This window comes from Streptomyces sp. NPDC002499, from assembly GCF_053595415.1.
The window spans coordinates 1-113,745 of record NZ_JBSFXO010000008.1 but is presented as its reverse complement, the minus strand read 5'-3'; the positions used below and the strand labels follow the sequence as shown (position 1 = coordinate 113,745).

102 protein-coding genes and 3 pseudogenes (1 of these 105 only partly in view) are annotated in these 113,745 nt (G+C 70.4%); 51 read left to right on the top strand and 54 right to left on the bottom strand.

Annotated elements, in window-relative coordinates:
• Window positions 1-1,203, top strand: partial view of a PHP domain-containing protein gene (locus tag ACWD5F_RS23400; RefSeq protein ID WP_451256950.1) — the 3' portion only. 465 nt of this gene lie to the left of the window's left edge; 1,203 of the gene's 1,668 nt are visible here — the last part of the coding sequence; its start codon lies beyond the left edge, outside the window; the stop codon is at window positions 1,201-1,203.
• 30 nt (window positions 1,204-1,233) lie between these two features.
• Here the strand turns inward: ACWD5F_RS23400 and ACWD5F_RS23395 are convergent, their stop codons facing one another.
• Genes ACWD5F_RS23395 through ACWD5F_RS23380 form a run of 4 tightly spaced genes read right to left on the bottom strand, consistent with a single transcriptional unit; the run spans window position 1,234 to window position 5,048 of the window.
• On the bottom strand, window positions 1,234-1,689 hold the full coding sequence (locus ACWD5F_RS23395) for a MaoC family dehydratase (RefSeq protein WP_451256948.1): 456 nt from the start codon (window positions 1,687-1,689) through the stop codon (window positions 1,234-1,236).
• A 23-nt stretch (window positions 1,690-1,712) separates the two neighbouring features.
• Complete coding sequence (gene menE, locus ACWD5F_RS23390; RefSeq protein WP_451256946.1) at window positions 1,713-3,215, bottom strand: o-succinylbenzoate--CoA ligase; 1,503 nt, start codon at window positions 3,213-3,215, stop codon at window positions 1,713-1,715.
• A 19-nt stretch (window positions 3,216-3,234) separates the two neighbouring features.
• Window positions 3,235-4,110 carry an amidohydrolase family protein gene (locus ACWD5F_RS23385; RefSeq protein ID WP_451257559.1) on the bottom strand — a complete coding sequence of 292 codons (876 nt, stop codon included), beginning with the start codon at window positions 4,108-4,110 and terminating at the stop codon, window positions 3,235-3,237.
• A 20-nt stretch (window positions 4,111-4,130) separates the two neighbouring features.
• On the bottom strand, window positions 4,131-5,048 hold the full coding sequence (locus ACWD5F_RS23380; RefSeq protein ID WP_451256944.1) for an SDR family NAD(P)-dependent oxidoreductase: 918 nt from the start codon (window positions 5,046-5,048) through the stop codon (window positions 4,131-4,133).
• Window positions 5,049-5,249: 201 nt separating this feature from the next.
• Here ACWD5F_RS23380 and ACWD5F_RS23375 point away from each other — a divergent pair, with 201 nt between their 5' ends.
• From ACWD5F_RS23375 to ACWD5F_RS23355, 5 genes are all read left to right on the top strand, one after another.
• Window positions 5,250-5,681 (top strand): MarR family winged helix-turn-helix transcriptional regulator, encoded by a 432-nt coding sequence (locus ACWD5F_RS23375; protein ID WP_401712929.1) that lies wholly within the window; start codon window positions 5,250-5,252, stop codon window positions 5,679-5,681.
• Window positions 5,678-6,439, top strand: coding sequence for an IclR family transcriptional regulator (locus ACWD5F_RS23370; protein ID WP_401712587.1), 762 nt, complete (start codon window positions 5,678-5,680; stop codon window positions 6,437-6,439). The genes ACWD5F_RS23375 and ACWD5F_RS23370 overlap by 4 nt, the downstream gene beginning before the upstream one ends.
• Before the next feature lie 122 nt (window positions 6,440-6,561).
• The gene (locus ACWD5F_RS23365; protein ID WP_451256942.1) at window positions 6,562-7,764 is read left to right on the top strand and encodes a sensor histidine kinase; all 1,203 of its coding nucleotides are present in this window, start codon (window positions 6,562-6,564) and stop codon (window positions 7,762-7,764) included.
• Entirely contained in the window at window positions 7,761-8,462 is a 702-nt protein-coding gene (locus ACWD5F_RS23360) for a response regulator (RefSeq protein ID WP_451256940.1), read from the top strand. Before ACWD5F_RS23365 ends, ACWD5F_RS23360 begins: the two co-directional genes overlap by 4 nt.
• A gap of 131 nt (window positions 8,463-8,593) precedes the next feature.
• A complete protein-coding gene (locus tag ACWD5F_RS23355; protein WP_451257557.1) occupies window positions 8,594-10,693 on the top strand; it encodes an MMPL family transporter in 2,100 nt (699 codons plus the stop codon).
• 127 nt (window positions 10,694-10,820) lie between these two features.
• Here ACWD5F_RS23355 and ACWD5F_RS23350 read toward each other — a convergent pair whose 3' ends face one another.
• Window positions 10,821-13,907: an FAD/NAD(P)-binding protein gene (locus ACWD5F_RS23350; RefSeq protein WP_451256939.1), complete on the bottom strand. Its 3,087-nt coding sequence runs from the start codon at window positions 13,905-13,907 to the stop codon at window positions 10,821-10,823.
• A 316-nt stretch (window positions 13,908-14,223) separates the two neighbouring features.
• Here ACWD5F_RS23350 and ACWD5F_RS23345 point away from each other — a divergent pair, with 316 nt between their 5' ends.
• The 3 genes from ACWD5F_RS23345 to ACWD5F_RS23335 all read left to right on the top strand — a co-directional run bounded on the left by ACWD5F_RS23345 (window position 14,224) and on the right by ACWD5F_RS23335 (window position 17,572).
• A complete protein-coding gene (locus ACWD5F_RS23345; RefSeq protein WP_451256937.1) occupies window positions 14,224-15,468 on the top strand; it encodes a L,D-transpeptidase in 1,245 nt (414 codons plus the stop codon).
• A 143-nt stretch (window positions 15,469-15,611) separates the two neighbouring features.
• Window positions 15,612-15,968 (top strand): twin-arginine translocation signal domain-containing protein, encoded by a 357-nt coding sequence (locus ACWD5F_RS23340; RefSeq protein WP_451256935.1) that lies wholly within the window; start codon window positions 15,612-15,614, stop codon window positions 15,966-15,968.
• A 218-nt stretch (window positions 15,969-16,186) separates the two neighbouring features.
• Entirely contained in the window at window positions 16,187-17,572 is a 1,386-nt protein-coding gene (locus tag ACWD5F_RS23335; RefSeq protein ID WP_451256933.1) for a glycoside hydrolase family 16 protein, read from the top strand.
• 105 nt (window positions 17,573-17,677) lie between these two features.
• On the opposite strand, the gene ACWD5F_RS23330 is transcribed toward ACWD5F_RS23335, so the two are convergent.
• Window positions 17,678-18,583, bottom strand: coding sequence for a helix-turn-helix domain-containing protein (locus tag ACWD5F_RS23330; protein WP_451256932.1), 906 nt, complete (start codon window positions 18,581-18,583; stop codon window positions 17,678-17,680).
• A 155-nt stretch (window positions 18,584-18,738) separates the two neighbouring features.
• Here ACWD5F_RS23330 and tkt point away from each other — a divergent pair, with 155 nt between their 5' ends.
• The 8 genes from tkt to ACWD5F_RS23290 all read left to right on the top strand — a co-directional run bounded on the left by tkt (window position 18,739) and on the right by ACWD5F_RS23290 (window position 29,146).
• A complete protein-coding gene (gene tkt, locus ACWD5F_RS23325) occupies window positions 18,739-20,814 on the top strand; it encodes a transketolase (RefSeq protein WP_451257555.1) in 2,076 nt (691 codons plus the stop codon).
• A gap of 19 nt (window positions 20,815-20,833) precedes the next feature.
• Entirely contained in the window at window positions 20,834-21,979 is a 1,146-nt protein-coding gene (gene tal / locus ACWD5F_RS23320; protein ID WP_451256930.1) for a transaldolase, read from the top strand.
• Window positions 21,976-23,517, top strand: coding sequence for a glucose-6-phosphate dehydrogenase (gene zwf / locus ACWD5F_RS23315; protein ID WP_401712614.1), 1,542 nt, complete (start codon window positions 21,976-21,978; stop codon window positions 23,515-23,517). Before tal ends, zwf begins: the two co-directional genes overlap by 4 nt.
• Window positions 23,514-24,449 carry a glucose-6-phosphate dehydrogenase assembly protein OpcA gene (gene opcA, locus ACWD5F_RS23310; RefSeq protein WP_401712617.1) on the top strand — a complete coding sequence of 312 codons (936 nt, stop codon included), beginning with the start codon at window positions 23,514-23,516 and terminating at the stop codon, window positions 24,447-24,449. The genes zwf and opcA overlap by 4 nt, the downstream gene beginning before the upstream one ends.
• Complete coding sequence (gene pgi / locus ACWD5F_RS23305; RefSeq protein ID WP_451256928.1) at window positions 24,442-26,088, top strand: glucose-6-phosphate isomerase; 1,647 nt, start codon at window positions 24,442-24,444, stop codon at window positions 26,086-26,088. Before opcA ends, pgi begins: the two co-directional genes overlap by 8 nt.
• A 1-nt stretch (window position 26,089) precedes the next feature.
• Window positions 26,090-26,965, top strand: coding sequence for a phosphogluconate dehydrogenase (NAD(+)-dependent, decarboxylating) (gnd, locus tag ACWD5F_RS23300; RefSeq protein ID WP_451256926.1), 876 nt, complete (start codon window positions 26,090-26,092; stop codon window positions 26,963-26,965).
• Between the two features lie 7 nt (window positions 26,966-26,972).
• The gene (locus ACWD5F_RS23295) at window positions 26,973-27,560 is read left to right on the top strand and encodes a histidine phosphatase family protein (RefSeq protein ID WP_451256924.1); all 588 of its coding nucleotides are present in this window, start codon (window positions 26,973-26,975) and stop codon (window positions 27,558-27,560) included.
• A gap of 122 nt (window positions 27,561-27,682) precedes the next feature.
• Entirely contained in the window at window positions 27,683-29,146 is a 1,464-nt protein-coding gene (locus ACWD5F_RS23290) for a membrane-associated oxidoreductase (RefSeq protein WP_451256922.1), read from the top strand.
• Here ACWD5F_RS23290 and ACWD5F_RS23285 read toward each other — a convergent pair.
• Both ACWD5F_RS23285 and ACWD5F_RS23280 read right to left on the bottom strand, forming a co-directional pair.
• Window positions 29,133-30,929: a bifunctional sugar phosphate isomerase/epimerase/4-hydroxyphenylpyruvate dioxygenase family protein gene (locus tag ACWD5F_RS23285; protein ID WP_451256921.1), complete on the bottom strand. Its 1,797-nt coding sequence runs from the start codon at window positions 30,927-30,929 to the stop codon at window positions 29,133-29,135. The two genes, ACWD5F_RS23290 and ACWD5F_RS23285, sit on opposite strands and share 14 nt — an antisense overlap.
• 72 nt (window positions 30,930-31,001) lie before the next feature.
• Window positions 31,002-31,874: a shikimate dehydrogenase gene (locus ACWD5F_RS23280; RefSeq protein WP_451256919.1), complete on the bottom strand. Its 873-nt coding sequence runs from the start codon at window positions 31,872-31,874 to the stop codon at window positions 31,002-31,004.
• Window positions 31,875-32,039: 165 nt separating this feature from the next.
• Here ACWD5F_RS23280 and ACWD5F_RS23275 point away from each other — a divergent pair, with 165 nt between their 5' ends.
• Together ACWD5F_RS23275 and ACWD5F_RS23270 are read left to right on the top strand one after the other, a co-directional pair.
• Window positions 32,040-32,705 (top strand): TetR family transcriptional regulator, encoded by a 666-nt coding sequence (locus ACWD5F_RS23275; protein WP_451256917.1) that lies wholly within the window; start codon window positions 32,040-32,042, stop codon window positions 32,703-32,705.
• Between the two features lie 170 nt (window positions 32,706-32,875).
• A complete protein-coding gene (locus tag ACWD5F_RS23270; protein ID WP_451256915.1) occupies window positions 32,876-34,216 on the top strand; it encodes an MFS transporter in 1,341 nt (446 codons plus the stop codon).
• A 126-nt stretch (window positions 34,217-34,342) separates the two neighbouring features.
• On the opposite strand, the gene ACWD5F_RS23265 is transcribed toward ACWD5F_RS23270, so the two are convergent.
• Entirely contained in the window at window positions 34,343-34,951 is a 609-nt protein-coding gene (locus tag ACWD5F_RS23265; protein ID WP_451256913.1) for a TetR/AcrR family transcriptional regulator, read from the bottom strand.
• A 101-nt stretch (window positions 34,952-35,052) separates the two neighbouring features.
• On the opposite strand from ACWD5F_RS23265, the gene ACWD5F_RS23260 reads away from it, so the two are divergent.
• A complete protein-coding gene (locus tag ACWD5F_RS23260; RefSeq protein ID WP_451256911.1) occupies window positions 35,053-36,024 on the top strand; it encodes an NAD(P)-dependent oxidoreductase in 972 nt (323 codons plus the stop codon).
• Between the two features lie 11 nt (window positions 36,025-36,035).
• On the opposite strand, the gene ACWD5F_RS23255 is transcribed toward ACWD5F_RS23260, so the two are convergent.
• Window positions 36,036-36,488: a PPOX class F420-dependent oxidoreductase gene (locus ACWD5F_RS23255; RefSeq protein WP_451256909.1), complete on the bottom strand. Its 453-nt coding sequence runs from the start codon at window positions 36,486-36,488 to the stop codon at window positions 36,036-36,038.
• 99 nt (window positions 36,489-36,587) lie between these two features.
• Between ACWD5F_RS23255 and ACWD5F_RS23250 the strand changes: the two genes are divergently transcribed.
• The 3 genes from ACWD5F_RS23250 (at window position 36,588) to ACWD5F_RS23240 (ending at window position 39,999) form a co-directional block, all read left to right on the top strand.
• Complete coding sequence (locus ACWD5F_RS23250; protein WP_451256907.1) at window positions 36,588-37,178, top strand: TetR/AcrR family transcriptional regulator; 591 nt, start codon at window positions 36,588-36,590, stop codon at window positions 37,176-37,178.
• Window positions 37,175-38,704: an MFS transporter gene (locus ACWD5F_RS23245; protein WP_451256905.1), complete on the top strand. Its 1,530-nt coding sequence runs from the start codon at window positions 37,175-37,177 to the stop codon at window positions 38,702-38,704. Before ACWD5F_RS23250 ends, ACWD5F_RS23245 begins: the two co-directional genes overlap by 4 nt.
• Window positions 38,705-38,769: 65 nt before the next feature.
• Complete coding sequence (locus ACWD5F_RS23240; RefSeq protein WP_451256903.1) at window positions 38,770-39,999, top strand: serine hydrolase domain-containing protein; 1,230 nt, start codon at window positions 38,770-38,772, stop codon at window positions 39,997-39,999.
• Between the two features lie 43 nt (window positions 40,000-40,042).
• On the opposite strand, the gene ACWD5F_RS23235 is transcribed toward ACWD5F_RS23240, so the two are convergent.
• From ACWD5F_RS23235 to ribA, 4 genes are all read right to left on the bottom strand, one after another.
• Entirely contained in the window at window positions 40,043-41,197 is a 1,155-nt protein-coding gene (locus ACWD5F_RS23235) for a saccharopine dehydrogenase family protein (protein WP_451256901.1), read from the bottom strand.
• Window positions 41,190-42,251 (bottom strand): saccharopine dehydrogenase, encoded by a 1,062-nt coding sequence (locus ACWD5F_RS23230; protein WP_451256899.1) that lies wholly within the window; start codon window positions 42,249-42,251, stop codon window positions 41,190-41,192. The genes ACWD5F_RS23235 and ACWD5F_RS23230 overlap by 8 nt, the downstream gene beginning before the upstream one ends.
• Window positions 42,248-43,393, bottom strand: coding sequence for an NAD(P)/FAD-dependent oxidoreductase (locus ACWD5F_RS23225; protein WP_451256897.1), 1,146 nt, complete (start codon window positions 43,391-43,393; stop codon window positions 42,248-42,250). Before ACWD5F_RS23225 ends, ACWD5F_RS23230 begins: the two co-directional genes overlap by 4 nt.
• Window positions 43,394-43,461: 68 nt before the next feature.
• Window positions 43,462-44,121 carry a GTP cyclohydrolase II gene (gene ribA / locus ACWD5F_RS23220; RefSeq protein WP_401712666.1) on the bottom strand — a complete coding sequence of 220 codons (660 nt, stop codon included), beginning with the start codon at window positions 44,119-44,121 and terminating at the stop codon, window positions 43,462-43,464.
• 39 nt (window positions 44,122-44,160) lie between these two features.
• Here ribA and ACWD5F_RS23215 point away from each other — a divergent pair, with 39 nt between their 5' ends.
• The gene (locus ACWD5F_RS23215) at window positions 44,161-44,925 is read left to right on the top strand and encodes a creatininase family protein (RefSeq protein ID WP_401712669.1); all 765 of its coding nucleotides are present in this window, start codon (window positions 44,161-44,163) and stop codon (window positions 44,923-44,925) included.
• A 143-nt stretch (window positions 44,926-45,068) separates the two neighbouring features.
• On the opposite strand, the pseudogene ACWD5F_RS23210 reads toward ACWD5F_RS23215, so the two are convergent.
• From ACWD5F_RS23210 to ACWD5F_RS23190, 5 genes and pseudogenes are all read right to left on the bottom strand, one after another.
• A pseudogene (locus tag ACWD5F_RS23210) lies at window positions 45,069-46,178 on the bottom strand (lysylphosphatidylglycerol synthase transmembrane domain-containing protein); the annotation flags it as partial.
• Window positions 46,175-47,272, bottom strand: a complete 1,098-nt coding sequence (locus ACWD5F_RS23205) for a class I SAM-dependent methyltransferase (RefSeq protein ID WP_451256894.1) — start codon at window positions 47,270-47,272, stop codon at window positions 46,175-46,177. The pseudogene ACWD5F_RS23210 and the gene ACWD5F_RS23205, both read right to left, overlap by 4 nt.
• Entirely contained in the window at window positions 47,269-48,444 is a 1,176-nt protein-coding gene (locus tag ACWD5F_RS23200) for a glycosyltransferase family 4 protein (RefSeq protein WP_451256892.1), read from the bottom strand. Before ACWD5F_RS23200 ends, ACWD5F_RS23205 begins: the two co-directional genes overlap by 4 nt.
• A 5-nt stretch (window positions 48,445-48,449) precedes the next feature.
• A complete protein-coding gene (locus tag ACWD5F_RS23195) occupies window positions 48,450-48,848 on the bottom strand; it encodes a 6-pyruvoyl trahydropterin synthase family protein (RefSeq protein ID WP_451256890.1) in 399 nt (132 codons plus the stop codon).
• Between the two features lie 116 nt (window positions 48,849-48,964).
• Window positions 48,965-49,936 carry a zinc-dependent alcohol dehydrogenase gene (locus ACWD5F_RS23190; protein WP_451256888.1) on the bottom strand — a complete coding sequence of 324 codons (972 nt, stop codon included), beginning with the start codon at window positions 49,934-49,936 and terminating at the stop codon, window positions 48,965-48,967.
• Window positions 49,937-50,043: 107 nt separating this feature from the next.
• Here ACWD5F_RS23190 and ACWD5F_RS23185 point away from each other — a divergent pair, with 107 nt between their 5' ends.
• Window positions 50,044-50,850, top strand: coding sequence for a CDP-alcohol phosphatidyltransferase family protein (locus ACWD5F_RS23185; protein WP_451256886.1), 807 nt, complete (start codon window positions 50,044-50,046; stop codon window positions 50,848-50,850).
• Window positions 50,851-51,134: 284 nt separating this feature from the next.
• Here the strand turns inward: ACWD5F_RS23185 and ACWD5F_RS23180 are convergent, their stop codons facing one another.
• The 5 genes from ACWD5F_RS23180 to ACWD5F_RS23160 are packed head-to-tail and all read right to left on the bottom strand — an operon-like array spanning window position 51,135 to window position 56,657.
• Window positions 51,135-51,572: a GNAT family N-acetyltransferase gene (locus ACWD5F_RS23180; RefSeq protein WP_451256884.1), complete on the bottom strand. Its 438-nt coding sequence runs from the start codon at window positions 51,570-51,572 to the stop codon at window positions 51,135-51,137.
• 36 nt (window positions 51,573-51,608) lie between these two features.
• Window positions 51,609-52,850: an MDR family MFS transporter gene (locus tag ACWD5F_RS23175; RefSeq protein WP_451256882.1), complete on the bottom strand. Its 1,242-nt coding sequence runs from the start codon at window positions 52,848-52,850 to the stop codon at window positions 51,609-51,611.
• Window positions 52,847-54,619, bottom strand: coding sequence for an ABC transporter permease subunit (locus ACWD5F_RS23170; RefSeq protein ID WP_451256880.1), 1,773 nt, complete (start codon window positions 54,617-54,619; stop codon window positions 52,847-52,849). The genes ACWD5F_RS23175 and ACWD5F_RS23170 overlap by 4 nt, the downstream gene beginning before the upstream one ends.
• 3 nt (window positions 54,620-54,622) lie before the next feature.
• Window positions 54,623-56,113 carry an ABC transporter substrate-binding protein gene (locus ACWD5F_RS23165; RefSeq protein ID WP_451256879.1) on the bottom strand — a complete coding sequence of 497 codons (1,491 nt, stop codon included), beginning with the start codon at window positions 56,111-56,113 and terminating at the stop codon, window positions 54,623-54,625.
• A gap of 7 nt (window positions 56,114-56,120) precedes the next feature.
• Window positions 56,121-56,657 (bottom strand): GNAT family N-acetyltransferase, encoded by a 537-nt coding sequence (locus ACWD5F_RS23160; protein ID WP_451256877.1) that lies wholly within the window; start codon window positions 56,655-56,657, stop codon window positions 56,121-56,123.
• Window positions 56,658-56,771: 114 nt separating this feature from the next.
• Between ACWD5F_RS23160 and ACWD5F_RS23155 the strand changes: the two genes are divergently transcribed.
• Together ACWD5F_RS23155 and ACWD5F_RS23150 are read left to right on the top strand one after the other, a co-directional pair.
• The gene (locus tag ACWD5F_RS23155) at window positions 56,772-57,719 is read left to right on the top strand and encodes an ATP-binding protein (RefSeq protein WP_451256875.1); all 948 of its coding nucleotides are present in this window, start codon (window positions 56,772-56,774) and stop codon (window positions 57,717-57,719) included.
• Between the two features lie 52 nt (window positions 57,720-57,771).
• Window positions 57,772-58,164 carry an SCO5389 family protein gene (locus tag ACWD5F_RS23150; RefSeq protein ID WP_451256873.1) on the top strand — a complete coding sequence of 131 codons (393 nt, stop codon included), beginning with the start codon at window positions 57,772-57,774 and terminating at the stop codon, window positions 58,162-58,164.
• Here the strand turns inward: ACWD5F_RS23150 and ACWD5F_RS23145 are convergent.
• Window positions 58,151-58,990, bottom strand: coding sequence for an SDR family NAD(P)-dependent oxidoreductase (locus ACWD5F_RS23145; RefSeq protein WP_451256871.1), 840 nt, complete (start codon window positions 58,988-58,990; stop codon window positions 58,151-58,153). The two genes, ACWD5F_RS23150 and ACWD5F_RS23145, sit on opposite strands and share 14 nt — an antisense overlap.
• 77 nt (window positions 58,991-59,067) lie before the next feature.
• Between ACWD5F_RS23145 and ACWD5F_RS23140 the strand changes: the two genes are divergently transcribed.
• Window positions 59,068-59,487, top strand: coding sequence for a winged helix-turn-helix transcriptional regulator (locus tag ACWD5F_RS23140; protein ID WP_451256869.1), 420 nt, complete (start codon window positions 59,068-59,070; stop codon window positions 59,485-59,487).
• Between the two features lie 34 nt (window positions 59,488-59,521).
• On the opposite strand, the gene ACWD5F_RS23135 is transcribed toward ACWD5F_RS23140, so the two are convergent.
• The 5 genes from ACWD5F_RS23135 to ACWD5F_RS23115 all read right to left on the bottom strand — a co-directional run bounded on the left by ACWD5F_RS23135 (window position 59,522) and on the right by ACWD5F_RS23115 (window position 66,147).
• A complete protein-coding gene (locus ACWD5F_RS23135) occupies window positions 59,522-61,384 on the bottom strand; it encodes a discoidin domain-containing protein (RefSeq protein WP_451256867.1) in 1,863 nt (620 codons plus the stop codon).
• A 204-nt stretch (window positions 61,385-61,588) separates the two neighbouring features.
• Window positions 61,589-62,947 carry a GH1 family beta-glucosidase gene (locus ACWD5F_RS23130; RefSeq protein WP_401712708.1) on the bottom strand — a complete coding sequence of 453 codons (1,359 nt, stop codon included), beginning with the start codon at window positions 62,945-62,947 and terminating at the stop codon, window positions 61,589-61,591.
• Window positions 62,948-62,976: 29 nt separating this feature from the next.
• Window positions 62,977-63,837, bottom strand: a complete 861-nt coding sequence (locus ACWD5F_RS23125) for a carbohydrate ABC transporter permease (protein WP_451256865.1) — start codon at window positions 63,835-63,837, stop codon at window positions 62,977-62,979.
• A complete protein-coding gene (locus ACWD5F_RS23120; RefSeq protein ID WP_401712712.1) occupies window positions 63,830-64,822 on the bottom strand; it encodes a carbohydrate ABC transporter permease in 993 nt (330 codons plus the stop codon). The genes ACWD5F_RS23125 and ACWD5F_RS23120 overlap by 8 nt, the downstream gene beginning before the upstream one ends.
• Window positions 64,823-64,830: 8 nt before the next feature.
• Complete coding sequence (locus ACWD5F_RS23115; RefSeq protein WP_401712715.1) at window positions 64,831-66,147, bottom strand: ABC transporter substrate-binding protein; 1,317 nt, start codon at window positions 66,145-66,147, stop codon at window positions 64,831-64,833.
• Between the two features lie 211 nt (window positions 66,148-66,358).
• On the opposite strand from ACWD5F_RS23115, the gene ACWD5F_RS23110 reads away from it, so the two are divergent.
• Complete coding sequence (locus ACWD5F_RS23110) at window positions 66,359-68,149, top strand: coagulation factor 5/8 type domain-containing protein (protein WP_451256863.1); 1,791 nt, start codon at window positions 66,359-66,361, stop codon at window positions 68,147-68,149.
• Window positions 68,150-68,299: 150 nt separating this feature from the next.
• On the opposite strand, the pseudogene ACWD5F_RS23105 reads toward ACWD5F_RS23110, so the two are convergent.
• A pseudogene (locus ACWD5F_RS23105) lies at window positions 68,300-68,449 on the bottom strand (hypothetical protein); the annotation flags it as partial.
• A gap of 96 nt (window positions 68,450-68,545) precedes the next feature.
• On the opposite strand from ACWD5F_RS23105, the gene ACWD5F_RS23100 reads away from it, so the two are divergent.
• A complete protein-coding gene (locus ACWD5F_RS23100) occupies window positions 68,546-68,986 on the top strand; it encodes a hypothetical protein (protein ID WP_451256861.1) in 441 nt (146 codons plus the stop codon).
• A gap of 77 nt (window positions 68,987-69,063) precedes the next feature.
• Here ACWD5F_RS23100 and ACWD5F_RS23095 read toward each other — a convergent pair.
• Window positions 69,064-69,168: pseudogene (locus ACWD5F_RS23095) on the bottom strand (IS5/IS1182 family transposase); the annotation flags it as partial.
• Window positions 69,169-69,473: 305 nt separating this feature from the next.
• On the opposite strand from ACWD5F_RS23095, the gene ACWD5F_RS23090 reads away from it, so the two are divergent.
• Complete coding sequence (locus ACWD5F_RS23090; RefSeq protein WP_225890818.1) at window positions 69,474-69,875, top strand: hypothetical protein; 402 nt, start codon at window positions 69,474-69,476, stop codon at window positions 69,873-69,875.
• A gap of 360 nt (window positions 69,876-70,235) precedes the next feature.
• Window positions 70,236-70,985 carry a transposase family protein gene (locus ACWD5F_RS23085; RefSeq protein ID WP_451256859.1) on the top strand — a complete coding sequence of 250 codons (750 nt, stop codon included), beginning with the start codon at window positions 70,236-70,238 and terminating at the stop codon, window positions 70,983-70,985.
• Between the two features lie 32 nt (window positions 70,986-71,017).
• On the opposite strand, the gene ACWD5F_RS23080 is transcribed toward ACWD5F_RS23085, so the two are convergent.
• The 3 genes from ACWD5F_RS23080 to ACWD5F_RS23070 all read right to left on the bottom strand — a co-directional run bounded on the left by ACWD5F_RS23080 (window position 71,018) and on the right by ACWD5F_RS23070 (window position 75,192).
• A protein-coding gene (locus ACWD5F_RS23080) for an IS5 family transposase (RefSeq protein ID WP_451257553.1) occupies window positions 71,018-71,949 on the bottom strand; the annotation gives its coding sequence in 2 pieces (ribosomal slippage) (window positions 71,018-71,614 and window positions 71,617-71,949; 930 coding nt in all).
• Window positions 71,950-72,072: 123 nt separating this feature from the next.
• On the bottom strand, window positions 72,073-74,127 hold the full coding sequence (gene fusA, locus ACWD5F_RS23075) for an elongation factor G (RefSeq protein ID WP_451256857.1): 2,055 nt from the start codon (window positions 74,125-74,127) through the stop codon (window positions 72,073-72,075).
• Between the two features lie 321 nt (window positions 74,128-74,448).
• Window positions 74,449-75,192, bottom strand: a complete 744-nt coding sequence (locus ACWD5F_RS23070) for a dienelactone hydrolase family protein (protein ID WP_451256855.1) — start codon at window positions 75,190-75,192, stop codon at window positions 74,449-74,451.
• Window positions 75,193-75,402: 210 nt separating this feature from the next.
• Here ACWD5F_RS23070 and ACWD5F_RS23065 point away from each other — a divergent pair, with 210 nt between their 5' ends.
• Complete coding sequence (locus ACWD5F_RS23065) at window positions 75,403-75,858, top strand: tellurite resistance TerB family protein (protein ID WP_451257551.1); 456 nt, start codon at window positions 75,403-75,405, stop codon at window positions 75,856-75,858.
• 129 nt (window positions 75,859-75,987) lie between these two features.
• A complete protein-coding gene (locus ACWD5F_RS23060) occupies window positions 75,988-77,103 on the top strand; it encodes an acyltransferase family protein (protein WP_451256853.1) in 1,116 nt (371 codons plus the stop codon).
• Between the two features lie 51 nt (window positions 77,104-77,154).
• Here ACWD5F_RS23060 and ACWD5F_RS23055 read toward each other — a convergent pair whose 3' ends face one another.
• Complete coding sequence (locus ACWD5F_RS23055) at window positions 77,155-77,514, bottom strand: ArsR/SmtB family transcription factor (protein ID WP_124001850.1); 360 nt, start codon at window positions 77,512-77,514, stop codon at window positions 77,155-77,157.
• 128 nt (window positions 77,515-77,642) lie between these two features.
• On the opposite strand from ACWD5F_RS23055, the gene ACWD5F_RS23050 reads away from it, so the two are divergent.
• On the top strand, window positions 77,643-78,920 hold the full coding sequence (locus ACWD5F_RS23050; RefSeq protein WP_451256850.1) for an MFS transporter: 1,278 nt from the start codon (window positions 77,643-77,645) through the stop codon (window positions 78,918-78,920).
• Here ACWD5F_RS23050 and ACWD5F_RS23045 read toward each other — a convergent pair.
• The 3 genes from ACWD5F_RS23045 to ACWD5F_RS23035 all read right to left on the bottom strand — a co-directional run bounded on the left by ACWD5F_RS23045 (window position 78,890) and on the right by ACWD5F_RS23035 (window position 82,092).
• Window positions 78,890-79,687 carry an SAM-dependent methyltransferase gene (locus tag ACWD5F_RS23045; RefSeq protein WP_451256848.1) on the bottom strand — a complete coding sequence of 266 codons (798 nt, stop codon included), beginning with the start codon at window positions 79,685-79,687 and terminating at the stop codon, window positions 78,890-78,892. The genes ACWD5F_RS23050 and ACWD5F_RS23045 overlap by 31 nt on opposite strands.
• Before the next feature lie 66 nt (window positions 79,688-79,753).
• On the bottom strand, window positions 79,754-80,668 hold the full coding sequence (locus ACWD5F_RS23040) for a TetR family transcriptional regulator C-terminal domain-containing protein (protein ID WP_451256846.1): 915 nt from the start codon (window positions 80,666-80,668) through the stop codon (window positions 79,754-79,756).
• Between the two features lie 29 nt (window positions 80,669-80,697).
• Window positions 80,698-82,092, bottom strand: a complete 1,395-nt coding sequence (locus ACWD5F_RS23035; protein WP_451256844.1) for a flavin monoamine oxidase family protein — start codon at window positions 82,090-82,092, stop codon at window positions 80,698-80,700.
• A gap of 158 nt (window positions 82,093-82,250) precedes the next feature.
• Here ACWD5F_RS23035 and ACWD5F_RS23030 point away from each other — a divergent pair, with 158 nt between their 5' ends.
• From ACWD5F_RS23030 to ACWD5F_RS23010, 5 genes are all read left to right on the top strand, one after another.
• Window positions 82,251-83,789: an APC family permease gene (locus ACWD5F_RS23030; RefSeq protein WP_451256842.1), complete on the top strand. Its 1,539-nt coding sequence runs from the start codon at window positions 82,251-82,253 to the stop codon at window positions 83,787-83,789.
• A 121-nt stretch (window positions 83,790-83,910) separates the two neighbouring features.
• On the top strand, window positions 83,911-86,034 hold the full coding sequence (locus ACWD5F_RS23025) for an acetate--CoA ligase family protein (protein ID WP_451256840.1): 2,124 nt from the start codon (window positions 83,911-83,913) through the stop codon (window positions 86,032-86,034).
• The gene (locus ACWD5F_RS23020; protein WP_451256838.1) at window positions 86,018-87,172 is read left to right on the top strand and encodes an acyl-CoA dehydrogenase family protein; all 1,155 of its coding nucleotides are present in this window, start codon (window positions 86,018-86,020) and stop codon (window positions 87,170-87,172) included. The genes ACWD5F_RS23025 and ACWD5F_RS23020 overlap by 17 nt, the downstream gene beginning before the upstream one ends.
• Before the next feature lie 96 nt (window positions 87,173-87,268).
• Window positions 87,269-88,270 carry an NAD(P)H-dependent flavin oxidoreductase gene (locus ACWD5F_RS23015; protein ID WP_451256836.1) on the top strand — a complete coding sequence of 334 codons (1,002 nt, stop codon included), beginning with the start codon at window positions 87,269-87,271 and terminating at the stop codon, window positions 88,268-88,270.
• 166 nt (window positions 88,271-88,436) lie between these two features.
• Entirely contained in the window at window positions 88,437-90,059 is a 1,623-nt protein-coding gene (locus ACWD5F_RS23010) for a cellulose binding domain-containing protein (protein WP_451256834.1), read from the top strand.
• Here ACWD5F_RS23010 and ACWD5F_RS23005 read toward each other — a convergent pair.
• The gene (locus ACWD5F_RS23005) at window positions 90,047-90,910 is read right to left on the bottom strand and encodes a DUF429 domain-containing protein (protein WP_451256832.1); all 864 of its coding nucleotides are present in this window, start codon (window positions 90,908-90,910) and stop codon (window positions 90,047-90,049) included. The two genes, ACWD5F_RS23010 and ACWD5F_RS23005, sit on opposite strands and share 13 nt — an antisense overlap.
• Window positions 90,911-91,058: 148 nt before the next feature.
• On the opposite strand from ACWD5F_RS23005, the gene ACWD5F_RS23000 reads away from it, so the two are divergent.
• Window positions 91,059-92,279: a metallophosphoesterase gene (locus ACWD5F_RS23000; protein ID WP_451256830.1), complete on the top strand. Its 1,221-nt coding sequence runs from the start codon at window positions 91,059-91,061 to the stop codon at window positions 92,277-92,279.
• Between the two features lie 65 nt (window positions 92,280-92,344).
• Here the strand turns inward: ACWD5F_RS23000 and ACWD5F_RS22995 are convergent, their stop codons facing one another.
• From ACWD5F_RS22995 to ACWD5F_RS22970, 6 genes are all read right to left on the bottom strand, one after another.
• Complete coding sequence (locus ACWD5F_RS22995; RefSeq protein ID WP_451256828.1) at window positions 92,345-92,893, bottom strand: S26 family signal peptidase; 549 nt, start codon at window positions 92,891-92,893, stop codon at window positions 92,345-92,347.
• Window positions 92,890-94,776, bottom strand: a complete 1,887-nt coding sequence (locus ACWD5F_RS22990) for an ABC transporter ATP-binding protein (protein WP_451256826.1) — start codon at window positions 94,774-94,776, stop codon at window positions 92,890-92,892. Before ACWD5F_RS22990 ends, ACWD5F_RS22995 begins: the two co-directional genes overlap by 4 nt.
• A complete protein-coding gene (locus tag ACWD5F_RS22985) occupies window positions 94,773-95,327 on the bottom strand; it encodes a TlpA family protein disulfide reductase (RefSeq protein ID WP_451256824.1) in 555 nt (184 codons plus the stop codon). The genes ACWD5F_RS22990 and ACWD5F_RS22985 overlap by 4 nt, the downstream gene beginning before the upstream one ends.
• A 5-nt stretch (window positions 95,328-95,332) precedes the next feature.
• Window positions 95,333-95,866 (bottom strand): MauE/DoxX family redox-associated membrane protein, encoded by a 534-nt coding sequence (locus ACWD5F_RS22980; RefSeq protein WP_451256822.1) that lies wholly within the window; start codon window positions 95,864-95,866, stop codon window positions 95,333-95,335.
• Between the two features lie 96 nt (window positions 95,867-95,962).
• Window positions 95,963-96,184: a hypothetical protein gene (locus tag ACWD5F_RS22975; protein WP_451256820.1), complete on the bottom strand. Its 222-nt coding sequence runs from the start codon at window positions 96,182-96,184 to the stop codon at window positions 95,963-95,965.
• Between the two features lie 67 nt (window positions 96,185-96,251).
• Complete coding sequence (locus ACWD5F_RS22970; protein WP_451256818.1) at window positions 96,252-97,262, bottom strand: AraC family transcriptional regulator; 1,011 nt, start codon at window positions 97,260-97,262, stop codon at window positions 96,252-96,254.
• A gap of 812 nt (window positions 97,263-98,074) precedes the next feature.
• Between ACWD5F_RS22970 and ACWD5F_RS22965 the strand changes: the two genes are divergently transcribed.
• Window positions 98,075-98,830: a DUF4142 domain-containing protein gene (locus tag ACWD5F_RS22965; protein WP_451256816.1), complete on the top strand. Its 756-nt coding sequence runs from the start codon at window positions 98,075-98,077 to the stop codon at window positions 98,828-98,830.
• A gap of 42 nt (window positions 98,831-98,872) precedes the next feature.
• Here ACWD5F_RS22965 and lpdA read toward each other — a convergent pair whose 3' ends face one another.
• Window positions 98,873-100,303 carry a dihydrolipoyl dehydrogenase gene (lpdA, locus tag ACWD5F_RS22960; RefSeq protein WP_451256814.1) on the bottom strand — a complete coding sequence of 477 codons (1,431 nt, stop codon included), beginning with the start codon at window positions 100,301-100,303 and terminating at the stop codon, window positions 98,873-98,875.
• 435 nt (window positions 100,304-100,738) lie between these two features.
• Here lpdA and ACWD5F_RS22955 point away from each other — a divergent pair, with 435 nt between their 5' ends.
• The 5 genes from ACWD5F_RS22955 to ACWD5F_RS22935 all read left to right on the top strand — a co-directional run bounded on the left by ACWD5F_RS22955 (window position 100,739) and on the right by ACWD5F_RS22935 (window position 105,368).
• On the top strand, window positions 100,739-101,923 hold the full coding sequence (locus ACWD5F_RS22955) for a sensor histidine kinase (RefSeq protein ID WP_451256812.1): 1,185 nt from the start codon (window positions 100,739-100,741) through the stop codon (window positions 101,921-101,923).
• On the top strand, window positions 101,920-102,588 hold the full coding sequence (locus ACWD5F_RS22950; RefSeq protein WP_451256810.1) for a response regulator: 669 nt from the start codon (window positions 101,920-101,922) through the stop codon (window positions 102,586-102,588). Before ACWD5F_RS22955 ends, ACWD5F_RS22950 begins: the two co-directional genes overlap by 4 nt.
• Window positions 102,589-102,664: 76 nt before the next feature.
• Complete coding sequence (locus ACWD5F_RS22945; protein WP_451256808.1) at window positions 102,665-103,582, top strand: ABC transporter ATP-binding protein; 918 nt, start codon at window positions 102,665-102,667, stop codon at window positions 103,580-103,582.
• Entirely contained in the window at window positions 103,579-104,349 is a 771-nt protein-coding gene (locus ACWD5F_RS22940) for an ABC transporter permease (protein WP_451256806.1), read from the top strand. Before ACWD5F_RS22945 ends, ACWD5F_RS22940 begins: the two co-directional genes overlap by 4 nt.
• Window positions 104,350-104,381: 32 nt before the next feature.
• Window positions 104,382-105,368 (top strand): alpha/beta hydrolase, encoded by a 987-nt coding sequence (locus ACWD5F_RS22935; protein ID WP_451256804.1) that lies wholly within the window; start codon window positions 104,382-104,384, stop codon window positions 105,366-105,368.
• A gap of 98 nt (window positions 105,369-105,466) precedes the next feature.
• Here the strand turns inward: ACWD5F_RS22935 and ACWD5F_RS22930 are convergent, their stop codons facing one another.
• The gene (locus tag ACWD5F_RS22930) at window positions 105,467-105,598 is read right to left on the bottom strand and encodes a hypothetical protein (protein WP_451257588.1); all 132 of its coding nucleotides are present in this window, start codon (window positions 105,596-105,598) and stop codon (window positions 105,467-105,469) included.
• A gap of 189 nt (window positions 105,599-105,787) precedes the next feature.
• Here ACWD5F_RS22930 and ACWD5F_RS22925 point away from each other — a divergent pair, with 189 nt between their 5' ends.
• Entirely contained in the window at window positions 105,788-106,411 is a 624-nt protein-coding gene (locus tag ACWD5F_RS22925) for a hypothetical protein (protein WP_451256802.1), read from the top strand.
• A gap of 148 nt (window positions 106,412-106,559) precedes the next feature.
• Here the strand turns inward: ACWD5F_RS22925 and ACWD5F_RS22920 are convergent, their stop codons facing one another.
• The 5 genes from ACWD5F_RS22920 to ACWD5F_RS22900 form a co-directional block, all read right to left on the bottom strand.
• Window positions 106,560-107,135, bottom strand: a complete 576-nt coding sequence (locus ACWD5F_RS22920; protein ID WP_451256800.1) for a hypothetical protein — start codon at window positions 107,133-107,135, stop codon at window positions 106,560-106,562.
• Between the two features lie 714 nt (window positions 107,136-107,849).
• Window positions 107,850-108,269, bottom strand: a complete 420-nt coding sequence (locus ACWD5F_RS22915; RefSeq protein ID WP_451256799.1) for a hypothetical protein — start codon at window positions 108,267-108,269, stop codon at window positions 107,850-107,852.
• A gap of 38 nt (window positions 108,270-108,307) precedes the next feature.
• Entirely contained in the window at window positions 108,308-109,246 is a 939-nt protein-coding gene (locus tag ACWD5F_RS22910) for a hypothetical protein (RefSeq protein WP_451256798.1), read from the bottom strand.
• A gap of 448 nt (window positions 109,247-109,694) precedes the next feature.
• On the bottom strand, window positions 109,695-110,582 hold the full coding sequence (locus tag ACWD5F_RS22905; RefSeq protein WP_451256796.1) for an aminoglycoside phosphotransferase family protein: 888 nt from the start codon (window positions 110,580-110,582) through the stop codon (window positions 109,695-109,697).
• Window positions 110,583-110,823: 241 nt separating this feature from the next.
• The gene (locus ACWD5F_RS22900; protein ID WP_451256794.1) at window positions 110,824-111,309 is read right to left on the bottom strand and encodes an ATP-binding protein; all 486 of its coding nucleotides are present in this window, start codon (window positions 111,307-111,309) and stop codon (window positions 110,824-110,826) included.
• A gap of 282 nt (window positions 111,310-111,591) precedes the next feature.
• Between ACWD5F_RS22900 and ACWD5F_RS22895 the strand changes: the two genes are divergently transcribed.
• Window positions 111,592-111,840 (top strand): STAS domain-containing protein, encoded by a 249-nt coding sequence (locus tag ACWD5F_RS22895; RefSeq protein ID WP_451256792.1) that lies wholly within the window; start codon window positions 111,592-111,594, stop codon window positions 111,838-111,840.
• 92 nt (window positions 111,841-111,932) lie between these two features.
• Entirely contained in the window at window positions 111,933-112,472 is a 540-nt protein-coding gene (locus ACWD5F_RS22890) for an anti-sigma factor (RefSeq protein WP_451256790.1), read from the top strand.
• A gap of 38 nt (window positions 112,473-112,510) precedes the next feature.
• On the opposite strand, the gene ACWD5F_RS22885 is transcribed toward ACWD5F_RS22890, so the two are convergent.
• On the bottom strand, window positions 112,511-112,924 hold the full coding sequence (locus ACWD5F_RS22885) for an ATP-binding protein (protein ID WP_451256788.1): 414 nt from the start codon (window positions 112,922-112,924) through the stop codon (window positions 112,511-112,513).
• 339 nt (window positions 112,925-113,263) lie between these two features.
• On the opposite strand from ACWD5F_RS22885, the gene ACWD5F_RS22880 reads away from it, so the two are divergent.
• On the top strand, window positions 113,264-113,745 hold a 482-nt coding region (locus ACWD5F_RS22880; protein ID WP_451256786.1), incomplete at its 3' end, for a fasciclin domain-containing protein.

The window sequence follows — 113,745 nt, the reverse complement described above, 5'->3', positions numbered from 1 at the left end:
CGGCACGAGGTGGACCTGCTCACGCAGTTCGAGCTGGCCTACGACGGCAAGCTGCTGGGCTACACCGAGGGCGCGGCCGGCGCGACCGACACCGCCCGCAACGAGGCGCACGCCGTCAAGGCCATCAAGTGGCTGACCGAGCAGCGCCGTTCGGGCTACGTCGACGACGTCCTGGTCCTCGCCAACCACCCGCTGCGCCTGGGCATCGACTCCCCGCACGAGATCCGCGACTGGCGGGACGCGGCCCCCGAGATCATGATCGGCATGGAGGGCGCGCCCGGCGCCCAGGGCGCGGCGATCCCCGGCTGGCGCGGCGCCACGTCGATCCGCGGCGAGTACGAGAACAAGCCCTCCGCGCAGTCCTGGGCGGGCTACCCGGCCGACGCCTACCTCACCTACGGCGGCTTCGACTGGGCTACCGCGACCGTCGGCGGGCTGTGGGACTCGATGCTGGCCGAGGGCAAGCTGTTCTCGATCAGCACCAACTCCGACAACCACCGCACGGTCTTCGACACCTGGAAGAACGGCGACTGGCCCGCCGGGCAGAACTTCGACAACACCGGCAGGCTGCCCGACCCGGTGAACACCGACACCCCGCAGCCCGGCAGCGACTTCTGGCCCGGCGAGTTCAGCCGCACCCACGTGGGCGTGACCCGCTACGGCTACACCGCGGTGATGGCGGGCCTGCGCGCGGGCCGGGTCTGGCTCGACCACGGCCATCTCCTCGACGGGCTCGACGTGCGGGTCAAGCGGGACTGCGACGCCGGTCGCGGTGTCACCCTCGGCGGCCGGCTGCGCGTGCGCAGGGGCGAGCGGATCACGCTGTACGTGACGGTGACGAGCGCCTCCCGGGCCAACCCGCAGGGAATCCTGCCCGAGTTGGCGCACGTCGACGTCATCCGGGGCGCGGTGCGCGGCCGGGTCAGCGACCGGGACAGTTGGCAGGCGCCGGACACCAGGGTCGTCTCCACGAAGGACGTGTCGGGCCGCAAGGGGACGTACACCCTGCGCATCCCGCTGACCGCCGGGGACGAGTCCTTCTACCTCCGGCTGCGCGGCAGCGACGGCAACCGGCACGGGGCCGGTTACCTCGGCGCCTCCGTCGACCCGCACGGGCCGATCACGCACGAGCCCGGCAACGGCGACCCGTGGGCGGACACGTGGTTCTACTCCAACCCCGTCTTCGTGGACGTGAGCAGGTAGAGAACGTGAGCAAGTAGAGGACGGCGGGGATCAGGCGTAGAACCTCGACAGGCTCTGGAGGACGGCGGCGGGCTTCCCGCCGCCGTCGATCTCTATGGTGCCGTCGACGGCGACCTGCACCCCGCCCGGGACTTCCTCGACGGACGCCAGCTTCGCGACCAGGCGGATGCGGGAGCCGACCTTCACCGGTGCCGGGAAACGCACCTTGTTCAGGCCGTAGTTGACCTTCGTGGTGACGCCCTGGACGTCCAACAGCTCGGTGAACAGGGGGATGAAGAGGGAGAGGGTCAGGTAGCCGTGCGCGATGGGCGCGCCGAAGGGGCCCTGGGCCGCCCGCTCCGGGTCCACGTGGATCCACTGGTGGTCGCCCGTGGCGTCGGCGAAGGTGTCGATCCGTTCCTGGGTGACCTCGATCCACTCGCTGGTGCCCAGGTCGCTGCCGGCGAGCTTCTTGAGTTCGTCGAGGCCGTTGACGGTGATGCTCATGAGTAGTCTGTTCCTTAGGGGAGTTACCGGTCGCCGAAGCGCTTGCGCACCCGGGACTTGAGGAGCTTGCCGGAGGCGGTGCGCGGGAGTTCGTCCGCGACCACGACCGACTTCGGGATCTTGTACTTGGCGAGCCGGCCCGACAGCGAGGCGATCACCTCGTCGGGGTCGAGCGAGGCACCGTCCCTGGGCACGACGACCGCCCGCGGCACCTCGCCCCACTTCTCGTCCGGCACGCCGATGACCGCGCACTCGACGATGTCGGGGTGGCCGAGGAGCAGGTCCTCGATCTCGGCGGGGTAGATGTTCTCGCCGCCGGAGATGATCATGTCCTTGATGCGGTCGACGATATGGACGTACCCGTCCTCGTCGACCCGGGCCGCGTCGCCGCTGCGGAACCAGCCGTCCGTGAAGGAGGCGGCCGTCTCCTCGGGCAGCCCCCAGTAGCCGGGCATGACGTGCGGTCCGCGGACCACCACCTCGCCGGTCTCGCCGACGTCGACGGGGACCAGGTCGGGGCGGACCACGCGCACATCGCTGAAGAAGTGCGGCACACCGGCCGAACCCGCCTTGCTCACCGCGTGTTCGGCGTCCAGGAACAGCGTGCCGGGGGCCGCCTCCGTCATGCCGTAGCCCTGGAGGAAGGTCAGTCCGCGCTCCTGGTAGGCGGCGATCAGCGGGGTCGGCACCGGGGAGCCGCCGCAGGTCAGGATGCGCAGGGAGGACAGGTCGGCGGCCGGCCAGTGCAGGTCCCGGGCCACCTGGTCGAACATCGTCGGCACCCCGAACATGAAGGTGATCCGGTGTTGTTGGATCAGATCGAGGGTCCGGGCCGGGTCGAAGGCCTCGACCAGGACGCAGGTGCCGCCCTTGAGCAGGACCGGGAGCGTCAGCATGTTCAGACCCGCCGTGTGGAACAACGGGGCGGAGACCAGGGCGCGTTCGTCGGCGATCAGGTCGGTGTCGACGAGGACGTTGAGCGCGTTCCAGGTGAGGTTGCCGTGGGTGAGCATCGCACCCTTGGGGCGGCCGGTCGTGCCCGAGGTGTACATGATGACGCAGGTGTCGTCGGGGATGACCGGCTCGTCGATCGGCTCGGCCGCGGCCGACGTCAGCAACTCCTCGTACTCGGCGCCGACTTCGACGTAGGTGCGGACGTCGGTGCTGCCCGGGAGTCCGGCGACGAGCCCGGTGTGCGAGGGGCCGTGGACGAGGGCCTTGGCGCCGGAGTCGGCGAGCTGGTAGGCGACCTCGGGCCCGGTCAGCCGGGTGTTGAGGGGGACGAAGACCGCGCCGAGCGTGCCGGCCGCGAACAACGTCTCCAGGTAGGAGGGGTGGTTGGGGCCGAGGTAGGCGACGCGGTCGCCGCGCCGGATGCCGCGGGCGCGCAGGGCGTGGGCGAGACGGGTGGTGCGGTCGTACAGGTCCGCGTACGTGAGCGTGGTGGCGCCGTGGATCAGGGCGGTGCGGTGCGGGGTCTTGCGGGCCCGGCGTGCGGGCCACGACCCCAGTCCCTCGTTGCGCATGTCGGGCCCCTTTACGGTTCTACGGTGCGGTCAGCCCGAGCAGTCGGGCGGCGTTCTCCTTGAGGATCTTCGGCCTGACCTCGTCCTTGATCGGCAGCTTCTCGAAGTCGGCGAGCCAGCGGTCCGGGGTGAGGACGGGGAAGTCGGAGCCGAAGAGGACCTTGTCCTTGAGCAGCGTGTTCGCGTACTGCACGAGCTGCGGCGGGAAGTACTTCGGCGACCAGCCGGACAGGTCGATGTGCACACCCGGCTTGTGCGTGGCGACGGCGAGGGCCTCGTCCTGCCAGGGGAAGGACGGGTGCGCCAGGATGATCTTGAGGTGCGGGAAGTCGGCGGCCACGTCGTCCACGTGCAGCGGGTTGGAGTACTTGAGGCGGATGCCGCCGCCTCCCGGCACCCCCGCGCCGATGCCCGTCTGGCCGGTGTGGAAGAGGGCGATCGTGCCCGTCTCCTCGATCACCTCGTACAACTCGTACGCCACCGAGCGGTCGTTGGGGAAGAAGCCCTGGATGCTGGGGTGGAACTTGAAGCCCCTGACGCCGTACTCCTCGACCAGCCGTCGGGCATGCTTCACGCCCGCACGGCCCCGGAACGGGTCGATGGACGCGAAGGGGATGAGGACGTCGGCGTTGGCGGCGGCGGCCTCGGCGACCTCCTCGTTCGGGACGGGCGCGGTGCCGGTCGCGGACTCGGCGTCCACCGTGAAGATCACGGCGGCCATCTTCCGCTCGCGGTAGTACGCGGCGGTCTCCTCCAGCGTCGGCTTCCGCTTGCCCTCGACCTTGAAGTAGGCGGAGGAGGCGTCGTGGAGGTCGTCGTCCAGGGAGGAGTGGCCCTTGGAGGACACCTCCGCATGCGTGTGGACGTCGATGGCGACGAGTTCGCCGATGTCCATGGGGCCCGTGGGGGGTGTCATCACGCCTCCGGCAGCTTCGGTGCGGGGATGCCGACCGACTGGAGTTCGGCGCCGACCGAGGTGGGGAAGGCGTCGGCCAGGGTGTCGGGGGTCCAGCCGCCGTCGGCGTACGCCGTCCTGACCTCCTGCGGATGGGACCAGAGTGCCACCTTGTCGCCGCCGATGCCGATGGCCTGGCCGGTCACTCCGCGTGCCCGGTCGGAGGCGAGGTAGGCGACGAGGGCCGCGCAGTCCTCGGGGGTGCCGAAGCCCTCGCCCTTGCGCAGGAAGCCGGGCAGCGGCTCGCCGTTCCGCATGGCCTCGACGTACGGGGCGAAGGCGGGGATCGTCTCGGTCATCGCGGTCGCGGCGACCGGCACGATCGCGTTGACCGTGATGCCCGCGCGGCCCAGCTCCATCGACCAGGTGCGGGCGAACGCGGCGATGCCGGCCTTGGCGGCGGCGTAGTTCGTCTGGCCGAAGTTGCCGCGCTGTCCTGCCGGGGAGCCCACGAGGATCAGCGTGCCGCCCTCGCCCTGCTCGCGCATGCGGACGGCGGCGGCTCGGGCGCAGGTGAAGGTGCCCTTGAGGTGCGTGGCGATCACCGCGTCGAAGTCCTCGTCGGTCATCTTCCACAGCACCTTGTCGCGGAGGATGCCCGCGTTGGTGACCAGCACGTCGAGCCGCCCGAACTCGGTCACTGCCCGGTTCACCAGCCGGTCCGCGGCCTCGGCGGTGCCGACCGGGACGACCTCGGCGACGGCCGTGCCGCCCGCCTCGGCGATGGACTTCACGGCCTGCTCGGCCACCGCCTCGTCGACGTCGTTGACCACCACGGAGGCTCCGTGGGCGGCCAGGGCGTGGGCATAGGCGAGGCCGAGGCCCCGGCCGCTGCCGGTGACGACGGCGACCTTGCCGGTGAGATCGATGCTGGGCACGGGTGGGTCCCTTCACGAGCTGGTGCGGGTGGTGCGGCTTCGAGATCGAAGCTAAGAGCAATAGTTGTTGACGTCAATAGTTGTTGATTGCTGAAAGGTGCGGGATGCTGGGAACCCTCAGCACGTACCGAGCCGCACCGGGAGCCCGCCATCGCACGCCAGCACGCCACCCCGAACCCCATCGACGCGGACGAGCCGTGGATGCGCGGGCTGCACGCGGACACCGGCTACCTGCTGTACCGGCTGGGCCTGCGCTCCGGTCAGTTGTTCAACACGTTCCTCCAGGAGTCGGGGCTGCGGCTGCGCCACTACGCGGTGCTGCGCTTCCTCGCCACCTCCGAGGGCGCCCTCCAGCGCGAGCTGAGCTCCCGGCTCGGCTACGACCCGAGCGCGATCGTCGGCCTGGTCGACGACCTGGAGAAGCAGGGCTTCGCCGAGCGCCGGCCCTCCCCCGACGACCGGCGCAGCCGGATCGTCGTCCTGACCGAGGACGGCCGCGCCTTCCTGCGGGACACGGACGAGGCGGGGCTGCGCGTCACGAACGAGCTGCTGGGCCCGCTCGGTCCGGCCGAGCGCGAGACGCTGCACGCGCTGCTGCTGCGGATGACCGAGGAGGGCTTCGGCTCGCCATGAGCGACGCCCGCTCCGCGCCCGACCGGCTGCTCGCCGTGCTCGCCGCCTTCGACCACGAGCACCCAGGACTGTGCCTGACCGACATCAGCCGCCGGGCCGGTCTCACCCTCACCACCGCGCACCGGCTGGTGGCCGCGCTGACCGAGTGGGGCGCGCTGGAGCGGGACGAGTCGGGTGTCTACCACGTCGGGCTGCGGCTGTGGGAGATCTCGGCGCTCGCCCCGCGCGGGCTCGCGCTGCGGCAGGTCGCGCTGCCGTATCTGGAGGACCTGTACGAAGCGACGCACGAGAACGTGCAGTTGGCGGTCCGGGACGGCGGCGAGGTCGTCTACACCGAGTGGCTGTCGGGGCGTTCGGCGGTGGGCGTGCACATCAGGGTCGGGGCGCGCTGGCCGCTGCACGCCACCGGGGTCGGCCTCGCGCTGCTGGCCCACGGGGAACCGGCGTTCCAGGAGGAGTACTGCGCCGGTCCGCTCGCCTCCTTCACGCCGTACACCGTCACCGATCCGGGACGGTTGCGCCGGATGCTGGCCGAGGTGCGGCGCACCGGGATCGCGGTGAGCAGCCGGCAGGTGACGTCCGACGCCCTCTCGGTCGCCGCGCCGGTGCGTGGTCCGGGCGGTGCGGTGGTGGCCGCCGTGTCGGTGGTGGTGCCTCAAGTCGAGGCGCAGGTACCGGTGTTGGTGCCCGCGGTGCGGCTGGCGGCGCGCGGGATATCGCGGGCGCTGGGATGGCGGCCGGAGCGGAAGGAGACGTGAACTCCCGCCGCTCGGTGCGGTGGACGCCGTCCGCCGGGGCGCCGGATATCCCTCTCACCGGTGAGGACCGGTCCACCCTGACCTCGTGATACTGGAACGGCCCTTGCCCCGAGGAGCCGCCCATGTCCCCGCAGTCCTCCGTCGCGCACTCCTGGTACGCGCGGCTCAACACCCGCCTGCGCACCGCGAATCCCTACGTCGTCGACACCGCCCTCGCCGCCGTCGTGCTGTTCGCCGTCTCGCTCCAGTGGCTCTTCCCCGACGAGGGCGACGACCGCCTGACCTGGCAGGGCTGGCTGCTGGGCGCCGCCACGGCGGTGCCGCTGGTGTGGCGGCGCAGATCGCCGTTCGGCACCGCGTGCGCCGTGTCGGTCACGTCACCCGCGATGGCGATCTACCACGCGCCACCGCCGGACGTGGTCTACGGCGGTCTTGTCGTCCTCTACACCATGGGCGCCCAGGGCCGGCCCTGGCAGCGGCGCGTGATGCTGTTCGGCTGGATCGTCGGGGTCACGCTGACCATGCAGCACAAGGAGGGCGCCCGGCCCTTCGAGTACGCCTTCCATCTGATGACCATCGTCTGCGCCTACGCGCTCGGCGTGCTCACCCGCGTCCAGCGCGCCTACACCGCGGAGTTGGAGGACCGGGCGCGCCGCCTGGAGCGGGAGCACGCCGCCGACACCGCGCGGGCGACGGCGCAGGAACGCGCCCGGATCGCCCGCGACATGCACGACATCCTGGCGCACGCGGTGAGCCTGATGGTGGTGCAGGCGGAGGCGGGACCGGTCGTGGTGCGCAGTGATCCGGCGCGCGCGGAGGCCGCGTTCGAGGCGATCGCGGGGGCCGGGCGGGACGCGATGGGGCAGCTGCGGCGGATCCTCGGAGTCCTCAAAGAGGAGCAGCGGCAAGGGACTTCGCCGCAGCCGGGAGTGACCGCGCTGCCCGACCTGCTCCGCCAGGTGGGTGAATCCACCGGCCTGCACGTCGAGTTGCGCACCACGGGCGAACCGCGCCCGCTGCCCCCGGACACCGGCATCGCCGTCTACCGGGTGGTCCAGGAAGCCCTGACCAACACCGTGAAGCATGCGTACGCTTCCTCCGCGACGGTCCGACTCGACTGGACGGAACGGGAGTTGACCTTGACGGTGACGGACGACGGCCGGGGCCCGTCTGCTCCCGGCGACGGCGGACACGGGCTGATCGGCATCCGCGAGCGGGCGGCGGCCTGCGGCGGCACCGCCGAGGCGGGGCGCGGTCCGGACGGCGGCTTCCGGGTCGTCGTACGTCTGCCGGTGGCCGCGGACCGGCAGGCGGCGCTGGGGTGAGCATCCGCGTGGTCGTCGCCGACGACCAGGAACTGGTGCGCAGCGGGTTCACCATGATCCTGGAGGCGCAGCCGGACATCGAGGTGGTCGCCGAGGCCGGGGACGGGCAGGAGGCGGTCGCCGCGGTCCGGCTGCACGCGCCCGACGTGCTGCTCCTCGACATCCGGATGCCGGTGATGGACGGGCTCGAGGCGGCGCGGCGGGTGTGCGCGCAGTCGAGCTGCAAGGTCGTCATGCTGACCACGTTCGACCTCGACGAGTACGTCTACGAGGCGCTGTACGCGGGCGCCAGCGGCTTTCTGCTCAAGGACGTCCGCCGCGACGACCTCGTGCACGCGGTGCGGGTGGTCGCGGCCGGCGACTCGCTCCTCGCGCCGACGGTGACCCGGCGCCTGGTCGCGGACATCGTGCGGCGGCGCCGCGGTGAGGCCGCCGCCTCGGTCACCCCGCAGCGGCTCGACGTCCTGACGACTCGCGAGACGGAGACCCTGACGCTGCTGGCCCGCGGACTGTCCAACGCCGAGATCGCCACGACCTTCTTCGTCAGCGAGCACACCGTCAAGACCCATGTCAGCAATGTGCTCAGCAAGTTGGGCCTCAGAGACCGGGTGCAGGCGGTGATCTGCGCCTACGAGACGGGACTTGTCGTCGCGGGGGCGCCGGTCACGGAAGACGGGATTCCTCCCGCGCGGGAGTGAGTCCCGGCCCCCTCTCCCTCGTACGACGGAGTCCCGGAAACCGCTCCCTCCGGCGATCCGGTGGCACCCCCTCCCGCACGAGCCTGTGGGGCATGTCCATCGATGCCTCGCACACCTCGCAGGGAGGGACCGTGCTCTCCGCACTCGCCCGGACGGCCACCCGTCGTCCGCTCACCGTGATCCTGTTCTGGGTGCTCTTCCTGTTGCTCGGCTTCGGCCTGGGAACGGGCGTCTTCGCACGACTCTCCGACAACGTGCCCGAAGTACCCGGCACCGAGTCCGAGCACGCCGCGCAGTACCTGGACCGCACCGACCCGACCGGCGAGTCGATCACCGCCGTCGTCGAGGGCGTCGCGGTCACCGACCCCGGCCTGCGCGACCAGGTGGAGCGGGCCGTCGCCGACGTGCGCGCGATCGCCGGGGTCGCCGCCGTGCCGGACCCGTACACGACCCGCGGCCTCACCTCGGAGGACGGGCAGGCTCTGCTCGTCCCGGTGACCCTCACCGGCGGTCTCGACGACGACGCCGAGGAGCGGGCCGTGGACGCGGCGGCCGACCGGATCAAGGAGATCGACGCGCCCGAAGTCCACGTCAGCGGCGGCCCGTTGCTGGGCACGCAGATCGGCGAGCGGGCCCAGGAGGACGTGCGCAACGCCGAGTTGATCTCCCTGCCGGTCGTACTGGCCCTGCTCCTGGTCGTGTTCGGCGGACTGCGCGCGGCCGCGCTGCCGTTGGTGATCGCGGTCAGCGGGATCGCGGGCGCGTTCCTCGCGCTGTTCGGCTTCAGCCAGGTCACCGACATCTCCGTGTACGCGATCCAGGTGACGACGATGCTGGGGCTCGGACTCGCCGTGGACTACGCCCTGTTGATGCTGGTCCGCTTCCGCGAGGAACGCCGGCACACGGACGACGTCGTCGAGGCCGTGCACCGTACGGTCGCCGCGGCCGGCCGGACCGTGCTGTTCTCCGGGGTCACGGTGGCCGTCAGCCTGACCGGGCTGCTGGTCTTCCCGAGCGTCTTCCTGCGCAGCATGGGCCTGGCCGTGGCCGCCGTGGTGGTCATCGACATGCTGGCCGCGCTGACCCTGCTCCCGGCGCTCCTCGCGAAGTTCGGCGGCAGGATCCCGCCGGCGAAGGTCCGCCCGGACCGCGAGGAGGGCCGCGTCTTCGCCCGCCTCGCCCGCTTCTCGGCCCGCCACCGGGTCGCCGTGGTCGCCGTCGTCGTACCCGTCCTGCTCGTCCTGGCGCTGCCCGTCGCCGGCATGAAGATCCAGCTCGGGGACGCCACCCAGCTCCCGAAGAGCACCGAGGCACGGCAGTTGTACGACACCGTCGACGCGCACTTCCCGCCGGGCACCGGCGTCTCCCCGGTCACCGTCGTCCTGAAGCCGGGCACCGACACGGCGACCGCCGACCGTATCCGGGCCCTCTCGCCGACGGCCGAGACCCACCAACTGCCCGGCGGCACAAGCATCGTCGAGATCCAGCCCTCCGGCAGTGTGGACGGCAAGGCGGCCACGGACCTGGTGAAGCGGGTCCGGGACGTACGCGGTGACGCGCCCGTCCAGGTCACCGGACCCGCGGCCCGACTGGTCGACTTCCGCGCGATGCTCTCCGACCGGGCGCCCTGGGCCGCGGTGACCGTGCTCGTCGGCATCTTCGCCCTGCTGTTCGCCTTCACCGGCTCGGTACTGATCCCGCTGCGCACGATCCTGACCACCCTGCTCAGCCTGGGCGCGGCGCTCGGGGCGGTGGTCTGGGTCTTCCAGGACGGGCATCTCGCCGGGGCGCTGGGAGCTCAGGGCCTGGGCGCGCTGAGCCTGACCGCACCCCCGCTGATCATCGCGATCGCGTTCGGACTCGCCATGGACTACGAGCTGTTCATCCTGTCCCGGATGCGCGAGGCCCGGGCGCGGACGCACGACGACCAGGAGGCCGTGGTGACCGGTCTGCGCCGCTCCGGCCGCGTGGTCACCTGCGCCGCGCTGCTCCTCGCCGTCGTCTTCGGCGCCTTCATGACCGGCGGCTTCTCCCCCATCCTGCAGATCGGCCTCGGCCTCACCCTGGCCGTCCTGATCGACGCGACGGTCGTCCGGATGCTCCTCGTCCCGGCGACGATGGCCCTGCTCGGCCGCCGCGCCTGGTGGGCACCGAGGCCGCTGCGGCGGGTGCACGACCGGTACGGACTGCGTGAAGAGGCGGCTGAGCAACGGGAGTTGACCCACCACTGATCCGACAGCGGTTGACCTCCGGAGCCGCGGTCCGTCCTCCCACGGGGGTGGAGGACGGACCGCGGCTCGACGTACGGAGCAACCGATCACACGAACAGTGCGCCCAGGCAAGGCGGCTGACGTGGGCTCAGTTCCCCACCCCCGCAAGCCCCTCCCGCATCCGCCGGTCCCGTGGCGCCTCCTTCCGGTCCAGCCGTGCGTCCAGCAGCCGTCGTGCCGCCTCGCACCGGCCCGCCGCCACCAGGGCGTAGAGCAACGTCTCCTCGACGACCTCCCGTTGGGCCGAGCTGCCGCCGACCCGGCGCAGGACCGGGAGCAGGGCGTCCAGGCCGCGGGCGGCCTCCTGGAAGCGTTCCTCAACGAGCGCGGCGAAGGCCTCACACAGGGGGACGATCACCTCGCGCTGCACCTGGTCCGCGCCGGTGGCGTGGTCGCGCAGCCGGCGCAGGGCCGGGAGGTCTCCGGCGGCGGCGAGGGCGACGGCCGCGTGCAGGGCGGTGAAGGCGGTCGCCGGGCGTTCCAGGACCTCGTGCGTCACCGACTCCAGGACGTCCGAAGTGGGCAGTTCGCCCGGCCAGTTGTCGCTCAGCCGGGCCCGCCACAGCAGTGACCCCGAGTCGACCAGGGCCCGCACTCCGGTCACCACCCGCCCGGGCGCGAGCTGGGCGAACCAGCGTCGGCGCACGGCTTCCGGGTCGTCGAGGGCGAGTTCGTGCAGCGCGATGTGCCAGGAGAAGTGCGCCCGGTGCACCGCACCCCGGCCCTGCCCGGCGACCCAGCCGTCCAGCCAGTCGCGGCCCGCCTCGTGCGCGCCGGACTCGTAGTGGACGTGGGCGAGCGCGTGCACGGCGTGTCCGGCGGCGGGCTCGGCGGCCAGCGCGCGGTGGGCGAGCTCGCCGGCCTCGTGCAGCCGCCCCTGCTCCTGGCGCAGGAAGGCCAGCAGCGAGGTGTGGAACCAGTGGCCGTCGTGCGCGGCGGAGGTCGCCTCGACGAGGCGCAGCGCCCGGTCGTCATCGAGGTCGGTCACGCCGGAGAAGGCGATGGTGGGCACAGCGACCGCCAGGGCGAGCGCGTCGGCGGGGTGCGCGTCGAGGTGTCGTACGAGTGCCGCGTCCCCGCCATCGCCGTGCACCCGGCGGGTCACGACGTCCACGAAGGACCGCTCCCGTTCGTCAGCCCGGTCACGGGCACTGCGCTGCGCCTCGGCCAGGGCCCGGGGTACGTCGACGTCGGCGCCGCACTCGTGGCCGAGCAGGGCGAGGGCCGCGTGGCCCAGCGCGAAGCCGGGGTCGAGGGCGACCGCGCGGGCGAAGGCGTCCTCGGCGCCGGCCCGGACCTTGAGGACCCGGTCCAGTCCTGTGCGGTAGGCGGCGGCCGACTCGGCGTGGGTGGAGAGGGCGAGGTCGTGTCCGTCGACCGGACGGCGGGCCGGGCGCCGGCTCGACCTGTGCCTCGGGGTGAGCGGGGCGAGCAACTGCCGTGCCAGGGCTGCCGCTTGGACCCGGATCTCGGGGATCGCGGTGGTCTCCCACAGTTCGCCGCGGCGCGGGGCGCCCAGTGTGAACAGCGGCCGGTCGGCGCGGCCTTCGGCGTCGAGCAGCCGTCCGTCGACCGTGGCCACGCCCATGCCGAGCGGTCCGGCGACCGCGGCGCCGGACGCGAACAGGGAGCGCCAGAGCGGGTCGTCGAAGCGGCGGCCGGGTCCCGTGCAGTCGATCACCCAACCGACGCGCAGGGTACGGCCGTTGGAGAGGGTGACCGTGAGCGCGCCGTCATGCTCGACGGCGTCCGTGACCACCCCGGTGTGGACGGTGAGCCGGCGCGCGGTGCGGGCCCGGGAGACGTGCTCGGCGGTGGCGGGGGCCATCCGGTGGCGGTGGGTGTTCCACAACGAGCCCTCGCGGGCCAGGAATTCGGCGCGTTCCTCGGGCGTCAGGCTGTGCCACAGGCGCGCGGTGTGCGGGCGCAGGCTGTCCAGGGCGGGGCGCCAGTCGCCGTGGGTGCGCACGGAACGGCTGATGTGCCGGTAGACGGCGCGACGCAGCCGGCCGAGCGAGGTGTCGTCGAGCCCGTCCGGCGGGGCCATCGGGCCGGCCGGGGTGAGCGCGTGCGGCTGGGGCAGCAGACCGCTGCGGGAGAGGGCGTGCACCGTGCGGCCGGGGCGGTCGAGGGCGAGGGCGAGGTCCACGGCGGTGAGGCCGGTGCCGACGAGGAGGACGTCGGCGGTGTCGCTCTGCAGTCCGTCCGAGGCAACCTCGGCGGTGCCGCTCTGCGGTCCGTCCGAGGCAACCTCGGCGGTGTCCCTCCTCGGCCCGCCCAGGGCGCCGTCAGCGATGCCGTTGCGCGGACCATCCAAGGCACCGTCAGCGGTGTCGCTCCGCGGGCCGCCCGAGGAGACATCGGCGATGCCATTCCGCCACCCACCCGAGGAGACGTCCGCGACGCCCCTCCGCGAGCCGCCCAAGGCGCCGTCAGCAGTGCCATTCCGCGGACCTCCCAAGACACCGTCAGCGGTGTCCCGCCTCGGCCCGCCCAAGGAGACGTCCGCGATGCCATTCCGCGACCCACCCAAGGCGACGCCCGCGATACCGCTCCGCGACCCACCCAAGGCGACGTCCGCCGGGTCGGCCAGCGGACCGTCCAGGGCGCCCGTGGTCCACGGCTCGGCGACGAAGCGGGCCGAGGTGCGCAGGGCGGGTGGTGCCCATCCTGCGGACGGGGCGGCGGGTCCGGTGGCCAGGACGGCGCTGTGCACGGTGAGGTGTCCGCCGTCGGCGAGGTGGAGGTCCACCCGGCCGTCGGGGGTGCCGGTACAGCTCTCGGCGCGGGTGCGCAGCCGGCGTACCGCGACCGTGCCCTGGGCCCGGACGATCGCCTGCGCGAGGGTGTCGGCGAGGTAGGCGCCGTAGCGGTAGCGGGTGGCGAAGTCGGCGGCGGTGACGGACGGTTCACCGTGTCTGCACAGCCAGCGGGTGAAGTGGCCCGGGTCGTCCGGGTAGCAACTCATGCCGCCCGAGGGCACGTTGAGGCGGTGACGTGGGTCCCGGGTGGCGTACGCGGTGCCACGGCCGGCTTCCGGGGCCGGATCGACGAGCACGAGGTCGAGCGGTGTCCGGCGGCGCGTGGCGCTCTCGCAGAGCTGGACGGCGGTGAGGGTGCCCGCCGCGCCCGCTCCGACGACGGCCACGGTGTGTCGCTCGCGGACTTCGGTCACGAGTACCTCCGGCAGTGATCGGCGGCGGAGCCGCGGGAAACGGAACTCCGCCTTCAGTCGTTCCTCGCTTTCGAACTATTCCGACCGGGAAGGTGGGGAAGCCATGCCGGAGCGGGGATCTCACCGGATACTCAGGGCCCGGTCGGGCCGTTCATACTCTGTTCACAAACCCGGGCGCCCCCACAACCGTGCTTTCAGGCCTTCTCTCACCCTGTCCTCACAGGAATCTCAGGGAGCGGCCCGGGGATTCAAAGGATCAACCCATGTCCGCGGCGCAGGATGCACCCGCAAGGTGGATTTCTCAGGAAGGCCTGCCGTGGGCGCATCGCACATATCGAACCGGTCCGAGCAGCAGTCGGCGAGGTGGTCCCGGCGCGGGGTGCTCACCGCACTCGGCGCGGTGCCTGCCGCTGTCCTCACCGGGTGCAGCTCGGCGGGCGCCTCGGAGGACGACACCACGAAGGCCGCCGCGTCGGGCGTGGCCTCGGCTTCGGCCACGAAGCGGCCCACCATCACGGTCAGCCCGGCCGACGGCACCAAGAAGGCCGACTTCGCGAGCCCGGTCGAGGTCACCGTGACCGACGGCACCCTCGCCTCGGTCGAGGTCACCGGAAACGACGGCTCCACGCTGGCCGGTTCGCTGAACGACGCCAAGACGAAGTGGACGTCCGCGAAGAACCCGTACTCGGGTACGAAGTACACCGTCGCGGCAACGGCCCAGGGCGCGTCCGAGCAGACCTCGACCTTCACCACCAAGGCGCCCGGCGAGACCTTCGTCGGCTATTTCACGCCCGAGGCGAACACCACCTCCGGCGTCGGCATGCCGGTGTCGCTCAACTTCACGCACGCCGTGGCGGACCGGGCCGCCGTCCAGAAGGCGATCACGGTGACCGCCGAGCCGGCCGTCGAGGTGGTCGGCCACTGGTTCAGCGACACCCGGCTCGACTTCCGCCCCGAGACGTACTGGGCGTCCGGCACGACGATCACACTCAGCCTGCGCCTCAAGGACGTCGAGGGTTCCGACGGCGTCTACGGCGTCCAGTCGAAGGACGTCACCTTCCACATCGGCCGCGAGCAGATCAGCACGGTCGACCTGTCCACCAAGGAGATGGTGGTCAAACGGGACGGCGCGACCCACGCCACCTACCCCGTCTCCGGCGGCGACTCCGACCACACCACCTGGTCCGGGATCATGGTGATCAGCGAGCGGTTCAAGCAGACCCGCATGGAGTCCTCGACGGTCGGGCTCGGCGACGAGTACGACATCTCGGACGTCCCGCACGCCCAGCGCCTGACCACCTCCGGCACCTTCGTGCACGGCAACTACTGGGCGTCCACGGGGGTGTTCGGCCACCAGAACACCAGCCACGGCTGCGTCGGCCTGCACGACACCAAGGGCGCCAACGACACCTCGGTACCCGGATACAAGTTCTACGACAGCTCCATGCTCGGCGACGTCGTCATCGTCAAGAACTCCGGCGAGAAGACGGTGGAACCGTCCAACGGCCTCAACGGCTGGAACATGTCGTGGGCCAACTGGAAGGCGGGCAGCGCGATTTAGGCCCCGCCCTTCGCACGAGGCCGGTCTCGCCCAGGCCGTCCACTAGCGGACGATCTCGTTCAGCCCCTCGCCGTGATCGACCGTGCCTACGATCGGCCGACGGCCCCGGGAGGCACCCGCGCGGCCGTGAAGGAGGGGGTACCTTGTCCAGAATCTCAAGACGTTCCCTGCTCGGATACTCCGGTACGGCCACCGCCGGCGCCGTGCTCGGTGGCGCGGCGACGGCCCAGCCGGCCCAGGCCGCGGAGGCGGAACAGACCGCGGACACCACATCGACCGACTTCCCCAACGGGACGCTCTTCAGCGGGAACTCCCAGCTGGTTCAGGACGATATGAACGGGGACCTCACGATCAAGTTCAGCGTCGCGGTGAGCGACACACCGGCGGCCAACGTCGTCTCCCCGCTGGAGATCGCCGAGGCGCTCAACGAACTCGCGGCCAGCAAGGGCTGGCCGCCGATCACGTTCTACGGCACCCCGGCGCCCGCTCCGCTGAACTGACCCGGACCGAGGCGGCCGCGGTCCGCGGCCGCCTCGCACCCATACCTTCCATACGGTCCTTCATCGGGTGAACTCGCCCCGTCCGCAAGGACTTTCCCTGCTTCAACTCTTGACGACCGGAGTACCTGAGGGCACATTGACCCCACCTCTGAGAGCGCTCTCAAAGGTTCTTGGACACCCGCGCACCCCACCTCACTCCGTACCCGAGAGGCACCCCCATGAGTGCACCCTCCGGAATACCCAGACGCCGCCGCGCCCTCGTCGCCGTACTCTCCACGATCGGTCTGGCGGCCGCTCTCGCCACGGCCGCCAGCCTGCCCGCGAACGCCTCCGCGCCCACTCCCCCGGCGGGCTGGTCGCAGGTCTTCCTCGACGACTTCAACGGGACCGCCGGCACCGGCGTGAACACCTCCAACTGGCAGTACGACACCGGGACTTCGTATCCCGGCGGCCCCGCCAATTGGGGCACCGGTGAGGTCGAGACGATGACGAACAGCACCACCAACGTCTCGCTCGACGGCTCCGGCAACCTGCGCATCACCCCGGTGCGCAACGCGGCAGGTCAGTGGACCTCGGGCCGCATCGAGACCACTCGGACCGACTTCCAGCCCCCGGCCGGCGGCAAGCTGCGCGTCGAGGCCCGCATCCAGATGCCCAACGTCACCGGCACGGCGGCCGAGGGCTACTGGCCGGCGTTCTGGGCCCTGGGCGCCCCTTACCGAGGGAATTACCAAAACTGGCCGGGCGTCGGCGAGTTGGACATCATGGAGAACGTCCAAGGCCTCAACAAGGTCTGGGCGACGCTGCACTGCGGTACCAGCCCGGGCGGCCCGTGCAACGAGACGACGGGCATCGGCAATTCGGTCGCCTGCCCGAACACGACCTGCCAGTCCGGCTTCCACACCTACTCGATGGAGTGGGACCGCTCGGTGAGCCCCGAGGCGATCCGCTTCTACGTCGACGGCGTCAACTACCACACCGTGACGGCGAGTCAGGTGGACGCGACCACCTGGGCGAACGCCACCAACCACGGCTTCTTCCTGATCCTCAACGTGGCGATGGGCGGCGGCTTCCCGGACGCGTTCGGCGGCGGCCTCGACGGCGACACGCAGTCCGGCGTGCCGATGGTCGTCGACTACGTCCAGGTCCTGTCGGCGAGTGGGAGCGGTACCACGCCTCCGCCGACCGGCAACCGGGACGCCTACAGCGCCATCCAGGCCGAGTCCTACGACAGCCAGGCCGGCACGGTCCCCGAGACGACCACGGACACCGGTGGCGGCCAGGACATCGGTTCGCTCGCCAACGGCGACTGGGCGCAGTACAAGGGCGTCAACTTCGGCTCCACGGCGGCCACCCAGTTCGTCGCACGCGTGGCCAGCGGTGCCGCCTCCGGCGTGAGCGGCCTGGTCGAGGTGCGCCTCGACAGCCGTACCAGCACGCCCATCGGCAGCTTCGCCCTCGCCAACACGGGCGGCTGGCAGTCCTGGCGGACGATCCCGGCCAACATCAGCGGGGTCACGGGCACGCACGACGTCTATCTGACCTTCACCAGCGGCCAACCGGCCGACTTCGTGAACGTCAACTGGTTCAACTTCGGGCACTGACACGCCCGTTGGCGATGCCCCCGCGAGGCCGGTGAGATCCGGTCCTGCTCGCGGGGGCATCGCCGTGCGCGGGGCATCGCAAGGGGCATCGCGCGGGTTCGGCCGCTACCGCAGCTCCGCCCGGAACCCCGCCGGCGTCAGGTCCGTGTGCTGGTGGAAGAACTTGGAGAAGTTCGCCGCGTCGGGGAAGCCGACCGCCACGCCGACGCGGCCGATGGACAGGTCCGTGTGGGCGAGGAGGCGCTTGGCCTCCAGGACCACGCGTTTGTCGATGAAGCCCTTGGGGGTCTCGCCGGTGGCGGCGCGGACCGCGCGGACGAGGGTGCGGCGGGAGTAGCCGAGGGCGTCGGCGTACGCGCTGACGCTGTGGTTGGTGGCGAAGCCCTGCTCGACGGCGTCCCGGAAGAGGGTGAACGTCGTGTCGGCCTGTCCGCGGGCCGCCTCCGCGGACGTGGCCGCGAGATGGGCGAGGCGGAGCAGGAACGCGGTCAGCGAGTGGCGCAGGATCGAGGTGTGCAGGCTCAGTGTGAGCGTGGTCGTGTCCTCGTACTCGCGTTGGAGCTGGGCCAGGGACGAGCGCAGGGCGGCCAGTTGGGGGGCGTCGGGGCGGAGCAGGGGCGGCAGGTCGTAGCGGTAGAGGCCGGTCGCCTCGACCGTGGCGCGCGGGAGGAAGCCGGGCTGCATGGTCAGGACGGTGCCGCGGTACTCGTCTTCCCGTGCGAAGCGGTGGACCTGGCCGGGGCGGATCCACAGGATGTCGCCGGCCGTCGCCTCGTACTCGTCGAAGTCGATCATGTGGCGGACCGGCCCCTCGTCGAAGAGCATCACGACATGGAAGTCGATGCGGTGGACGCGGTGCAGCGGGGCATCCGCGTGCCAGGTGCGGTCGGTGCCCATCGGGCCGACCTGCATGCCGACCCCGCACACACTCAGCTCGACCGGGAAGGGAAACGTTCGGATGGCGTCCACGCCGCCTTCACCGTCGCCACCTTGGATGGTTCTGTCCGCCATGTCCTTCTCGTGCCGCCTCGATCGCGCTGTCCGTGTCCCACTTTCACCACAGGCTGACACACAGGGACCTTCCCTCTAAAAAGTCAGACTTTTAGTTTTGAACGCGTCAGACCAGCTACCCCGCTCCGATCGAGGACTTCTTGAAGATGAGCACGATGAGCGCGCAGACACCGGACAGCTTCGAATGGACCGAACTCGACCGGCGTGCCGTCGACACGGCCCGGGTCCTGGCGGCCGATGCCGTGCAGAAGGTGGGCAACGGGCACCCGGGCACCGCGATGAGCCTGGCCCCTGCCGCCTACACGATCTTTCAGAAGGTGATGCGTCACGACCCGGCGGATCCCGAGTGGACCGGCCGTGACCGCTTCGTCCTCTCCCCCGGCCACACCTCGCTGACCCTCTACACCCAGCTCTTCCTCGCCGGGTACGAGGTCGGTCTCGACGACCTCAAGGCCTTCCGCACGCACGGTTCGAAGACCCCGGGTCACCCGGAGTACGGGCACACCGCCGGCGTCGAGACCACCACGGGCCCGCTCGGCCAGGGCGTCGCCAACGCCGTCGGCATGGCGATGGCCGCCCGCTACGAGCGCGGCCTGTTCGACCCCGAGGCCCCCGAGGGCACCTCCCCCTTCGACCACACCATCTGGGCGATCGTCTCCGACGGCGACCTGGAGGAGGGCGTCTCCGCCGAGGCCTCCTCGATGGCCGGCCACCAGAAGCTCGGCAACCTGGTCTTCCTCTACGACGACAACCACATCTCCATCGAGGGCGACACCGCCACCGCGTTCTCCGAGGACGTGCTGAAGCGCTACGAGGCCTACGGCTGGCACGTCCAGCGGATCGAGCCGGCGCTCGGCGGGGACATCGACCCGGCGGCCCTGTACGCGGCGCTGAAGGCCGCGCAGGCGGAGACCGGGCGGCCCTCGATCATCGCGATGCGCACGATCATCGCCTGGCCCGCCCCGAACGCGCAGAACACCGAGGCCGCCCACGGCTCCGCGCTCGGCGCCGACGAGGTGGCCGCGACCAAGCGGCTGCTGGGCTTCGACCCGGAGCAGTCCTTCGAGGTCGCCGACGACGTCCTCGCCCACACCCGCACCGCCCTGGACCGGGGCGCGGAGGCGCACGCGGCCTGGGACAAGCAGCTCGACAAGTGGCGCGGCGCCGATGCCGAGCGGGCCGCCCTGTTCGACCGGATCGTCGCGGGGCAGCTGCCCGAGGGCTGGCAGGACGTCCTGCCGGTCTTCGAGGAGGGCGCCTCCGTCGCGACCCGGGCCGCCTCCGGCAAGGTGCTCCAGGCGCTCGGCGGGGTGCTGCCCGAGCTGTGGGGCGGCTCCGCCGACCTGGCCGGCTCGAACAACACGACCATCGACAAGACGTCGTCGTTCCTGCCCGAGGGCAACCCGCTGCCCGGCGCCGACCCGTACGGCCGTACGATCCATTTCGGCATCCGCGAGTTCTCCATGGCGGCCGAGATGAACGGCATCGCGCTGCACGGCAACACCCGTATCTACGGCGGCACCTTCCTGGTGTTCTCCGACTACATGCGCAACGCCGTCCGCATGGCCGCGCTGATGCAGCTCCCCGTGACGTACGTCTGGACCCACGACTCCGTCGGTCTCGGCGAGGACGGGCCGACCCACCAGCCGGTCGAGCACCTCGCCTCGCTGCGCGCCATCCCCGGCCTGAACGTGGTCCGGCCCGCCGACGCCAACGAGACCGCGATCGCGTGGGCCGAGATCCTGAAGCGGCACGCCACCGACCCGGCCCCGCACGGCCTCGCCCTCACCCGGCAGGGCGTACCGACCTACGCGCCGGACCCCGACGCGGCCAAGGGCGGTTACGTCCTGCGCGAGTCCTCCAAGGACACCCCCGACGTGATCCTCATCGCCACCGGTTCCGAGGTCCACCTCGCGGTCGAGGCGCGTGAGCGGCTGGAGGCGGAGGGGATCGGCACGCGCGTGGTGTCGATGCCGTCCGTCGAGTGGTTCGAGGAGCAGCCGCGGGAGTACCGCGAGCGGATCCTGCCGTCGGCCGTGAAGGCCCGTGTCGCCGTCGAGGCGGGTGTGGGTCTCACGTGGTACCGGTTCGTAGGTGACGCAGGACGCATCGTCTCCCTCGAGCACTTCGGCGCCTCCGCCGATGCAAAGACCCTTTTCGCCGAGTTCGGTTTCACCCCCGAGAACGTCGCCGCGACCGCCAAGGAATCCCTGGCCGCCGCGCGCGGTTGATCCGTTCGCCAGAAAGAAGATGATCATTGTGACCGATGCAACCGCGTCCGCGGACAACCTCAAGCGCCTGTCCGACGAGGGCGTCTCCATCTGGCTGGACGACCTGTCGCGCAAGCGGATCGAGTCCGGCAACCTGGCCGAACTCGTAGCGAAGCAGCACGTCGTGGGCGTCACCACGAACCCCTCGATCTTCCAGGCCGCGATCGGCACGGGCGAGGGTTACCAGGAGCAGCTCGCCGACCTCGCCGTCCGCGGTGTGACGGTCGACGAGGCCGTACGGATGATGACGACCGCCGACGTGCGCGCCGCCGCCGACGTGCTGCGACCCGTGTACGACGCCACCGGCGGCCGGGACGGTCGGGTCTCCATCGAGGTCGACCCCCGTCTGGCCCACGAGACGGCGCCCACGATCGCCGAGGCCAAGCAGCTGTCCTGGCTGGTCGACCGCCCGAACGTCATGATCAAGATCCCGGCGACCAAGGCGGGCCTCCCGGCGATCACCGAGGTCATCGGCCTCGGGATCAGCGTCAACGTCACGCTGATCTTCTCCCTGGAGCGCTACCGCGAGGTCATGGACGCCTACCTGGCAGGTCTGGAGAAGGCCGCCGCGAAGGGCCTGGACCTCTCCACGATCCACTCCGTGGCCTCCTTCTTCGTCTCCCGCGTCGACTCCGAGATCGACAAGCGCCTGACCGTCCTGGGCACCGACGAGGCCCTCGCCCTCAAGGGCCGGGCGGCACTGGCCAACGCGCGCCTCGCCTACGAGGCGTACGAAGATGTATTCCAGGGCGGTCGCTGGACCGCTCTCGCCGGCGCGAGGGCCAACAAGCAGCGTCCGCTGTGGGCCTCGACCGGGGTGAAGGACCCGGCGTACAAGGACACCCTGTACGTGGACGAGCTGGTCGCGCCGGGCACCGTCAACACGATGCCGGAGGGCACCTTGAAGGCGACGGCGGACCACGGTGTGATCACCGGTGACACGGTCACCGGCGGCTACGCCCAGGCACGCGCCGAACTCGCGGCCGTCGAGCGGCTCGGGATCTCGTACGAGGAGGTCGTCAAGCAGCTGGAGGACGAGGGCGTGGCCAAGTTCGAGGCGGCCTGGCAGGACCTGCTGGACGCCGTGACGAAGTCCCTGAACAGCGAAGGGGTCGACGGAGAATGACCGAGAGTCCCGCCATCGACTGGGCGAACCCGTTGCGCGACGCGCGCGACCGGCGGCTGCCCACCATCGCCGGCCCGTCCGGCCTTGTCATCTTCGGCGTCACCGGCGACCTGTCCCGCAAGAAGCTGATGCCGGCCGTCTACGACCTCGCCAACCGCGGCATGCTGCCGCCGGGCTTCTCGCTCGTCGGGTTCGCCCGCCGGGACTGGGAGGACGAGGACTTCGCGCAGATCGTGCACGACTCCGTGCGCGAGCACTCCCGCACCCCGTTCCGCGAGGAGGTGTGGCAGCAGCTCGCCGAGGGGATGCGGTTCATCCCGGGCGACTTCGACGACGACACGGCGTTCAAGCAGCTCAAGTCGGCCGTCGAGGAACTGGACGCCTCCCGGGGCACCGGGGGCAACTTCGCCTTCTACCTCTCCGTACCGCCGAAGTTCTTCCCCAAGGTCGTCAAGCAGCTCAAGAAGCACGGTCTGGCGAACGCGCCCGAGGGGTCCTGGCGGCGCGCGGTCATCGAGAAGCCGTTCGGCCGCGACCTGGCGAGCGCGCGGGAGCTGAACGCGCTCGTGCACGACGTGTTCGAGCCGGACCAGGTGTTCCGCATCGACCACTACCTGGGCAAGGAGACGGTCCAGAACATCCTGGCGCTGCGCTTCGCCAACCAGATGTACGAGCCAATCTGGAACCGTTCGTACGTCGACCACGTGCAGATCACGATGGCCGAGGACATCGGCATCGGCGGCCGGGCCGGCTACTACGACGGCATCGGCGCCGCCCGTGACGTCATCCAGAACCACCTGCTCCAGCTCATGGCGCTCACCGCCATGGAGGAGCCCATCGCCTTCGACGCCGAGTCGCTGCTCACCGAGAAGCTCAAGGTGCTCAAGCAGGTGCGGCTGCCGGAGAACCTGGGCGAGCACACCGTGCTGGCGCAGTACGCGACCGGCTGGCAGGGCGGCGAGAAGGTGGCCGGCTACCTCCAGGAGGAGGGCACCGACCCCAAGTCGAAGACCGACACCTACGCGGCCGTGAAGCTGGAGGTGGACAACCGCCGCTGGGCGGGCATCCCCTTCTACCTGCGCACCGGCAAGCGCCTGGGCCGCCGGGTCACCGAGATCGCGGTCGTCTTCAAGGTGGCCCCGCACTCCCCCTTCGACTCCACGGCCACCGAGGAACTGGGCGCGAACGCCATCGTGATCCGCGTCCAGCCGGACGAGGGCATGACGGTCCGGTTCGGTTCCAAGGTGCCGGGTACCTCGATGGAGATCCGGGACGTGTCGATGGACTTCGCGTACGGCGAGTCCTTCACGGAGTCCAGCCCGGAGGCGTACGAGCGGCTCATCCTTGACGTGCTGCTGGGTGACGCCAACCTGTTCCCGCGTCCCCAGGAAGTGGAAGAGTCCTGGAAGATCCTCGACCCGATCGAGGAGTACTGGGCGAAGCAGGGTAAACCCGCTCAGTACCCCTCGGGCAGCTGGGGGCCGAAGGAAGCCGACGAGATGCTCGCACGAGACGGACGGAGCTGGCGCAGGCCATGAAGATCGACCTGACCGACACCACGGCAAGCAAGATCAACAAGGCGTTGGTGCAGGGTCGCCGCGCCATCGGCACCCCTGCCGTGGGCATGGTCCTGACGATGGTCATCGTCACGGACGAGGAGAACGCCTACGACGCGATCAAGGCGGCCGAGGAGGCCTCGCACGAGCACCCCTCGCGCACCCTGGTCGTCATCAAGCGGCTCGCCCGCTCGCCCCGCGACCGTACGACGTCCCGCCTGGACGCCGAGGTCCGGGTGGGCGCCGACGCCGGCACCGGCGAGACGGTCGTGCTGCGCACCTACGGCGAGGTGTCCGACCACGCCGACTCGGTCGTCCTGCCGCTGCTGCTGCCGGACGCCCCGGTGGTCGTGTGGTGGCCGGCGGACGCGCCCGAGGTGCCCGCCAAGGACCCGCTGGGCGCCCTCGCCCAGCGCCGGATCACCGACCTGTACGCGGTCGAGCGGCCGCTGGAGGCGCTGGCCGGCCGGGCCCGCGCCTACACGCCCGGCGACACGGACCTGGCCTGGACCCGGCTGACGCCGTGGCGCTCGATGCTGGCGGCTGCCCTGGACCAGGCCCGGATGCCGATCATCTCGGCGGCCGTGGAGAGCGAGGCGGACAACCCGGCGGCCGAGCTGCTCGCCCGGTGGCTGGAGGCCCGCCTGAAGGTGTCCGTCGACCGGGTCGAGAGCGCGGGCCCGGTGGTCACGGCCGTGCGTCTGGGCACCACGAGCGGCGAGATCGTCATCGACCGACCCGAGGGCCCGCTGGCCACGCTGACCCTGCCGGACCAGCCGCCGCGCACCCTCGCCCTGAAGGTACGCCCCACCTCCGAACTCATCGCCGAGGAGCTCAGGCGCCTCGACGCCGACGAGATGTACGCCATCGCCCTGCGGGGCGAGGCCACCAAGGAGACCCCCTCTCATGTCTGACTCCCCGACGCTGGACCGGCGCCCCGAGTGGGCGGCACTCGAGGACCACCGCGCCCAGGGACAGCCGCAGTTGCGCGAGCTGTTCGCGACGGACCCCGGACGCGCCGAGCGGTACGTCGTGCGCGTGGGCGACCTGCGCATCGACTACTCCAAGCATCTGATCACCGACGAGACGCTGGCCCTGCTCCAGGAACTGGCCACCGCCACCGACGTGTTCGGACGGCGCGACGCCATGTTCCGCGGCGACCACATCAACTCCACCGAGGACCGCGCGGCCCTGCACACCGCGCTGCGCGCCCCGCGCGACGCGGTGATCGAGGTCGACGGCGAGAACGTCGTCCCGGCCGTGCACGCCGTCCTCGACAAGATGAGCGACTTCGCGAACCGCGTCCGCTCCGGCGAGTGGACCGGCCACACCGGCAAGCGCATCAAGAACGTCGTCAACATCGGCATCGGCGGCTCCGACCTCGGCCCCGCGATGGCCTACGAGGCCCTGCGGGCGTTCACCGCACGGGAGTTGACGGTCCGCTTCGTGTCGAACGTGGACGGCGCCGACCTCCACGAGGCCACCCGCGACCTGGACCCGGCGGAGACGCTGTTCATCGTCGCCTCCAAGACCTTCACCACGATCGAGACGATCACCAACGCCACCTCGGCCCGCTCCTGGCTCCTCGCGGGCCTCGGAGGCGACGACAAGGCGGTGGCCAAGCACTTCGTGGCGCTGTCGACGAACGCCGGCAAGGTCACCGAGTTCGGCATCGACCCGGACAACATGTTCGGGTTCTGGGACTGGGTCGGCGGGCGCTACTCGTTCGACTCCGCGATCGGCCTCTCGCTGATGATCGCCGTCGGCCCCGACCGCTTCCTGGAGATGCTCGACGGCTTCCGGATCGTCGACGACCACTTCCGCACCGCGACCGCCGAGTCCAACGCCCCGCTGCTCCTTGGCCTGTTGGGTGTCTGGTACGGCAACTTCCACGACGCCCAGTCGCACGCGGTGCTGCCCTACAGCCACTACCTCTCCAAGTTCACCGCGTACCTCCAGCAGCTCGACATGGAGTCCAACGGCAAGTCGGTGCAGCGCGACGGCCGGCCGGTGGAGTGGCAGACCGGCCCGGTGGTGTGGGGCACGCCCGGGACCAACGGGCAGCACGCGTACTACCAGTTGATCCACCAGGGCACCAAGCTGATCCCGGCGGACTTCATCGGCTTCGCCCGGCCCGTGGCCGAGCTGAGCGACGAACTCAAGGCGCAGCACGACCTGTTGATGGCGAACTTCTTCGCCCAGACCCAGGCGCTCGCCTTCGGCAAGACCGCCGAGGAGGTCCGCGCGGAGGGCGTGCCCGAGGCGCAGGTCGCGCACCGCACCTTCAAGGGCAACCACCCCACGACCACGATCCTGGCCCGCGAGCTGACCCCGTCGGTGCTCGGCCAGCTGATCGCCCTCTACGAGCACAAGGTGTTCGTGCAGGGCGCCGTGTGGAACATCAACTCCTTCGACCAGTGGGGCGTGGAGCTCGGCAAGGTGCTCGCCAAGCGCGTCGAACCCGCCCTGACCGAAGGCGCGGACGTCCCCGGCCTCGACCCCTCCACCACCGCACTCGTGGCCGCCTACCGCGACCTGAAGGAAGTGAACTGACATGCAGCTCGGCTTGATCGGACTCGGCAAAATGGGCGGCAACATGCGCGAGCGCATCCGCCGCGCGGGCCACACCGTCGTCGGCTACGACCGCAACCCCGAGGTCTCCGACGTCAGCAGTCTCACCGAACTGGTCGAGAAGCTCGAAGCGCCCCGCACCATCTGGGTGATGGTCCCGGCCGGCGCGGCCACCCAGTCGGTGGTCGACGAGCTCGGCGGTCTGCTGGAGGCCGGTGACGTCGTCGTGGACGGCGGCAACTCCCGCTGGACGGACGACGAGCAGCACGCGAAGGAGCTGGCGACCAAGGGCATCGGCTTCGTCGACGCCGGTGTCTCCGGCGGCGTGTGGGGCCTGGAGAACGGCTACGCCCTGATGGTCGGCGGCGACAAGGAGCACGTCGAGCGGCTCCAGCCGATCTTCGAGGCGCTCAAGCCGGAGGGCCCGTACGGCTATGTCCACGCGGGCAAGGTCGGTGCCGGGCACTTCTCCAAGATGGTCCACAACGGCATCGAGTACGCCATGATGCAGGCCTACGCCGAGGGCTGGGAGCTGCTGGAGAAGGTCGACTCGGTGGACAACGTCCGCGAGGTGTACCGCTCCTGGCAGGACGGCACGGTGATCCGTTCCTGGCTGCTGGACCTCGCGGTCAACGCCCTGGACGACGACGAGCACCTCGACAAGCTCAAGGGCTTCGCGCAGGACTCCGGCGAGGGCCGCTGGACCGTCGAGGCGGCCGTCGACCACGCCGTGCCGCTGCCCGCGATCACGGCCTCGCTCTTCGCGCGGTTCGCGTCCCGCCAGGACGACTCGCCGCAGATGAAGATGATCGCCGCCCTGCGCAACCAGTTCGGCGGTCACGCCGTCGAGTCGAAGTAGGCCCGCCGTGGGGGACCTGTTCCTGGTCCGCCACGGCGAGACGGAGTGGAGCGTGTCGGGCCAGCACACCAGCTGGACCGACCTGCCCCTCACCCAGCACGGTGAGGAGCAGGCCAAGGCGCTCGCTCCCCTCCTCTCCCGGCGGTCCTTCGCTCTCGCCCTGACCAGCCCGCTAGGCCGCGCGATACGCACCGCCGAACTCGCGGGCCTGACCGGGTCCGTACCGGATCCCGACCTGCACGAGTGGGACTACGGCGCCTACGAGGGCGTCACCACCGTCGACATCCACCGCGCCCGCCCCGGCTGGGACCTGTGGCTGGACGGCGTCCCGCCGGGCCCCGAGGGCCACCCCGGCGAGTCCCCGGCCGAGGTCGGCGCCCGCGCCGACCGGGTCCTGTCCCGTGTGGACCCCGCCCTCGCCGGCGGCGACGTGATCCTTGTCGCGCACGCCCACTTCCTGCGCGTCCTGACGGCCCGCCGCCTGGGCCTGCCGCCCGCGGAGGGCCGGCTGTTCCAGCTGTCGACGGGCACGGTCAGCCGCCTGTCGACCGAGCACGACCGCCCGGTCATCGCGGAGTGGAACGCCAGGGCGTAGGCATTGCGCCGAACAACGGCCCCGGGCTGACGCGTCGGCGTCACCACCGGGGCCGTATGTACAACTGCACGCCCGTAACGGGGTGTTGACAGCTCACGCGGGCCGGGTCAGAGTCACCGCTGATGGAGATCACTGATCTGACACCGGCCGAACTGCGGGTGTGGCGGGCCTTTCCCCGGGGCGAGTCGGTGGACTTCCGGGAGTCGACGGACGAGGACGTGTCGGCGGGAGCCGAGTGGGGACCGGAACGCACGGTCCGCGCCGAGGTGCTCAAGGCACTCCTGCTCAGCGCACCGCAGGAGGAGGGAGAGGTCGCCGCTCTCAGGCTCACGGGCGCACGCGTCACGGGAGTGCTGAACCTCATCTACGCCGTCGTCGAGCACGCCGTCCGACTGAGCCACTGCCACTTCGACGAACCCCTCGACCTCTACGGCTCCCGGCTGCGCCAACTCAATCTCAGGGCGTCCGTCTTCCCGGCACTCGTTCTCGGCAGTTCGCGGATCGAGGGCCCGCTGCGTCTGACCGACTGCCGGGCACGAGGGCTGGTGAAGCTGGGCGGGACCCAGTTCTCGGGCGCAGTCTTTCTGGACGGGGCCGAGATCAGGGCGCCTGAGGCCGGCGACCCGGTGCTCCAACTCAACCAGTCCTCCATCAGCCATGACTTCGTGGCCACGGGGCTGCGCGTGTACGGCGAGACACGGCTCAACGGTGCCTCGGTCGCCGGCAAGGTCGATCTGGAGAACGCCGAGTTCCACAACCCCGGTGGCATCGCCCTCAGCGCGCAGGCGCTCGACGCGAACGCCGACGTCAACGCCCGTCGGCTCCGCGCGCACGGCCAGATCGAGATGCGCGGTGCCCGCATAGCCGGCCGCCTCGACCTGTCCCGCTCACATCTGTCGCACCCCGGCGGCACGGCACTGCGGGCCAGCAGCAGCGTCATCGGGGAGCTATGGCTGTACGGCGGCGATCGCGTCGAGGGAGTCCTCAACCTCCGCCGCGCGCACATCGACGTCCTCAGCTTCGGCCCGGAGGTGCTGCCGACCGAGGTACGTCTCAACAACCTCAGCTTCACCACGCTCACCCCGCACCTGCCCGCCGACCAACGACTGCCGATGCTGGAACGGGACGGCGAAGGCTATGTCCCGTACGCCTACGAGCAGTTGACCGCCGCCTACCGGCGCATCGGTGACGACAGGGCGGCCCGCGAGGTCCAACTCGCCAAACAGCTCCGCTATCGCGCCACGCTCCCCTGGTACGGGCGCACGTGGGGCCACCTCCAGGAAGTCACCGTCGGCTACGGTTTCCGCCCGCTCCGCGCGGCGATCTGGCTGCTCTCCCTGCTCGCCACGGGCTCGATCGCGTACGGCCTGCACAACCCGCCCGCACTGAAGCCGTCCGAGGCCCCGCCCTTCAACGCGGTGTTCTACACCCTCGACCTGCTCCTCCCGGTGATCTCCTTCGGCCAGGAGAGCGCCTTCGCCCCACGCGGCGGCTATCAGGCGCTGGCCTACGTCCTCATCATCACCGGCTGGATCCTCGCCACGACGGTCATCGCGGGCGTGACCAGGAGCGTCAGCCGCCAGTGAGCCGCCGAGCGGCGTGCTGGGCGGCCAGCCGGACCGGCGCGTTCGCCGCGCCGTACCCCCGATAGCCCCCGTCGCGCTGGACGAGCTCGAAGAAGACGCGGCCGACGGTGCGGGTGTAGCAGTGCCTGAACTCCCCGTACGCGTCACGGTCGTAGAGGATCCCGAGCTCCTTGTACGTCGCCAACTCGCCGTCGGCGAAATCGAACCGGGCGGCCAGGTCGTCGTAGTAGTTGGCCGGCATCTCCAGCAGCAGCCCGCCCGCCGCGCGGAACCGGCGTGCCGCGGCGACCACGTCCCGCGTGTCCAGGGCGATGTGCTGGGCGTGGACCGTGTCGTCAGCAGGGGCCGCACCGACGGACAGGGCGATCCGGACGTCACCGTCGCCAGCGGTGACGGCACGGCTGCGCAGCAGCCCGTACGGGTCGGCCACGTCCACGCTCTCCTGGGCGTCCAGACCGAGGACGCCCTGATGGAAAAGCGCGGCCTCGTCGAAGTGGTGCCAGGGCTGGGTGAGGGCGAGGTGGTCGATACGACGGACGTCCGAGGCGGGCGGAGTGTGCTGGAGGTTCTCGAAGTCGGCTCGCCAGTCGGGCAGTTCGGGCCGGCCCGTCGCGCAGAAGAACAACTCCGTCCCGTCGGGAGCGGCGACGGCTTCGAGGGACGCGTCCTCGCGCGCCCGCCGCCGCGGCAGCACCGGCGCCAGCAGCGCCTCGGCACGGCGGGCGGCACCCTCGGGATCCGGCGACTCGAGACCGATCGCGGCGAGACCGGTACCGTCGCGGCGGGCGGCCGGCCCGGTGTTGACCAGCACCCGGGCGTCCCCCTGCTGCCACAGGTCGACCGGCTTGCTCCGGTGCCGCGCGGCGCGCACGAACCCGAGAGCACCGAGAACTGCCGAGACCGGCTCGGCGTCGGCCGTGACCAACTCGGCGAAGGCAATACCCGTGGGGACGACGGGCGCGGGCAACTCCGCCACCCCGACGGCTTCCTGAAGGACGAGCAACGAGCGGTGCGCGTCCACGGCGGTCGGACCGGCCTCGGCCTGACGGAAGACGTCGTTGAAGACCTCGAGGGAGAGTGGACCGCTGTATCCGGCGCGCAGCACATGCCCCACGAGCCCTGCCACATCGAAGCCACCCTGCCCCGGGAAGCAGCGGTAGTGCCGGCTCCACTGGAGCACGTCCATGGCGAGCAACGGAGCATCGGCCAGCTGGAGAAAGAAGATCTTCTCCCCGGGGATGTCCTCGATGCCCTTGGGATCGGAGCCGCGGGAGAGGATGTGAAAACTGTCGAGACAGGTACCGAGGGCCGGGTGCCCGGCGGCCTCGACTACCTGCCAGGCATGGTCATACGTACTGATGTGCCGCCCCCAGGCAAGCGCCTCGTAGGCGACGCGGATCCCGAAATCCTGCGCAAGATCAGCGAGTTGACTCAACTGCTCGGCGGCCAGGTCGTCATCGTCCACCGCGAGCGGGGACACGCTGGAACAGACAAGAACGGTGTCAGCACCGAGCCGCCGCATCACCTCGAACTTGTGCCGGGCGCGCCGCAGATTCCGCGCGAACTCCTCGCGGGGGACGGCTTCGATGTCCCGCATGGGCTGATAGAGGTCGATGGAGAGCCCGAGGTCCGAGCAACGTCCCCTGATTTCCTCGGGCGTGAGTGGACTGGCAAGCAAGTCGTTCTCGAATATCTCGACTCCGTCAAACCCGGCCCGCGAGGCAGCGGCAAGCTTCTCGGTGAGTGAGCCACTAAGAGAGACGGTAGCTACACAGGTACGCACGGCGACTCCTCCTGCCTTTTGCTTTTAGGGGCGCGGGGAACTGCGCGACCAGCCACATCCGGCCGGCACCCGTCAAACAACCTGACCAGCCGAGCTCTCCACCAAAAAGTCCGCAAGCATCCGCCCAACGTCCGGCTCACGCCCCGTAAACAACCGAAACGCATCCACAGCCTGAAACACAGCCATCCCACCCCCATCCAAAACGGCACACCCCACCGCCCTGGCGGCCCGCACCAACTCCGTCTCCAACGGCCGATACACCACCTCGGCAACCCACAACTCCCTGCGGAGCAAATCCGCCGGGAACGGCAACCCAGGATGCGCGGCCATACCGGTCGGCGTCGCATGCACAACCCCATCCGCCCCGGCCAACAACTCACCCAACCGCTCCGGAGAAGCCGCGGCAGCCCGCCCCACCCCGAAATGCCGATTGAGCGCCGCGGCCAAATCCACGGCCCGATCGGCCAACGCGTCCACGACAGTGACCCGCTCCGCGCCAAGGTTGAGCATGGCGTGCGCGACAGCCGCCCCCGCACCCCCCGCACCGAGTTGCACGACCCGCTCCACCGGAACATCGGGCAACCCACGGGCAAACGCCGCAGCGAACCCCGTGACGTCGGTGTTGTACCCAACGGCACAACCATCCTCGAAAACCACGGAGTTCACCGCCCCGAGCGCCGAAGCCTGCGGAGCAAGCGCGTCCAGGTGCTCGATGACGAGCTGCTTGCACGGGTGGGTGACATTGAGCCCGTCGAAGCCCAGGTCCCGCGCGGCCCGCACCAGGTCGCCGACGGCCTCCGGCCGCAGGCCCAGCTCGTCGATGTCGATGCGCCGGTACAGGTAGCGCAGGCCCTGCCGGTCCGCCTCCCGCTCGTGCAGCGCCGGGCTGAGCGACGGCCCGATGCCGGCGCCGATCAGTCCGACGAGAAACGAGTCCTTGGCCACGCGGACCTCCTGAGCCGATCACTAATGTACGAACCAGTACGTTAGCTATATCAGCCGCGCCGCCCCTCAGGGAAGGCCCGGGACCGCCACGACCCCCGCCTTCCGCAATCTCCCGCCTAGAATCTGGCGCAGCGGCCGCACTCCCGAAGGAACCCAAGGAACCCGATGACCAGCGTCGACGAACCGGCACGACCCAACGGACGGATCCGCGACGCGGTCCGCACCCAGGCCGAGATCCTCGACGTGGCGACCCAGGAGTTCGCGCGGGCCGGCTACGACGGCGCTCGCGTCGACGAGATCGCGGCCCGCACCCGCACCACGAAGCGGATGATCTACTACTACTTCGGTGGCAAGGAGCAGCTCTTCACGGCCGTCCTGGAGCGGGCGTACACCGTGATCCGCGAGGCCGAACAGGGGCTGGACGTCGAGCATCTCGACCCGGTCGCGGCCATCCGCAAGCTCGCCGAGGTCACCTTCGACCACCACGAACAGCACCCGGACTTCATCCGCCTGGTCAGCATCGAGAACATCCACGGGGCCGAACACATCGCCGCCTCCGAGAAGTTGGGCAAGATCGGCTCCCCCGCGCTCGACGTGATCCGCCGCATCCTGGCCACCGGGCAGGAATCGGGCCTGTTCACGGCCGACGTCGACGCGGTCGACCTGCACGCGATGATCAGTTCGTTCTGCTTCTTCCGGGTCGCCAACCGGCACACGTTCGGCGCCCTGTTCGGCCGCGACCTCACCGACCCGGACCGGCGCGAGCACTACCGCGCCATGCTCGGCGACATGGTGATCGCCTACCTGACGGTGGAGCGCACCGCCGACTGAATCGGCGACGCGCGACCTCTTGACACCCGGGAAACGCGAGCGCAACATCCCTACCCACCGAGACTAACTATCCAGTGGGTTAATTAACCGATCCACGCTCGAGTACCTCGGCCCCGTCCCTCTCCTCCCCGCTCACTCCTCTACCTTGGAGTTCCCCGAAGGAGCACGCCGTGTCCGTCCCCGCCGAAGCCGTCGGGCAACCGAACAAGGCGGCCGCCGCCGCCTGGATCGGCAGCGCCCTGGAGTACTACGACTTCTTCATCTACGGCAGCGCCGCAGCCCTGATCTTCCCCAAGGTCTTCTTCGACGAGTCCGACCCGGCCACCGCGACCCTGCTGTCGCTGGCCACGTTCGGTGTGGCGTACGCGGCCAGGCCGGTCGGCGCGCTCTTCCTCGGTCACTTCGGCGACCGCGTGGGCCGCAAGAAGATCATGGTCTTCACGCTGATCCTGATGGGCGTGTCGACGTTCCTGATCGGCTGTCTGCCCAGCCGTCACCAGGTCGGCACCCTCGCCCCCGTCCTCCTGGTCGCCTGCCGTGTTCTCCAGGGCATCTCGGCGGCGGGCGAGCAGGCCAGCGCCAACTCGATGACCCTCGAACACGCGCCACCGCACCGGCGCGGCTTCTTCACCAGCTTCACGCTCGGCGGCACGCAGGGCGGACAGCTGCTGGCCACGCTGGTCTTCATCCCGATCGCCTCGCTGCCCGAGGACCAACTGCTGTCCTGGGGCTGGCGGGTGCCGTTCTGGCTGAGCATCGTGGTCGCCGTCGTCGGCTACGTCATCCGCCGCCGGCTGGAGGAGACGCCCGCCTTCGCCCGCCAGGTGGCCACGGACGGTGTGGTGAAGCTGCCGCTGATGGTGCTGCTGCGCGAGCACTGGGCGGATGTGCTGCGGGTGATCGGGGGCGCGCTGATCGCCTCGGTCTCCACGATCTTCACGGTGTGGGCGCTGGCGTACGCGACCAGCGACGCGGTCGGCATGTCCCGTACCTCGATGCTCTGGGTCGGCGCCCTCGCCAACCTCGTCGCGCTCGCCGCGATCCCGCTGTGGGCCACGCTCTCGGACCGCGTCGGCCGTCGCCCGGTCTTCCTGATCGGCGCCGTGGGCAGCGCGATCATGATGTTCCTCTACCTCTGGGCCATCTCCACCGGCTCCTACCCCCTGATCATGCTCCTCGGCATCATCACCTTCGGTGTCGTCTACAGCGCCGCGAACGGCGTGTGGCCCTCCTTCTACGGCGAGATGTTCTCGACCCGGGTCCGGCTGTCCGGCATGGCGATCGGCACGCAGATCGGATTCGCGGTGGCCGGCTTCGCGGTCACGTTCGCCGCGCAGATCGCGGGCCCGGACGGCACCGACTGGTCCTCGGTGGCCCTGTTCACCGCGGCCCTGTGCGTCCCCCCGGTCATCGCCGCCATCTCCGCCCGCGAGACCTGCAAGGTACCGACCGAACAACTCGGCGAGCGGACACCCGCGCGGGCGTCACAGCCGGAGAAGGTGACTGCTTGATCGCCGCCGGCTGGAGATGACCTGATCTCCGCCGGCTGGTGAGGGGGTGATCCCCGCTGTCTGTCGTTGCCCGATCGCGGGAAGGTTCCCGCGATCGGGCAGCAGGTCAGCTGGCGAAGAGCCCGCTCAAGAACGCGCCGCTCCCGTCGCCGCCGCGTCCAGCATCGGCGCGAGTTCCCGGGCCACGGTCGTCAGCGCTCGGGTGTCGTGCTCGGCGCGGGCGATCAGGAGGGCGCCCTCCAGGGTGCTGATCATGAGGGTGGCGAGGGGCTCGGCACGGTCGGTCGGTACGCCCATGTCCGTCAGGGCGCCGGCCACCGGACCGGTCCAGGTGGCGAAGGCGCCGGCCGCGGCCTCGCGGGTCGACTCGGTGGAGTCGGCGCAGTCGACCGTCGCGGCGGCGACCGGGCAGCCGGCGAGGCGGCCTGCCGTCTCGTACTCGCCGGTCCACTGGCCCACCATCGCCGCGAACAGTCCGCCGGGCGTCGGCTCGGGCATCCCCGCCATGAAGCGGGCCACGCGCCGGCCCGCGTACCGGCCCGCCCAGGCCACCGCCTCGTTGACCAGCTGTTCCTTGCCGCCCGGGAAGTAGTGCTGGAGCGAACCGCGTGGCGCCCCTGCGTGGACGGCGACGTCCCGCATGCCGGTCGCGCCGACGCCCTGCCGCCGGATGAGCTGGGCCGCGCTGAAGACCATCCGCTCACGCGGACCCCGTTCGGACCCCGACTTCGGCATGGCCGACCTCCTTCGTTCCACGACCACTCTATGACCGTCGTCATAGCGAGGGCTACTATGACGAGCGTCATGAGTGGTGGCTCCGGGACAGGTGGTGGATCGTGCACAGCGACCAGGTCGACCATGGCGACGACGCCTACGACGGCGACGGCGACGGTCTTGGCCGTCCGGTCCGCGTCGGCTTCCTCGGCCTCGGCGTCATGGGTCAGCCCATGGCACTGCGCCTGGCCCGCGCCGGCACGCCCCTCACCGTCTGGAACCGCACGGTCGCCCGCACCGAACCGTTGCGCGCGGCCGGCGCCTCCGTGGCGGCCGACCCCGCCGAGGTGTTCGCGCGGGCGGACGTCGTGATCGTGATGCTGGCCGACGAGTTCGCGATCGACGCCGTCCTCGGTCGCGGCGCCCCGGAATTCGCGGCGCGCGTCGCCGGGCGCGTGGTCGTCCACATGGGCACGACCTCGCCGGAGTACTCGCAGGCATTGGAGGCCGATATCCGCGCGGCGGACGGGAGTTACGTCGAGGCGCCCGTCTCCGGCTCCCGAGTCCCGGCGGAGAACGGGCAGTTGGTCGCGATGCTGGCCGGGGAGGAGTCCGCCGTGCAGATCGTACGGCCGCTGCTCGCCCCCATGTGTCACGGCACCTTCGTCTGCGGCCCCGCGCCCAACGCCCTGCTGATGAAGCTCGCGGTGAACCTGTTCCTGATCACCCAGGTCACCGGACTCACCGAGGCCTTCCACTTCGCCGAACGCCAGGGCCTGGACCGCCGGTTGTTCCTGGACGTCCTGGACGCGGGTCCGATGGCCAGTGCCGTCTCCCGGATGAAGGCGTCCAAGCTCCTGGAGCGCGACTTCGCCGTGCAGGCGGCGGCCTCGGACGTCCTGACGAACAACCGGCTCATCGCCGAGGCCGCACGCAAGACAGGGTTGGCCTCGCCGCTGCTCGACGTCTGCCACGCGCTCTTCGGGGAGACGGTGTCGCTCGGGTACGGCGGCGAGGACATGGTGGCGGTCCTGCGCGCGATCGAAGCCCGCACGCAGGAAGGGTCGCAGATGCAGACACCCTCGCCGTACTAGTCGCCGAGTCGTCAGCCCCGGTTGGCGCCCGCCGGGATCCCGTACGCCCGCTCCACCTTCACCCGCAGCACCAGCCGCCGGTCACGGACCATCGCGGCCCGGTAGTCGTCCCAGTCCGGGTGTTCGCCGAGGACGTCCCGGTAGAGGCGGATCAGTTCCTCGACGGTGTCGTCGTGCGGGTCCTTGGCGACGGGGGTGAGTTCCGCGGTGCCCTCGACGACGGTGTAGGCCCGATGGTCGGGGCTGGAGACGTGGTACGACACCCGCGGGTCCCGGCGCGCATTGCTGGTCTTGGCGCGGCCGTCCGTGACCGAGATCCGGACGATCCGCTCGTCCGGGTAGTAGTGGTGGCTGACGTTCGACAACTGGGGCCGGCCGTCGCGCTTGAGGGTGACCAGCACCCCGCCGCGGCCGTCGGAGAGCAGTTCGAGCAGCGCGTCCTGAGCCGATGTGTCCTGAGTCATATCCCGGTCAACTCGCGCCATGGGTCTCCACATTCCCGAACCAAGGCTCACACCATCGCCGAGTAGACAGTGTCTACGGCACCCTGGTAGACAGTGTCTATGTCATCGGGAGATGTGGACGAAGCGGAGACCGGGCTGCGGGCCCGGCTGGTCGATGTCGGTATGGAGCTGGCCGCTCAGGAGGGGGTGCAGGCGTTGACCCTGCGCGAGATCGCCCGCCGGGCCGGCGTCTCGCACGGGGCACCCCGCCGCTACTTCCCGACCCACCTGGAGCTGCTCTCCGCCATCGCGCGCCGCGGCTTCGCCGACCTGGCCGAGCGGGCGTCGGCGGCGGTCGGGGACGGATCGGGGTCCGCGCGTGAGCAGTTGGCGGCGCTGGCGGGGGCGTATCTGGAGTTCGCGCAGGACAGCCGTGGCATGTACGAGTTGATGTTCCGTCACGATCTTCTGGAGAGCGGTCACTTGGGGCTGCGGGACACCAGCCTGCCGCTCTTCGGCCGGCTGGTGGAGCTGGTCGGCGCCGCCCGTCCCGACGCGGACGCCCGGCTGGTAGCGGGCGCGCTCTGGGCGAACCTGCACGGCGTCGCCCAGCTGTGGAACTGGGGCAGCCTCCAACTCGCCACCGGCGCGCAGGACTTCGCGCCCTTGCTGCGCGCGGTGCTGGACGCCCACCTCGGCAGCGGCGAGTGAAGCCGCGCCGCTCGCTGACGCTGGCGAGCAGCGTGGCCGGGGCCGCCGTCGTGGCCCTGGACGGCACGGTTCTCGGCGTGGCGCGACCGACCCTCCAGCGCGATCTGCACGCCTCCTTCGCCGAGGTCCAGTGGACCAGCACGGCGTATCTCATCGCGGTGGCGAGCCTGTTGGTGTTCTCGGGGCGGCTCGGCGACCGGTACGGGCATCGACGCACCTTCGCCCTGGGCATGCTGGGCTTCGGAGTGACGTCCGCCGCCATCGGACTCGCGCCCGGCGTCGGCTGGGTGATCGGACTGCGCGCCGTCCAGGGCGTGTTCGGGGCACTGTTGCAACCGGCCACGCTCGGCATCCTCCGGACCGCGTACCCGCTTGACGAGTTGCGGATGCCGATCGCGATCCGGACGAGCGCGATCGGGCTCGCGGCGGCGGCCGGTCCGGTACTGGGCGGGGCACTGGTGGCCGGCCCCGGCTGGCGAGCCGCGTTCTACCTCAACGTCGTACCGACGCTCGCCTTCGGCACGCTCGCGCTCACCGCGCGCACCGGCGCCGGGCGGACTCGCCCCACCCTCACCCCGCACACCGATGCCGGGCAGACGCGCCCCGCCCTCATCGACGTACCCACCGACACGGCGCAGCCGCACCCCTCGCATCCGGACGCACCCGGCTCCCACCCCTCCGGTCTCGACCCGACCGACCCCCGCCCCTCCCCCAAGACCCCCCTCGACCTCCCCGGCGCCCTCCTCCTGGCCCTCGCCCTCGCCGCCCTGGTCCAAGCCCTCGTCGCGCTGGCGGACGGTGGCCCGAGCGCCATGACCACGGCCGGACTCGCGATGGCCGTGGCCGTAGCCGCCGGTGCCGTCTTCCTGCGCCACGAGCGGCGCGCGGCAAGCCCGTTGATACCGACGGACGTCGTCCGCGCGCCCGGTATCCGTCCCGCCCTCGGCGTCCTGGTGGCCGCGTCCGCCGCGCTGAACGGCACGGTGTTCGTGGCCGCCTACCTGTTGCAGGACGACCTCGGGCTCACCGCGTTCCGCACGGCTCTGCTCAGTCTGCCGCTCGCCGGGGCGATGATCCTCGCGGCGCCCGGCTGCGCGCTGCTGCTGCGCCGGGTGGGCACCCGGCGTACGACCGTGGCGGCGACGGTCGTGCTCGCCGCCGGGATCCTGCTGCTCTCGCGGGCGTCCGGCACCCTCGCGATCTGCACGGCGTTCGCGCTCCTGGGCGCCGGGTTCGGCACGGTGATGGTGGCGATCACGCATGTCGTGGTCCGGCAGGCCCCCGCGGAGTCGGCCGGTGTGGCGGGCGGGCTCAAGCAGACCGCGATGAACATCGGGCCAACGCTGGGGGTGGCCGTCGCGACCACGCTGACCGGGCTCGGCGGGGGCCTCGGGCCCGCTCTGCTGATGCTCACGGGCGTGGCTGGGGCGGGTGCGATGGTGAGCTGTGCGTTGCCGAAAGGTTTCGTCTTTGCGATCAATCCCGGTCAACCTGGGGACCGGGCCCCTGTTCCTGCGCGACCATGAGGCCTGAGGGCGTTCCGGCGGGGTATGCGGGACCGCGCCTCGACGAACGTATTCGGAGGAGAGCGATGGCACAGCTGCGACAAGAGGTCGACCCGGGCGAGGCAGGACTGGACGCGAAGGCGCTGGACCGCCTCGACCAGTACCTCGCCCACTACGTCGACGAGGGCCGGCTGCCGGGCTACCTGGTGTCCGTGGCCCGTGGCGGACGCATCGCCCACCTCACCACCCACGGCAGGCGCGACATCGCGGCCGGACTGCCGGTCGAGGCCGACACGTTGTGGCGGATCTACTCCATGACCAAGCCGGTCACCGCGGTCGCCGCGCTGATGCTGGTGGAGGAGGGCAAGCTGTCGCTCGACGACCCGGTCGCCCGTCACCTCCCCGTCTTCGCCGACGTCGAGGTGTACGACAGCGGGTCCGGGGACGACATGAAGACCCGTCCGCCGGCCCAACCCATGCTGATCCGGCACCTGTTGACCCACACCTCGGGCCTGACCTTCGCCTTCTACAACTCGCATCCGGTCGACGCCCTGTACCGCGAGGCGGGTCTCGAGTCGTCGGTGCCGTCGGGCGCCGACCTGCCGCGGACCATGGAGGTGTACGCGAGCCTGCCGTTGCAGTTCGAGCCGGGCACACAGTGGAACTACTCGGTCGCCAGCAATGTCATGGGCCGGGTCATCGAGGTGGTGTCCGGGCAGCCGCTGGACGCGTTCTTCGCGGAGCGGATCTTCGGCCCCCTCGGCATGACCGACGCCGGGTTCTGCGTCAGCGACCAACAGGCGCCCAGGCTCTCGGAGTTGTACGGCGAGACCGACCGAGGCGGGATCGAGCCGATCGCGGGTCTGCCGCTGCACGGCCGGCCCCGCTTCCTGTCCGGCAGCGGCGGCATGGTCGCCTCGGCGCACGACGTGCACCGCTTCATGGAGTTGCTGCGCCGCCGCGGCGAACTCGACGGAGTGCGTCTGCTCGCCCCCGAGACGGTGGACCTGATGACAAGGAACCACCTCCCCGGCGGCGCCGACCTGCGCGCCTTCGGCAGCCACCCGGCCCACGACGAACCGGGCAACGACGGCATCGGCTTCGGCTTCGGCGTCTCGGTGGTGATCGACCCGGACCGCACCCTGGCACCCCTCGGGCTCGGCACCTACGGCTGGAGCGGGGCGGCGACCACGACGTTCTGGGTCGACCCGGACCGCGACCTCACCGTGCAGTTCTACACGCAGGTACGGCCGAAGACCTCGCACACGATGATCCTCGACCTGAAGAAGTTCGTGCACGAGGCCGTCACCGGCTGAGCAGGGGCCCGCCACTCGGCCGACCCCGCATTCGTCCGCTCGGCTACTCGTCGACGCGGCGGGTGAAGTCCACTCCCTCACCAGCCAGTTCGCCCAGCCACTGGTCCGACCGGGCCGCCGTCTCGGCGGCGCGGTTCAGGCCGGCCGGCAGGGTGCCGTCGAGGATGTGCCGCACCCCGAGGGCCAGCGGCCGGGAGACGCAGCGGGCCATGGCGCTCTCCTCCGCGTCACCCACCAGATCGAGGACGTAACTGCCCGACCAGGTACGCCCCTCCGCACCGCGCACATCGAGCGACACGGCGAGGACGACCCGGTCGCGGTCCGCGTCCGTGGTCGGGTGGCGGGCCGCCAACTCCCGTGCCAGAGCGGCGATCCGCTCGTCGTCCCCACCCTTGAGCTCCTCGAAGACCTCGGCCCAGGCGGTCAGCCACCCCTCCAGGCGCAGCGTCCCGCGCACGAAGGACCGCGCCTCCCAGGCCGTCGGCAGCCCGTACTGCTCGACGAAGGGCACGCTGTCCCGGTTGGGGTAGACCTCGAACTCCTCCCCGTCGAGCAGGTGCCGCCGGGTGACCTCCCAGGGCCGCTCGGCGACGGTCTCGATCCCGCCCTCGATGTAACGGGCAGGCGAGCGCAGCGCGTTGAGCACCCCGGCGGGCGCCCAGCTGAAGCGGTACCTGAAGTCGTTCGGCACGGCGGGGATCCCGCCGCAGTACGAGGTGAAGGCGTACGAGGCCGTCGTACTCCCGCCGATCGCCTCCCTGGCGCGGGCGACCAGGCTGTGGGCGAAGAGGTGGTCGATGCCCGGGTCGAGCCCGGCCTCGGTGAGGACGACCAGGCCGGCCTTCGCGGCCTCGGGGACCTGTTCGAGGACGGCGTCGGAGACATAGCTGGAGCAGGCGAAGTGGGCCTGGGCTCCCACGCAGGCGACGAGGATGCCCGCGTGCTCCGGTGCGGGCAGCATCGACACGACGGTGTCGCCGGGGGCCAGTTCGGCGGTGAGCGTGGGGAGCGTGTAGGCGCGGGGTTCGGCGCGGCCGGTGAGGCCCAGCCGGTCGAGTGCCTCGGCGGCCCGCTCCTCGGTGCGGTGCCACAGGAAGACCCGCTCGGCCGTGTCGCAGAGGCGGGCGAGACCGCTGCCCGTGGACAGGCCCGCACCGACCCAGTGCACGGTGCCACTTGCCGGAACCCGGTCAGACATGACGGAACTCCCCTTCCTGAATGCCCAGTTCACGGCCCGCCTGGTGGAAGCGGTCCAACGCGCGACCCCACGGTCCGCCCGCGCCGAACTCCAGGAGGTGCGGCAGCAGGGCCGCGGAGAAGTCGGTGCTGGACTCCAGCGGCAGCAGGGACGGCAGGTTGTCGATGGCGATGAGGTCCAGCGGAGGGTCCTCTCGCAGGCGGCGGACCGGGTCCGTCCACTCGGTGGTGCGGTCGTAGACCGGCAGCACGTTCAGGGGCGAGCCGACGTCGACAGTGACATCGCACAGGGTGCGCAGGCGGCGGCCGGGGTCGTCGAGGTCCGTCTCGCGCAGGAAGGGCGGGACGGGAGTGGTGGCGAGGACCGCGTTCACCATCACGTCATGGGCGAGCAGGGCAGGGCGGTCCAGGTCGCGGGTCTCGGCCAGGTCCCAGGCGGTGGGCTCGACACCGGCGGTGGAGAAGGCGACGCGCGCGCCCCGGCCGCTGCGGCCCAGGGCGCCGACCACCAGCGCGGTGAACTCCGCGTCCCCGGTGACAGGTCGCAGGGTCTCGTCCAACTCCGCCTTGGACGTGGGCGTCAGGGGTGCCTTGAGCCGGCCCCGGTGCTGGAGCACGGCGAGGGCGGCACCCAGGTAGCCGGCCCAGAAGCCGAAAGCGGCGAGGCGTCGGCCGTCCTCGTCGACGAGGTACTCCAGGTCGAAGAGGCTGCCGCCGCCGGCGGCGAAGCGCCGCAACAGGGCCTCGGCGCCCGGCTGTCGCTTGTACGCGTGGCCGAAGGAGATGTGCCGGTGGGTCAACTCGGCGGGTTCGTCCGGGAGTTCCTTGAGGCCGATGACGACAGCGTCCGCCGGCGCGGAGATCCACGATCCGGTGGGCGCGATCCGGCAGCCGGCCGCCTCGTACTCCTCGATCGGGAAGATCCGCTGCGGTGACTCCTCCACGGTCAGCGTCGCTCCGGCGTCGAGCAGCCGGCGGGCGTCGGCCGGCACGATCGGCGTGCGTCGTTCGGTGCCGCGGTCCTCGTGGCGCAGCCACAGGTGGAGTTCGGTCATACGAGGTTGGCCTCCGGGCGCGGGGCGTCGGCCGCGAACCGGCCGGCGCTCAGGGGACGGACGTCCACGAAGGGTACGCGGCCGAGGTACAGGTCGCGGACGACCTCGCCGACGGCGGGTCCCTGGAGGAAGCCGTGGCCGGAGAACCCGGTCGCGTAGAGGAAGCGGGAGACCGAAGTCGCCTCGCCGATCAGGGCGTTGTGGTCCGGGGTGATCTCGTACAGACCCGCCCAGCCGCCGGTGCGGCGCAGGTCGAGCAGGGCGGGTGCCCGGCGCTCCATGGCCGCGTAGAGGGCGGGGATCCAGCGGTCGTGGGTGTCGGTGGCGAAGCCGGGGCGTTCGTCCGGGTCGGACATGCCGAGCAGCAGGCCGGGTCCTTCGGTGTGGAAGTAGAGGCTGCTGGTGAAGTCGATGGTCATGGGGAGGTCCGGCGGCAGGTCCGGGACCGGTTCCGTGACGGCGATCTGGCGGCGCAGGGGCTGTACGGGCAGGTCGACGCCGACCATCGCGCCCACGGCCCGGGACCAGGGTCCCGCCGTGCAGATCACGGTGTCGGTGGCGATCCGGCCGAGGGTGGTCGAGACGGCGGTGATGCGGTCGCCGTGCAGTTCGACGCCGGTGACCTCGGTGTGCCGCAGGATGCGGGCGCCGTGGGCGCGGGCGGCGGAGGCGTAGCCCTGGACGACGGCCTCGGGGGTGCAGTGGCCGTCGTCCGGCGAGAACGCGGCGGCGAGCAGGCCGTCGGTGGCGATCAGCGGGGAGAGCCGCTGGGCCTCCTTCGGGGTGATCATGCGGCTGGGCACCCCGAGGGAGTTCTGCAGCCGCACGCCCGCCTCGAAGGAGGCGACCTCCTCCGGCGTCGACAGGAGGAACAGGTAGCCGACCCGGTGCAGATCGATGTCGTGCCCGGTGTCCGCCTCGAACCGCCCGAACGCATCCAGACTGCGCGCGCCCAGCTGGATGTTGAGCTCGTCCGAGAACTGCGCCCGCACCCCGCCGGCGGCCTTCGAGGTGGACCCGGAGGCGAGTTCGTCGCGTTCGACGAGGACGACGTCGCGCACACCGGCGGCGGCGAGGTGGTAGGCGACGCTCGCGCCCATCACTCCGCCGCCGATCACGACGGCACTGGCCTGTGTCTTCACGGGCGAGCCTCCAGAGGGTCGTCGGGGTCGGTCACCCCTTCTTCCTGTCCGGGCCCCCGCGCCGGTATTCAGGACAGGTGGGCCACCGCGTCCAGGTGGGGCAGGATGTGGTCCAGCCGCTCCCGCTTGGTGCGCAGGTAGGTGATGTTGCTCTCGCACGGCGGGATCAGCAGCGGGACCGTCTCGGCCACGTCGATGCCGTGTGCGAGCAACGACTCGCGCTTGCGCGGGTTGTTGGAGAGCAGGCGGACGGAGTTCACGCCCAGATCGTGCAGGATGTCGGCGGCGACGCCGTAGTCACGGGCGTCCACCGGCAGTCCGAGCGCGAGGTTCGCCTCGACCGTGTCCAGGCCCTCGGCCTGGAGTGCCATCGCGCGCAACTTGCCGAGCAGGCCTATCCCGCGGCCCTCGTGGCCCCTCAGGTAGACGACGATGCCGCTGCCCGCGGCGACCACGGCACGCAGCGCGGAGGCGAGTTGGTCGCCGCACTCGCAGTGCTGGGAGCCGAAGGCGTCGCCGGTGAGGCACTCGGAGTGCAGCCGCACGAGAACGCGCTCGGCACCTATCTCGCCGTGTACCAGGGCCACTTGCTCGTCACCGCGGTCGTGATCCATGTAACCGATCGCGCGAAATTGCCCGTACACGGTGGGCAGCGGCGCATTCACGATACGTTCCACGCCCGTGCGCTGCGGTGACTTCTTGCCGAGTACGCCGACTTTATCTGTCATGATTCTGATTCCTAAACAGAGACGAAAGGCCGTGAAGAAATGAGTGGTTCGGGCGCGCATGCGGCGGCATACGGTCTGGTGCCGACGGACACTACGGATGACGTACGGACCAGGGCGGCGGGTGTCTCAACGCAGGTGGCCGTCCTTCCCGTGGGCAGCTTCGAGCAGCACGGCCCCTACCTTCCGCTGGCGACCGACACGTTGGTCGCCTGTGCCGTGGCCCGGGAGATCGCCGCGGCGTACCCGGTGCACCTCCTTCCTCCGGTGACGGTCGCCTGCTCGCACGAGCACGCGGCCTGGCCCGGGACCGTCAGCATCTCCTCGACCACCCTGCACGCGGTGGTGAGCGACATCGCGGCCTCGCTCCGCCGCTCCGGTGTCGACGCCCTGGTGGTGGTCAACGGGCACGGCGGGAACTACGTACTGGGCAACGTCGTCCAGGAATCCTCCGCCCGCGGCGAGCGGATGGCGCTCTTCCCGGCCGTGGAGGACTGGGACGAGGCGCTGCGGCGGGCGGGCGTGGCCACCTCGCCGCTGACCGACATGCATGCGGGAGAAATCGAGACCTCCATCCTTCTGCACACTCACCCCGAATTCCTTCGGCCCGGTTACGAGACCTCCGATTTCGTCGCCGACGACCGACGTCATCTGCTCACCCTCGGTATGTCCGGCTATACCGATTCGGGTGTCATCGGACGACCCTCGCTGGGTTCCCCGGAAAAGGGGAAGGAACTCCTCGCGAGCCTCACGGATTCCTTCGGCGCGTATTTCTCGCTGCTCACCTCGGCGGACGGGCGCGGGTAGTCGGCGGCGGGGTCCGGGACCGTGGGGGGTGTCCCGGAACCCGCGCGCAGGCCGGTGTACCAGCGCGCGACGAGCACGGCGAGGCCCGGCAGAGCGGCTACGAAGCTGAGGACGCCGTAGATGACGGAGACGGCGAGCCCGGTGCTCGCGCCGAGGCCCGCGGCGCCGAACGCCCAGGCGGTGGCGCCCTCTCGGGGGCCGAAGCCGCCGACGTTCAGCGGGAGGCCCATGACGACCAGCGCGAGCACGGCGATCGGCAGCAGTGCGGCGACGGAGGCGTCGGAGCCGGCGACCCGGGCGGCGAGCACGAACATCGCGATGTGGCCGGCCAGGACGAGGACGGAGGAGACGACGACGCCCGGCGCGTTGCGGCGGGACAGCAGTGCCTCGCGGGCCTCGGCGAGCGTGGCGCGCACGGCCCGGCCGCGGCGGGAGGGAGCGGCGGAGGACGTCCGGTTCATCCGGAGGGCGAGGACGACGGCGAGCGCGCCGACCACCGCCAGCGCGACCAGCGGCACGAAGTGCCGGGTCTCGGCGAGCACCGGGGACGGCATGGTCAGCAGGACCACTCCGCCGATCACCGTCAACGCGACCTGTCCCGCGGCCCGTTCGAGGACGACCGAGCGGACCCCGCGACCCATGTCGCCGGCGCTCTGCCCGTGCCGCACCGCGCGGTGCACATCACCGAGGACACCGCCGGGCAGGGCCGCGTTCAGGAACAGGGAGCGGTAGTAGTCCGCGACGGCCGCGCCGAGCGGGAGCGTAATCCGCAGTCCGCGGGCCACGAGCGCCCAGCGCCAGGCACTGAGCACGGTCGTGGCCACGCCGATCGCGAGTGCCAGGAGCAGCGTCGGCCCGTCGATCCGCCGCAGCCCGTCCAGGAACACCCCGGTGCCCAGCTTCCACAGCAGGGCGGCGAGGATGGCGACCCCGGCGACGGTCCCGAAGTGGGTCCGCACGGCCCGGGAGTTGACCCGCGCGAGCGCCCGCCGCCACCAGGCCGGCCGCGCTGTCGCGTCGGTCCGGGCGGCGGTGACGATGACGCCGATACGGTCCTTGGAGACGGCGGCACCGGCGGGCGGGCCAGCCACGAGCCGGGGCCGGTCGGCGAGCGCCACGGCCCCGACGTGCTCGACCGGCGCCTCGACGCGCGCGCGGGCGATCTCGCCGCCCGGCGCGCTCTTGCCGATCCGTCGCTTGCGCTCGACCGGCTCGCGCCGGACCACGTGCGCCCGTACCGTCTCCACGCTCATGCCGCGCTCCCGGTCGGCCGGGACAGCGCCAGGAGGTCGCTGTGGTGGACCACCGCGTGCAGCTCACCGGCCTCGCAGGCGGCCAGGCGGTCCTGAAGATACCGTTCTGCACGAGCGGCGAGATCGGGGCGCTGTTCGACGGCCGCACCGACCCAGCCGCGCAGCCACTGGGCCGTCAGCTGGGACTCCGCGGGACCCAGGCGCCAGGCGCTGGGGTGCAGGCGTACCGTCGCGCCGCGTTCGGAGAACGCCTCGCAGGCCACCGTCACCGAGTCCGGGCCGAGCAGTCCGTCCCGGCGCTGGTGGGCGTTGAACGCCTCGGCGATCTCCGCGTCCATCGGGTGCGACGGGGTGAGTTCGACGCGCCCCGCGACCGAGAGCGTGAGCAGGGCCGGGCAGCCGGCGCCGGTGCAGGCTTCGGCGAGGGTCTCGATCTCCTCGCGGGTGAGGACGTCCAGGAGTGCCGAGGCCGTCACCAGGGAGGCACCGCGCAGGGCGTCCGGGGTGAGCCGGGCGACGTCGCCGCGGCGGGTCTCGACGGTGACCCGGCTGCCGTCGGCGGCCGACCTCGGGGAGGCGACGGCCGCGAAGTGCAGCAGGTAGGGATCGCGGTCGTGCAGGATCCAGTGCTGGGCGCCGTCCAGCCGTGGCGCGAGCCAGCGGCCCATGGAGCCGGTGCCGCAGCCGAGGTCGTGGATGACCAGGCCTGCCTTGCCCGGCAGGTTGGCGAGCCGGATGCGCAGCGGGTCGAGCAGGTCGTGGGCCCGCGCGTCGGCGTCCGCCGGCTCGCGCAGCTCCAGCCACTCGGGGGCGTAGCGCGCCGGATCCTCGGGCCCGGTCTCCCGCAGCCGTACGGTGGCGCGCTCGCCGGGGCGGGCGCTGGGCCCGGCGCCGGGGATCACGGCGCCCGGCTCCTGGGGTCCGGTCACCGCGTCGCTCACGTTCACCGGAACGGCCTGCGCCTCCTCCGTCACCACAGCGTTCATGTCCTGCATTCCGACACCCCGCTCCTGCCGCGCCGACCCTGCGATACGAGCCTGTCGGGGTCCGGGCTGGGCCGGAATCCTCCCGCTCGCCTGTGCCGTCCTGTTCATGCGGCCCTCCTGGGTTCGCTGGGGAGCCGGCCCAGTACTCCGGCGAGAGAACGGGCGGTGGTCGCCCAGCCGTCCAGTGCGGCCCGCCGGCCCCGGGCAGCGGCCTTCAGCCGGCGTCGTACGTCGGCCTCGCCGAACCAGCCGCGCAGTTCGACGGCGAGTGCGGCGGGGTCCTCCGGCGGGACGAGGATGCCGGGCACCCCGCCGTCGGGGGCGCGGCCGACCGCCTCGGGCAGTCCGCCGACGTCGGTGGCGAGCACCGGGATGCCGCGCGCGAGTGCTTCGGTGACCGCCATGCCGTAGGTCTCCGCGTAGGAGGTGAGGACCATGAGGTCGGCGGCGGCGTAGGTCGCGTCGAGTTCGGCGCCGACCTGCGGTCCCGCGAGGTGGATCCGGTCCTGGAGGCCGTGCTCGGCGATCAGGTTCCGCAGCCGGGCGACGTACTCGGGGTCCTGCGCGAGCCCGCCGACGCAGACGCAGCTCCAGGGCAGGTCGGCCGCCGCGGCCAGTGCCTCGACCAGTCGGTGCTGCCCCTTGCGCGGGGTGACCGAGGCGACGCACAGCAGCCGCGAGACGCCGTCGGTGCCGGAGGCTATGGGCGCGATGTCGGCGCCGGGGGCGGCGACATGGACGCGCTCGGGGGCCAGGCCGTGGTGGGAGACCAGGCGGCGCACCGCCCAGTCGCTGGTGGCGATCACCGCGGGGACGGCCCGCAGGACGTCCCGTTCCTGGGCGTCCAGTTCGGCGGCGACCGCCGGGTCGAGCCCGCGTTCGTCGCCGAGCGGGAGGTGCACGAGGACGGCGAGCTGGAGCCGCTCCGTCTCCGGGATGACGACCTCGGGGACGCCGCAGGCGACCAGGCCGTCCAGCAGGACGATCGAGTCGTCGGGCAGTTCCCGCAGCGTGCGGGCGAGTTCGGCCCGGGCGCCGGCGTCGGGCCGGGGCCAGCCGCCGTCCACGGCGTGCTTGTGGACCTGCCAGCCGAAGCCGGCCAGGTCCAGACTCACGCGCCGGTCATAGGCGTTGCCGCCGCTCGGCACGGCCGGGTCGTCGACCCCGCCCGGCATCACGAAGTGCACGGAGCGCAAGGACATGGGCAGGATCTCTACGTTCTTCCTCGGGGCGGAGTGCTGCAGGGGCACGTAGCCGAGCCGTGCGCGGTCCACGGTCATGTCGGTCACAGGGCACGCTCGTAACTCGCCCACGCGATGTGGGACTCGTGCAGTGCGACGGCGATCGCGGCGATGCCCCGGGCGCCCTCGCCCAGCGCGCCCTTCTCGATCCGGTCGGCGATCCGGTCGGCGATGACCTTGGCCAGGAACTCCGTCGAGGTGTTGATCCCGGCGAACTCGGGCTCGTTGTCGAGGTTTCTGTAGTTCAGCTCGCTGACGACGGCGCCAAGCTCCTGCGTGGCCAGGCCGATGTCGACGACGATGTTGTCGTCGTCCAGCTGCTCGCGCCGGAATGTGGCGTCCACCAGGAACGTCGCTCCGTGCAGGCGCTGTGCGGGTCCGAAGACCTCACCGCGGAAGCTGTGGGCGATCATGATGTGATCGCGGACGGTGACACTGAACAACGGACGACCCTCCAGGTGCGGCGCGTCTGGCCCCCGGGCCGTTGGCTGCCCGGGGATACCGTCTACTACGGCTCTTCGGTTCCCCCCGTTCAGCCCACTCTCACTCTTTTCTCAGGTCAGGGGTACCGGATCCGGTGACAGAGGGCCGGAATGACTCCCTCTGCCAGCTTCGGCAGCACCTCCGGCAGCTCCTCGAACGCGCTTTCCCCTGTGATGAGCGCGTCGAGCGCCGGGTCGGCGAGCAGGTCGAGGGCGAGGGCGAGTCGGTCGGCGTAGCTGCGGCTCGCGCGGGCCGGGGAGACGGTGCCGACCTGGCTGGCGCGGATGGTCAGCCGACGGGAGTGGAAGGCCTCGCCGAGCGGGAGGCTCACCCTCCGGTCGCCGTACCAGCTCAGTTCCACGACGGTGCCTTCGGCGGCCAGCAGTTCCAGTGAGCGGGCCAGGCCCTGTTCGGTGGCGCTGGCGTGCACGACGAGGTCGCGGTCGCCGAGCGCGTCGGCGGGCAGCGCGAAGTCGACGCCGAGGGCCTTCGCGGTCGTGGCGCGTGCCGGGTCGGCGTCGACCAGCTGCACGCGTACGCCCGGAAACCTGGCGAGCAGGGCGGCCACCGAGCAGCCGACCATGCCGCCGCCGACCACGGAGATCCGGTCGCCGATCATCGGACCCGCGTCCCAGAGGGCGTTGACGGCGGTCTCGACGGTGCCGGCGAGAATGGCGCGTTCGGGGGGCACGGTCTCCGGTACGACGGTGACGGCGGTGGCAGGGACGACGTACCGCGTCTGGTGGGGATACAGACAGAACACCGTGCGCCCCACGAGTTCCTCGGGCCCCTCCTCCACCACACCCACGTTCAAGTAGCCGTACTTCACGGGGGCGGGGAAGTCGCCCTCCTGGAAGGGGGCCCGCATCACCGCGTGCTGGCTCTCGGGGACGCCCCCGCGGAAGACCAGGGTCTCCGTGCCGCGACTGACTCCGGAGTAGAGAGAGCGCACCACGACGTCCCCTACCGCGGGTACGGGCAGGTCGACGTCCCGCAGCTCTCCTTGACCCGGACGGGTGAGCCAGAACGCGCGGCCGATCCGGTTCATCCGGCCTCCTCCTGAACGATCGGGAAGTGGTGCACGTACCGAGGTGTGCACAGGCCGCGCACAGTACGCGGCGTTGATCCACTTGTCACTTGGCCGGAGGGTATGCGGTGGCCCTGAACAACACTTACGACGCAAGGCTGGTCCAGCAGGAGACCGCTGTGGGAGCGGGTCTGCAGATCCTGTTGCTGGTGTTGCTCGGTACGGCGATCGGCATGGGGCCGGCGGGCTGGCTGACCGGCCTCGTCTTCGCCGTCGCCACCTGGGCGGTGCTCTCACGGGCACTGCATCGAAGCCGGCCGCGGTCCTTCGGCCCGGCCAACCGCGTGACGCTCGGCCGGGCGACCCTGGTGGGCGGTGTGACCGCCCTGGTCGCGGACTCCTTCGAGAGCTCGCCGCCGGTCACGCTCTTCGTCGGCCTCACGGCCGTCGCGCTGATCCTCGACGGTGTGGACGGCAAGGTCGCCCGCGCCACGGGCACCTCGACCCCGCTGGGCGCGCGCTTCGACATGGAGGTCGACGCGTTCCTGATCCTGGTGCTCAGCATCTACGTCTCCATGAGCCTGGGCCCCTGGGTCATGCTGATCGGCGCCATGCGCTACGCCTTCGTGGCCGCGGCCCGCGTCTGGCCCTGGCTGAACGCCCCGCTCCCCCCGAGCACGGCCCGCAAGACGGTCGCCGCCCTCCAGGGCGTCTTCCTCCTGGTCGCGGCCTCGGGCTACCTCCCGTACACCCCGACCTTCGGCGTCGCCGCCCTCGCCCTGGCCCTGCTGACCTGGTCCTTCGGCCGTGACGTCATCTGGCTCCACCGGACCTCCCGGGTCCAGGACGGCGAGGTAGAGGAGATGCTGGAACTGGCGGCGGAGCGCGAGCCGGAGCGGGAGCGGGAGCGGGAGCGGGAGACGGTCAGCTCCTGATCGACGCGGGACGTCGGCCGGAGACATGACATCCGACCGGAAGCCGGCCGTCCACCCGAGACGCTCAGGCTCAGCGAGCGCCCCGAGCACGGCCGACCTCGGCGGGGCACGACCGGGACACGGGCCGAATCGGCGCCGACCGACGGCGGGCCCGACCGGCCGGACCGGAGACACCCCGGCCGGAGACACACTGTCCCGACCGACGGTGGGCCCGACCGGAGCCGCCGGACCGGCCGGAGGTACGTCGGCCGCCGGACGGCGACAGCGACACCCCTGATCCACCCTCACCCGTCGAGCGGCAACCGATACACCGTCGACTCCCTGACCCGGAACCCGAGCCGCTCGTAGAGCCGGTTCGCGGCCTCCCGGTCGGGTCGTGAGGTGAGATCGACGGTACGGGCTCCGGCCTCCCGGGCGACCTCCAGAGCCCTCCGCGTCAACAGCCCGGCGACTCCGTGGCCCCGCGCCGCTCCGTCCACGACGACGTCCTCGATACGGGCCCGCAGGCCGGAAGGCACGGGGAACATGACGAGGGTCAGCGTGCCGACGATCTCCCCGTCGGCCCGGGCGACGAGCACGGTGTTGGCGTCGCAGGCCAGGATGCGGGCGACGGCGTCGGCATCGAGGACCTTGGCCGACCGCGACAGCTGCGGCAGCAACCGCCCGAAGGCGTCGACGAGTTCCTGGTCGGCTTTGCGGGCGATCTCCACCTCGATGTCCATGGGGTGGACCTTATCGACGCGACCCGCACCCCGAACTCATGCGCCGCTCCCCTGTCTCCGCGGCAGCACCCCGATCGCCGCGACCGGTATCACTGCCAGCACCACCCACGGCATCGCCGGTGGCAGCCCCGCATCGAGGAGCAGGCCCGTGGCCGAGCTCCCGGCCAGCACGATGAGGCCGGACACGGAGGACAACGCCCCTGTGTAGAGGCCGAGTCGGCCGTCCTGCGCGAGGTCGGGGACCCAGGCCCTGGCGGCCGGTGCGATGAGCATCTGGCCGAGGGTGAGCAGGACGACGAAGCCGGCTGCGGGGAGCAGGGCCGTCGTGCCGGTCGCGTCGGCGGGGCGGACCGCGGCCACGAGGGCGAAGCCGGTTGAGATGAGGGCGAGTCCCGCCGTCATGGACCGGCGCAGGGTGAGGCGCGCCGATGCCCAGCCGGTGACGGGGAGTTGGGCCGTCACCACGAGCAGGGAGGACAGCGCGAACAGCCAGGCCAGCGGCGCCTGCGAACCCACCGCGCGTTCCACCTCGGCGGGCAGGGCGAGGTAGAGCTGGTTGTAGGCGAGGAGATAGGCGCCGTAGGCACAACACAGCGCCAGGAAGCGGCGGTTGCGAAGGAGCAGGGGCAGGCCGCCCTTCAACCGGGTCCGCGCGTGGCCGGGGATGTGCTGCGGCAGCAGCCACGCATGCCCGGCGAGGACGAGGACGAAGATCCCGGCGCCCGCGAGGCACACGGCCCGGAAGTCCACCGCGAGCAACAGCGCGCCCAGCAACGGCCCGACAAAGGCCCCCGCCTGTCCGGCGACCGTGAACAACGCCAGGACCCGCGTACGTGAACCACCACTCGCCTGCTCCAACAGCACCGCCTGCCGGGCGACTTCGGACTCCACGGCCGGCGAGAACAGCGCCGCGGCGAAGCCGATCAGCAGCACCGCACCCACGACCGACCAGGTCTCCCCGGCGTACCCGAGCCACCCGAACCCGGCGATCCGCAGCACACACCCTCCGAGCACCACGGGCCGTATCCCGTACCGGTCCGCCAGCGCCCCGCCCACCACGAACAGCCCCTGCTGGCTGAAGGTCCGCAGCCCGAGCACGAACCCGACCAGCCAGCCCGCCATCCCCATCGCCCGCCCCAGATGCTCGGACAGGAAGGGCAGCACGGCGAAGAAGCCGATGTTGAAAGCGAGTTGGGTGAGGATCAGGAGTCGAAGCAGGGGCGTGAGCCGGGCGCCGCCGCTCCTCGCCTTCCATAGTCCGACCGAGGACACGGTCACTCCGCGCCCACCAACTCCCTTGCCCGCGCGGGCTGTTCGGTGACGGCAAGAACCGCTTTACGCCGTCGCGGCCACCGCACTCCCCCGGCCGTGCTCACCGCCAGCGCGCCGAGCAGGGCGAGTGCGGCGGCCGGTGCGAGGACGGCCCAGGGGGCGCGTTCGGCGTAGGGCTGGTTCTCGGCGAGGAGGAGGCCCCACTCCGGGTCGGGCGGCTGGGCGCCGAGGCCGAGGAAGGCGAGCGAGGCGAGCGCGAGGGCGATGCCCGGCAGGCGCAGCAGGGCGTGCCGGGTGACGGACGGCAGGACGGCGGGCAGCAGTTCGTGCCGGAGCAGATACCGGCGGTCCGCGCCGAGGCCGCGGGTCGCGGTGATGTGCAGCGCGGCCCGTTCCTGCCGCAGCAGCGCCGAGGTGTGCGTGGCGAGCGGCGCCCAGGCGACGACCCCGACGGCGAGCGCGGGCGTGCCGGCACCGCCGCCCGCGACGGCGGTGACGAGGAGCGCGCCGAGGACCGGCGGCACGGCGTTGACGGTGTCGACGAGCGGCCCGGACAGTCGGGGCACGAGCCCGAGCAGTACGCCGGTGAGCAGGGCGACGGCGCCGATCGCGAGGGCGAGGAGCAGGGTGTCGAGGGCGCCGTGGGCGACCCGCGCGAGCACGTCCCGGCCGAGCGCGTCCGTGCCGAACGGGTGGGACCAGGACGGGGGTTGGAGGCGCCGGCTCGTGTCGAGGGCGAGCGGGTCGCGGGGCAGGCCGAGCGCGACGACGCCGAGCAGGACACCGGCGTAGAGGAAGGGCTGGACGGTTCGGGCGGGTGGGGTCGGGCGGTGCAGGGAGGGGAGGGTGCCGTCGCGCAGGGCGGGGCCGATCAGGAGGCGGGCGGCGAGCCTCGCGGCTGCGGTGGAGGCGGCGGCGAGCAGGAGGAGGAGCAGGGTGCCGGCCTGGAGGACGGGCAGGTCCTGGGCGAGGGCGGCCTGGAGGGTGGTGCGGCCGAGGCCGGGGATGTCGAAGATCTGCTCGACGGCGACGGAGCCGCCGGTGATGCCGACCACGAACAGGCCCGTGTTGGGCAGGAGTCCGGGCAGACAGCGGCGTACGGCCTGCCGTGCGATGCGCCGGTTCGGCAGTCCGCGCGCGGCGGCGGCCAGTGCCCACGGTTCGGCGAAGGCGCTGGGCAGCAGGTCGTCGAGGAGTCGTCCGAGCACGGCCCCGGCGGGCAGGCCGAGGGCGAGCGCGGGCAGCACTGTCCACTGGGGTCCGTACCAGCCGAGCGCGGGGAGCCAGCCCAACTGCACGCCGACGACGGTCGCGAGGACCGACGCGGTGAGGAACTCGGGCAGCGCGGCGAGGACGGCGGAGCCGCCGCCGGCCGAACGCCCGCTGCGGCCCTGCCGGTTGAGGGTGGGCGCGCAGACCAGCCCGGCCGTGACGGCCGCGACGGCGAGTGCGACCGCCATCAGCAGCAGGGACGCACCGAGCGCCTGGAGGACGGCGGGCCCGACCTCGGTCCCGGAGATCCAGGACCGGCCCGCGTCCCCGCGCCACAGCCCGCCGACCCACCGCCCGAGAAGTGCCAACGGGCCGTCGGCGAGACCGAGTTGAGCCCGGATGTCGGCCAGCACCTCGGGCGTGGAATCGCGGTCGGCCGAGCGCGCCTTGAGCACGGTGAGCGCGGGGTCGGTGCGCGCGAGCCAGGGCAGCAGACCGATGCCGCACACCAGGGCGGCCGCGAGACCGGCGCGCCACAGCAGCGCGATCACTCGGTGCCGCATCCGTCAGCGCCGGGTGCCGGTGCCGACGAGGGTGCGCTCGTACGGGTCGAGCAGCGCGCCGCGGACCGAGGTGCCGACGCCGGTGATGATCCGCTGGTGGACCAGGGGGACGACGGCGTCGGTGCCGAGGATCGCGGCCTCGGCGGCCATCGCCGCGTCCTGCCGCTTCGCGGTGTCGGCGGCTCCCTCGGCCTCGGCAACCGCCCGGTCGACGTCCTTGTCGCACAGCAACGCCAGGTTGTAACCGCCGTCGCAGGTGAAGTCACTGGCCAGGACGGCGACCGGGTCACCGGTGTCGACCAGGGTGTTGCGGGCGAGCACGAAGGCGTCGAACTTCCCGTCCAGCGCGTCGCTCTCCAGCCGTGAGTACTCGCGCACCTCCAGCTCGACCCGGAAGCCGGCCTTCTCCAGCTGCTGCTTCAACACCTGGGCGACTTCCGGGAGTTCGGGCCGGTTGTCGTACGTGGCGAGGGTGATCCTCGCGCCCTTGGGGGACGTGGCGTCGACCCGCCCCGCCGGCCGCTTCCGCTTGCCCTCGGCCCAGGTGACGGCGGGGCCGTAGATGCCGGCTCCGGCGTCCGCGTGTCCTTCGTAGACGCCGTCGGCGAGCGCGCCGGTGTCGACGGACTCGCGCGCGGCGGCCCGTAGTTGCGGGTCCTTGAAGGGGCCCGAGTCGCTGTTGAGGAGCAGGCTGGTGGTGCGGGTGGTGGCCGTCTCCTTGCGGGTCGCCCGGTCGAGGCCGGCGGCCTGCGCGACGGGGATCGACTCGGCGAGGTCGGCCTGTCCGGTGCGCAGGGCGGCGGCGCGGGCGGTGCCGTCGGCGATGAACTTCACATCCACGCCCGCGGCTTGGGCCCGCCCGCCCCAGTAGTCGTCGAAGCGGTCGAGGCTCGCGGCGGTGGCACCGGTGACGTCGGTGAGTTCGAAGGGGCCGGTGGCGGTGCCGGCCGGATCGACGGCGCCGGTCTTGCCGTAGGCCTTCGTCGACAGGACGGCGAGGCTGGGGCTGGACATGCGCAGGGGCAGTACGGGGTCCGGCTCCTCCGTGGTGATCCGTACGCCGGTGTCGCCGTCGGCCTCGGCCTCGAGGGTGACGCCGGAGAGGGCCGCGGGTGCGGGCTTCGCCTCGGTGGCGTGGGTGAGGGAGGCGGCGACGGCGGCCGGGGTGACCTCCGTGCCGTCCTGGAAGGTGGCCTCGCGCAGGGTGAACAGCCACCTGCGGTCGTCCTCGCGGCGCCAGGAGGCGGCGAGCGCGGGGGCCGCGGCGCCGTTGGCGTCCAGGGCGGTCAGGCTCTCGGTGACGCCGAGGCGGCTGAGGATGGTGGCGTCGGCGCCGTACGGGGAGAGGTTCTCGGCGGGCGGGAAGGCGAGGGCGACCCGCAGCCGCGAGCCCTCCTTCGCGTCGCCGGCCGGGTCGCCCGCGCCGCCGGAGGCGAAGCAGCCGGTCAGGGCCGGGGCGAGGAGAAGTGCGAGCAGAAGTCGAAAGCGGTGCACGGTGCGTCTACCGACCCATCGGTATCTCGAAGTGGATGATCCCCTGGCCGCCGCCCGGTTCCGCGCGCTCGTCGAGCACGATCTTGCCGAGCGATCGCCAGAAGGGCTCGGCGCCCGGCACCGCCGGATCCGTGTGCAGATACACGGCGCGGTAGTGGCCGTCTGCGGTGGCGAACGCGAGCAGTTCGTCGACCAGGCGCCGGGCGAGACCGCGTCGGCGGTGGTCGGGACGGACGTAGATCCGGCGCAGTTGGGCGGTCTCGCCGGAGGGGTAGCGCTCGGCGAGGCCGCGCGGGTTCGGCGGGTGGGCCGGGCCGCGGGAGTCGAGGGCGCCGGTGGCGACGACGGCGCCGTCGGCCGGGTCGAGCGCGACCAGGAGGGTGTGGCGGGCGGGCGCGAGGTAGGCGGCGGCCGGGTCGATGATGTCGCCGTGCCAGCGCGGCACATAACCGGTGCCGAAATCGCGGTAGACGGTGTCGAGCATCACGGCTCGCGCACCGTCGAGGTCGTCCGGGCGCGCCGCCCTGATGCAGTAGTCAAGCACTTGCACATCATATGCATTAGCCCCCTGAACCTTGATCACGTCGATTTGACAGCCTCGCGGCCACCCCCTAAAACCTACCCACATGACATTCATTTTCAAAAACGCGGTCCGGTAGTGCGGGTCGCCTTCGTCGGGAAGGGCGGCAGCGGCAAGACGACCCTGTCGGCCCTCTTCGCCCGCCACCTGGCCCGCTCCGGCGCGCCCGTGCTCGCCATCGACGGCGACATCAACCAGCACCTCGCCGCGGCGCTGGCCCCTGACACCGAACCGGTCATCGCCCCTCCCCTGGGCGCCCACCTGGGCGAGCTGAAGGAGTTCCTGCGCGGGACCAATCCCCGCATCGCCTCCCGCGAGGCCATGATCAAGACGACCCCGCCGGGGCGCGGCTCACGCCTGCTCCGTCTGCTCGGCGACGACGAGGTGCACGGCCGGCATGTGGTCCGAGCGGGTGAGGTACCGCTGATGGCCACGGGCGAGTTCGAGGAGAGCGACCTCGGGGTGGCCTGCTACCACTCCAAACTCGGCGCGGTGGAGCTGTACTTGAACCATCTGGTCGACGGCCCCGGCGAGTACGTCGTCGTCGACATGACGGCGGGCGCGGACGCCTTCGCGTCGGGCCTGTTCACCCGCTTCGACCTCACCTTCCTGGTGGCCGAACCCACCCGCAAGGGCGTCTCCGTCTACCGCCAGTACCGCGACCACGCCCGGGAGTTCGGCGTCCGGATCGCGGTCGTCGGCAACAAGGTGACGGGCGAGGACGACCTGCTCTTCCTCAAGGAGGAGGTGGGCGACGACCTCCTGACCCACCTGGTCCAGTCCCCCTGGGTACGCGCCGCCGAACAGGGCCGCACCCAGGGCGAGTTGGAGCCGTCCAACCGCCACGCCCTGAACGTCCTGCGCGAGGCCGTCGACGCCCGCCCCAAGGACTGGCCGACCCTGCACCGCCACGCCGTCGACTTCCACCTGCGCAACGCCCGCGCCTGGGCGGACCGGGCGACGGGCCTGGACCTCGCCTCCCAGGTGGACCCGGACTTCGTACCGGGCCCGCCGGCGCTGGCCTAACCCGCCACCGCTCCTACCCACTCACCAACTACCGGACAGGACACCCCCTTTCATGTCTCTCGACGTCTCCCCGAAGCTCCTCGCCGAAGCCGAGAACGGTGACATCCGCGAGGCGGACTTCGTGGACACGGTCCGCACGTCCCTCCCCTACGCCTACGACCTGATCGCGTCCCTCGCCGGTGAACTGCGCGACGGCACGGCCGAGTTCACCGACAACCAGACGCCTCCCCCGTCGGAGAAGGAACGCGGCCAACTCCTGCGCGCCCTCGCCAGCGACGCGATCCGCGGCAGCCTCGAACGTCACTTCGGGGTCGCCCTGGCCTTCCAGAACTGCCATCGGGTGGCGGCGTTCCGGCCGGAGTCGTTGGACGGGGAGTCGTACGCGAAGTTCACGTCGGTGCGCTCGCAGGTCCTGAACCAGTCACCGGAGTTCAGGGACTGCTGACCCTGCCGAGCAACTCCTCGGTGTAGGCCGCCAGGCGCTTCGCCGCCTGCGGGTCGAGGGTCCGCAGCGACTTGTCCACCGGCCGACCGCGGTCGTTCGCGGTGAGCGCGTCGGTCGGTGGGGCGTCGATCCAGGACACGATCGGGCGGATGGCGTCCTCGACCGGACGGGCGAAGAAGCGCGCCAGGGATTTGATCACGGCGCGGGTCACCGGGTTCGGGTTGGAATCGGCGCCGCTTCGCGTGAAACCGGGGTGGTAGAGGACGTACCGCGCCTTGCTTCCGGACCGGTCGGCGAAGGCCACCCCCAGCAGGTCGTTCGCCCGGCCGGCCTGGAGCTGGGCACGGATCTGGCCGTAGCGGCGGGTGAGTTGGGGGTCCTCCCAGACGATGCCGCCCGCGGTGGCGCCGACGCCCGCGACGTTGATGATCAACGGCTGTGCGGCGGCGTCGAGTTGGGGGCGCAGCAGGTTTCCCAGGAGGTGGCGACTCAGGTAGTACAGGGCGAAGGTGTGCTCGAGACCGTCGGGCGTCTCGCGCCGTTTCGGGCTCAGGCGGTTGGCGAACAGCGCCAGCGCGTCGACGGTGTCGTGCCGCTCCTGGATGCGGGCGGCGACGCGTTCGACCTCGGCGATCGAGGACAGGTCCGCCTGGAGGAAGCGCAGCCGGGGGCTGTTCGCCTCGGCCAGCAGCCGGTCCCCCTTCGCCCGGCTGCTGCCGATGACCGTGACGTCGTCGCCCCTGCTCAGTCTGGCCAGCGCGGTCGCACGGCCCATGCCGTCGGTTCCGCCGCTGATGATCACGGTCTTCGGTGATTGGCCCGGCACGGATGCCCTCCTTGGGGTCGAATGGCGGTGGTCCCATCGTGGGTCCGTGCCAACGGCCGCCGAAAGAAGGCAGTTTGATGTCCGGTACGCACATCGGTGTTCCCTCGGTGCTCGCGCACGAGCTGCCCCGCCCGGTGCCGCTCGACGAGGTGGCGCGCTGCCCGGTCGGTGATGTCTTCCGACGTCTGGGCGACCGGTGGAGCCTGCTGCTCCTGTCCTTGCTGGGCACACGCCCGCACCGCTACAACGAGCTGCACCGCTCCGTCGAGGGCATCAGTCAGCGCATGCTGACCCGCACCCTGCGCAGCCTGGAGAGCGACGGTCTGGTCCGGCGGCAGGTGCATCCGACCGTGCCGCCGAGCGTGGAGTACAGCCTGACCCCGCTCGGCGGCACGCTGTTGGAACCGTTGTCGGCACTGGCGGACTGGGCGGTGCTGCACGCCGACGAGATGGACGAGGCCAGGGCGCGGCACACAGACCAGCAGTGCAGCAACTAGCAGTGCATGGAGCTGCAGTTCACCTGCCGGTGGGCTACCGCTTCTGCTCCACCCGCACCCAGTCCACCTCCGCCTGCACTCCCCCGGCCGCGACCTTGTCCACGCTGGACTGCGGCAGGCCCCAGTAGGGGGTCGTCACCTGGTTCCAACCCGCCGGATACGCGCCACCAAGGGCCAGGTTGAGGATGACGTACTGGTTGTGGTCGAAGACCCACTGCCCGCGCGTCGACTCCAGCTTGTTGCGGGTCGTCTCCTGGACGAGGACGTCATCGACGTAGAAGCGCATCCCGGTGGGCGTCCACTCCACCGCGTACGTGTGCCACTGGTCGATCCTGCCGCCGTTCGGGTAGGTCTGGCGGGCGCCGATGTTGCCGTCGGCCGAGTAGCCGGGGCCGTGCAGGGCGGTGCTCGTCCAGTCCGGGTAGCCGATGTTCTCCATGATGTCGGTCTCGCCGGAGGCCGGCCAGGAGACCGAGGTGTCGTCGACGTTGCTGCCGAGCAGCCAGAAGGCGGGCCAGAAGCCGTCCCCGACCGGGAGTTTCATGCGGGCGCTGACCCGGCCGTAGGTGAAGTCGAACTTGGTGTTGGTGTCGATGCGCCCGGAGGTGAAGTCGTAGGTCCCGGCCGGTGTCTGGGTGCAGTCGTTGCAGTACTTGGACTTCAGCAGCAGGCTGCCGTTCTGCGTGACGATGTTGTTCGTGGAGTCGACGTACGCCTGGGACTCGCCGTTGACCGGGCCCATCTCGTAACCGGTCCTGACCACACGCCACTTGGAGCGGTCCAGGCTCGTCCCCGTGAAGTCGTCGAAGAACGTCGTCTGGTACGTGCCCGACTGCTCGCCGGGCAGCGCCGGGTAGGCCGCCGCCGCGCTGCCGCCCGTACCCCAGACCTGGAACTCGTAGAGGGAGTAGCCGAATTGGGCGGTGGCGGGGGCGGGGTTGTAGAAGCTGCGGCGCTCCTTGCCGAGCATGCGGACGTAGCGGCCGGTGGCCGGGGTGGAGAGGGTGACCGTGTCGTGGCGGCCCACGGCCTCCGACGGTGACTTGATGTCGGCTCGGCGGGCGGCCACGTCGGCGGCGGAGGGCTGGTAGACCGTGCGCCAGGTGCGGTTGTCGTCGGAGACCTGGAGCTGGTAGTCGACGGCATAGGCCGCCTCCCAGTAGAAGTCGACGGAGGAGATCGTCGAGGTGGCGCCCAGGTCCACCGAGACCCAGCGGTCGGCGTTCCAGTCGCTGGACCAACGGGTCGCGTCTTCCTTGAGGTTGGCGGGCCAGCCGCCGTCGGTGAGGAACGCCGGTGAGTTGCCGGAGTGTTGGTAGTAGTTGGAGTACGCGGGGTGGTTCAGGGCGAGGTTGCTGCGGGTCGTGGACGCGGGGGCCGGTTCGCCGCCGTAGACCCTGAACGAGTAGAGCGAGTAGCCGTAGGGCGTGGCGCGCTCCAGGCCGCGCATGCGGACGTAGCGGCCCGTCGCCTCCTGCGGGTACGTGTTCGCGGTGACCGAACCGCCGGTACCGGCCGTCTCCGTGTAGAAGGGGGTCCAGTCGGTGCCGTTCTTCGAGACCTCCAGGACGTAGCGCTTGCCGTAGGCGGCCTCCCAGTCCAGGGTGACGCGGTCGACCCGGATGGTGGCGCCGAGGTCGATGCGGATCCAGGCGTCGTCGGCGAAGTTGCTGGACCAGCGGGTGGCGCCGTTGCCGTCGAAGGCGAGTCCGGGGGCGGTGCCGGCGTTCTCGCTGCCGGAGGCGGTGACGGCGGCCGGGTTCGCGGTGTACGCGGTGCCGGCGCGGTCGGTGTCCCAGGTGGCCGCGGCGGCGTCCGGGGCGGGGGCGGCGAAGGCCGGGGTCGCGGACAGCAGGGCGACGGCGGCCAAGGCGGCCAACAAGGTGCGGGATCTCATGCGGCTCTCCTTTGAGCTGGGGATGAGACGGGGTCGGACGGGGGGCGAGGCGGGGATCTTGATGACGTGCTCATGACAGATTTAGGAGTCTGTGCATCCGTGAGGATCGAGCTTTCCGGCCACCCGATGGGGTCCGCCGAACCGAACCGGCACGGTGGCCGTGGGCTCCCGCACCCACGTCCACCGTGCCCGCCGCCGAGACCGTCAGGCCGCCCGCTGCGCCTGACTGCGGTGCGTCCGCACGAGGTCGGCGTACCGGTGTCCGGTGCCCTTGATCGTGCGTACCTGCGTCTGGTAGTCGACGTGGATCAGACCGAAGCGCTTCTCGTAGCCGTAGGCCCACTCGAAGTTGTCCAGCAGCGACCAGGCGAAGTAGCCCGCCAGCGGGGCGCCCTTGCGGGCGGCCGAGGCGCAGGCCGCCAGGTGCTGCTCCAGGTAGTCCTGGCGCTCGGGGTCGTCGACGGTGCCGTCGGGCCGTACGACGTCCGGGTAGGCGGAGCCGTTCTCGGTGACGTACAGCTTGCGGGCGCCGTACTCCTCGGTGAGCCGGAGCAGCAGGGTCTCGATGCCGCTCGCGTCCACCTCCCAGTCCATCCCCGTGCGCGGCACGCCGAGGCGGCGGACCGAGCGGACGCGGGGCGCCTGGCCGCGCGGGTCGTCGGCGACGGTGGCCGGGAAGTAGTAGTTCAGGCCGAGCCAGTCCAGCGGCGCGGCGATGGTCTCCAGGTCGCCCGGCTGCTCGGGGAGTTCGACGCCGTAGACCTCCTGCATGTCGGCCGGGAAGCCGCGGCCGTGGATCGGGTCCAGCCACCAGCGGTTGACGTGGCCGTCGTGCCGGCGGGCGGCCTGGATGTCCTCCTCGCGGTCGGTGGCCGGGTACACGGTGGAGAGGTTGTTGACGATGCCGATCTGGGCGTCCGGGGCGGCGGCGCGGATCGCCTGGACCGCGAGGCCGTGGCCCAGCAGCAGGTGGTACGAGGTGCGCACCGCGGCCGTCAGGTCCGTCCAGCCCGGCGCCATCTTGCCTTCCAGGTGGCCGATCCAGGACGAGCAGGAGGGCTCGTTCAGGGTCGCCCAGTGGGAGACGCGGTCGCCGAGGCGTTCGGCCACGACGGAGGCGTACGAGGCGAAGTGCTCGGCGGTCGCCCGCTCGGGCCAGCCGCCCCGGTCCTGGAGGGCCTGCGGAAGGTCCCAGTGGTAGAGGGTGACCGACGGGGTGATGCCCGCCTCCAGCAGGGCGTCCACCAACTGGTCGTAGAAAGCGAGGCCCTTGGCGTTGACCGGGCCGTCGCCGCCGGGCACCACGCGCGGCCAGGCGATCGACAACCGGTAGGCGTTGGTGCCCAGTTGGCGCATCAGGCCGATGTCCTCGCGCCAGCGGTGGTAGTGGTCGCAGGCCACGTCACCGTTGTCGTTGTTCGCGATCTTGCCGGGCGTGTGCGAGAAGGTGTCCCAGATCGACGGCGCGCGTCCGTCCTCGGCGACGGCTCCCTCGATCTGGTACGCCGCGGTGGCCGTGCCCCACAGGAAGTCGTGCGGGAGTGCGGCGAAGTCGATGGTCACAGAGGTCCTTTCGAGGTGGGGGGAGTCGCTCACTTGACGGCGCCCGCCGTCAGCCCGGCGACCAGGTAGCGCTGGAGGAGCAGGAAGCCGGCGACCACGGGCACGCTGACGACCAGCGAGGCGGCCATGATCTGGTTCCAGTACACGTCGTTGAGCGTGGAGTAGCCCTGGAGGCCGACGGCGAGGGTCCGGGTGGTGTCGTTGGTCATCACCGACGCGAACAGCACCTCGCCCCACGCGGTCATGAACGCGTAGACGGCGACCGCGACGATGCCGGGGATCGCGGCCGGCACCACGACGCGGAACAGCGCGCCGAGCGGCCCGCAGCCGTCCACCAGGGCGGCCTCGTCCAGGTCGCGCGGCACCGAGTCGAAGTACCCGATCAGCATCCAGATCGAGAACGGCAGGGAGAAGGTCAGATACGTCAGGATCAGCCCGCCGCGCGAGCCGAACAGGGCGATGCCGGTGGCGTTGCCGATGTTGACGTAGATGAGGAAGAGCGGGAGCAGGAAGAGGATGCCCGGGAACATCTGCGTGGACAGCACGGTGACCGTGAACACGCGCTTGCCGCGGAAGCTGTAGCGGCTGACGGCGTACGCCGAGAAGACCGCGATCACCACCGACAGGACGGTCGCCGCACCCGCCACGACCAGCGAGTTCATGAAGTACCGGGCGAGCGGCACGGTCGACCAGATGTCGATGTACGGGCGGATGGTCAGCCCGCTGGGCAGCCAGCGGAACGTGCCCGTGACGTCGGCCAGCGGCTTCAGCGAGCTGGAGATCATCACGTACACCGGGATCAGCACGAAGCCGGTGAGCAGCGTCAGGAAGATCCGCCGGGACCAGATGAAGGAGCGCGGCGGTGCCATCGGCGAGCTGGGGCTAGACATCGGTGGTCCTCCGTCCGCGTGAGGTGAGCACGAGGTAGACGCCCGTCACCACCAGCAGGAACAGCAGCAGGAGTACGGACATGGCGGAGCCGGTGCCGAAGTTCCAGGTGACGAACGAGGCCTGGTAGATGTGGACCGAGATGAGGTCCGCGGCCTCGGGAGCGGCCTTGCCGAACAGGACGTAGGGCGTGTTGAAGTCGTTGAACGTCCACAGGAACAGCACCAGGACGAGGACCTGGTTGACCGGGCGCAGCGACGGCAGGGTGATGCGGCGCAGTTGCTGCACCATCCCGGCGCCGTCCAGCGCGGCGGCCTCGTACAGCTCCTTGGGGATGTTCTGCAGGCCGGCCATCACGATGAGGAAGGCGAACGGCCAGCCCTTCCACACGTGCACGATCAGCAGCGCGTAGAAGCTGTTGTCACCGATCAGCCAGAACGACGGCTTGCTGGTGATGTGCAGCTGGTCGTGCAGGACGTGGTTCACCAGGCCGTTGTCGTGCTGGAACATGAACACCCAGGTGATCACGGCCGCGTAGACCGGCAGGGCGTACGGGACCAGGAACAGGGCGCGGAGAATGCCACGACCGCGGAAGTTGTCCTGCATGTAGACCGCCGCCGCCGTGCCGATCAGCCAACAGAGGCTGACCGACAGGATGGTGAAGACGACGGTGACGAAGAAGGAGTGCAGCAGGTCCTGGCCGACGGGGGCGTCGAAGTCGACCGACACCTTGTAGTTGTCGAAGCCGGACCAGGGCGCGGTCCCCCAGTCCCGGATGTAGAACTGGGTGAGCTCCTTGAAGCTCATCACGATGCCGATCACCATCGGGATGAGGTGGACCAGCAGTTCGAGGAGCAGGGCGGGCAGAAGCAGCAGATACGGCAGTGCGATGCGGCGGATCCTCCCGGGGCGGCGGCGGGGCGCTTTCTCCGCCGACCCGGGAGAGTTCTTGTGCACGGCGGCCTCTGCGGGTGCAGTGGTCGTCATTGTTTCTCTCACTTCGCCGGCATCTGCTGCTGGGCCTTCTCGAGCTTCGCCTTCACCGACGCGGTGGTCACCGCGCGGCCGGCGGCGACGTCGGCGAACAGGTCCTTGACGGCCGTGCCGACCGCGGTCTCGAACTGCGACTCGTCGGCGACCTGCGGCAGGGCCGCGGCGCTGGTGGCGAGGGTGTTCTTGAGGACCGAGTTCGACGCGGAGTTGAAGGCGGCGTCCTCCTGCGCGGCCTTGACCGGCGGGATGGAGCTGTAGGCGGTGTTGAGGATCTTCTGCTCGGCGTCGCTGGTCATGAACTTCACGAACTTGGTGGCGCCGTCGAGGTTGTCGGTGTTCTTGAAGACGGAGAGGTTGATGCCCGCCACCATCGAGTTGACCTGCGCGCCGGTGCCGGGGGTGCCGGACTGCACGGGCACCGGGGCGATGCCGTACTTGGACTCGTCCATGCCCTGCGACTTGAGGTTGGCGGCGGCGGACTGCCACAGCAGCATCGCCTGCTTGCCCTTGGCGAAGTCGCTCACCGACTGGTTCTGCGCGTACTCGGCGTCACCGGTCGGGATGACCTTGTCCTTGGCCATCAGGTCGACGTACTGCTTGACGCCCGCGACCACCTTGTCGTTGGTGAAGTCGGCCTTGCCGTCCGGAGTGAAGAACTCGCCGCCGTTCTGCTTGGCGAAGACGAAGACGTGGTGGATGTTCTCCGAGACGTTCGCGCCCTCGGCGCCGAGCGCCGACTTGCCCTTGGCCTGGATCTTCTTGCCGTCGGCGACCAGCTCGGCCCAGGTGGCCGGGGGCTTGGTGATGCCGGCGTCGGCGAAGATCTCCTTGTTGTAGTAGAGGGCGTAGGCCATCGAGTACAGCGGGACCGCGGCCGGGTCCTTGCCCTCGGCGCCGGTCGAGCCGAGCGCCGAGTCGACGAAGCGGTCCTTGCCGCCGATCTTGGCGAAGTTCTTCGCGTCCCACGGCAGCAGGGCGCCGGTGGCCTGGAGCGAGGCGCTCCAGGTGTTGCCGATGTTCAGGACGTCGGGGCCCTGGCCCGAGGTGGTCGCGGTCAGGATGCGGTTGAGCAGGTCCGACCAGGGGACGACCTCCAGCTTGACCTTGATGCCGGTCTGCTTCTGGAACTTGTCGAGCTCCGGCTGGAGGACCTTCTTGTCGATGGCGATGCTCGCGCCCTGGTTGGAGGCCCAGTACGTGAGGGTCTTCGGCGAGTCGTTGGACCCGCCGTCCGTCGACGAACCGCCTCCGCAGGCCGTGGCGGCGAGGGCGAGTGACATGGTGACGGCGCCTACGGCCGCGGCTCGGATGCTGCGCATGGCTCCCGGTGTCCCTTCAGGGATTACAGTCATGACTTAATTTAGGACGTGAGTTAAACCTCAAGAGATGCCCTCGTCAAGGGGTACGGCAACCATCGTGGAACTCCGGTCGCGCCTCTTGACGCATCCGTTCAGACAGTTGAAGCATTCAAGGACAAGAGAGCGCTCCCAAACCCCACCGTGTTCACTTTCTGAACAGGAGAGCCGCCCCATGTCTTTGCCTGCCCTACCTCGCAGAACCGTCCTCGGTGCCGCGGCCGCCGCGGCCGCTCCGGCGGTGCTCGGTCTGTCCGCCCGCGCGGAAGCCGCCCCCACGTCCCGCTCCTCCGCCGCCCTCGGTCCGGCAGCCCTCCCCGGCGGCGGCGACCTCGGCGCCAACGTGATCGTCTTCGACCCGTCGATGTCGTCCGCGAGCATCCAGACCCGGTTGGACCAGATCTTCCAGCAGCAGGAGACGGCGCAGTTCGGCACCGGCCGCTACCAGCTGCTCTTCAAGCCCGGCACCTACAGCGGGCTCAACGCCCAACTCGGCTTCTACACCTCGATCTCGGGCCTCGGCCTGTCCCCCGACAACACCACCATCAACGGCGACATCACGGTCGACGCCGGCTGGTTCAGCGGCAACGCCACGCAGAACTTCTGGCGTTCGGCGGAGAACCTCGCGCTGGTCCCCGTGAGCGGCACGAACAGGTGGGCCGTGGCTCAGGCGGCCCCCTTCCGTCGTATGCACGTGCGCGGCAGCCTCAACCTCTCGCCCAACGGCTACGGTTGGGCCTCCGGCGGGTACATCGCCGACAGCCGGATCGACGGCCAGGTCCAGCCGTACTCGCAGCAGCAGTGGTACACGCGGGACAGCGTGATCGGCAGCTGGCTCAACGGCGTCTGGAACATGGTGTTCTCGGGCGTGCAGGGTGCGCCTCCGCAGGGTTTCCCGAACCCGGTGTACACCACCCTCGGCACGACGCCGATCTCCCGCGAGAAGCCCTTCCTGTACCTGAACGGCACCGAGTACCGGATCTTCCTCCCGGAGAAGCGCACCAACGCGAGCGGGGTGACCTGGGGCAACGGCACACCGCGGGGCACCTCGCTGTCCCTGTCGCAGTTCTACGTCGCCAAGCCGGGCGTCACCGCGGCCACCCTCAACGAGGCGCTCACGCAGGGACTTCACCTCCTGCTGACGCCGGGCATCTACCACCTGAATGCGCCGATCCAGGTGAACCGCGCCAACACCGTTGTCCTGGGCCTGGGTTACGCGACTCTGGTCCCGGACAACGGAGTCACGGCCATGAAGGTCGCCGACGTCGACGGCGTGCGGCTCGCGGGCTTCCTGATCGACGCGGGCACGGTCAACTCGACCACCCTGCTGGAGGTCGGCCCCGCGGGTACGACGACGGACCACTCCGCCAACCCCACCACCGTCCAGGACGTGTTCGTCCGCATCGGCGGCGCGGGCGCGGGCAAGGCGACCACCAGCATGGTCATCAACAACCGCCACACCATCGTCGACCACACCTGGCTGTGGCGCGCCGACCACGGCTCGGGCGTCGGCTGGGACACCAACCGGGCGGACTACGGCCTGGTGGTCAACGGCGCGGACGTCCTCGCGACCGGTCTGTTCGTGGAGCACTTCAACAAGTACGACGTGCAGTGGAACGGCGAGCGCGGCCGCACGATCTTCTTCCAGAACGAGAAGGCGTACGACGCGCCCAACCAGGCCGCGATCCAGAACGGTTCGATCAAGGGGTACGCCGCCTACAAGGTCGGCGACAACGTGACCGTGCACGAGGGCTGGGGTCTGGGCAGCTACTGCTACTACAACGTCAACCCGGCGATCGTGCAGCACAACGGCTTCGCGGCGCCTGTCCGGTCGGGGGTGAAGTTCCACGACCTGCTCGTGGTCTCGCTCGGCGGCCAGGGCCAGTACGAGCGCGTCATCAACGAGACCGGTTCGCCGACCTCGGGCACGTCGACCATCCCGTCCACGGTGGTGTCGTACCCGTGAACCGGGGGCGGCCCCGCGCCCGTTGGGGAGCGGGGCCGCCGCACCGGTCGGTCGCAGGTCGTACCGGTCGGCCGCAGAGCCGACGAGTCACCGAACCACCGGGTTCCGACTCACCGGATCCCCGGCTCATCAGATCCCCGGCTCATCGGGTCACCGCGCCGTCGTTCCGGCGGGCGCCGGCGCGTACCCGGTGGGCCGGGTCGTGAACGTGCCGCGGCCCTGGCTCCGGCTGCGCAACCTCGTTGCGTAGCCGAAGAGTTCGGCCAGCGGCACGGTGGCCGTCACGACCACCGAACCGCCGGCGCCCCGGGCCACCTAGGACCTGTCCTGGCGATCATCTGGTAAGACGCCTCGGTGATACTTTGACCGGAATTGTGGGAAGGGGCGGGCGAATCCGTGGACAGTGACCTGCGGCGTGCGGTGGTCGTGACGCTTGGCGAACTCGGGCGGAGCGATGACTGGCGTGACCGGGCGGATGCCGGTCACAGCCTGGCAGGGTTCGCCGAGATGCCAGAGGCCGTAGAGCTACTGCTGGGCCTTGTGCTCGACCGTGGTGACACCTTCGTCACCCGGCGGACCGCGGAGGGCTTGCTTCGGCGAAAGGACAGGGTCGGACTGACGATAGTCGCGTCCGCACTGGCAGTCGCCAACGACAACCATGCCGATTACATCCACACCGCGATCGTCGATGTCTTCAGCATCTTCTCGGACGATCTGGACGAGGCGCTACGGATCTGCGACGAGATGTCGGGCGACACCGGCGATCGTGTCGCCCAGGGGGCCCGTCGGCTGCACGAGAGCCTGGCAGAGATTGATCCTGTTCTCCGCCCCGCATAGCGGCGGTTCGATCGCTGTTGTGAGGTGCAGACCCTCGACTACGGCAGCGCGGAACCTTACCGGATCAGTGAGCTTCTTCAGCGTTGCAGCTCCAGGGTGAGGACGGCCTTGGCGATTGACGTCATGCGGTTGGGGCTGCAGCGGGACCTGCGGAAGATCCGCCAGGACTTCAGGCGGGCGACCTGGAGGACGATGAGACTGCCGCTGGCGCGAGGAGATCCGGCCGGGTCAAAGTTCAGAGCAGCTTCTCGCCGATCCTGCCGTTCGGGTACAGGGCAGCGGCACGTGCAGCCAGTTGATCAGCCCTTAAGTGACCCAGGCCAGGCGGCCTGGCGGGACCATGGCGCGCGCCAGCAGCTGATCGTGACCCTGACATCTGTCAGGGTCGCAACGTCCCGGGTCCGCCCTACAGTTCGAGGCGCCGGCTGGGCGTCCCCTGCACCGCTACGGCGGCTGAAGCGGGGGACCAGTGAGAAAAGGACAGTGGATGACCAGGACCAGGAAGTATCTCTCCCTCTGGATGGCAGCCCTCGCCCTGACGGCGGGCGGTGTGATCGCCGCCCCTTCGGCCAGTGCCGCTGCCAGCGCCGAGTGCGGAGTTCGGGCGAGCGACGGCCGACTGTGGTGCGGGAACGGAGCCCCCGCCATTCTGCGCTCGGGCGCCTATCACGAAGCGAACATAACGGGGCAGCTCTATTCCACCTTCAGCTGGTTCGACTGCTGGACCTATGGTGGACTGCACGGCGGCGGCAACACCACCTGGTACCACACCAAGGGTGACTGGACCGCTCCTGGCTACGACGGGTGGGGCTACGTCCCGGCGGACTGGGTCAACACACCGTCCTCGTTCGACGCCGATCCGAGCGCGCGCGGTCTGCGGCACTGCTGAGAGCAGCACTGCCGAGCTCGCCGGACCACCTCCTTGATGTCGTCGGTCTCGTCCACGAGACCGGCGGCATCGTCGTCGTGGCGCCCCATGTCGGCGACCCATTCCCTCCCGTTAACGGTGCCTGACGGATCAGTTCCGGGTCACTCGGGGATGATCTGTCCATGGGGTATGAGGCGAAGCGCCCTTTGGGTGCAGAGCAAGATCTAGTCAAAGGTGGTAGCACCCTGCCCGAGGCTACAACCACTGAGCTTCTTCGATGTGGCCACCGATCGGGTGACGGCCCGTGCAGCGCAACGAGCGAGGCCCCCGGGCTGTTGATCGAGATGTCTGACGTCTCAATCACGTTGCTCGGGAGCCTCGGTGGTCGTCCATCCTGCTGCACTTGACCTGCCGCATGCACTCGTGGAGTGGGTCACCATGTTGATCGTCACCCGTGAGGGCGACCGGCGCTGCAAGCTCCGTCCGTCCCAGCGAGCGATGGTGGCACTGGTGTACCTGCGCGAGCACATCACTCTGGCGAAGATCGCTGCCGGGTTCGGGATCAGCGAGTCCACCGTGCATGCCTACACCAGTGCAGTCGTCGACCTCCTTGCCGCCCGTGCACCGGGTCTGCTGAAGACGCTGCGCGAGCATGATCCCGACTTCGTCCTGCTCGACGGCACTCTCGCCGAGTGCGACCGGGTCGGCGACGGCCGGGCCGACTACTCCCACAAACACCGGCGCCACGGCGTGAACGTGCAGGTCGTCACCGATCCCGGCGGCCGGCTGTTGTGGCTCTCGCCCGCCCTGCCGGGCCGCACCCACGACCTGACCGCGGCCCGCACCCACCGGATCATCCGGATCTGCGAGCGCCAGGGCGTTCCCATCCTGGCCGATCTCGCCTACCAGGGCGCCGGCCCGTGGCTGACCACCGGCATCAAACGCAGGCCCCTGAAGAAACTGACTCCCACCGAGAAGACTCGCAACCGTGCCCTGGCCGCAGCGCGCGCACCCGTCGAACACGGAGTCGCCCGCCTGAAGTCCTGGCGGATCTTCCGCAGGTCCCGCTGCAGCCCCAACCGCATGACGTCAATCGCCAAGGCCGTCCTCACCCTGGAGCTGCAACGCTGAAGAAGCTCACTGATACGGAGCATTCCCGTTGATCATGTGCGGAGCCAGATCGTGAGAGCTGCCGCAGTGGCGGTGCCGAGGTAGACGTAATGGCGCTTGTCGTAGCGGGTGGCTACCGCCCGATGCTGCTTCAACCGGTTGATAGCCCGTTCGACGGTGTCTCGTTTCTTGTACCGCTTCTCATCGAAGCCAGGTGGCCTCCCGCCGTGTGAGCCTTTGCGCAGGCGGGCGGCCTGGCTGTCGGTCTTCTCCGGGATCGTGTGCCGGATACCCCGGTGTCGCAGGTACTCGCGGCAAGGTCCGTTGCTGTATGCCTTGTCGGCAGCGACGCTGTCCGGCTTCTTGCGGGGCCTGCCCGGACCGAACCTCGGGACGCGGATCTTCTCCAGCACCGGTTTGAACTGCGTGCAGTCCGCCCGCTGACCGGGTGTGACGATCAAGGAAAGTGGGCGGCAACGGCCGTCCGCGCTCAGGTGGATTTTTGTAGTGAAGCCGCCGCGCGAGCGGCCAAGGCCCTCACCTCCCGCACCACCTCCACCAGGCGGGCGTGCAGGCTTTGCCACGGCGTTTCGTCCTGGTGTTCTGGGACTTCCGCCCCCTGGGAGGCGAGGGCCGGCGGTGGGTCGACGCGGGCGCCTGCCGCGTGCTGATGCGCCCGCACGATGGTGGAGTCGACCGATACGTCCCAGTCGATCTCACCCGCCGCATCCGCCGCGGCCTGGACCTGCTGGAGCAGACGCTCCCATGTCCCGTCGGCCGACCACAGCCGGTGCCGTTCGTAGACCGTCTTCCACGGCCCAAACCGTTCCGTAAGGTCACGCCACTGCACCCCGGTCCGAACCCTATGCAGAATCCCGTCGATCACCTGCCGGTGATCCCGCCACCTGCCACAACGCCCGTTACTAACCGGCAGGAACGGCCGCAGCCGCTCCCACTCGGCATCACTCAGATCACCCCGCCCCATGTCCACAGCAACGACCCGGACATGAAGCGGTCACATGATCGGCCGGACGAGTCCTAGCCGCCAGTGCCCCGAGGCCACCAAGCCGCCGGTGCCCCACTACCACCAGACCCCGACCCCGCCGAATCACCCCGCCGACATCCCCGCGGGCGCCGGCGCGTACCCGGTGGGCCGGGTCGTGAACGTGCCGCGGCCCTGGCTTCGGCTGCGCAACCTCGTTGCGTAGCCGAAGAGTTCGGCCAGCGGGACGGTCGCCGTCACGATCGCCGAGCCGCCTCGCGTGGTCGAGGCCGAGACGCGGCCGCGGCGGGCGGCGAGGTCGCCGAGGACTCCGCCGACGGCCTCTTCGGGCACGGTGACCGTGACCTCGACGACCGGCTCCAGGAGGACCATCGCGCAGGCGCGCAGGGCCTCCCGCAGTCCGAGCCGGCCCGCCGTGCGGAAGGCGGTGTCGGAGGAGTCCTTCACATGGGTCGACCCGTCGGTGAGCGTGACGCGCAGCCCGGTCACCGGGTGCCCGCCCAGCGGCCCTTCGGCCAGGGCGTCCCGGCAGCCGGCCTCGACCGCGCGGACGTACTCCTGCGGGACCCGCCCGCCGACCACCGCCGAGCGGAACTCGAAGCCGCTGTCCGCCGGTTCGACATCGAGGACGACATGGGCGAACTGCCCTGCCCCGCCGTCCTGTTTGACGTGCCGGAAGACAAGACCGGACACCCCGCGCCCGACCGTCTCGCGGTAACTCACCCTCGGGCGGCCGACGTTGACCTCCACGGCGTGGACGCGCCGCAGCTGTTCCGTCGCCACCTCCAGATGCAGTTCACCCATGCCCGACAGCACCGTCTCGCCGGTCTCGGGATCCGTCCGCACGACCAGCGAGGGGTCCTCCTCGACCAGTCGCGCGAGCGCCGAGGCCAGTCGGCCGGTCTCGATCGACCTGCGGGCCTCGACCGCCACGGAGACCACGGGTTCGGCGACACCGGGCGGTTCAAGGACCAGCGGGGCGCCGGGCGCGCACAGCGTCGCACCCGCCCGGGCGGACTTCAGCCCGGCCACGGCGACGATGTCCCCGGCGACCGCGCGGTCGACCTGGGCGTGCCGGTCGGCCCGGACGCGCAGGATCCGCCCGACGCGCTCGGTACGGTGTGCGACCGCGTCCCACACGGTGTCTCCCTTCTCGATCGTTCCCGAGTACACCCGCAGATACGTCAGCCGTCCCGTCGGGGTGGCGTTCACCTTGAACGCCAGTGCCGCAAAGGGCGCCGCCGGGTCGGCCGGCCTGACCTCCTCCACACCCTCCGCCGTGCCGTCGCCGGTGCCCCGTACGGCGGGCACGTCGAGCGGTGACGGCAGGTACGACACGACGGCGTCGAGCAGCGGCTCGATCCCGCGGTTGCGGTAGGCCGAGCCGCACAGGACGACCAGTCCGTCCCCGCTGCGGGTGAGGTCCCGCAGGGCGGCGGCCAGCGTCTCGGCGGACAGCCTCCCGTCGGCGCAGAACTCCTCCAGCGCCGCCGGATGGAGCTCGGCGACTGCCTCCTCCAGCAGCCGTCGACGCCGGTGCGCCTCGTCGTACAACTCCTCGGGCACTGCCACGAGTTCGGCCGTCTCGGTGCCGTCCGCCCACACCAGTGCGCGCATGCGCAGCAGGTCGACGACGCCGGTGAAACCGCCCTCGACGCCGATGGGCAACTGCACGACCAGCGGCGCCGGATGCAGTCGTTCCCGGATCGAGTCGACGGCGCTGTCGAGATCCGCGCCCGCACGGTCCAGCTTGTTGACGAACGCGATCCTGGGCACGCCGTGCCGATCCGCCTGCCGCCACACGGACTCGCTCTGCGGTTCCACGCCCGCGACGGCATCGAACACCGCGACCGCGCCGTCGAGCACCCGGAGCGCGCGCTCCACCTCGTCGGCGAAGTCCACGTGCCCTGGAGTGTCGATCAGGTTGATCCGGTGACCTTCCCAGGTGCAACTCACCGCCGCCGCGAAGATGGTGATCCCGCGGTCGCGCTCCTGCGGGTCGAAGTCGGTGACGGTGGTGCCGTCGTGGACCTCACCGCGCCGGTGCGTGGTGCCGGTGGCGAACAGGATCCGCTCGGTGACGGTGGTCTTGCCGGCGTCGACGTGGGCGAGGATGCCGAAGTTGCGGACAAGGGTCAGGGGGTTGAGGTGAGTGCGCACGGCCCATGGGCCTTTCTGGTGATCTCGCGATCGGAAAAGGGCAGCGCGATTCCCGGACGGAACGCCACGGCGACGGACGCCATGAAGGCTCGTCGGTGGACGGGAGAAACGTGTCAGACGTTCGTCACGGGCATCCGGTGCCGGCCGCGCAGCGGGCACCGGGCGGACGGAGACACCAGGATCACCTGGTACCGGGAACGGGGAACGACGACAGCGGCGCGGTGACGCACGGCCTGGCTCCCCTCGACTGGTCCGACGTGACCCGCCGAGTGTAGGGAGATCAACGCCTGCCGGTCACCGGGTTTTTCGAGCCCCGGGACCTCAGCGGTACTTGGCGAAGAACACCTTGACCTCGTCCCACACGGAAGGCTGCTGATTCAGCAGGTCGTTGCCGTGCGCGGCGCCGTCCACCAACTCCAGCTTCTTCCCAGGGGACTTCTTCGCCAGCTTCGCCAACTCCTTCGCGTCGGCGGCGAATTCACCGTCTCCGTTCGCCGCGATGAAATACACCGGCATGGTCAACTTCGGTACGGCGGCGGTCGCGTCCATGTTCTGGTGCAGCCCGGGACCGGACACCGACACCACCGCCGAGACCGCCGGCCGCACCTCCGCCGCGGCGACCAGCGAGGCCGTGCCGCCCTTGGACGCGCCCATCAGGACGATCTTCCCGGCCCCTTCGCCGCGCAGCCGCTCGGCGGCCCCCTGGATCTCCTCCACCTCGGAGCCGTTGCTGTCGACGGCGATCACGCGGTAGCCGTCGGACGCGAGTTCCTCGGCGCCGACGACCCAGGAGCAGATGTTGTTGTCGGACTGGTGGGACAGGACGACTCCGGTGGTGCCGGTGCCCGTCTCGTAGCCGTCGACATCGGCCCCCTCGCTGTCCTTGAAGGTGATCGACTTCTTGAGCTGCTTGCCCGACAGACAGCCGAAGTCGTTGGCCGTGGCCTCGGCCTCCGGTGTCGTGGACGGACCCCCCTTGCCTCCGTCACCGTCGCCGCCGCACGCGACGAGCGCCAGCATCCCCGTACTCACCAGCGCCACGGCAGCCCGCATCGCAGAGTTCACGCGTCCTCCCCCGTCGAGAATCTGCCGCAAGCTAACGGCCGGGCCATCTCCCGTCAATGCGTCGCACAAGGCACCGGTCAATGCGTCGCGCAGGGCCCGCACGACCGCCGTGAACATCGGTGGAACGCTGGGAACTTATCCACCGGTCCGGCAGTTTCCACGATGCTGTAGATGTCCGACAGTTATCCGACCCGAATACCAGGAGTGCGCATGGCCCTGTGGGACCGCATCAAGGAATCCGCATCGACGATGCAGACCCAGCTGGTGTCGAAGAAGAACGACCTCAAGAGCGGTGCGTTCCGGGACGCCAGCATGGCGATGTGCGCGCTCGTCGCGGCGGCGGACGGCACCATCGACCCGGCCGAGCGCCAGCGCGTGGCCCAGCTCATCTCCACCAACGAGGTCCTGCAGAACTTCCCCGCGGACGACCTGCGCCGCCGCTTCGAGGAGAACCTGAACAAGCTGACGGCCGACTTCGCCTTCGGGAAGGTCAGCGTGTTGCAGGAGATCGCCAAGGCCAAGAAGAAGCCGGCCGAGGCCCGCGCCGTCATCCAGATCGGCATCGTCATCGGAGGCGCCGACGGCGACTTCGACAAGACGGAACAGGCCGTCGTACGGGAGGCGTGCTTCGCGCTCGACCTGCCGCCGCACGAGTTCGACCTCTGAGCGTCCCGCCCTGACGGGCGGCTGTGCCGCTGACCCGGCCCGGATTTTCCCGGGCCGGGTTTACGTCGCGCAGAACCGGTGAGGCGCGTGGGATGTGTCATCCCCTCCACACCGTTTGCAGGTGATGTGGTGAGCCAGACCACACGCACCGAGCCCGCCCCTGTCCCCACCCCTGCGTCTGCCCCCACGCGGACCAGGCCCGAAACCGGCACCGAGCAGCCGCGCACTGCCACTCCCCGCCCCCCGAAGGCCCGCGACTCCTACTTCGACAACGCCAAGTACCTGGCGATCCTGCTGGTCGCGATGGGCCACGCGTGGGAGCCGCTGCGGGACGGCAGCCGCACCGTCACCGCGGTCTACACGTTCGTCTACGCCTTCCACATGCCGGCGTTCATCGTGATCTCGGGCTACTTCTCGCGCTCCTTCGACGCGAGCCCGCAGCGGATCCGGCGCCTGGTGACGGGCGTCGCCGTCCCCTACATCCTCTTCGAGACGGCGTACACCCTGTTCACCCGGTGGACCGACAACGAGCCGGACCGCGCGATCAGCCTGCTGGACCCGCTGTATCTGACCTGGTTCCTCGCCGCCCTGTTCGTCTGGCGGCTGACCACCCCGATCTGGCGGCAGCTGCGGTGGCCGCTGCCGATCGCGCTGGTCATCGCGATGCTGGCGACCATGTCACCGTCCATCGGCGAGGACCTCGACATGCAGCGCCTGCTGCAGTTCCTGCCGTACTTCGTGCTCGGCCTGTGCCTGCGGCCCGAGCACTTCCGGCTGCTGCGCCAGTGGAAGGTGCGCCTGCTCGCCGTACCGGTGGCTCTGTGCGGGCTCGCCGTGGCGTACTGGACGGCGCCCCGGATGACCGGCGCGTGGTTCTTCCACCGGGACAGCGCCGAGCAGTTGGGGTCGCCCAGCTGGACTGGGCCGCTGATGACGCTGGCCATCTTCGGCTGCTCGACCGTGCTGGTCGCCTGCTTCCTGTCCTGGGTGCCGGGCCGCCGGACGTGGTTCACCGTGCTGGGCGCGGGCACGCTGTACGGCTATCTGCTGCACGGTTTCATCGCCCAGGGCTCGAAGCCCTGGGGCTGGTACTCCCCCGACTGGATCTACCGGCCGGTCGGCGAGATCGTCGTCACCCTCTTCGCCGCGGTGACCGTGACCCTGCTGTGCACACCGCCGGTCCGACGGATCTTCCGCTTCGCCATGGAGCCGAGGATGGAGTGGGCGTTCAAGTCACGCTCGTGACCTGAACGGCGATCGCCCCGACCGGCGACCGCCCTGATCGCCCGAGTCGCCTCAGTCGTGCGGTGCCTTGCCGGTGACCCGGTGGTCCGCATGGCTGAGCGCCTCCATGACCAGCCGGCGCAGATGCCCGTCGCGCAGGCTGTAGTGGACGTGCCGTCCTTCGCGCCGCGTCTCCACCAGACCCGCGAGCCGCAGCTTGGCCAGGTGCTGGCTGACCGCGGTCCGGGACGCCTCGCAGCGCTCGGCCAGCGAGCCGACGTCCGACTCGCCCTGCGCGAGCAGCCACAGCAGATGCAGCCGGGTCGCGTCGGAGAGCAGCGCGAAGACCTCGGTCGCCTCGGCCAGCCGCGCGCCGTCCGGGGCCCGCAGATGCGTATCGGCCGCAGGTGGCACGGGCTCGCGTGAGGGCATGGGGTCAGCCTAGGGCCAGGGCGGTACGAAGCCCGCATCAAAAACCTGATCGTCATGTGCGCAGATGCGCACATGACGACTATGCTGACGGCGTCGACCCGACCGCCCCGCCCCAGGGAGCCGTCCGCATGCTCGCCGTCCTGCGCAACCGCACCTATCGCCGGCTCTTCACCGCCCAGGTCGTCGCCCTGGTCGGCACCGGTCTGGCCACCGTGGCGCTCGGTCTGCTGGCTTACGACATCGCGGGCGCCGACGCCGGTTCGGTGCTCGGCACCGCGCTCGCGATCAAGATGGTGGCGTACGTGGCGATCGCGCCGCTCGTCGGTGCCGTGGCCGACCGTGTGCCGCGCCGGACGCTGATGGTGAGCTCCGACCTCATAAGGGCCGGCGTCGCTTCCGCGCTCCCCTTCGTCGACCAGGTCTGGCAGGTCTACGTCCTGGTCTTCCTGCTCCAGTCCGCGTCGGCCGCGTTCACCCCGACGTTCCAGGCCGTGATCCCGGACGTGCTGCCGGCGGAGCGCGACTACACACGGGCCCTGTCCATGTCCCGGCTGGCGTACGACCTGGAGAGCCTGTTCTCGCCCGCGCTGGCCGCCGCGCTGCTGTCCGTGATCACGTACAACTGGCTCTTCACCGGCACGGTGTTGGGCTTTCTCGCCTCGGCCGCGCTGGTGCTCTCGACACCGCTGCCGAGGCCGTCCTGGACGCGGCCGGCGGGCGGCGCGTACGCCAAGGCGACGGCGGGCACCCGTCTCTTCCTCGCCGTCCCGCAACTGCGCGCCCTGCTCGCGCTGAACCTCGCGGTGGCCTGCGCGAGCGCGATGGTGACCGTCAACTCCGTCGTCTACGTACGCGACTTCCTCGGGCTGTCGGCCGGTGCCGTGGCGCTGGCGCTCGGCGCGTACGGCGCGGGTTCGATGGCCGTCGCGCTGGCGCTGCCGCGTGTGCTGGACCGGGTGACGGACCGGACGGTGATGCTGCGCGGGGCGCTGCTGCTCGGTGTCGTCTTCGCCGGGCTCGGCGCCCTCACGGCCGCGCGGTACGGGAGTTGGCGCGCACCCGCGCTGCTGGTCCTGTGGGCCGCGTTCGGCGCGGGCTGCTCGACGATCCTCACGCCGACCGCCCGGCTGATCCGCCGCTCGACCCCGGCGCGGGAACGGACGGCGGCGTTCGCCGCGCAGTTCTCGCTGTCGCACGGCTGCTGGTTGCTGACGTATCCGCTGGCGGGCCTGCTGGGCGCGGGAGTTGGGCTACAGGGAGCCGTATTCGCCCTGGGCGCCCTCACCTTGGCCGCTTCCCTGCTCGCCGTCCACCTGTGGCGGGTGCCGCGGCCGACGGCCGCGGTCGTGCCGACCGGCCCCGCCCATGGGCGAGTTCAGTCCCGCTTGCGCGCCACGCCCCCGTAGAAGCCGATCTCCTCGGAGCGCGCCGGCGGCGGGGCGTCCGGGCGCCAGAAGGGCACCTGGGCAAGGCCCGGATCGACCAGGTCGAAGCCGTCGAAGAACCGCTCGACCTCGGCGCGGGAGCGCAGGTTCAGGCTGGCGCTGGCGTTCTTGTAGACGGCCTGCGCCTCGCGGCGGTCGGCGAAGTCGCCGGTGGCGTGCGAGAGGACCAGGTAGCTGCCGGCCGGCAGCGCGTCCCGCAGGGTGGCCACGATCTGCTCGGGCTTGTCCGCCTCGGTGAGGAAGTGGACGACGGCGACGAGGAGTACGGCCACCGGCTGATCGAAATCGATGACCTTGCGCACGTCGGGGTGGTCCACGACGGCCCGCGGGTCGCGCAGGTCGCCGAGCACGATGCTGGTCGCGCTGGTGTCGCTGAGCAGCGCGTCGCCGTGGACCTTCACGATCGGGTCGTTGTCGACGTAGGCGACGCGCACGTCCGGCGCGGTCGCCTGCGCGGTCTCGTGCACGTTCGGCGAGGTGGGCAGTCCGGTGCCGATGTCGAGGATCTGGTGGACGCCGGCCTCGACGACGTGACGGACGGCGCGGCGCATGAAGTCGCGGTTGGCCCGTACGCCGATCCGTGCCTCGGGCGCCGCGGCGGCGAGTGCGTCACCGGCCTGGCGGTCCACCTCGTAGTGGTCCTTGCCGCCCAGCAGGTAGTCGTAGATCCGCGCAGGATGCGGCCTGCTGGTGTCGATCTCCTCGGCGCGGAAGCCGTCCTTGCCCACCCTGCGCTCCCCTCTCCACCCGCCACGGCCAACGGACCCGTGATCGGTTGACGACAGCTTCGCATATCAACTTGGCCCCGCGTGACCGGAGTCGACGCTGGAAGCACTGAAGTGATCCGTCAGGTCGAGGTGCGGTTCGAAGGCCCGCAGCAGGAGCGCGCGCATGCGGTCCGGCCGCATCTCGGTCGAGCTGGCGAGGATCTGGATCGCCAGTCCGTCGACCATCGCGGTGAACCGGTCGGCGAGGGCTTCGACGTCCGCCTCCGGTGCCAGGCCTTCCGACCGGCACTCGGTCAGCACGTCCACCACGACCCGGTACCAACCCGAGTAGATCCGCCGCTGCGCGGGCCGCAGACGGGGTTCGAGCATCGCCTGGTTCCAGAACTGGATCCACACCGACCATTCGTCGATGTCGTCGTCGGCGAGTGGGAGTTGGACCTCGATCAGGCGGCGCAGCTTGTCCCGCGCGGAGGTCGCCCGGCCGAACTCCTCGTCGAGCCGGGTGCGGAACCGCTGGGCGTAGTACTCGAGCGCCGCGTGCAGCGTCGCTTCCTTGCTGGGGAAGTGGTAGTGCACCGTCGCCGTGCTGGTCCCGCAGTAGCGGGCGATGTCCGATACCCGCACGTTGTGATAGCCGCGGCGGGCGATGAGGACGGTCGCGGCCTCCAGGATCTGCTGGCGCCGCTCCTCTGCCGTCACCGCCTGCGCCCGGTCCCGTCCGGTCTCGGGCGGGAGGACGGGCTCCGGTCCGGCTCCCTCGACCAGATACGCGGTGGAGACCCCGCAGGCCTTCGCGATGGCGGCGATCTCCTCGTCGCGCAGCCGCCGGGTCCCGCGCAACGCCTTGGACAGGGCGGTCGGGTCCATGCCGATCCGGTGGGCGAGTTCGCGCTGGGAGACGGCGGCCGCGCGGATCGCCGTACGGACGCGTTCCGGCAGATCGGCGGCGGTCCCGGCCGGCCGCTCTTCGATGCTGGTCATAACCCGGTCAGTATGTCAGCCAAGGCGGTTCACCCCAGGTGCCCGACGGCCGCGAGGGCGCTGATCACCTCGGCCGCGGCACGCTCGCCCGAGGAGATCGCGCCGTCGATGTAGCCGTTCCACACCGAGGCGGTCTCGGTGCCCGCCCAGTGCACGAGCCCGGACGGTTCCCGCCAGCCGTCCCTGCCGTGCCGGGTCCAGCCGCCCGGCGTCACGAAGCACTCGTAGCCGCCGATGGTCCAGCCCGTCCGGGGCCAGATCCTCTCGATGTAGTCGACGGGCCGCCCAGCCTCGGGTCCGGCCACCGCGGACAGTGCGGCCAGCACCTCCTGGCGGCGCTCGGCGTCGGTTCCGGCGGACCAGCGGTCGAGCCGGTCGCCGTAGACGAACGCGACGAGCACACCGCGCGAGGCGTCCTCCGGGGAGTTGTCGAAGACCACGCCGACCGGGCTCTCGCCGTACAGCGTCGCGATCCCGGAGCGTCCCGCCGCGCGCCAGAAGGGTTGCTCGTACACGGCGTGCACCTTGGCGACCCGTCCCATCGGCGAGTGGCGCACCCAGCCGCGCCGCGCGGTGGGCAGCGCCGGCTGGAACGCGATCCGCTCGACCGCCGCCGGCGGCACGGCGACCACGGCTCGCCGCGCGCGGACGACGGTGTGGCCGGTGTACGCCTCCACGCCGTGCGCGGTCTGCCGCAGGGACAGCACCGGCTCGCCCAGCCTGACCCGTCCGCCCAGCGACTTCGCGAGCGCGTGGGCCACCGCGTCCGCCCCGTCGGAGAAGCGGGCGTCCTGGGCGCAGCCGCGGGTCTCCATCAGCTGTTCGTAGCCGCCGCCCGAGGCCAGGTAGAACAGCACGTGGAAGAAGGAGATCTCGCGCGGTTCGGCGCACCACACGCCCTGGATCGCGAGCGCCAGCCGCGCCAGGGCGTCCTCGTCGTCGGTCCGCGCGCGGAAGAAATCCTCGGCCGACAGGGCGTCGAACTCCGCGAACCGCGGGGTGGACCACGGCAGTTCGAGGTCGACGGTGCGGGCGAGATCGTCGAGCAGGGCCGTGACGCGTTCGTACTCCTCGATGCCCGGTCCGGCGTCCGGTGCGCCGCCCGCGTAGTCGACGCGGGTGCCGTCGGGGCGGATCTCGACGTGCCGTCCGGTCTCCCAGGTCGGGAACCTCCGGCAGCCGAAGCGGTCCGCCAGCGCGTGGAACCGTCGCTGGCTCGGCCCGATCCACTGCCCTCCGTGGTCGACGCGCACGCCCGACGGGCTCACCTCGCTGAACACACGGCCGCCCACGCGGTCGGCGGCCTCCAGCACGACGACGTCGACCCCGGCGTCGGCCAGCCGCCACGCGGTGGTGAGCCCCGCGTATCCGGCGCCCACGACCACGACCTCGGTCTCCACGGCAGAAGTTTCGAGTGGTGTCACGCCGGTTACCGTGCCGCAACATTGACTCACCAGTCAAGACACTCCACAAAATTGCGATCGAAGTCTTGACAGCACCCTCCGCCACAGCCAGCCTGACTCACCAATCAGTCATTGCGTTTTCTTGTCGATACCCGTAGACCAGTAGATCGGGAGTGGCAATGACCTCTGATTCGCAACTCCAAGTGCGAGAGGCCCCGACGGACAAGGGCCTGCGCTCCGGCGCGCTCTCCATGGCCACCAGCCTGATCCTCGCCGTGGCCTCCGCGGCGCCCGCCTACAGCCTCACCGCGACCCTGGCCTTCGTCGTCGGATACGTCGGCTTCCAGGCCCCGGCCGTGGTGGTCCTCGCCTTCGTCCCGATCCTGTTCGTCTCCTTCGGCTACGCCGCGCTCAACCGCCGCGATCCGGACTGCGGCACGATCTTCACCTGGGCCACCCGCTCCCTGAACCCGAGCCTCGGCTTCCTCGGCGGCTGGGCGATCATCGCGTCCTTCGTCCTCGTGATCGGCAGCCTCGCGCAGGTCGCCGGGCAGTACGTGTTCCTGCTGTTCGGCGCGGAGAACATCGGTTCCGATCCGGCGAACTGGCGTGTGCTGTTGGCCGGTCTGGGCTGGCTCGCGCTGATGACCCTCGTCTGCTACCGAGGCATCGAGATCGCGGCAGCGGTCCAACGCGCCCTGCTCTTCCTCGAGTTCGGCATGCTGGTGGCCCTGTCCGTCGTCGCACTCGTCAAGGTGTACGCGGGCAGCGCGCCGACCGGGACCCGGCGACCGAGCCTGTCCTGGCTCAACCCCTTCGAGGGCGCCTCACTGAGCGCGTTCGTCAGCGCGCTGGTGCTGATGCTGTTCATCTACTGGGGCTGGGAGACGGCACTCACCGTCAACGAGGAGACCACCGACCGGCATCGCGTCCCCGGCCGCGCCGCGACCTGGTCCACGGTGCTCCTGGTGGCGCTGTACCTCCTCGCCACGTTCGCCGCGATCTCCTTCGCCGGCATCGGCGACTCCGGGATCGGCCTGAACAACCCCGACAACTCCGGGGACGTCCTCTACGGCTTCGGCACCGCGGTGTTCGGATCGAGCGGATTCGGCTCGGTGCTGTGGCACCTGCTGATCCTCATGGTCCTCACCTCGGCCGCCGCCTCGACGGAGACGACCGTACTGACCCTGAGCCGCACGATGCTGTCGATGGGCGACCAGGGCGCGCTCCCCCGCGCGCTGGCCAAGGTGCACCCGCGCTTCCGCATCCCGCACGTGGGCACGATCGCCGTCGGGGTCATCGGCGCGGTCGTGTACGTGGCGTTGAACTTCCTCGGCCACGGTCTCGTCCTCGGCGACGCGGTGTCCGCCTGCGGAGTGCTGATCGCGTTCTACTACGGCCTCACCGGGCTCACCTCCGCCTGGGTGCACCGCGCCGGGCCGCGCGCCAAGGCGTCGGAACTCTGGCTGACCGTAGTCCTGCCCGCGATCGGCGGGGTCGTCCTGCTCGCCGCGGGCGCATGGAGTCTGGTGCAGGCGTGGGATCCGATCAACAGCGGTACGAGTTGGACCCTCCCGTTCTCCTCGGGATCCCGCGTCGGCGGCGCGTTCGTGATCGGCATCGGGACGGTCGTGCTGGGTCTGCTCGCGCTACTGGTCTGCCGGCGCCTGTATCCCGCGTTCTTCGAACGTCGGCCGACCGCCGCGGCGCAGAGCTGAGTCCGGGCCGGGCCTGCTGCCGCCCGGTCGTCTGCTCAACTTCCGCCGTCCGCCCGGGACTTCCGCACCCGCTCTCCTTCCCCTCCTCCCCTCCCCCTCCCCCGAAACCGGGAGATCGTCCGTGTCCTTTCCCCAGGCCTTCGTCGACCCCTCGTCCATCGCCGTCGTCGGTGCCACCGAGGACCGCGCCAAATGGGGTTACTGGCTCGCCACCGGTGCCCTCGCGGGAGCCGACCGGCGGACGGTGTGGCTGGTCAACCGCCGTGCCGCACAGGTCCTCGGCCGACCCTGCCGTCCGACGGTGGGCGACCTGCCCCAGGCCCCCGATCTCGTCGCCCTGTGCGTGCCGCCGCAACACGTCCTCCCCGTCGTCCGGGACGCCCTCGCCAAGGGGTGCCGCGCCTTCCTCTCGATCACCGCGGGACTCGGCGCCGACGAGGCCGAACTCGCCGCGCTGCTGCGCGAGTCGGGCGCGCGGATGATCGGGCCGAACAGCCTCGGGTTGTTCAACGCCGCTACGCAACTCCGGCTCGCCTGGGGGAACTTCACCCCCGGGAGCCTGGCGATCGTCTCGCAGAGCGGTCAGCTCGGTTCCGAGATCGCCGGCCTCGGCGCACGGGCCGGGCTCGGTGTGTCGCGCTTCTACTCGGTCGGCAACCAGCTCGACGTGGGAGCCGTCGACATACTCGAATCCCTCGTCTCCGACGAGCACACCACCACGGTGGCGCTCTACCTGGAGAGCTTCGCGGACGGAGCGCGGGTCGTCACCGCCCTCCGGGCCCTCCGCCGAGCCGGCAAGCACGCGCTCGTGCTCACCACCGGTGCCAGTGAGGGCAGCCGTCGGCTCGCGCGGTCCCACACCGGTTCGATGACCTCGGCGCTCGACGTCGTCGACGCGGCGTGCCGCGCCGCCGGAGCCCTTCGGGTCACGTCCCCGCGCGAACTCGTCGACACGGCAAGGGTGTTGGATGCGACCGCGCCGCCGAACGGACGCCGGGTCGCGATCATCAGCGACAGCGGCGGACAGGGCGGGATCGCCGCCGACCTCGCCACGGAAAGGGGCCTGCGTGCGCCGGTCTTCACCGACCGGTTGCAGTCCGGCCTGCGTGAACTCCTCCCCGCTGCCGCGGCGGTGTCCAATCCGGTGGACCTCGCGGGCGCGGGGGAAGCGGATCTCCAGGTCTACGCGCGGGTCGCCGAGTTGGTGGCCGCCTCCGGCGAGGTCGACTCGATCGTCCTGTCCGGGTATCTCGGTTGCTACGGCGAGGACGCGCCGAGCCTCGTGGACGCGGAGTCCGCCGTGATCGACCGCCTCGGCGACCTCCAGCGGACGGACGCGGCGCACGTACCTCTGATCGTGCACAGCATGAGCGCCACCTCGCCCGCGATCGCCCGGCTTCGGGACCACCGCGTCCCGGTCTTCGGCACCATCGACGCGGCCCTGGGCGCGCTGGACCACGTGACCCGACTGGGCGGACAGCCCCGCCCAACTCCGGCGACCGTGAGGATCGAAGCGGCCGTCCCTGAGCCCGGCTACTGGGCGGCTCGTACGTTCCTCACGGCACTCGGCGTTGCGATGCCCAAGGCTCAACAGGTCACCGACGAGGCCGAGTTCGCGGAGGCCTGCGCATCCCTCCACCCACCACTCGTGCTCAAGGCCGGCTGGATCGAGCACAAGAGCGAACACCAGGCCGTCAGAACCGGATTGGGCCCGGAGACCGCCGCCACCGTGTTCCGCGAGATGTACGAGCGGCTCGGACCGGGCGAGTACGTCGTCGAGGAGCAGGACACCCGGCCGGGCGTCGTCGAACTGGTGATCGGCGCCCGCCGGGACCGTGACTTCGGTCCGACCGTGACAGTGGGCCACGGCGGAGTCCACACCGAACTCTGGCGTGACGTGTCCGTGGAACTGGCGCCGGTCGACCGGCGGACGGCGGCCGGGATGCTCGACCGTCTGCGTTCGCGCCGGCTGCTGGACGGCTGGCGGGGACAGCCGGCGGTCGACGTCGACGCGCTGATCGACGCGATCGTCGCCGTGTCCGAGGCGATCGCGGGTACCACCGGCGTGGCGGACATCGAGGTCAACCCGATCCGGGTCGGGCCCGACGGCGCCTTGGCGGTGGACGCGCTCGTAATCCCTCGTACCGCAGAAGTCGTACCGAAGACCGCATGTGCAGCAACCGGGGTGAACGGCCGCCGGGAATCCACCGAGGAGCAGGAGATATCGCGTGAGCACGTCCACTGAGCCCTGGCCGCTGACCGATGAGCAGCGGGCGATCGTCGAACTGTGCCGGGAGTTCGCCGCGAACGAGATCCGGCCGCGCGGACGCGAGGTCGACGAGCGGGACATCGAGTCGCCGCTGGACATCTTCCGGGCCGCGGCCAAGGTCGGCATCACCGATTTCATGCTGCCCGAGGAGTACGGCGGCGGCGGATTCACCGATCTCGTGACCCAGTGCCTGGTCCAGGAGCAGATGTGCTGGGGCGACCCGGGCATCGGCAACTTCGTCTGTTCCAACGGGTTCTTCGCCGATCCGCTGCTCGCGCTCGGCACCGAGGCGCAGAAGGCCGAGTGGTTGCGTCCGCTCGCCGGTCCGAACCCGCTCTACACCGCGCTGGCGACGACCGAGCCGGAGTCGGGTTCCGATGCCGCGTCCATCGTCACCACCGCCGTGCGGGTCGAGGGCGGTTACGCGATCAGCGGGCAGAAGGCGTGGATCTCCAACGCGGGTCTGGCCGATCAGTACGTGGTCTTCGCGAAGACCGACCCGACCCGGGGGTCCTCCGGTGTCACCGCCTTCCTGCTGCGCAAGGGCGCCGAAGGGATGCGGTTCGGTGAGCCCATGCGCAAGATGGGCCAACGCGCCATCGTCTGCCGGGAGATCTTCTTCGACGAGGTCTTCGTGCCCGAGTCCGACCGGCTCGGGGACGAGGGGCAGGGCTTCCGTGGGTTGATGAAGACGTTCGACATCTCGCGGATCGTGCTCGCCGCCGCGGCGACCGGAGCGGCCCGCGCGGCCTACGAGTACGCGCTCAAGTACGCCCGGGAGCGCAAGCAGTTCGGGAAGCCGATCGTCGAGCACCAGGCCGTCGCGTTCCGGCTGGCCGACATGGCGACCCGGATCGAGTCCGCGTGGCTGCTCACCCTGCACGCGGCCCGGCAGATGGACGCCGGAGCGGATGCCACGAAGGTCGCGGCCATGGCCAAGCTCCAGGCTTCCGAGACCGCGATGGCGGTGACCTGGGGCGCCGTCCAGACCCTCGGCGGATGGGGCTACTCGCGCGAGTTCCCGGTCGAACAGTGGATGCGCGACGCCAAGTTGGAGGAGATCGAGGAGGGCACCTCGGACATCATGCGGCTGGTCATCTCGCGACGTCTCTGACACCGCTGGCACCTTGGACGCCTCGGACACCTCTAACACCTTGGACGTCTCTGGGACCTGTGACGTCTCTGCCCCTGTCTCAGCAAGTGGAGTGACATGACCTTCCGGAACGAGTTCACGGAGATGTTCGGGGTCGAACACCCCATCGTGTGCGGCGGGATGCTCGCGGTGGGCACCGCGGAGCTGATCTCGGCCGTCGCGAACGCCGGTGCGCTGGGGTTCCTCAGCGCGCTGACGCAGCCCACCCCGGAGGCGCTCGCGAAGGAGATCGCGCGCTGCCGTGACCTGACCGACAAGCCGTTCGGCGTCAACCTCACCATCCTGCCCACCATCGAACCGGTGCCGTACGACGACTACCGGGCGGTCATCGTCGACTCGGGCGTGAAGGTCGTGGAGACGGCGGGCAGCAACCCCGCGCCGCATCTGCCGGCGTTCAAGGCGGCCGGGGTGAAGGTCGTGCACAAGGCTGTCGCCGTCCGGCACGCGCTGAAGGCCGAGGCGTTGGGCGTCGACGCGGTGAGCATCGACGGGTTCGAGTGTGCCGGGCATCCCGGTCAGGACGACGTCCCCGGCCTCGTCCTGATCCCGGCCGCCGCCCGCAGGCTGCGCATCCCGATCATCGCGTCCGGCGGCTTCGCCACCGGTTCTGGTCTTGTCGCGGCGCTGGCGCTCGGGGCGTGCGCGATCAACATGGGGACCCGGTTCGAGGCGACCGAGGAGGCGCCGGTCCACCCGAACGTGAAGGCGCGGATCGTCGCGAACGACGAGCGCGGCACCCAGATCGTGTTCCGGGAGTTCGGCAACACCGCCCGGGTTGCGCGGAATTCGGTCTCGGAGGCCATCGCCCGCCTCGGCGCGCTCCCCGAGGCTGTCTTCTCCGACGTCGCCGACCTCGCCTCCGGGAAGCGTGGCAGGCAGCGGGTGCTGAGTGAGGGCGATGTCGAGGGCGGAATGTGGTGGGCCGGTCAGGCCCAGGGCCTCATCGACAGCGTGGAGAGCTGCGAGACGGTGGTCCGCACGATCGTGGCGGACGCCGAGAGCGTCATCCGCGACCGCCTGCAGCGGCAACTGGCGCCCACGGACCCAGAATTGGTCTAGACGAATCTTTCCCGAATCTCTTGACGCCGTCAGGCGCGGCCGGTCACCCTTCCCTACGCAGGCAGATGTAAGGAAAGTTTCCGATTAAGTTCACGGCTTACCGGTTCGGTTTCCACGCCTTTCGGCCAGGCGCCGTACGCGACCTCGCCCCACAGAGGAGTCCCCCATGAGACGTGCGTCGCTGCGCGCCGTTCTGGCCGCCGCTCTGGCGGTCGGCGGCTTGACCACGATCGCCGCCCCCGCATCCCACGCGGCCGACAACACCGGCCTGATCGCCTCCTTCGGCGTCACCTCCACCTGGGGTGCCGGCTTCGAGGGCGGCTACACGGTCACCAACAGGTCGACCCACACGGTCAATTCATGGACCATCACCTTCACCCTGCCCGCCACCGAGGCCGTCACCAGCTCGTGGAACGGCACGGTCACCCACAGCGGGACGCAGTACACCATCACCTCCCCCAGCTGGGAGGCCCCGCTCGCCCCCGGTGAGTCCGCGCCCGTCGTCGGCATGGACTTCAGCTACACCGGCTCGGTCGTCCTGCCGAGCTCCTGCCTGATCAACAACGGCCCCTGCGCCGGTGTCCCCGCCGACACCGCCGCGCCCTCGGTCCCCTCCGGCCTCGCCGTCCGGGCCACAGGGCCCGGCAGCGTCACGCTGGGCTGGAACGCCTCGACCGACAACGTCGGCGTGGTCGGCTACCGGGTCTACGAGGGCAACGAGGTCATCGCCACGACCTCCGGCACCGGCACCACCTTCAAGGTGATCGGCCTGCTCCCCGGCAGCAGTCACAGCTTCTCGGTGACCGCGCTCGACGACTCCAACAACCAGTCGGCGCGCTCCGCGACCCTCACCGCGACCGCGGGCAGTGGCACAACTCCCGGCGTGGCGGCCCCCTTTGTCGACCTGGGGTCCTACCCGACGCCGAACCTCACGCAGATCGCCACGGACACCGGGCTGCGGCAGTTCTCGCTCGGCTTCATCACCGCCGGGTCGACCGGCTGCAACGCGAGCTGGTTCAACTCCTTCGACCCGGGCGCGGGTTGGGACCGGGCTGACTTCGACTCGCTGCGCGCGATGGGCGGTGACGTCCGGCCGTCGTTCGGCGGCGCGTCGGGCACCGAACTGGCCCTCGCCTGCACCAGCACGACCGCGCTCCAGGCGCAGTACCAGAAGGTCGTGGACGCCTACGCCCTGGACCGCGTGGACTTCGACATCGAGGGCGCCGCGGCGGTCGACCACGCCTCGATCGACCGGCGCTCGACGGCCGTCGCCGCCGTCCAGGCCGCCCAGCGTGCCAAGGGCCGCGACCTCAAGGTCACGCTCACCCTCCCGGTGCTGCCCAGCGGTCTGACCGCGGACGGCGTCTACATCCTCAGCTCCGCCAAGTCGCACAACCTGAACGTCGACACCGTCAACCTGATGGCCATGGACTACGGCGACAGCGCCGCGCCCAACCCGTCCGGGAAGATGGGCACGTACGCCATCCAGGCCGCGACGTCGACCCGCGCCCAGATCGCCTCGGTGTGGCCCAGCCTCACCACCGCCCAGACCTGGGCGATGGTCGGGCTCACCCCGATGCTCGGCCAGAACGACACCGCCAGCGAGGTGTTCACCTTCGCCGACGCGCAGCAGGTGCTCACCTTCGCCAAGCAGAACCACCTGGGCGAACTGGGCTTCTGGGACGTCACCCGCGACCGGAACGCCTGCACCGGCGCACTGAGCCAGTGCACGAACGTCCCGCAGACCCCGTACCAGTTCTCCAAACTGTTCGCGACCTACGCGGGCTGACCCCGTCCCTTCAGTCCGCCCGGCCCGCGCATCTGCGCGGGCCGGGCGGGCGCGATGATGGTGGGAGCGGATCCGAGAGGTACGGAGGTGTCCGCTCCCAGGACTTGGCAGCGCGCCAGTCCGTGCCGGGACCACAGTGCGGCCGTCCACGCGCAGAGCAGCGCGTCGATGAGGTCTTCCCGGTGCTTGTAGTCGGCGTCGAGCTGGGGTGAGGGCTCCTCGATCAGGCGACGGGACTCCGCGTGGGAGTCGAGCAGGAGGGGCGGATCGGCGGTGGCCAGAGTCGCCATACGCGCGATCAGCTGGTCGCACGCCTCCGCCCGGACCGCTCGCCACCGCGCCCTCGGCACTCGGGCCGGCGGACGCTTGTAGGTGGGGCGCTCCTGGTCGTAGCCCAGCTCGGACGCGCCGACCAAGGTCGTGTACGGGTAGCACTCGGAGACGACCAGTCCGCCCGTCGGCGGTCCGCCCCTGCCGTCGTCGTAGACCCAGCCGGACTCCTGCAACAACGCCCTCAAAAGCACTCCGCCCCGACGGGGAGAGCTCTGGTTGGTGCTGTTCGCGCTCACCTTCCACCGGCCGTACCGCTGTCCGACCTCCCGCTCGCAGGTCCGCTGGCCGGCCGGATTGTCGACGACCAGCGGCGCGTCGACGAAGGCGAGGGTCGATCCGTCCACGGCCGTCCTGGCGATCCAGGCCATCGTCTCGTCGAGCCCCGAGGTCCAGCCGCAGTCGATCACCACGCCCCGACCGTCGACGGCGGCCACACCGGTCTCGTTGACCTTGGTGCGGGTTCCCTCCTGCGCCTGCGCCCAGGCGAGGTCGACGCCGATGAACCGCTCGATCCCCATGCGTCGGTAGTACCAGAGAACCGGCCGGTGGCGGGACCGGTCGCCTTCTTCGCCCCTCCACGGGCCGCCCTCATGAGCACCCCTCCGACCGGCCCGAGGGCGACCGGATACAGTTCGCGGGAGGGCAGCCTGGTCAGAGAGGTGAAGCGTGACCGACACCAGCGACACTCGACCCGCCGACAGCGAGGCGCAGGCTCCACGGCGGAGCCCGCTGCTGCGCCTGATGCGCTACCTCCCGCTGATCGCGCCCGTGCTGCTGTGGGCCGTGCCCTGCTGGGTGCTCCTGTACACCGGCCAGCACTGGCCGCTGCCCGTCACGCTCGCCGGCACCGCTCTGTTCGTCCTCGGCCTCGTCGGTATGCCGCTCGCGATGGGGCGCGGCCACGGCCGCCGCCAGCAGGACTGGGCGGCGATCGTCGGTGACAGCATGCTGGGCGCCAGCTGGGTGCTGTTCACCTGGTCCGTACTGCTCGGTGTCCTGCTGCGGCTCGCCCTGACCTTGGCCGGCGTCGGCGAGAGCCAGGACCGGGCCCGGATCGTCGCCTGGGCCGTCCTCGGCACCACCGCCGTCCTCCTGGCCTGGGGCTACGCCGAAGCCCGCCGCGTGCCGCGCGTGCGCCGCCTCGACGTCCAACTCCCCCGGCTGGGCGCCGGGTTGGACGGCATCCGGGTCGCCCTCATCACCGACACCCACTACGGCCCGCTCGACCGTGCCCGCTGGTCGGCGCGGGTGTGCGAGACGGTGAACACCCTGGAAGCCGACGTGGTCTGCCACACCGGCGACATCGCGGACGGTACGGCAGAACGCCGCCGTGCCCAGGCCGTCCCGCTCGGTACCGTGCGGGCCACCGAGGCCCGGGTCTACGTCACCGGCAACCACGAGTACTACAGCGAGGCCCAGGGCTGGGTCGACCTGATGGACGAGCTGGGCTGGGAGCCGCTGCGCAACCGCCATGTGCTGCTCGAACGCGGCGGCGACACCCTCGTGGTGGCCGGCGTGGACGACGTCACCGCCGAGTCCTCCGGCCTGCCGGGCCACCGCGCCCACCTCGACGGAGCCCTCGACGGCGCCGACCCCGACCTGCCCGTCCTGCTCCTGGCGCACCAGCCCAAGTTCGTGGACAAGGCGGCGGCCGCCGGCATCGACCTCCAGCTCTCCGGCCACACCCACGGCGGCCAGATCTGGCCCTTCCACCACCTGGTCCGCATCGACCAGCCCGCCCTCGCCGGCCTCAGCCGGCACGGCGCCCGCACCCTCCTCTACACCAGCCGCGGCACCGGCTTCTGGGGCCCGCCCTTCCGCGTCTTCGCCCCCAGCGAGATCACCCTCCTCGTACTCCGCTCCCCACAGGCGCCCACGTCGCCGTAGCACGGTCCTCACCGGTTCCCGCGAACGCGCCTTCTACGGTGACCAGTTGACCGTGAGGGGACCGGTCACCCCGGCGGTCGCTCCGGTGGCGCGGCAGACTCGCTTCCGGCGCCGGAACGGTCCGTGAGAGGTGTGTCCCGAGGCTGAACCGTCCTCATCCCGGGCAGGCTCGCCTTGCGCACCGCCCTGCCGACGACCCACGCCGACGGCACGGGGCCGTGATGCCGGGAGTCCGTGCTCAGGGCCTGGTTGTCACCCAGGACGACCACATGGTCGGCGGGCACCGCCCCGCCCGGCCCCCTGCTCGGCACGCCCGCGGGCAGGGCATCGCCCGGCAGGGCCGCGATCCGCTTGATCGTCAGTCGGCCCACCATCGTCCTGCCGTCGGGCGCCTGCCCGGTCGGCGGCATGTCCACGATCACCACGTCGCCACGGCACAGGTCCTTCGCCGCCACGCGCCGGCCCACCACCCAGTCGCCCGGCAGATAGGCCGGGCTCATGCTCCGACCGTGCACCAGGACCAGGACGACGGTCCGGCGGACCCGGGCCAGGACCGTCCGAGTGGCGGCGAGGAACAGCACGGTCACCGCCGCGGCGACGAGGAGCCAGGTCACGTTCTCGCCTCCACGGGCTGTCCCGGAACACTCTCCCCCGGCCCGACGGTCTCGGACCGGTCCCGCGGCCCGACAGTCTCGGACCGGTAGCCCTCGGCCTGCGCCGCGAACATCCCCGCGTACAGCCCTCCGTGCGCGATCAGTTCGTCGTGCGTCCCGTGCTCGGCCACCTCGCCGGCGTCGACGACCAGCAGTTCGTCCGCCTCCCGTACCGAGCCCAGTCGGTGAGAGATCAGCACGCTCGTACGGCTTCCGCGGTATTCGCGCAGCTCGCGATGGATCCTGGCCTCGGTCTCGGCGTCCAGGCCGGAGCTGGGTTCGTCCAGGATCAGCAGATCCTGACGCCCGCGCAGATACGCCCGTGCGATGGCCAGCCGCTGCCACTGCCCGCCCGACAGCGTCACGCCCCGGTCGCTGTCGCCGTCCTCCTCGTCGCCCTGGAAGAAGATCCGGGACAGCAAGGTGTCGTATCCGCGCGGGAGTTCACGGACGAAGGCGTCCGCGCCCGACCGCTGCGCCGCCTCGACCACCCGCTCGATCGACGCGTTCGGGAGATCGCCCAGCGCGATGTTCTCGTAGGCGCTCAGGTCGTACGTCATGTAGTCCTGGAACACCGCGCCGATCCGGCGCCGCAGCTCCGCCGGGTTCATGTCCCGCAGGTCCACGCCGTCCCACAGGACCGCGCCCCGCTCCGGGTCGTACATACGGCACAGCAGCTTCACGATCGTGCTCTTGCCCGCGCCGTTGCGTCCGACCAGTCCGAGTGAACGGCCTTGGCCGACGCGGAAACTGACGCCCCGCAGCGCCCAGGGATGGTCCGGCGAGTAACGGAACCACACGTCCCGGAACTCGATGCCCGAGGACAACTCGGGTACCGGCAAGGGTTTCTGCGGCACGGGAAGGTCCGTCTCACCGTCGACGACGGACAAGTAGTGGCGGAACATGAGCAGTTGCTGATGGGACTTGGCGATGTCCCGCATGAGGCCGGCGCCCGCGGACTGGACTCCGGCCACGGACGCGATCATCAGCGACACGTCACCCAGGGAGATCCGCCCGCTCAGCGCCGCGAGCACCGCCCAGATGACGGCCGCGCCCGCCCCGCTCGCGGTGACGAGACCGGACAGGGTCTGAGCCGTCAGCTCCTGCCGGTCGAGCTTCGCCCGGACCGAGTTGGCCTTGAGCTTCTCGCGGGTCATCCGTGCGGCGAGCGGTCCGCCGATGTCGAACAGCCTTATCTCCTTGGCCGCCTGAAGGTTCGTCAGCAGTTCCCGGTAGAAGATCTCGCGCCGCTCCGTCGGACCGATCTGCCAGTAGGCGTTCACCCTGCGCCTGGCGAGCCACATCTCCGAGGCCAGCACCGGCACGACGGACAGGACGACGACCACAGGCAGCCACCAGGCGAGCAGCACCAGGGAACCCAGGAAGCCGCCGGCCATGGCCACCGCGCGCACCACGGACAGCATCGTGCCCACCAGTACGCCGGGAGTGGCGCCGCCGTGCTGCTGCGCGAGCCGCAGACGGTCCACGAACTCCGGGTCCTCGAACCGGGCCAGTCCCACGAGCCGGCCCGTCGCCTCGTAGAGCTGCTGCTGTGCCAGCAGGCCCACGGCACGCTCGAACTCCTTGTTGGCGTACATGAGCACCTGTGGCAGGCAGCCGGTGAACAGTCCCGCGATAGCCAGGCCCACCGCCAGGAGGACGACATGGCCGCGCTGTGCGCCGCCGCCGTGGGTGAGGTCGTCGAGCAGCGACTTGGTCAGCCACGCGGCGGCCACGGGGGTGACGGCGCTCGCCAGGGTGAGCAGCGCGAGGACGCAGGTTCCCCCGCGCGAGGCACGCCAGGTCAGCCTCAGCGCCTTGAGGATGGCCTGCGCTGTCGTCACGCGTCCACCAAGGACGACACGTTCCCGATCAGTGAACCCGCGGCCCGGACCGTCCTGTCCGGGCCGATCACCGCGAGCGCCGGGTACACCCGTGCGGCCAGCGCCAAGGACACCGGGCCGTCCAGTTCCTCGATGACCACGGTGGCCACGGGTTCGGCGAGCGCACGCTTCGACTCGACCTGCTCGGGCGTCCCCACCATCAGGGCGAGTGCCCGCTCGCGGGGGATCCCGCGGTCACGGACGAACGAGACGAACTCCGGCAGCCGCTCGTCGCACTTGCCGCAGCCGTGGGCGAAGACGCCGACCACGGTGTGCCCGTCCGTCAGGAAGTCGTCGGACAGGTGCTCGCCCTTGGTGGTGACGGTGGTGAACGTCCCCACCTGCTCACCCACCGCCAGCATCACGTCGGGGGTGCCCGGGGTCAGGTCAAGGCCGCTGTACTTGGTCCGCTCCTCGATCTCGCGCAGCCGCCGCAGAACTCCCGCGGTGAGCGCGATGTTCAACGCGCAGAGTGCCCCGAACAAGGCGGTCAGTGCGATGACGTACGGCATGGTTCTTACCCTTCTTGGCTGAGCGGACGAAGCAGCCGGGAGATGTCGTCGGTGAGCAGCGTCACGCCGGCCGCCGCGGCGCCGAACACGAGCGAGGTGGTCACGCCCGCGACTCCGTCGGCGTCCCCGCTCGACGTCAGCGCGGCGAGCACGCCGGTCAGCGAACCGGCCAGCAGGAACGCGTTCCTGACCAGATGCGCGGGGCCCACGGGAGCCGAGGAGGCCGTGCCGAAGCAGCGGCACGCGACCTGCTCACCGCGCCGCACCGTCGTACCGATGGCCATGGTGAAGGCACTCAACAGGGCGGTGGCGAGGGCGAATCCGGCGAGGGATGCCGTCGGCAGCGCGAGGAGAACGACGATCACCGCCTCCGTCGCAATCACCGCCACGGCTGTGGGCCCGGCGGGCAGGCGCGGGGCCAACGCCCTTACGGAGTCGGTGAATCCGAGAAACGCGTGCCGGCCTTTGAGCTTTCCCGCCACGGAGATGACGAATACAAGGGTGATGAAGACACGGCAGGAGATGAGAACATGGACCATGGAGGGTTCACCTCTGGATGACTGCGTCGCGCCCCGCTATCACCGGGGCGCGACGCTTCGTTCATGTCACGTCACTGTGCCGCTTTCCGGCACGGCTCAGCAGTTGTCCGAGTCCGTGCAGCCCGTCTGCGACCAGAACGACGTGCCGTCGCTGCACTTCCAGTAGAGGTCTTCCTTCCAGTACCAGAAGGCGCAGTGCGGGTTGCAGACCCTCTGCTCGATCCAGCAGCCATTGGCGCCGGACGACGTGGCGTGCGCCGCCTGACTCGGAACGATGTGGCTGAGCAGCTTGTCGGCCACAGCGGTAAGAGTGCGCATGGTGTCTCCTCTCGGTTGTGTTGCGTGTTCCTGTGAAAGAAACGCTAGGCGTACGGCAGTTGGCGAACTATCCACAGGATGATCGGATCCGAGCGGTTTCCGGATAGCCACGAAGGCCGGCCGTCTTTGACGGCGCGGTGCCGTAAGTGGCCTTGTAGAACGCGGCGAAGCGTCCGAGATGGACGAATCCCCAGCGCAGCGCCACGTCGGTGACCGTGCCGTCGTCCCGGCCCTCGGCGATCGCGAGGAGGTCCCGGTGGGCGCTGTCGAGCCTGACCCTGCGCAGGTACGTCAGCGGGGTGGTGCCGAGGTGGGCGCGGAAGGCGGCTCTCAGCGCCGGGAGGCTCAGCCGCGCGGCGAGTGCCATGTCGGCGGTGGACAGCGGTTCACCGGCGTGCTCCTCGCAGTACGTCATCGCCCGGCGCAGTGCGCTCGGCAGTGCGGCGTGCCGGGACGAACGCCGCAGGGATTCGCTGATGTTGCTGGGCTGGCTGTCCAACAGTCCGTGCACCAGCAGTTGTTCGAAGTGCCGCGTACCGAGGGGAGAGCAGGCGAGGAGCCCGCTCTTCATCGCCTCCGCGAAGGCGTGCAGTGCCCGTAACCAGCCCTGTGAGCCCGGACATCGGACGTCGATGGCCGGTGCGAACCGGACCGGGACGCTCTGGTCGACGGAGATGCCGCGCAGCTCGATCGCCTTGTCGACAACCGGTCGAGGGATCCGCAGGATCCGCATGTCGGTGTCGTGGGAGCGACGGATCTCCAGCCGCTGTCCCGGGCTGACGACATCCTGCGCGGCGGCCACGGGCTCGCCGTCGACGGCCAGACTGTGGCGACCGGCCCGGGGAAGGTGGATCAGGTACTGCCCCTGCCGCGCGACGGTACGTATCGACACGTCGGCCCCATGGCCCAGGGTGTAAAGGGCCATGTCGCCTTCCGAGTTGCTCATCCGGAAGCGGGCCGGCCCGGTCGCTTTCCCGAGCAGTCTCATTTGGTGCGGGGTGAATTGGGCGGTCAATACCTCGTGCATACGCGTCAGGTCACGCCCCTCGTACAGGACGGACTCCATGACGTTCTCCACTCGTACTCCTTGATCGCTGGTACGGAGGCAGCCCGGCGTTCGGCGAAAGCCGAGAGAAGGCCGGGTCGCTCGCCTGGATCGGTGCCAAGTGCCACGCGATGAAGGGCGATGGACCGCGCGAGGAATCAGCCCTTTCCGGGCTCAGGGGCCCAGGGGTGGTTACCGGGCTGTGGAGTGCTGCTGCCGGGGCGGCTTCATGGGGATGCGGGCAGCAGCAGATCCGCGCGGCGATGTCGCCGGAGCGTTCCGGGGATGCGAGGCGCGGGCATGCGGACGGGCCGGGTACTGGCCCGGAAAATGCTCGCCTATGGGATGCGCGCCTCGTGGAACTTCATCGGTGACGGCAGTTCTCTCCGTTGCGGTTTCTCTGTTCCGGCTGCGGAGGCGGCCGCGCCTACCGGTGGCGTCTCGGACGAGTCGGACCGTCGGCCTCGTGGGTGTGCGAAGTACGTACTCGGCTCACGTGGGCTCCCTCGGTCGTGCCATGTGTGACTCCCCCCGTTGGGAGCAGTGACAGTTTTCCCCGATCGCGGAGCGGGCCGCGAGCTTTTCGACTCTCCCTGAAATGGAATCGGAGATTCAGGGCGGGAGGAGAGCGAGTGACCGAGGAGCGACGCATGCGGCGCGCCGACCGCACCGACCGCACCGAACTGGCCGCACCGGCTGACCGGCTGACCGGCTGACCGGTGGATGATCTCCCCCGGCACTCGGACCCCGTCCCGCGTCAAGCAATCTTTACCTCGCGCAAGGGTCTCCTTTCCCTGCACTCCGCGTACGACCGGGCAGCCGCACCGCCCGTATCCGGAGGCCCCATGCCCCTCTCGCGCAGCACGCTCGGATCCCTCGCCGTCGGCGGGGCGCTCGCCACCACGCTGGCCGCCCTCGCCTACCCCAGCATGCTCGGCATCCAGACCACGGCCTCCAACCAGGCCCGGATCATCGCCAACACGCAGTGGGGCCCGCTCACCGAGGCCGACCGCAACTTCGTGGTCTTCGTGCGCTCCGCCGGTCTCTGGGAGAGCCCCTCCGGATCCCTGGCCATGCAGAAGGGCACGACCCCGGCCGTACGCGAGGCCGGCCGGCACCTGGTCGTCGGTCATGCCGCGCTCGACGCCAGCTGCCGCACGATCGCGCCCGAACTGAACATCACCCTCCCCGATCAGCCCACGCCGCAACAGCAGGGCTTCCTGGCCAACTTCCGCTCGGACAAGGGCAAGCAGTTCGACTCCGACTTCGCCAACACCCTGCGGATGACCCACGGTTCGATCTTCAACGTCATCGCCAAGATCCGCTCCACCACCGAGAACACCTTGGTGCGCGCGCTCGCCGACCAGGCCAACAACGTGGTCCTGGACCACATCACCCAGATGGAGAAGACCGGCCTGGTCAACTTCAACCAGGTCAACTTCCAGGAGACCGCCCCGCCCAAGCTCCCCGCCGCACAGGTGACACCACCGGTGCCGCAGCCGGGCGCACCCCTGGTCACTCTCACGGTGCCCCCGGGGCTGGCGACGGACGGGGTACCGACGGGACCGGCCGCGACGCCCTCCCCCTCGCCGACGGGATGACCGGGGAAGGGGGCGCGGCCGGTTTCGCCCTGTGGCGGCACGTCACATGTTGATCATGTGTCCGGCGAGCCCGTGCACCGCTTCCTTCACCGCCTCGCCCAGGGTCGGGTGGGCGTGCACATTGCGGGCGACCTCGTGGACGGTGAGGTCCCACTGCTGGGCGAGGGTGAGTTCGGGGAGGAGTTCGGTGACGTCGGGGCCGATGAGGTGGCCGCCGAGGAGTTCGCCGTACTTCGCGTCGCTGATCAGCTTCACGAACCCGGTGGTGTCACCGAGGCCGTGCGACTTGCCGTTCGCGGTGAACGGGAACTTCGCCACCTTGACGTCATGGCCCAACTCCCGTGCCTGCGCCTCGGTGTAGCCGAAGCTGGCGATCTGGGGCTGGCAGTAGGTGGCGCGCGGGATCATCGCGTAGTCCAGCTCCATCGTCTCCGCGTCCGCGAGGGTCTCGGCGGCGATCACACCCATCGCCTCGGCGGCGTGCGCGAGCATCAGCTTCGCGGTGACATCACCGATGGCGTACAGGTGCGGCACGGACGTACGGCACCGCCCGTCGACGTCGATCGCGCCGCGTTCGGTCACCGCCACGCCCGTGTTCTCCAGGCCGAAACCGGTGACGTTGGGCGCGAACCCGATCGCCTGGAGCACCTTGTCGGCCTCCAGGACCTGCTGGGCGCCGTCCTTGCCGGTGACCGTGACGCGGACCTGCGGTCCCGACTCGTCGATCGACTCGACGCGGGTGGAGGTGAGCACGTCGATGCCCAACTTGCGGTACTGCTTGGCGAGTTCGGCGGAGACCTCGACGTCCTCCAGGGGCGCGACCCGGTCCAGGAACTCGACGATCGTGACCTTCACGCCGTAGTTGTGCAGGACGTAGGCGAACTCGATGCCGATGGCGCCGGCGCCCGCGATCACGATCGACTGCGGGAGCTCCTCGGCGAGGATCAGCTCCTCGTACGTCACCACGCGCGCGCTGCGCTTGGTGCCGGGCAGCAGCCTGGGCGTGGCGCCGGTGGCGATGATGCAGTGCTCGAACCCGATCGTGCGGGTCTCGCCGTCGTAGCCCGCCACCTGGAGCGTGTGCGGGTCGAGGAAGGTGCCGCGACCGTCGATCTCCGTGATCTTGTTCTTCTTCATCAGGTAGTGGACGCCCTTGACCCGGCCGTCCGCGACCCTGCGACTACGGCGGAACGCCTCCCCGTAGTCGAAGGAGACCTCCCCCTCGACCTTGATCCCGAAGGTCTTCGCCTCGCGGGTGAAGATGTGCGCCAACTCGGCGTTGCGCAACAGCGCCTTGGTCGGGATGCAGCCCACGTTCAGACAGACACCGCCCCAGTACTTCTCCTCGACCACCGCGACCCGCTTGCCGAGCTGGGCGGCACGAACGGCGGCGACGTATCCGCCAGGACCCGCGCCGAGTACGACGACATCGAACCGCTCGTCCTGCGAGTCCTGCGCGTCCTGCTGACCCATCGAAAGATCCTTTCCCACCGGGAGGTCCACACCCGAAGGCCCGTCCTCCGGAGATCCTCTACGGTGTCCAGGATGCGCGCTCGTGCACGATTACGCGCACGAGCGCGACGGAGAGGTCGGTCTCACATACGGAGAGAGCCAGGGCGCTCGTGAGGGACTGAACGCGGGCCTCCGCCCGTCGAGCGTGACGACGAGGTGGATGCCCCACCCCGGAGCAGGACCACATGAGGTCTGGGCACTGGCCGCCCGCCTCGGCGTCCCCGGCCTGGGCCGGATGTGGCTCTCGACCTCGGCGCCGCCTACATCGGCGTGCTGACCTGCACAGACGATGAGGGCTTGCGGACGAGCGGCTCAACACCGTGCTGTGCGACCTGAATCCGGCCGGTACTCCCGTCGGCGTATGCGCGCGGGCATTCCCGCTCCTACGGTGGGGAGGTGACGACCTTCGACCGTGTGTCCGCCCGGCTGCGGGCGTTGCCGCCGGGTGCCGTGGATCTGCTGGTGGTGGCGGTGGTCGGGATGTTCACCGGGTCGGACGCGGCGGTGAACGAGCCGCCGTACCGGCAGGCGGACCGGTTCACCTGGCTGCTGCTGGCCATCTCGCTGGTGGCGCTGGTGTGGCGGCGGCGGTGGCCGGTGCCGGTCGCGGTGGTGACGGGGGCGGCGTGTGCGGGCTGGGCGCTGTACGGGCACATCGGGGAGCTGCTGAACCTGCCGGTGATCGTCGCGCTGTACACGGTCGCGGTCCAGGGCGACCGGCGGCGGACCCTGTGGACCGGGCTCGTCGCCTCCCTCACGTCGGGTGTGGTCGCCCTGCGGGTCGGCAAGGACGTGGTGAACCCGCAGGGCTTGCCGGTGCTGGAGATGCTGTGGCCGCTGGTGCCTCTGCTGCTGGGCGAAGTGGTGCGCACACGGCGGCAGTTGCTCACCGAGTACGCCGCCCGGGCCGCGCGCACCGAGGCGGACCGGGAGCGGGAGGCGATGCGCCGGGTCGGCGAGGAGCGGGTGCGGATGGCCCGCGAGCTGCACGACGTCGTTGCGCACACGGTGACGGCGATGACCGTGCAGGCGGGTGTGGCCCTGGACGCGTTCGACGTGCGGCCGGAGGTCGCGCGACGAGCGATGCGGCACGTGCGGGAGGCGGGCAAGGAAGCGGTACGGGAACTGCGGGCCACGGTGACCGTGCTGCGGGAGCCGGAGGACGAGCCGGTCGAGCCGGCACCGGGGATCGGTCAACTCCCCTCCCTGGTCGATCGGTTCGCGGGCGGCGGCGTCGAGATCACACTCCGGCAGGAGGGGACCCCCGAGGGGCTGTCACCGGTGGTCGGGCTGACCGCGTACCGGATCGTGCAGGAGGGGCTCACCAACATCGTCAAGCACTCCGGCGCCCGGCACGCGGCGGTCTCCGTCGTCCGGAGGGACGGCCTGCTGGCGGTGGAGGTCGTCGATGACGGACCGCTGTCCGGGGCGCCCGCGGCCGGTGGCTTCGGGCTGGTCGGGATGCGGGAGCGGGCCACGGCGGCCGGGGGCACGATCGACTACGGGCCGCTGCCCGCCGGGGGCTTCCGGGTCCGGGCCGAACTCCCGGCCGGCGAGGACCGTGGAGTGGAGCGACCGTGACCGTGCGCGTAGTGCTCGCGGACGACCAGACCGTCGTACGGGCGGGCTTTCGCGCCCTGTTGGACCTGACCGACGACCTGGTCGTGGTCGCGGAGGCGGCCGACGGAGCGCAGGCCGTCGAGGTGGTGCGGATGACCCGGCCCGATGTCGTCCTGATGGACATCCGCATGCCCGGCGTCGACGGCATCGAGGCCACCCGGCGCATCGCCGCCGACGCCGCGCTGGACGGCGTACGTGTGGTCGTGCTCACCACGTACCAGGTCGACGCGTACGTCTTCGAGGCGCTGCGGCACGGTGCGGCGGGCTTTCTGCTGAAGGACATCGAGCCGGACGAACTGCGGGAGGCGATCCGTACGGTGGCGGCCGGGCAGAGTCTCCTCGCCCCGGCCGTCACCCGCGCGGTCGTGGAGGAGTTCGCCCGGCTGAAGGCCCCCGAGGCGACGGGTGCCGAGCGCCTTGCCGTGCTCACCGAGCGGGAGCGGGAGGTCATGGCGCTGGTCGCGGCCGGGCTGAGCAACGAGGAGATCGGCCGCGAACTGGTCATGAGCCCGCTGACCGCGAAGACCCACGTGAGCCGGGCGATGACCAAGCTGGGAGCGCGGGACCGGGCGCAGCTGGTGGTGCTCGCGTACGAGACCGGGCTGGTCAGGGCAGGCGAGCGATGACGCTACTCCCGCGGGAGTAGCCGCGGACTCCCCTCGGCGGATGCCCGAATCGGCCCCGCTTCCTACCGTCGTCGGCATGATCGACGCACATGACCTCACGAAACGCCACGGCGGCCGGACGGCCGTCGACCGGCTGACCTTCACCGTCCGGCCCGGCCGGGTCACCGGCTTCCTCGGACCCAACGGCGCCGGCAAATCGACCACCATGCGCCTGGTCCTCGGCCTGGACACCCCCACTTCGGGCACGGTCAAGGTCGGCGGCAGGCGGTACGCCGAACTGCCCGCACCCCTGCGCACGGTCGGCTCCCTGCTCGACGCCCGAGGCGTGCACGGCGGCCGTACCGCACGCTCGTACCTGACCGGCCTGGCCTCGAGCAACCGCCTCCCGCGCCACCGGGTCGCCGACGTCCTCGACCTGACCGGCCTGACCGAGGCGGCGGGCCGACGGGTGAAGGGTTTCTCGCTCGGCATGAGCCAGCGGCTCGGCATCGCCGCCGCCCTGCTCGGTGACCCCGAGGTGCTGATCCTCGACGAGCCGGTCAACGGCCTGGACACCGAGGGCGTCCGCTGGATCCGCACGCTCCTGAAGTCCCTTGCCGCACAAGGCCGTACGGTCTTCCTCTCCAGCCATCTGATGAGCGAACTGGAGCTGACCGCCGACCATGTGATCGTGATCGGCCGGGGCAGACTGCTGGCCGACACCAGCGTGCGCGACTTCATCGAGACCAACTCCCGCGCCCATACGCTCGTCCGCTCCCCGGAGCCGGAGAGTCTGCGGGAGCTGATGCAGGCCAGGGGCGCGGCCGTACGGCTGGACGCGCGGGGCGGCTGGCGGGTGGACGGTCTCGACGCCGCCGCTATCGGCGACCTGGCCCGCGACCACGGCATCGCCGTCCATGAACTCACGCCCGCGCACTCCTCGTTGGAAGAGGTCTACACAGCCCTCTCCCACGAGTCCGCCGAATACAGCACACCTCAGGAGGCTGTGCGATGACGACCGCCTTCATGGATGTGCGGGCCGGGTTCCCGCAGGCCCTCGCCCACGAGTGGATCAAGTTCCGCGGCGTGCGTTCCCTGGTGTGGACGGCGTGCGCGGTAGCCGTCGTCCCGGTGGCGGGCGCGGCGTTCGTCGCGGCGACCGGCAGTCTGCGACCCGACGACACGGTGCTCGGCGGCAGCCTCAGCCTCACCGTCGTGGCCCAGATCCTGGCCGCCGTGCTGGGCGCCCTGCTGATCACCGGCGAGTACGGCAGCGGCGGTCTGCGCACCACCTTCGCCGCCACCCCGCGCCGCACCACCGTGCTGGCCGCGAAGGCGACCCTGGCCGCGGGAGGGACGTACGGCCTCGCCCTGCCCTCCTGCACGCTCGCCCACCTCACCGGCGACGCGATGCTCGCGGACGGCCGGTACGCCCAAGGGGAGCCGTGGCCCGCCCTGTTCGGGATCGCCGCGTCCTTCGCCGTGGCCGCGCTGCTCGGCCTGGCGGTCGGCACCCTCCTACGGCACTCCGCGGGCGCGGTCGCCACCGTGATCGGCGTGCTGCTCCTGCCCTCCCTCCTCGGGCCGCTCTTCGGTGACGCCCGGCGCTGGGTCGCGGGTGCCTCCCCGACGGCCGCCCTGCAGAAGCTCACACAGACCTCGGACGCGACCGCAAAGACCGCCGGCAGCCTCGGCGCCTGGCCGTCCCTGCTGCTGGTCGCCGGCTGCACGGCGGCCCTGCTCGTGCTCGCCTCCGTGACGTTGAACAGGCGGGACGCATGACACAACAGCCCTCTCATGAAAGGGGATTGACCATGCCGTGGAGTCCTGGCCGCTTACGGCTGCTTCTCGCCCTGGTCGTCGGCGGCCTCCTGCTGCCGACCGGTGTCTCCCGCGCGGAGGCCGACACGGTTCCACCCGCGCCGCACGGTGTCCGGGTCACCGCCGAGGAACGGGTGAGTGGACGTCTCGTCGACCTCACGGTCGACTCACCGGCCCTGGGCCGCGCCGCGAAGGTCCGGCTGCTGACCCCGGACGGCTGGCAGAAGCGACGGCCCGGCGACCGGTGGCCCGTCCTGTACCTCCTGCACGGCGGCTTCGAACCGGAGACGTACAAGACCTGGACCCGCGAGTCCGACGTCGAGGAGCTGCCTCAGCTCCGGAATGTCCTGGTGGTGATGCCCGAGGGAGGCCGGATCGGCTTCTACAGCAACTGGTGGAACCACGGCGCCGGTGGCCCGCCGGCCTGGGAGACCTTCCATCTGGACGAACTGCGCCCGCTGTTGGAAGGGGGCTACGGAGCCGGGAGCCGCCGAGCGGCGGCCGGGCTGTCGATGGGCGGCTTCGGCGCGGTGTCCTACGCGGCCCGGCGCCCCGGCATGTTCCGCGCGGCCGCGAGCTACAGCGGTCCCGTCCATCTCCTCCACCCGCGGATGCGCGAGGTGTGGCCGCAGATGGAGGAGGCGTACGGCGGCGACCTGGACGCCCTGTGGGGAGACCGGGTCGCCCAGCGTGCCGTCTGGCAGGCGCACGACCCGCACCACCTGGCCGAACGCCTGGGGCACACGCCGGTCTACCTCTCGACCGGGGACGGCACCCCGGGACCGCTCGATCCGCCGGACAGCGCTTACGACCCGGCGGAAGCCGTCATCCACGAGCTGACCCGATCCCTGGACACCCGGCTGCGCGAGATCGGCGCTCCGGTGACCAGCCATTTCCACACCGGTACCCACCATCCGGCCTACGGAGAACGGGAGTTGCACCACTCACTACCGATGCTGCTGCGCGCCCTCGCGCCCTGATGCGGGCGCCGCTCTTCAGGTCGTTCTTCTTCGACACCAGCCGGGTCTGCATCTGGACGATCAATGCCATCGCGGGTCGCCTGAACCTGGACCTGGACCTAGCCCTGGACCTGGACCTGGACCTGGACCGCAAGACCGTACGCCGCTTCCGCGACACCGAACCTCGACGAGCTGCCGGCCTCCGCCCGCGAGAGCCGCCCCAACGGCGTGTCGGATCTCGACGCCGTCACCGCAGGCCTCACCCTCCCGTGGAGTTCCGGTGTAGTCGAGGTACACGTGAACCGGGTTAAAACACTCAAGAGAGCCATCTACGCGCGGACGTCCTTCGAACTTCTCCGAATCCGCATCCTGATCGGCCGGCAAGCGTGATCTCTTAAAGCAGAGGACTCTGGCTGCGAGCGGTTGTACCGTCAGGCGCCGTGAGTACGGACATCCACGGCGGTATCGAGTTCCGCCATCCCGGCGTCGGCACGGACTACTACGAGGGCGAGCCGTGGGTCGGCGCAATGGATCTCTGGCCCTTGTACGACGAGACCGACTACGCATCCTTCGGATGCCTCTTCGGCGTGCGCAACTACGCGGGCTACCCGCCCCTGGCCGCGGATCGTGGTTTGCCCGACGACTTGTCCAGTGGGCTGCGCGAGCGCCTTCAGCCTTGGGTGGCAGACGGCCACCTGGCTGGGGCTACCTGGGTCAGCTGGGCCGAGATCGCGGGACTGGATCCAGCAACTGCTCCGGAGCACTACATCGGCCGGCTCACATGGTCATCCCTGGCGAAGCCCTCGATGCTGCATCAGCAACTTGTTCCGGCTGATTGGTCCCCGGAGTTGGTTGCTGCGGTGGGTCCACCCCCACAGGAACTGGAAGGAGGCGACCATTACGTCGAGTGGAACAGCGGAGACCTGCTTTGCCGGTACGAGTCGTTGACGGCTGGTTCCATCCTGGGCCCCAGGTCCCACTGGCCACACGTGTTTGCCGTTATGAAAGCTCTGGCGGATCGTTTCGGTGATGACGCCGTTCGACTCGTCGCGGCCTTCGACTGATCAAGGACTCGTCAGCTGGTCGATCACGGAACTGCGGCCAGAGCCGTTTTTTCACGAATCGCCATCACTGCGCGGGAGCGGGGCGGCTTTGTCGTGCGTGCGTCGACGCCTTCACGTCGACCGTCGACGTGAAGGCCACTGGGTGATGTCAGCAGGGACGGACGTACCAGACGGGGGTCCAGTCGTAGCTCGCGTGGCCGAAGGGAGCGGCAGGCGTGATGTCGATGACCGTACGGTTCTGGTCCTTCATCAGGGCCTGGGTGCCACGGGTCTGGAGGTTGTAGTACGAGCCCCGGCCGGTCCAGTCTTGTAGCGCGTAGTCCTGGCAGAAGTAGAGGGAAAGTCGGTCGCCCATGCCCAACTCCTGGCGGTACATGCAGAAGTAGTCCTGGTCGCAGTCCCACTGCGCCGCGGCACGGCTCTTGGCCGACGTGTTCAACTCACGCACGTACTTCTCGCCGGGAACGGTGACTGTCAGGACGGCACCGTCGGCCAGGGCGATCTCGTTCGCCGCGACCTGCCGCCCGTCGTGACGAGCGAGGTAGCGGTCCACCTTCGTCTGGAGAGCTTCGGCATCGCCTCGGCCGAGGCCGGCGGTGCGGGCCTGTTCGGCGAAGGCTCCCTGGGTGTGGGTCGGCTGCGCGGATGCCGGTCCCGCCAAGCCCATGGACAACACGGCCACGGCCGCAGCCGCGAGAGATGTGTAGCGCTTCAATGTGGACATGCCTTTCCCCTCCTGACGAGCCATGAACAACGAGGAACTTGGGAGAACGTATGCGGGCTGCCTCGCGGTGTCTTCCTGACATCTGTCAGGAAGACACCGCGAGCAAGCTGTGCGGTTCGTCCGAGGGAAGAGCGCGGTCACAGGCCGGACTCACCGCGCGGTGGCAGTCCGGCCGTGCGGCAAATGTCGTCGATGACGCCCATGGTCACGACGGCGTCCCCGGCCTAGGTGAGGATCGGACCGCCGTCGAGGACCGCAGCGCCGAAGGCGGACACCTGGGAGGCATAGCTGGAGGATTGCCGGGCCACTCGCACGCGCCGAACCGTACGGCCGCACGCGCCGCGACGACACTGAGCACGCTCCAGTCCCGGTTCGGGCCGCAGATCGACGACGGGACCATCAACCCGGAGTCACGCAGAGCGGCGGTATGTTGCGACACCGCCACCCTCACAGTGGGGTCCTGCCACCGTCCGCACGTTCATCGATTGGCACGGTGATCCCAAAGCGCTGCAGAAGCTCTTCGAGGACTGAGTGACCGAGACGATGCGAGTCTGCGGGTGGGCCCGCACCCGCAGCCCCGCCAACCTGCTCAGCCCTCAAAGAGCAACTCTCCACACGCACGGGCAGTTCGCCGCCTGCTGTTCGGGCCTTGTCGAAGCGAACTAGGCGGCGCTCAGTCCTCCCGCGCGACGATCTCGTTGAGCTCTGGATGCCTCAGGGCAGGTTCGTCCATCGATGCGAGGAGATGTTGTCGTTGAGCCACTCCCCTGAACCGGGGCCCGTGTTCGCGTCGAAGGTCCACTGGCGTAGGTCGCTGAGCCCTACGCCGTTGTAGACGCCCCGGCGTGCACCTGTGTAGTTCAGGCCCCAGTACACCCAGATGTCGTCCAGGCTGCCGGGGTAACCGTTGTTCCAGAGCGAGCTCACTTGGTTGCGGCAACTGCCCCAGTCCGGAGCTTCTCCCGACCAGTCGTCGCACCATCCCGAATAGCCGGTGTTGTAGTAGACGTGGAGATAACCGTCGGCGAGCTGGCTCTTTGCAGGCACGGGAACGGGTTCCGATGCCTGAGCGGCCAGCGGAGTGGCTGCCACCGTCACAACGGCGAGAGCCGCGCCGATCAGTGTTGTGCGCACTTTGCCCATGTTCTTTCCTCTCGTTGCGGATTTCGGGTTCAGGAGGATGTGCCGGCCTTCCGTGTGAGCTGGCGGGCACGGGAGAGTGCGTTCAGTTGCATTTCCCGGTAGGTACGCACGTCCCTGTATTGCCGGGCAAGGCTGCGGGCATAGCGCCGGTCCAAATCCTGTGCAGCCTTGGCCAACCCTGACGTGCGGGCGCACCGCGCCTCGGTGACGGCAAGTGCGATTTCCTCGCTCCTGGAAAGGGGAGGCCTGCGCGAGCCGGTCGCCGTTCGCAGGTCGGCCGGACTCGTATACGGATGGCCGGCTGCCCGCATGCACGCGGACCAAGGCTTGACCGCCTCGGCGAACCGCGGATCCTCGGTGACTCTTGCATGCCGGATCTCCGTGACCGCGTCGGCGGTGACTTTCGCCTGGAACCATTTCTCCAGGTTGCCGTAGAGCGTCGCATCGGCCTCCGACTGGCAGCCCTTGGGGCTGCGTTGGTACTGCATGCCGTCGGGGGTCTTGGCCGTCACCGTCAGGGGACGAGAACCGTTGGCTGCGGTCAGAGCCGCTGCCTGCCGTTTGGCCGGGAGCCCACGAAAATACCGCTGATTGACATCTGTTTTCCTCAGCTCGGACAGATCGTGCTGTATATCCGTGCCGTAACCGTGCTCTTTGGCCCATGCCACATCGTTGAGCACGTAAGGAAAGTCCCGAGCCTCTGGAACCGGGTTCTCTTTGACCGGCCGGTATTCGAAGCCCTTCCGCTGCATGCAGTCACGCAGCAAAATCTGGCCGGCTTCATGCAGAAGACTCAACTCCTGCCGCGACGGCTCACGCGGCTCTCTTCCGACCGCAGCAGTGGAGGAGTTCGACGGGGAAACAGCAAACGTAAGAATGCCCCCTGCCAAGACCAAGGTCACGCACGCGACGCCGAGCACGACAAAGCGGCTTCTTGCGCCGGGAGTTCGCCGGAATACGGTCACCATTGCCTCCTTTGTCGTCTCCCGGTCGGCCACCCGCCCCGGCATGAACACGTCACTCTGGTATCGCCTTCAGATACTCGCGTGACCGGTCCGCGACCGGCAAAGATTTCAATAATGTTCGAAACGTTGGACACAGCGATGGAGGATCAGACACACGGCGACGCCCGGAACGAATCGCGCAGTTCGTCGTCTCCGCGCGAGCGGGGGTGTCCGGCGTCTATGCGTCGCGCAGGTTCGTGCCGGACGGGGTGAACTCCAGCCAGCATCCGTCACTCTCCGCGACCAGATCTCGGGGATGAAAACGGGTACTTCGCAGGTCGAACGCCATCCTTCTGGCAGTTTCGTACATGGCCGCCTGGCCTACGACGCCTGCTTCCACGCCGGTCATGTGCATCGCCCGTTCCACGCCCGGAGGCCGACGAGGCGTGCGGGTTGGCCCGCCGACAGGTGACTACAGCGTGAGGCGGTCCGCTTCGGCCAGCAGCAGATCGCCAAAGGGCTGAAAGCCAATACTGCAGGCATAGACGCCACTGACGACTCGGTGGACAGTTCCCCATTCCCAGATGGCGGTGGCATCCACGCCCGTGCGAGAGGCCAGTTGCTCAGTCCGCGCCCAGAGGTCATCGCCGAGGTCTGGGTTGCAACGCAGGATTGTGCCGAGATCACACGCCGGTTCGGCCCGCAGCCCGGCTGGATCGATGAGCTTGTAGCTGCCGTCACTCGCCTGCAGGGCGTTCATCTCGTGGATATCACCGTGGACGAGAACCGCGGACCGATCGTCGTGGGCAAGGCGACGACGATTCATGCAATTCAGCGCGTCCGCCACAGTGGCCGGCGAACACGGTCGCCCCGCCTGTTCCCATAGTTCTGGCAGCCGATCGACGTACTGCTCAGCCAACTTCGCGCCGGTTGGAAGGTCAATGTCAGGACCGATCGGACGCCACAGGCGAACCGCCACTTCGCACAGCAAGGTGTGGCGGCTTGCAGGGTCGACGACGATGTCGGACATCGGCGCCCCCAGGCGCTCCAGCAGAAGGGCTCGTCGACCCACGTCTTCGCACAACAGCTTGGCGCATCCCCCTCCGTTCGCCAGGCGCAACACCGTGGCCTCCTGCTGGATGTCTCGACCTGGCACACCGATCTTGAGGACCGCCTGAGTTCCGTCAACAAGTGTCACCTCGACGGCCAGGGCAGCGTGACCGCCTGCGAAGCTGAACCCGATCATCAGAGACCACTCCTGGGCCAGCGAGTCGACCAGGCCTGGCAGCTCGTCCAGCCAGGATTCGTTCCCGTCGGCTATGACCGTCTTGCGGACCTGGTCAGGAATGTCGAGGGTCATGCCGCCAGCCTAGAGCCGTGATCGTTTTGGTTCGCCGACTTGGTTGAGGCTGCCGTCTTGAGGGGGCGCCCGGGGCTGCGCAACTCCAAGCGCACAAAGATGAGTTCGCCCTCAAGCACACCGTGCTCGGGCTGACATCCACAACGACGAACGACGTCGACACCGGATTCATCCGCGAACCGGCGGGACCGTTGAACTCCATGGCCACTGAAGGACGGGGGCCAGGCAGAAGCGCGCATCATCAGGTGCGGCGCGCCGAGGCCGAGTGATCGGGGCCAACAGCCGGAGACTCGAGCAGGGAGATCCAGGCGGTTACGCGTTTGCCGGACGGCTCAAGGTCCACGTGAAATCGCTCGGCGACGGCCACGACGATCTCCAAGCCGTGCTGGCCGACCCGGTGCGGGTCGAGGGAGCGACCGCCCGGTCGGACACGGGCGCTGTCCCGTACGGTCACTTCCACCTGGGTATCCGTGATGCGCAGATCCATCCGCGCGGGCCCGGGGGCGTATTTGTGGGCGTTGGTGACCAGTTCGCTGACCACGAGTCGCGTGAGGGCCAGCGCGCGGGCAGAGACGGGCACACCGTGATCCATGCGGGCGCTGGTGAGGAAATCGGCCGCGAGTTCGCGCGCCTGGGCAATGCAGGTGCCTTCGCCACTCAGCGGCACAGTGGTCCACAGGGAGCGTGCGCGCGGCTTCTGTCCGTCATCTGCGTCAACAGACTCCACTTTTTGTCCCCTTCGTTCCGCTTGTTCACTCGGCTACCCATTGCGGATGGGCACACGCTCCTCAGGCTGGAATTGGTCGGCCGTCCAAGTCTCCCTTTCCCTGCTTCCTGGGCAGGATTCTTGTACGTGCTCGGGCCCGAGCGCATCAGCGAGCGCAGGCGAGGACACGGTGACGGACGCACTGCCAACCCGGCTCGGCGATCTGATGGTCAGCCAGTCCATGGTCGGCGACGTCCGCGTCATCGCCCTGAGTGGCGACTGGATCACACGGTCCGTGACCACGTGGCGAAGGTACTGAGTCCGCCGACCGACGCCGAGCCGTCCCGCACAGTGGCCGACTTCACTCGCGTGACCTTCATGGACTCAAGTGGCGTCAACGCCCTCATCGCCGCTCACCGAGCCGTCCAAGACGCTCAGGGCTGGCTGCGCATCGCCGGGCCCCAGCCGCAGGTCCTGCGCGTAATACAAGTCGTCGGCATCGACACCGTTATCGCCTGCTATCCCACACTTCGGCAGGCACTGGCCGGCTGATCTCACGGTACGGCGGAGGCCGAAGACACGGTTGCCGCGAGCCGGGGGCGCGGACGGCGCGCCGTGTTCGGCATCGGTGCTTGGGGTCGCCCGTGGCGTCCTCCTCCGACCACGCGCAGTCGGAGGAGGTGGCCCAGGAGGTCCTGGTGGAGGTGCGGCGCACCGCTCCGCGCTACCGGCCCGACCGCCGGACCGCCATGAACTGGATCCTGACCCGAGCTGCGAGGCATGCACCCAGGAGGCCGCCGAACTGTCCGCCACCGCGGCCCGAACAGGGAACAGCACAGATCAGCGCTGTGCTCGCCGCACCGGACGCCCGGACCCAGGCCATGACGCTGCCCGAAGGAGCCACCGGCACCGCGGTCATCTCCCGCAGCAGAACCCAGGCGGTGCTCATGGTCTCCGGAATGGCCCGCGCACCGGTCGGGAAGACCTACCAACTCTGGTACGACGAGGACGGCCCCATGCGCCTGGCCGGCCTGACGAACGCTGCCCGCGCCAACCAGACCATCCTCCAGCGAGGTGCCGTCGACGCGGCCTCGGGCATGGGCATGGGCATCACTGTCGAACCTTCGGATGGTTCGCAGCAGCCCACATCCGCACCGCTCGCCCTGACCCGCTTCCCCACCTGAGCGGGCACGGCCCCACGGTCGGGCGCGGCCACGTCCGCTCAAGCGACGCCTCGCGGCAGATCGGCCCAGACCGTGTGACCCCGGCGGTGATGCCGGTCGCCCCACGCGCGGGAGAGCGCCTCGACCAGCAAAAGCCCACGGCCGCCGCCGCTCAGAACAGCGGACGGACGCATCCACCTCGCCCGGATCGCCTTGATGTCGAAGCCAGGGCTCATGTCGCTGACCTGGATCATCAGCGACTGACAACCCGGCCGCCCGTGCAGAGCGAGCGACAGACGCACCGGCGCCCTGCCGTGCCCGAAGGCGTTGCCCAGCAGCTCGCTGACAACGAGCACGGCGTCCTCGGCCAGTTCGCTGCGCCCCCATCGCACCAGTTGTCCGCGCACGTCACCCCGCACGGAGCACAGACCGTTCTCCGGGGCGGGAGCGAAGCTCACGTAAGAGCTCTCCATGGCGCATCAGCTCCTCCAACTCTCACGGGTAATCCGTTGCAGGCGGCACAGCGGACGGGTTGAGAATTCGAGCAACCGGAAAATCCGGGACCCAATATCCGTAGCAGGTCCGGCCGCGGATTGGTCCGGGAAAAAGATTCATCCGATCGAGCAAACGGCCAATCCGGCAGGCCTTCGGGACCGGATTCCCCACGTGACCGACGACGAGAAGGAACTGCGAACTCTCCGGAATTCCCGCGGAATTCGCGACTGCCTCCAGTCGGTCCAGCCGATCTCGAACGATCTTTCTCATCCCCGTCTGCATGCGGCACTCGCCGCATGAGCAACAGGAGAACCGTCATGGACACCCGTATCCGCCGTACTGCCGTCGTCCTCGCCGCGGCGGCCGTCCTCCCGTTCGCCCTCAGTGCCTGCGGCGACAACGGCAGCGACTCCGCGAAGTCCGACACCTCCAGCAAGGCGTCGGCCCCCGCGTCCTCCTCCGACGACATGGCCGGTGCCGGCGCGACGACGTCCGACCAGCCCTTCGGTACGGCCTGTTCGGGCGTCCCGAAGAGCGGTGCGGGCTCCTTCGACGGCATGGCCAAGGACCCGGTCGCCACCGCCGCCTCCAACAACCCGGCCCTGTCCACCCTGGTCGCCGCGGTCAAGAAGGCCGGCCTGGTCGACACCCTCAACAACGCCCAGAACATCACCGTGTTCGCGCCCACCAACGACGCCTTCGCGAAGATCCCGAAGGCGACGCTGGACAAGGTCCTGGCCGACAAGGCGCAGCTGACGAAGATCCTCACCTACCACGTCGTGGGCCAGCAGCTCACCCC

Coding starts and splice junctions, on each gene's coding strand:
- ACWD5F_RS23395 (WP_451256948.1), bottom strand. CDS start 1,689: ATGAGCATCACCGTCAACGGCCTCGACGAACTCAAGAAGCTCGCCGGC.
- menE (WP_451256946.1), bottom strand. CDS start 3,215: ATGCGCAACGAGGGACTGGGGTCGTGGCCCGCACGCCGGGCCCGCAAG.
- ACWD5F_RS23385 (WP_451257559.1), bottom strand. CDS start 4,110: ATGGACATCGGCGAACTCGTCGCCATCGACGTCCACACGCATGCGGAG.
- ACWD5F_RS23375 (WP_401712929.1), top strand. CDS start 5,250: ATGCGCGGGCTGCACGCGGACACCGGCTACCTGCTGTACCGGCTGGGC.
- ACWD5F_RS23370 (WP_401712587.1), top strand. CDS start 5,678: ATGAGCGACGCCCGCTCCGCGCCCGACCGGCTGCTCGCCGTGCTCGCC.
- ACWD5F_RS23365 (WP_451256942.1), top strand. CDS start 6,562: ATGTCCCCGCAGTCCTCCGTCGCGCACTCCTGGTACGCGCGGCTCAAC.
- ACWD5F_RS23335 (WP_451256933.1), top strand. CDS start 16,187: ATGAGTGCACCCTCCGGAATACCCAGACGCCGCCGCGCCCTCGTCGCC.
- ACWD5F_RS23330 (WP_451256932.1), bottom strand. CDS start 18,583: ATGGCGGACAGAACCATCCAAGGTGGCGACGGTGAAGGCGGCGTGGAC.
- tkt (WP_451257555.1), top strand. CDS start 18,739: ATGAGCGCGCAGACACCGGACAGCTTCGAATGGACCGAACTCGACCGG.
- tal (WP_451256930.1), top strand. CDS start 20,834: ATGATCATTGTGACCGATGCAACCGCGTCCGCGGACAACCTCAAGCGC.
- zwf (WP_401712614.1), top strand. CDS start 21,976: ATGACCGAGAGTCCCGCCATCGACTGGGCGAACCCGTTGCGCGACGCG.
- opcA (WP_401712617.1), top strand. CDS start 23,514: ATGAAGATCGACCTGACCGACACCACGGCAAGCAAGATCAACAAGGCG.
- pgi (WP_451256928.1), top strand. CDS start 24,442: ATGTCTGACTCCCCGACGCTGGACCGGCGCCCCGAGTGGGCGGCACTC.
- gnd (WP_451256926.1), top strand. CDS start 26,090: ATGCAGCTCGGCTTGATCGGACTCGGCAAAATGGGCGGCAACATGCGC.
- ACWD5F_RS23290 (WP_451256922.1), top strand. CDS start 27,683: ATGGAGATCACTGATCTGACACCGGCCGAACTGCGGGTGTGGCGGGCC.
- ACWD5F_RS23275 (WP_451256917.1), top strand. CDS start 32,040: ATGACCAGCGTCGACGAACCGGCACGACCCAACGGACGGATCCGCGAC.
- ACWD5F_RS23265 (WP_451256913.1), bottom strand. CDS start 34,951: ATGCCGAAGTCGGGGTCCGAACGGGGTCCGCGTGAGCGGATGGTCTTC.
- ACWD5F_RS23255 (WP_451256909.1), bottom strand. CDS start 36,488: ATGACTCAGGACACATCGGCTCAGGACGCGCTGCTCGAACTGCTCTCC.
- ACWD5F_RS23250 (WP_451256907.1), top strand. CDS start 36,588: ATGTCATCGGGAGATGTGGACGAAGCGGAGACCGGGCTGCGGGCCCGG.
- ACWD5F_RS23240 (WP_451256903.1), top strand. CDS start 38,770: ATGGCACAGCTGCGACAAGAGGTCGACCCGGGCGAGGCAGGACTGGAC.
- ACWD5F_RS23235 (WP_451256901.1), bottom strand. CDS start 41,197: ATGTCTGACCGGGTTCCGGCAAGTGGCACCGTGCACTGGGTCGGTGCG.
- ACWD5F_RS23230 (WP_451256899.1), bottom strand. CDS start 42,251: ATGACCGAACTCCACCTGTGGCTGCGCCACGAGGACCGCGGCACCGAA.
- ribA (WP_401712666.1), bottom strand. CDS start 44,121: ATGACAGATAAAGTCGGCGTACTCGGCAAGAAGTCACCGCAGCGCACG.
- ACWD5F_RS23215 (WP_401712669.1), top strand. CDS start 44,161: ATGAGTGGTTCGGGCGCGCATGCGGCGGCATACGGTCTGGTGCCGACG.
- ACWD5F_RS23205 (WP_451256894.1), bottom strand. CDS start 47,272: ATGAACAGGACGGCACAGGCGAGCGGGAGGATTCCGGCCCAGCCCGGA.
- ACWD5F_RS23200 (WP_451256892.1), bottom strand. CDS start 48,444: ATGACCGTGGACCGCGCACGGCTCGGCTACGTGCCCCTGCAGCACTCC.
- ACWD5F_RS23190 (WP_451256888.1), bottom strand. CDS start 49,936: ATGAACCGGATCGGCCGCGCGTTCTGGCTCACCCGTCCGGGTCAAGGA.
- ACWD5F_RS23180 (WP_451256884.1), bottom strand. CDS start 51,572: ATGGACATCGAGGTGGAGATCGCCCGCAAAGCCGACCAGGAACTCGTC.
- ACWD5F_RS23170 (WP_451256880.1), bottom strand. CDS start 54,619: ATGCGGCACCGAGTGATCGCGCTGCTGTGGCGCGCCGGTCTCGCGGCC.
- ACWD5F_RS23150 (WP_451256873.1), top strand. CDS start 57,772: ATGTCTCTCGACGTCTCCCCGAAGCTCCTCGCCGAAGCCGAGAACGGT.
- ACWD5F_RS23140 (WP_451256869.1), top strand. CDS start 59,068: ATGTCCGGTACGCACATCGGTGTTCCCTCGGTGCTCGCGCACGAGCTG.
- ACWD5F_RS23135 (WP_451256867.1), bottom strand. CDS start 61,384: ATGAGATCCCGCACCTTGTTGGCCGCCTTGGCCGCCGTCGCCCTGCTG.
- ACWD5F_RS23125 (WP_451256865.1), bottom strand. CDS start 63,837: ATGTCTAGCCCCAGCTCGCCGATGGCACCGCCGCGCTCCTTCATCTGG.
- ACWD5F_RS23120 (WP_401712712.1), bottom strand. CDS start 64,822: ATGACGACCACTGCACCCGCAGAGGCCGCCGTGCACAAGAACTCTCCC.
- ACWD5F_RS23115 (WP_401712715.1), bottom strand. CDS start 66,147: ATGCGCAGCATCCGAGCCGCGGCCGTAGGCGCCGTCACCATGTCACTC.
- ACWD5F_RS23110 (WP_451256863.1), top strand. CDS start 66,359: ATGTCTTTGCCTGCCCTACCTCGCAGAACCGTCCTCGGTGCCGCGGCC.
- ACWD5F_RS23090 (WP_225890818.1), top strand. CDS start 69,474: ATGACCAGGACCAGGAAGTATCTCTCCCTCTGGATGGCAGCCCTCGCC.
- ACWD5F_RS23065 (WP_451257551.1), top strand. CDS start 75,403: ATGGCCCTGTGGGACCGCATCAAGGAATCCGCATCGACGATGCAGACC.
- ACWD5F_RS23055 (WP_124001850.1), bottom strand. CDS start 77,514: ATGCCCTCACGCGAGCCCGTGCCACCTGCGGCCGATACGCATCTGCGG.
- ACWD5F_RS23050 (WP_451256850.1), top strand. CDS start 77,643: ATGCTCGCCGTCCTGCGCAACCGCACCTATCGCCGGCTCTTCACCGCC.
- ACWD5F_RS23040 (WP_451256846.1), bottom strand. CDS start 80,668: ATGACCAGCATCGAAGAGCGGCCGGCCGGGACCGCCGCCGATCTGCCG.
- ACWD5F_RS23030 (WP_451256842.1), top strand. CDS start 82,251: ATGACCTCTGATTCGCAACTCCAAGTGCGAGAGGCCCCGACGGACAAG.
- ACWD5F_RS23015 (WP_451256836.1), top strand. CDS start 87,269: ATGACCTTCCGGAACGAGTTCACGGAGATGTTCGGGGTCGAACACCCC.
- ACWD5F_RS23010 (WP_451256834.1), top strand. CDS start 88,437: ATGAGACGTGCGTCGCTGCGCGCCGTTCTGGCCGCCGCTCTGGCGGTC.
- ACWD5F_RS23005 (WP_451256832.1), bottom strand. CDS start 90,910: ATGGGGATCGAGCGGTTCATCGGCGTCGACCTCGCCTGGGCGCAGGCG.
- ACWD5F_RS22985 (WP_451256824.1), bottom strand. CDS start 95,327: ATGCCGTACGTCATCGCACTGACCGCCTTGTTCGGGGCACTCTGCGCG.
- ACWD5F_RS22980 (WP_451256822.1), bottom strand. CDS start 95,866: ATGGTCCATGTTCTCATCTCCTGCCGTGTCTTCATCACCCTTGTATTC.
- ACWD5F_RS22975 (WP_451256820.1), bottom strand. CDS start 96,184: ATGCGCACTCTTACCGCTGTGGCCGACAAGCTGCTCAGCCACATCGTT.
- ACWD5F_RS22965 (WP_451256816.1), top strand. CDS start 98,075: ATGCCCCTCTCGCGCAGCACGCTCGGATCCCTCGCCGTCGGCGGGGCG.
- lpdA (WP_451256814.1), bottom strand. CDS start 100,303: ATGGGTCAGCAGGACGCGCAGGACTCGCAGGACGAGCGGTTCGATGTC.
- ACWD5F_RS22945 (WP_451256808.1), top strand. CDS start 102,665: ATGATCGACGCACATGACCTCACGAAACGCCACGGCGGCCGGACGGCC.
- ACWD5F_RS22940 (WP_451256806.1), top strand. CDS start 103,579: ATGACGACCGCCTTCATGGATGTGCGGGCCGGGTTCCCGCAGGCCCTC.
- ACWD5F_RS22935 (WP_451256804.1), top strand. CDS start 104,382: ATGCCGTGGAGTCCTGGCCGCTTACGGCTGCTTCTCGCCCTGGTCGTC.
- ACWD5F_RS22920 (WP_451256800.1), bottom strand. CDS start 107,135: ATGTCCACATTGAAGCGCTACACATCTCTCGCGGCTGCGGCCGTGGCC.
- ACWD5F_RS22910 (WP_451256798.1), bottom strand. CDS start 109,246: ATGGTGACCGTATTCCGGCGAACTCCCGGCGCAAGAAGCCGCTTTGTC.
- ACWD5F_RS22905 (WP_451256796.1), bottom strand. CDS start 110,582: ATGACCCTCGACATTCCTGACCAGGTCCGCAAGACGGTCATAGCCGAC.
- ACWD5F_RS22885 (WP_451256788.1), bottom strand. CDS start 112,924: ATGGAGAGCTCTTACGTGAGCTTCGCTCCCGCCCCGGAGAACGGTCTG.